Source organism: Streptomyces sp. NPDC005775 (genome assembly GCF_042871565.1).
Classification (GTDB): domain Bacteria; phylum Actinomycetota; class Actinomycetes; order Streptomycetales; family Streptomycetaceae; genus Streptomyces.
In genome coordinates, this window is the sequence record NZ_JBIAIU010000007.1 from 1 (window position 1) to 113,784 (window position 113,784).

At 70.9% G+C, this 113,784-nt stretch carries 101 protein-coding genes and 2 pseudogenes (1 of these 103 only partly in view); 40 read left to right on the forward strand and 63 right to left on the reverse strand.

Annotated features, from left to right (window positions below; genetic code table 11):
- The 3 genes from ACFYPA_RS17660 to ACFYPA_RS17670 form a co-directional block, all read left to right on the forward strand.
- Window positions 1–449, forward strand: a 449-nt coding sequence (locus ACFYPA_RS17660) for an electron transfer flavoprotein subunit beta/FixA family protein (RefSeq protein WP_389132653.1), incomplete at its 5' end; no start/stop codon positions are given.
- Between the two features lie 62 nt (window positions 450–511).
- Window positions 512–1,474, forward strand: a complete 963-nt coding sequence (locus tag ACFYPA_RS17665) for an electron transfer flavoprotein subunit alpha/FixB family protein (protein WP_389132656.1) — start codon at window positions 512–514, stop codon at window positions 1,472–1,474.
- Between the two features lie 175 nt (window positions 1,475–1,649).
- Window positions 1,650–2,948 carry a DUF6986 family protein gene (locus ACFYPA_RS17670; RefSeq protein WP_359087067.1) on the forward strand — a complete coding sequence of 433 codons (1,299 nt, stop codon included), beginning with the start codon at window positions 1,650–1,652 and terminating at the stop codon, window positions 2,946–2,948.
- A 14-nt stretch (window positions 2,949–2,962) separates the two neighbouring features.
- Here the strand turns inward: ACFYPA_RS17670 and ACFYPA_RS17675 are convergent, their stop codons facing one another.
- Window positions 2,963–3,991, reverse strand: a complete 1,029-nt coding sequence (locus ACFYPA_RS17675; RefSeq protein ID WP_359087065.1) for a LacI family DNA-binding transcriptional regulator — start codon at window positions 3,989–3,991, stop codon at window positions 2,963–2,965.
- 184 nt (window positions 3,992–4,175) lie between these two features.
- On the opposite strand from ACFYPA_RS17675, the gene ACFYPA_RS17680 reads away from it, so the two are divergent.
- A complete protein-coding gene (locus tag ACFYPA_RS17680; RefSeq protein ID WP_359087064.1) occupies window positions 4,176–5,132 on the forward strand; it encodes an ROK family protein in 957 nt (318 codons plus the stop codon).
- Between the two features lie 68 nt (window positions 5,133–5,200).
- Here ACFYPA_RS17680 and ACFYPA_RS17685 read toward each other — a convergent pair whose 3' ends face one another.
- Window positions 5,201–7,243: an NPCBM/NEW2 domain-containing protein gene (locus tag ACFYPA_RS17685; RefSeq protein ID WP_389132661.1), complete on the reverse strand. Its 2,043-nt coding sequence runs from the start codon at window positions 7,241–7,243 to the stop codon at window positions 5,201–5,203.
- 263 nt (window positions 7,244–7,506) lie between these two features.
- Here ACFYPA_RS17685 and ACFYPA_RS17690 point away from each other — a divergent pair, with 263 nt between their 5' ends.
- From ACFYPA_RS17690 to ACFYPA_RS17700, 3 genes are read left to right on the forward strand one after another with little or no spacing between them, the layout of a single operon-like run.
- Window positions 7,507–8,796 (forward strand): ABC transporter substrate-binding protein, encoded by a 1,290-nt coding sequence (locus ACFYPA_RS17690; protein WP_359321086.1) that lies wholly within the window; start codon window positions 7,507–7,509, stop codon window positions 8,794–8,796.
- Window positions 8,797–8,812: 16 nt separating this feature from the next.
- Window positions 8,813–9,727 (forward strand): carbohydrate ABC transporter permease, encoded by a 915-nt coding sequence (locus tag ACFYPA_RS17695; RefSeq protein ID WP_219573164.1) that lies wholly within the window; start codon window positions 8,813–8,815, stop codon window positions 9,725–9,727.
- Entirely contained in the window at window positions 9,724–10,638 is a 915-nt protein-coding gene (locus tag ACFYPA_RS17700) for a carbohydrate ABC transporter permease (RefSeq protein ID WP_389132664.1), read from the forward strand. The genes ACFYPA_RS17695 and ACFYPA_RS17700 overlap by 4 nt, the downstream gene beginning before the upstream one ends.
- Window positions 10,639–10,648: 10 nt before the next feature.
- Here ACFYPA_RS17700 and ACFYPA_RS17705 read toward each other — a convergent pair whose 3' ends face one another.
- The 3 genes from ACFYPA_RS17705 to ACFYPA_RS17715 all read right to left on the reverse strand — a co-directional run bounded on the left by ACFYPA_RS17705 (window position 10,649) and on the right by ACFYPA_RS17715 (window position 12,836).
- Window positions 10,649–10,891: an SCO4226 family nickel-binding protein gene (locus ACFYPA_RS17705; RefSeq protein ID WP_389132666.1), complete on the reverse strand. Its 243-nt coding sequence runs from the start codon at window positions 10,889–10,891 to the stop codon at window positions 10,649–10,651.
- Window positions 10,892–11,046: 155 nt separating this feature from the next.
- The gene (locus ACFYPA_RS17710) at window positions 11,047–11,589 is read right to left on the reverse strand and encodes an excalibur calcium-binding domain-containing protein (protein WP_389132669.1); all 543 of its coding nucleotides are present in this window, start codon (window positions 11,587–11,589) and stop codon (window positions 11,047–11,049) included.
- A gap of 527 nt (window positions 11,590–12,116) precedes the next feature.
- Window positions 12,117–12,836, reverse strand: coding sequence for a VOC family protein (locus ACFYPA_RS17715; protein WP_389132672.1), 720 nt, complete (start codon window positions 12,834–12,836; stop codon window positions 12,117–12,119).
- A gap of 142 nt (window positions 12,837–12,978) precedes the next feature.
- Between ACFYPA_RS17715 and ACFYPA_RS17720 the strand changes: the two genes are divergently transcribed.
- Window positions 12,979–13,245, forward strand: a complete 267-nt coding sequence (locus tag ACFYPA_RS17720; protein ID WP_359087057.1) for a hypothetical protein — start codon at window positions 12,979–12,981, stop codon at window positions 13,243–13,245.
- Window positions 13,246–13,454: 209 nt separating this feature from the next.
- Here ACFYPA_RS17720 and ACFYPA_RS17725 read toward each other — a convergent pair whose 3' ends face one another.
- Window positions 13,455–13,631 carry a hypothetical protein gene (locus ACFYPA_RS17725; RefSeq protein ID WP_359087056.1) on the reverse strand — a complete coding sequence of 59 codons (177 nt, stop codon included), beginning with the start codon at window positions 13,629–13,631 and terminating at the stop codon, window positions 13,455–13,457.
- 216 nt (window positions 13,632–13,847) lie between these two features.
- Here ACFYPA_RS17725 and ACFYPA_RS17730 point away from each other — a divergent pair, with 216 nt between their 5' ends.
- Window positions 13,848–14,885 carry an NUDIX domain-containing protein gene (locus ACFYPA_RS17730; protein ID WP_359321067.1) on the forward strand — a complete coding sequence of 346 codons (1,038 nt, stop codon included), beginning with the start codon at window positions 13,848–13,850 and terminating at the stop codon, window positions 14,883–14,885.
- Here ACFYPA_RS17730 and ACFYPA_RS17735 read toward each other — a convergent pair.
- Together ACFYPA_RS17735 and ACFYPA_RS17740 are read right to left on the reverse strand one after the other, a co-directional pair.
- Window positions 14,844–15,554 carry an MBL fold metallo-hydrolase gene (locus tag ACFYPA_RS17735; RefSeq protein WP_359087053.1) on the reverse strand — a complete coding sequence of 237 codons (711 nt, stop codon included), beginning with the start codon at window positions 15,552–15,554 and terminating at the stop codon, window positions 14,844–14,846. The genes ACFYPA_RS17730 and ACFYPA_RS17735 overlap by 42 nt on opposite strands.
- Window positions 15,555–15,677: 123 nt before the next feature.
- Window positions 15,678–17,042 carry a dipeptidase gene (locus ACFYPA_RS17740; protein ID WP_359087052.1) on the reverse strand — a complete coding sequence of 455 codons (1,365 nt, stop codon included), beginning with the start codon at window positions 17,040–17,042 and terminating at the stop codon, window positions 15,678–15,680.
- A 183-nt stretch (window positions 17,043–17,225) separates the two neighbouring features.
- On the opposite strand from ACFYPA_RS17740, the gene ACFYPA_RS17745 reads away from it, so the two are divergent.
- On the forward strand, window positions 17,226–18,440 hold the full coding sequence (locus ACFYPA_RS17745; protein ID WP_359087051.1) for a geranylgeranyl reductase family protein: 1,215 nt from the start codon (window positions 17,226–17,228) through the stop codon (window positions 18,438–18,440).
- A 212-nt stretch (window positions 18,441–18,652) separates the two neighbouring features.
- On the opposite strand, the gene ACFYPA_RS17750 is transcribed toward ACFYPA_RS17745, so the two are convergent.
- On the reverse strand, window positions 18,653–19,105 hold the full coding sequence (locus tag ACFYPA_RS17750) for a nitroreductase family deazaflavin-dependent oxidoreductase (RefSeq protein ID WP_359078954.1): 453 nt from the start codon (window positions 19,103–19,105) through the stop codon (window positions 18,653–18,655).
- A 128-nt stretch (window positions 19,106–19,233) separates the two neighbouring features.
- On the opposite strand from ACFYPA_RS17750, the gene ACFYPA_RS17755 reads away from it, so the two are divergent.
- The 3 genes from ACFYPA_RS17755 to ACFYPA_RS17765 all read left to right on the forward strand — a co-directional run bounded on the left by ACFYPA_RS17755 (window position 19,234) and on the right by ACFYPA_RS17765 (window position 22,259).
- Window positions 19,234–20,079 carry a TetR/AcrR family transcriptional regulator gene (locus ACFYPA_RS17755; protein WP_389132678.1) on the forward strand — a complete coding sequence of 282 codons (846 nt, stop codon included), beginning with the start codon at window positions 19,234–19,236 and terminating at the stop codon, window positions 20,077–20,079.
- Window positions 20,080–20,256: 177 nt separating this feature from the next.
- Window positions 20,257–21,597, forward strand: a complete 1,341-nt coding sequence (locus ACFYPA_RS17760) for a sensor histidine kinase (RefSeq protein WP_389132681.1) — start codon at window positions 20,257–20,259, stop codon at window positions 21,595–21,597.
- Complete coding sequence (locus ACFYPA_RS17765) at window positions 21,594–22,259, forward strand: response regulator (protein WP_389132684.1); 666 nt, start codon at window positions 21,594–21,596, stop codon at window positions 22,257–22,259. Before ACFYPA_RS17760 ends, ACFYPA_RS17765 begins: the two co-directional genes overlap by 4 nt.
- On the opposite strand, the gene ACFYPA_RS17770 is transcribed toward ACFYPA_RS17765, so the two are convergent.
- The 4 genes from ACFYPA_RS17770 to ACFYPA_RS17785 all read right to left on the reverse strand — a co-directional run bounded on the left by ACFYPA_RS17770 (window position 22,220) and on the right by ACFYPA_RS17785 (window position 25,009).
- Window positions 22,220–22,531: a DUF6332 family protein gene (locus tag ACFYPA_RS17770; RefSeq protein ID WP_389132687.1), complete on the reverse strand. Its 312-nt coding sequence runs from the start codon at window positions 22,529–22,531 to the stop codon at window positions 22,220–22,222. The genes ACFYPA_RS17765 and ACFYPA_RS17770 overlap by 40 nt on opposite strands.
- A gap of 63 nt (window positions 22,532–22,594) precedes the next feature.
- Window positions 22,595–23,377, reverse strand: coding sequence for a maleylpyruvate isomerase family mycothiol-dependent enzyme (locus ACFYPA_RS17775; RefSeq protein WP_389132689.1), 783 nt, complete (start codon window positions 23,375–23,377; stop codon window positions 22,595–22,597).
- A gap of 21 nt (window positions 23,378–23,398) precedes the next feature.
- The gene (locus tag ACFYPA_RS17780) at window positions 23,399–23,770 is read right to left on the reverse strand and encodes an SCO4225 family membrane protein (protein ID WP_359078965.1); all 372 of its coding nucleotides are present in this window, start codon (window positions 23,768–23,770) and stop codon (window positions 23,399–23,401) included.
- 105 nt (window positions 23,771–23,875) lie between these two features.
- Window positions 23,876–25,009 carry an MFS transporter gene (locus ACFYPA_RS17785; protein ID WP_359078967.1) on the reverse strand — a complete coding sequence of 378 codons (1,134 nt, stop codon included), beginning with the start codon at window positions 25,007–25,009 and terminating at the stop codon, window positions 23,876–23,878.
- A 262-nt stretch (window positions 25,010–25,271) separates the two neighbouring features.
- Between ACFYPA_RS17785 and ACFYPA_RS17790 the strand changes: the two genes are divergently transcribed.
- Complete coding sequence (locus ACFYPA_RS17790) at window positions 25,272–26,486, forward strand: ROK family protein (protein ID WP_359078969.1); 1,215 nt, start codon at window positions 25,272–25,274, stop codon at window positions 26,484–26,486.
- Window positions 26,487–26,611: 125 nt separating this feature from the next.
- Here the strand turns inward: ACFYPA_RS17790 and ACFYPA_RS17795 are convergent, their stop codons facing one another.
- From ACFYPA_RS17795 to ACFYPA_RS17810, 4 genes are all read right to left on the reverse strand, one after another.
- Window positions 26,612–27,517, reverse strand: a complete 906-nt coding sequence (locus tag ACFYPA_RS17795; RefSeq protein WP_359316471.1) for a phosphotriesterase — start codon at window positions 27,515–27,517, stop codon at window positions 26,612–26,614.
- Window positions 27,511–28,092: a DUF4865 family protein gene (locus ACFYPA_RS17800; protein ID WP_389132693.1), complete on the reverse strand. Its 582-nt coding sequence runs from the start codon at window positions 28,090–28,092 to the stop codon at window positions 27,511–27,513. The genes ACFYPA_RS17795 and ACFYPA_RS17800 overlap by 7 nt, the downstream gene beginning before the upstream one ends.
- A 10-nt stretch (window positions 28,093–28,102) precedes the next feature.
- Window positions 28,103–28,501: a cupin domain-containing protein gene (locus ACFYPA_RS17805; RefSeq protein ID WP_359316476.1), complete on the reverse strand. Its 399-nt coding sequence runs from the start codon at window positions 28,499–28,501 to the stop codon at window positions 28,103–28,105.
- A gap of 94 nt (window positions 28,502–28,595) precedes the next feature.
- Window positions 28,596–29,165 carry a TetR/AcrR family transcriptional regulator gene (locus ACFYPA_RS17810; RefSeq protein WP_389132696.1) on the reverse strand — a complete coding sequence of 190 codons (570 nt, stop codon included), beginning with the start codon at window positions 29,163–29,165 and terminating at the stop codon, window positions 28,596–28,598.
- A 200-nt stretch (window positions 29,166–29,365) separates the two neighbouring features.
- Between ACFYPA_RS17810 and ACFYPA_RS17815 the strand changes: the two genes are divergently transcribed.
- Both ACFYPA_RS17815 and ACFYPA_RS17820 read left to right on the forward strand, forming a co-directional pair.
- Complete coding sequence (locus ACFYPA_RS17815) at window positions 29,366–29,656, forward strand: SHOCT domain-containing protein (RefSeq protein WP_359078978.1); 291 nt, start codon at window positions 29,366–29,368, stop codon at window positions 29,654–29,656.
- Window positions 29,653–29,864: pseudogene (locus tag ACFYPA_RS17820) on the forward strand (ATP-binding cassette domain-containing protein); the annotation flags it as partial. The gene ACFYPA_RS17815 and the pseudogene ACFYPA_RS17820, both read left to right, overlap by 4 nt.
- 268 nt (window positions 29,865–30,132) lie before the next feature.
- On the opposite strand, the gene ACFYPA_RS17825 reads toward ACFYPA_RS17820, so the two are convergent.
- Window positions 30,133–30,654 (reverse strand): ATP-binding protein, encoded by a 522-nt coding sequence (locus ACFYPA_RS17825; protein WP_359078980.1) that lies wholly within the window; start codon window positions 30,652–30,654, stop codon window positions 30,133–30,135.
- 187 nt (window positions 30,655–30,841) lie between these two features.
- Window positions 30,842–31,159, reverse strand: a complete 318-nt coding sequence (locus tag ACFYPA_RS17830; protein WP_359078982.1) for a hypothetical protein — start codon at window positions 31,157–31,159, stop codon at window positions 30,842–30,844.
- A 225-nt stretch (window positions 31,160–31,384) separates the two neighbouring features.
- Here ACFYPA_RS17830 and ACFYPA_RS17835 point away from each other — a divergent pair, with 225 nt between their 5' ends.
- Window positions 31,385–32,536: a PLP-dependent cysteine synthase family protein gene (locus tag ACFYPA_RS17835; RefSeq protein WP_359078983.1), complete on the forward strand. Its 1,152-nt coding sequence runs from the start codon at window positions 31,385–31,387 to the stop codon at window positions 32,534–32,536.
- 27 nt (window positions 32,537–32,563) lie between these two features.
- Here ACFYPA_RS17835 and ACFYPA_RS17840 read toward each other — a convergent pair whose 3' ends face one another.
- The 3 genes from ACFYPA_RS17840 to ACFYPA_RS17850 form a co-directional block, all read right to left on the reverse strand.
- On the reverse strand, window positions 32,564–33,043 hold the full coding sequence (locus tag ACFYPA_RS17840) for an SRPBCC family protein (RefSeq protein ID WP_389132700.1): 480 nt from the start codon (window positions 33,041–33,043) through the stop codon (window positions 32,564–32,566).
- Between the two features lie 133 nt (window positions 33,044–33,176).
- Window positions 33,177–33,629 carry an SRPBCC family protein gene (locus ACFYPA_RS17845; RefSeq protein ID WP_359078987.1) on the reverse strand — a complete coding sequence of 151 codons (453 nt, stop codon included), beginning with the start codon at window positions 33,627–33,629 and terminating at the stop codon, window positions 33,177–33,179.
- A 53-nt stretch (window positions 33,630–33,682) separates the two neighbouring features.
- Window positions 33,683–34,525, reverse strand: coding sequence for a DeoR/GlpR family DNA-binding transcription regulator (locus tag ACFYPA_RS17850; protein ID WP_359078989.1), 843 nt, complete (start codon window positions 34,523–34,525; stop codon window positions 33,683–33,685).
- A 183-nt stretch (window positions 34,526–34,708) separates the two neighbouring features.
- Here ACFYPA_RS17850 and ACFYPA_RS17855 point away from each other — a divergent pair.
- Window positions 34,709–37,080, forward strand: a pseudogene (locus ACFYPA_RS17855) (hypothetical protein); the annotation flags it as partial.
- Here ACFYPA_RS17855 and ACFYPA_RS17860 read toward each other — a convergent pair.
- From ACFYPA_RS17860 to ACFYPA_RS17885, 6 genes are all read right to left on the reverse strand, one after another.
- Window positions 37,053–39,485 carry a right-handed parallel beta-helix repeat-containing protein gene (locus ACFYPA_RS17860; RefSeq protein ID WP_359078992.1) on the reverse strand — a complete coding sequence of 811 codons (2,433 nt, stop codon included), beginning with the start codon at window positions 39,483–39,485 and terminating at the stop codon, window positions 37,053–37,055. The pseudogene ACFYPA_RS17855 and the gene ACFYPA_RS17860 overlap by 28 nt on opposite strands.
- Before the next feature lie 151 nt (window positions 39,486–39,636).
- Window positions 39,637–40,239, reverse strand: a complete 603-nt coding sequence (locus ACFYPA_RS17865; RefSeq protein ID WP_389132705.1) for a hypothetical protein — start codon at window positions 40,237–40,239, stop codon at window positions 39,637–39,639.
- Between the two features lie 133 nt (window positions 40,240–40,372).
- Complete coding sequence (locus tag ACFYPA_RS17870) at window positions 40,373–41,197, reverse strand: MOSC domain-containing protein (protein WP_389132708.1); 825 nt, start codon at window positions 41,195–41,197, stop codon at window positions 40,373–40,375.
- Window positions 41,198–41,253: 56 nt separating this feature from the next.
- On the reverse strand, window positions 41,254–41,739 hold the full coding sequence (locus ACFYPA_RS17875; protein WP_359078997.1) for a DUF6643 family protein: 486 nt from the start codon (window positions 41,737–41,739) through the stop codon (window positions 41,254–41,256).
- A gap of 350 nt (window positions 41,740–42,089) precedes the next feature.
- On the reverse strand, window positions 42,090–43,289 hold the full coding sequence (locus ACFYPA_RS17880; RefSeq protein WP_389132711.1) for a phosphatidylserine decarboxylase: 1,200 nt from the start codon (window positions 43,287–43,289) through the stop codon (window positions 42,090–42,092).
- Between the two features lie 292 nt (window positions 43,290–43,581).
- Entirely contained in the window at window positions 43,582–45,084 is a 1,503-nt protein-coding gene (locus ACFYPA_RS17885) for a SulP family inorganic anion transporter (RefSeq protein WP_389132714.1), read from the reverse strand.
- Between the two features lie 418 nt (window positions 45,085–45,502).
- Between ACFYPA_RS17885 and ACFYPA_RS17890 the strand changes: the two genes are divergently transcribed.
- Entirely contained in the window at window positions 45,503–45,916 is a 414-nt protein-coding gene (locus ACFYPA_RS17890) for a MerR family transcriptional regulator (RefSeq protein ID WP_359079002.1), read from the forward strand.
- A gap of 256 nt (window positions 45,917–46,172) precedes the next feature.
- Here the strand turns inward: ACFYPA_RS17890 and ACFYPA_RS17895 are convergent, their stop codons facing one another.
- Window positions 46,173–47,858: a ribonuclease J gene (locus ACFYPA_RS17895; protein WP_359079004.1), complete on the reverse strand. Its 1,686-nt coding sequence runs from the start codon at window positions 47,856–47,858 to the stop codon at window positions 46,173–46,175.
- A 224-nt stretch (window positions 47,859–48,082) separates the two neighbouring features.
- Here ACFYPA_RS17895 and ACFYPA_RS17900 point away from each other — a divergent pair, with 224 nt between their 5' ends.
- From ACFYPA_RS17900 to ACFYPA_RS17910, 3 genes are all read left to right on the forward strand, one after another.
- Window positions 48,083–48,313 carry a hypothetical protein gene (locus ACFYPA_RS17900; protein ID WP_359352311.1) on the forward strand — a complete coding sequence of 77 codons (231 nt, stop codon included), beginning with the start codon at window positions 48,083–48,085 and terminating at the stop codon, window positions 48,311–48,313.
- Window positions 48,310–49,911, forward strand: coding sequence for a peptide chain release factor 3 (locus ACFYPA_RS17905; RefSeq protein WP_359352314.1), 1,602 nt, complete (start codon window positions 48,310–48,312; stop codon window positions 49,909–49,911). The genes ACFYPA_RS17900 and ACFYPA_RS17905 overlap by 4 nt, the downstream gene beginning before the upstream one ends.
- A gap of 210 nt (window positions 49,912–50,121) precedes the next feature.
- Window positions 50,122–51,456, forward strand: coding sequence for a TerD family protein (locus ACFYPA_RS17910; protein WP_359079810.1), 1,335 nt, complete (start codon window positions 50,122–50,124; stop codon window positions 51,454–51,456).
- Window positions 51,457–51,469: 13 nt separating this feature from the next.
- Here the strand turns inward: ACFYPA_RS17910 and ACFYPA_RS17915 are convergent, their stop codons facing one another.
- Window positions 51,470–52,642, reverse strand: a complete 1,173-nt coding sequence (locus tag ACFYPA_RS17915) for a glycosyltransferase (protein ID WP_359079011.1) — start codon at window positions 52,640–52,642, stop codon at window positions 51,470–51,472.
- 58 nt (window positions 52,643–52,700) lie between these two features.
- Between ACFYPA_RS17915 and ACFYPA_RS17920 the strand changes: the two genes are divergently transcribed.
- Window positions 52,701–53,486, forward strand: a complete 786-nt coding sequence (locus ACFYPA_RS17920) for an aspartate/glutamate racemase family protein (RefSeq protein WP_359316495.1) — start codon at window positions 52,701–52,703, stop codon at window positions 53,484–53,486.
- 68 nt (window positions 53,487–53,554) lie between these two features.
- Window positions 53,555–54,118, forward strand: coding sequence for a hypothetical protein (locus ACFYPA_RS17925; RefSeq protein WP_359079015.1), 564 nt, complete (start codon window positions 53,555–53,557; stop codon window positions 54,116–54,118).
- Between the two features lie 23 nt (window positions 54,119–54,141).
- On the opposite strand, the gene ACFYPA_RS17930 is transcribed toward ACFYPA_RS17925, so the two are convergent.
- Window positions 54,142–55,236: an O-antigen ligase family protein gene (locus tag ACFYPA_RS17930; RefSeq protein WP_389132719.1), complete on the reverse strand. Its 1,095-nt coding sequence runs from the start codon at window positions 55,234–55,236 to the stop codon at window positions 54,142–54,144.
- A 193-nt stretch (window positions 55,237–55,429) separates the two neighbouring features.
- On the opposite strand from ACFYPA_RS17930, the gene lnt reads away from it, so the two are divergent.
- Both lnt and ACFYPA_RS17940 read left to right on the forward strand, forming a co-directional pair.
- The gene (lnt, locus tag ACFYPA_RS17935; protein WP_359316500.1) at window positions 55,430–57,046 is read left to right on the forward strand and encodes an apolipoprotein N-acyltransferase; all 1,617 of its coding nucleotides are present in this window, start codon (window positions 55,430–55,432) and stop codon (window positions 57,044–57,046) included.
- Window positions 57,047–57,055: 9 nt separating this feature from the next.
- Window positions 57,056–57,538 (forward strand): NUDIX domain-containing protein, encoded by a 483-nt coding sequence (locus ACFYPA_RS17940; protein WP_359079020.1) that lies wholly within the window; start codon window positions 57,056–57,058, stop codon window positions 57,536–57,538.
- A gap of 60 nt (window positions 57,539–57,598) precedes the next feature.
- Here ACFYPA_RS17940 and ACFYPA_RS17945 read toward each other — a convergent pair whose 3' ends face one another.
- Window positions 57,599–58,987 carry an MFS transporter gene (locus ACFYPA_RS17945; protein WP_359352318.1) on the reverse strand — a complete coding sequence of 463 codons (1,389 nt, stop codon included), beginning with the start codon at window positions 58,985–58,987 and terminating at the stop codon, window positions 57,599–57,601.
- A gap of 359 nt (window positions 58,988–59,346) precedes the next feature.
- Between ACFYPA_RS17945 and ACFYPA_RS17950 the strand changes: the two genes are divergently transcribed.
- Window positions 59,347–59,925 carry a dienelactone hydrolase family protein gene (locus tag ACFYPA_RS17950; RefSeq protein WP_389132722.1) on the forward strand — a complete coding sequence of 193 codons (579 nt, stop codon included), beginning with the start codon at window positions 59,347–59,349 and terminating at the stop codon, window positions 59,923–59,925.
- Window positions 59,926–60,032: 107 nt separating this feature from the next.
- Window positions 60,033–60,182, forward strand: coding sequence for a hypothetical protein (locus tag ACFYPA_RS17955; RefSeq protein ID WP_359079070.1), 150 nt, complete (start codon window positions 60,033–60,035; stop codon window positions 60,180–60,182).
- Window positions 60,183–60,439: 257 nt separating this feature from the next.
- Here the strand turns inward: ACFYPA_RS17955 and ACFYPA_RS17960 are convergent, their stop codons facing one another.
- From ACFYPA_RS17960 to ACFYPA_RS18010, 11 genes are read right to left on the reverse strand one after another with little or no spacing between them, the layout of a single operon-like run.
- A complete protein-coding gene (locus tag ACFYPA_RS17960; protein ID WP_389132725.1) occupies window positions 60,440–61,099 on the reverse strand; it encodes a CoA transferase subunit B in 660 nt (219 codons plus the stop codon).
- The gene (locus tag ACFYPA_RS17965) at window positions 61,096–61,851 is read right to left on the reverse strand and encodes a CoA transferase subunit A (RefSeq protein WP_389132727.1); all 756 of its coding nucleotides are present in this window, start codon (window positions 61,849–61,851) and stop codon (window positions 61,096–61,098) included. The genes ACFYPA_RS17960 and ACFYPA_RS17965 overlap by 4 nt, the downstream gene beginning before the upstream one ends.
- A 14-nt stretch (window positions 61,852–61,865) precedes the next feature.
- Window positions 61,866–62,303: an SDR family oxidoreductase gene (locus tag ACFYPA_RS17970; protein ID WP_389132730.1), complete on the reverse strand. Its 438-nt coding sequence runs from the start codon at window positions 62,301–62,303 to the stop codon at window positions 61,866–61,868.
- A complete protein-coding gene (locus ACFYPA_RS17975; protein WP_389132733.1) occupies window positions 62,251–63,006 on the reverse strand; it encodes an SDR family NAD(P)-dependent oxidoreductase in 756 nt (251 codons plus the stop codon). The genes ACFYPA_RS17970 and ACFYPA_RS17975 overlap by 53 nt, the downstream gene beginning before the upstream one ends.
- On the reverse strand, window positions 63,003–63,974 hold the full coding sequence (locus ACFYPA_RS17980; protein WP_389132735.1) for a fumarylacetoacetate hydrolase family protein: 972 nt from the start codon (window positions 63,972–63,974) through the stop codon (window positions 63,003–63,005). Before ACFYPA_RS17980 ends, ACFYPA_RS17975 begins: the two co-directional genes overlap by 4 nt.
- Before the next feature lie 26 nt (window positions 63,975–64,000).
- Complete coding sequence (locus ACFYPA_RS17985) at window positions 64,001–64,432, reverse strand: MBL fold metallo-hydrolase (protein WP_389132738.1); 432 nt, start codon at window positions 64,430–64,432, stop codon at window positions 64,001–64,003.
- A gap of 3 nt (window positions 64,433–64,435) precedes the next feature.
- Complete coding sequence (locus ACFYPA_RS17990; protein WP_359079081.1) at window positions 64,436–65,374, reverse strand: VOC family protein; 939 nt, start codon at window positions 65,372–65,374, stop codon at window positions 64,436–64,438.
- Between the two features lie 20 nt (window positions 65,375–65,394).
- Entirely contained in the window at window positions 65,395–66,393 is a 999-nt protein-coding gene (locus tag ACFYPA_RS17995) for an amidohydrolase family protein (RefSeq protein ID WP_359079083.1), read from the reverse strand.
- Window positions 66,390–67,520 (reverse strand): FAD-dependent oxidoreductase, encoded by a 1,131-nt coding sequence (locus tag ACFYPA_RS18000; RefSeq protein ID WP_389132743.1) that lies wholly within the window; start codon window positions 67,518–67,520, stop codon window positions 66,390–66,392. The genes ACFYPA_RS17995 and ACFYPA_RS18000 overlap by 4 nt, the downstream gene beginning before the upstream one ends.
- 23 nt (window positions 67,521–67,543) lie before the next feature.
- Window positions 67,544–68,506, reverse strand: a complete 963-nt coding sequence (locus ACFYPA_RS18005; protein WP_359316525.1) for a cyclase family protein — start codon at window positions 68,504–68,506, stop codon at window positions 67,544–67,546.
- Window positions 68,503–69,504, reverse strand: a complete 1,002-nt coding sequence (locus ACFYPA_RS18010; RefSeq protein WP_359079088.1) for a fumarylacetoacetate hydrolase family protein — start codon at window positions 69,502–69,504, stop codon at window positions 68,503–68,505. The genes ACFYPA_RS18005 and ACFYPA_RS18010 overlap by 4 nt, the downstream gene beginning before the upstream one ends.
- Before the next feature lie 127 nt (window positions 69,505–69,631).
- Between ACFYPA_RS18010 and ACFYPA_RS18015 the strand changes: the two genes are divergently transcribed.
- Window positions 69,632–70,546 (forward strand): LysR family transcriptional regulator, encoded by a 915-nt coding sequence (locus ACFYPA_RS18015; protein WP_359079091.1) that lies wholly within the window; start codon window positions 69,632–69,634, stop codon window positions 70,544–70,546.
- Window positions 70,547–70,950: 404 nt separating this feature from the next.
- Here the strand turns inward: ACFYPA_RS18015 and ACFYPA_RS18020 are convergent, their stop codons facing one another.
- A complete protein-coding gene (locus tag ACFYPA_RS18020) occupies window positions 70,951–71,964 on the reverse strand; it encodes a LacI family DNA-binding transcriptional regulator (RefSeq protein WP_359352345.1) in 1,014 nt (337 codons plus the stop codon).
- A 289-nt stretch (window positions 71,965–72,253) separates the two neighbouring features.
- Between ACFYPA_RS18020 and ACFYPA_RS18025 the strand changes: the two genes are divergently transcribed.
- The 5 genes from ACFYPA_RS18025 to ACFYPA_RS18045 all read left to right on the forward strand — a co-directional run bounded on the left by ACFYPA_RS18025 (window position 72,254) and on the right by ACFYPA_RS18045 (window position 80,712).
- Complete coding sequence (locus ACFYPA_RS18025; RefSeq protein ID WP_389132747.1) at window positions 72,254–73,570, forward strand: ABC transporter substrate-binding protein; 1,317 nt, start codon at window positions 72,254–72,256, stop codon at window positions 73,568–73,570.
- A 106-nt stretch (window positions 73,571–73,676) separates the two neighbouring features.
- Complete coding sequence (locus ACFYPA_RS18030) at window positions 73,677–74,561, forward strand: carbohydrate ABC transporter permease (protein WP_389132749.1); 885 nt, start codon at window positions 73,677–73,679, stop codon at window positions 74,559–74,561.
- Between the two features lie 4 nt (window positions 74,562–74,565).
- Window positions 74,566–75,471 carry a carbohydrate ABC transporter permease gene (locus tag ACFYPA_RS18035; RefSeq protein WP_389132751.1) on the forward strand — a complete coding sequence of 302 codons (906 nt, stop codon included), beginning with the start codon at window positions 74,566–74,568 and terminating at the stop codon, window positions 75,469–75,471.
- A gap of 76 nt (window positions 75,472–75,547) precedes the next feature.
- Window positions 75,548–78,118, forward strand: a complete 2,571-nt coding sequence (locus ACFYPA_RS18040) for a family 78 glycoside hydrolase catalytic domain (RefSeq protein WP_389132753.1) — start codon at window positions 75,548–75,550, stop codon at window positions 78,116–78,118.
- Between the two features lie 116 nt (window positions 78,119–78,234).
- Window positions 78,235–80,712: a glycoside hydrolase family 3 C-terminal domain-containing protein gene (locus ACFYPA_RS18045; RefSeq protein ID WP_389132756.1), complete on the forward strand. Its 2,478-nt coding sequence runs from the start codon at window positions 78,235–78,237 to the stop codon at window positions 80,710–80,712.
- Between the two features lie 177 nt (window positions 80,713–80,889).
- Here the strand turns inward: ACFYPA_RS18045 and ACFYPA_RS18050 are convergent, their stop codons facing one another.
- The 3 genes from ACFYPA_RS18050 to rhaI form a co-directional block, all read right to left on the reverse strand.
- On the reverse strand, window positions 80,890–82,416 hold the full coding sequence (locus tag ACFYPA_RS18050) for a rhamnulokinase family protein (RefSeq protein WP_389132759.1): 1,527 nt from the start codon (window positions 82,414–82,416) through the stop codon (window positions 80,890–80,892).
- A 173-nt stretch (window positions 82,417–82,589) separates the two neighbouring features.
- Window positions 82,590–84,638, reverse strand: coding sequence for a bifunctional aldolase/short-chain dehydrogenase (locus tag ACFYPA_RS18055; protein WP_359316546.1), 2,049 nt, complete (start codon window positions 84,636–84,638; stop codon window positions 82,590–82,592).
- Window positions 84,639–84,707: 69 nt separating this feature from the next.
- Window positions 84,708–85,874 (reverse strand): L-rhamnose isomerase, encoded by a 1,167-nt coding sequence (gene rhaI / locus ACFYPA_RS18060; protein ID WP_359079110.1) that lies wholly within the window; start codon window positions 85,872–85,874, stop codon window positions 84,708–84,710.
- Between the two features lie 349 nt (window positions 85,875–86,223).
- Here rhaI and ACFYPA_RS18065 point away from each other — a divergent pair, with 349 nt between their 5' ends.
- The 6 genes from ACFYPA_RS18065 (at window position 86,224) to ACFYPA_RS18090 (ending at window position 93,188) form a co-directional block, all read left to right on the forward strand.
- Window positions 86,224–87,753, forward strand: a complete 1,530-nt coding sequence (locus ACFYPA_RS18065) for a sugar ABC transporter ATP-binding protein (RefSeq protein ID WP_359316548.1) — start codon at window positions 86,224–86,226, stop codon at window positions 87,751–87,753.
- Window positions 87,750–88,805 carry an ABC transporter permease gene (locus ACFYPA_RS18070; protein WP_359316550.1) on the forward strand — a complete coding sequence of 352 codons (1,056 nt, stop codon included), beginning with the start codon at window positions 87,750–87,752 and terminating at the stop codon, window positions 88,803–88,805. Before ACFYPA_RS18065 ends, ACFYPA_RS18070 begins: the two co-directional genes overlap by 4 nt.
- A complete protein-coding gene (locus ACFYPA_RS18075; protein WP_359316552.1) occupies window positions 88,798–89,856 on the forward strand; it encodes an ABC transporter permease in 1,059 nt (352 codons plus the stop codon). Before ACFYPA_RS18070 ends, ACFYPA_RS18075 begins: the two co-directional genes overlap by 8 nt.
- Window positions 89,857–89,996: 140 nt before the next feature.
- Entirely contained in the window at window positions 89,997–91,085 is a 1,089-nt protein-coding gene (rhaS, locus tag ACFYPA_RS18080; RefSeq protein WP_359079116.1) for a rhamnose ABC transporter substrate-binding protein, read from the forward strand.
- 159 nt (window positions 91,086–91,244) lie between these two features.
- Window positions 91,245–92,264, forward strand: a complete 1,020-nt coding sequence (locus tag ACFYPA_RS18085; RefSeq protein WP_389132766.1) for a LacI family DNA-binding transcriptional regulator — start codon at window positions 91,245–91,247, stop codon at window positions 92,262–92,264.
- Between the two features lie 264 nt (window positions 92,265–92,528).
- Complete coding sequence (locus ACFYPA_RS18090) at window positions 92,529–93,188, forward strand: phosphatase PAP2 family protein (RefSeq protein WP_359352374.1); 660 nt, start codon at window positions 92,529–92,531, stop codon at window positions 93,186–93,188.
- A 7-nt stretch (window positions 93,189–93,195) separates the two neighbouring features.
- On the opposite strand, the gene ACFYPA_RS18095 is transcribed toward ACFYPA_RS18090, so the two are convergent.
- The 16 genes in view from ACFYPA_RS18095 to asnB are tightly spaced (at most 39 nt apart) and all read right to left on the reverse strand, a layout consistent with a single transcriptional unit that may run on beyond the window.
- A complete protein-coding gene (locus ACFYPA_RS18095) occupies window positions 93,196–94,530 on the reverse strand; it encodes a glutamate-1-semialdehyde 2,1-aminomutase (RefSeq protein WP_389132769.1) in 1,335 nt (444 codons plus the stop codon).
- Between the two features lie 7 nt (window positions 94,531–94,537).
- Entirely contained in the window at window positions 94,538–95,089 is a 552-nt protein-coding gene (locus ACFYPA_RS18100) for a dTDP-4-dehydrorhamnose 3,5-epimerase family protein (protein WP_359079124.1), read from the reverse strand.
- Entirely contained in the window at window positions 95,086–96,324 is a 1,239-nt protein-coding gene (locus tag ACFYPA_RS18105) for a polysaccharide pyruvyl transferase family protein (protein ID WP_359316562.1), read from the reverse strand. Before ACFYPA_RS18105 ends, ACFYPA_RS18100 begins: the two co-directional genes overlap by 4 nt.
- Entirely contained in the window at window positions 96,321–97,268 is a 948-nt protein-coding gene (locus ACFYPA_RS18110; protein WP_389132773.1) for a glycosyltransferase family 2 protein, read from the reverse strand. Before ACFYPA_RS18110 ends, ACFYPA_RS18105 begins: the two co-directional genes overlap by 4 nt.
- Window positions 97,265–98,575, reverse strand: a complete 1,311-nt coding sequence (locus ACFYPA_RS18115; protein WP_359079816.1) for a hypothetical protein — start codon at window positions 98,573–98,575, stop codon at window positions 97,265–97,267. Before ACFYPA_RS18115 ends, ACFYPA_RS18110 begins: the two co-directional genes overlap by 4 nt.
- Before the next feature lie 5 nt (window positions 98,576–98,580).
- Window positions 98,581–99,894 (reverse strand): DUF4910 domain-containing protein, encoded by a 1,314-nt coding sequence (locus ACFYPA_RS18120; RefSeq protein ID WP_389132776.1) that lies wholly within the window; start codon window positions 99,892–99,894, stop codon window positions 98,581–98,583.
- On the reverse strand, window positions 99,891–100,916 hold the full coding sequence (locus ACFYPA_RS18125; protein WP_359316567.1) for an SDR family oxidoreductase: 1,026 nt from the start codon (window positions 100,914–100,916) through the stop codon (window positions 99,891–99,893). Before ACFYPA_RS18125 ends, ACFYPA_RS18120 begins: the two co-directional genes overlap by 4 nt.
- 3 nt (window positions 100,917–100,919) lie before the next feature.
- Window positions 100,920–101,567, reverse strand: coding sequence for a PIG-L deacetylase family protein (locus tag ACFYPA_RS18130; RefSeq protein ID WP_359316570.1), 648 nt, complete (start codon window positions 101,565–101,567; stop codon window positions 100,920–100,922).
- Window positions 101,564–102,391 carry a glucose-1-phosphate cytidylyltransferase gene (locus ACFYPA_RS18135; protein WP_359079134.1) on the reverse strand — a complete coding sequence of 276 codons (828 nt, stop codon included), beginning with the start codon at window positions 102,389–102,391 and terminating at the stop codon, window positions 101,564–101,566. Before ACFYPA_RS18135 ends, ACFYPA_RS18130 begins: the two co-directional genes overlap by 4 nt.
- Complete coding sequence (locus ACFYPA_RS18140; protein WP_359316573.1) at window positions 102,388–103,632, reverse strand: class I SAM-dependent methyltransferase; 1,245 nt, start codon at window positions 103,630–103,632, stop codon at window positions 102,388–102,390. The genes ACFYPA_RS18135 and ACFYPA_RS18140 overlap by 4 nt, the downstream gene beginning before the upstream one ends.
- A complete protein-coding gene (locus ACFYPA_RS18145; protein WP_389132781.1) occupies window positions 103,629–104,903 on the reverse strand; it encodes a glycosyltransferase in 1,275 nt (424 codons plus the stop codon). The genes ACFYPA_RS18140 and ACFYPA_RS18145 overlap by 4 nt, the downstream gene beginning before the upstream one ends.
- A gap of 2 nt (window positions 104,904–104,905) precedes the next feature.
- Window positions 104,906–106,210 (reverse strand): O-antigen ligase domain-containing protein, encoded by a 1,305-nt coding sequence (locus ACFYPA_RS18150; protein ID WP_389132784.1) that lies wholly within the window; start codon window positions 106,208–106,210, stop codon window positions 104,906–104,908.
- 1 nt (window position 106,211) lies between these two features.
- Entirely contained in the window at window positions 106,212–107,744 is a 1,533-nt protein-coding gene (locus ACFYPA_RS18155) for a right-handed parallel beta-helix repeat-containing protein (RefSeq protein WP_359079142.1), read from the reverse strand.
- Between the two features lie 12 nt (window positions 107,745–107,756).
- Window positions 107,757–109,718 carry an alginate lyase family protein gene (locus tag ACFYPA_RS18160; RefSeq protein WP_389132786.1) on the reverse strand — a complete coding sequence of 654 codons (1,962 nt, stop codon included), beginning with the start codon at window positions 109,716–109,718 and terminating at the stop codon, window positions 107,757–107,759.
- Window positions 109,715–111,907, reverse strand: coding sequence for a bi-domain-containing oxidoreductase (locus ACFYPA_RS18165; RefSeq protein ID WP_389132788.1), 2,193 nt, complete (start codon window positions 111,905–111,907; stop codon window positions 109,715–109,717). The genes ACFYPA_RS18160 and ACFYPA_RS18165 overlap by 4 nt, the downstream gene beginning before the upstream one ends.
- A gap of 39 nt (window positions 111,908–111,946) precedes the next feature.
- Window positions 111,947–113,784, reverse strand: partial view of an asparagine synthase (glutamine-hydrolyzing) gene (asnB, locus tag ACFYPA_RS18170; RefSeq protein WP_359316587.1) — the 3' portion only. 76 nt of this gene lie beyond the right edge of the window; the window shows 1,838 of its 1,914 coding nt (coding positions 77–1,914); the start codon falls outside the window, past its right edge — the gene reads right to left on this strand; its stop codon occupies window positions 111,947–111,949.

Sequence of the window (113,784 nt, forward strand, 5' to 3'; positions counted from 1 at the left end):
ACGACCTGGTGATCTCGGGGATGGCGTCGACGGACGGCACGATGGGTGTGGTTCCGGCGCTGCTGGCGGAGCGGCTGGGTGTGCCGCAGGTGACGTTGCTGTCGGAGGTCTCGGTCGAGGGTGGTGTCGTGCGGGGCCGTCGGGACGGTGACAGCGCGTCGGAGCAGCTGGAGGCGTCGTTGCCGGCGGTGGTGTCGGTGACCGACCAGTCGGGTGAGGCGCGTTACCCGTCCTTCAAGGGGATCATGGCGGCGAAGAAGAAGCCGGTCGAGTCGCTGGACCTGGACGATCTGGGGATCGGGGCGGACGAGGTCGGCCTGGCGGGTTCCTGGACCGCGGTCGACTCCGCGACCGAGCGTCCGGCCCGCACCGCGGGCACGATCGTCAAGGACGAGGGCGAGGGCGGCAAGCAGCTGGCCGAGTTCCTGGCCGGCCAGAAGTTCATCTGATCCCCGGCTGTTCCCTCACCGCCCCCCCGCACTCCCTCGCACACGCAGGAGATTGAAGTCCCATGGCTGAAGTTCTCGTCTATGTCGACCACGTGGACGGTGTCGTCCGCAAGCCCACCCTGGAGCTGCTGACGCTCGCACGCCGCATCGGCGAGCCCGTCGCCGTCGCCCTGGGCAAGGGTGCCGCGGACACCGCCGCCGCGCTCGCCGAGCACGGTGCGGTCAAGGTGCTGACCGCCGATGCTCCCGAGTTCGCCGACTATCTCGTCGTGCCGAAGGTGGACGCCCTCCAGGCCGCCTATGACGCGGTGTCCCCGGCCGCCGTGCTGCTGCCCTCCTCCGCGGAGGCCAAGGAGATCGCGGCCCGCCTCGCGGTCCGTATCGGCTCCGGCATCATCACCGACGCCGTCGACCTCGAGGCCGGTGACCAGGGCCCGGTTGCCACGCAGGCCGCGTTCGCCGCCTCGTACACCACCAAGTCCCGTGTCTCCAAGGGCGTCCCGGTCGTCACGGTCAAGCCGAACTCCGCCCCGGTCGAGCCGGCTCCGGCCGCCGGCGCCGTCGAGGCCCTCACGGTCTCCTTCTCGGAGCAGGCCACCGGCACCAAGGTCCTCTCCCGTACGCTGCGTGAGTCGACGGGTCGTCCGGAGCTGACGGAGGCCGCGATCGTCGTGTCCGGCGGCCGTGGCGTCAACGGCGCGGAGAACTTCGCGATCATCGAGGCCCTCGCCGACTCGCTCGGTGCCGCCGTCGGTGCCTCGCGTGCGGCGGTCGACGCCGGCTGGTACCCGCACACCAACCAGGTCGGCCAGACCGGCAAGTCCGTCTCGCCGCAGCTGTACATCGCCTCCGGCATCTCGGGTGCGATCCAGCACCGGGCGGGCATGCAGACCTCGAAGACGATCGTCGCGATCAACAAGGACGCCGAGGCCCCGATCTTCGACCTCGTCGACTACGGCGTCGTCGGCGACCTCTTCAACGTCGTCCCGCAGCTCACCGACGAGGTCACCACCCGCAAGGGCTGACCCCGCCGGACAGGACGCGGCACGGCCGAAGGCCCGGGGCCGCACGGTGAAACCCACCGTGCGGCCCCGGGCCGTTTCCGATCACCATTGACGCGGGTACACCGGCCTTATAACTTCACTATACGGATTGTTGATTCCGGGAAGCGGAAACAACGAGAGTGCGGAGGGTGCGGAAATGGGTCAGCAGGAGAAGGTGGCGACGAGCCTCGCGGGTGCGGTCAGCGACGGAATCAGCGCCTCCCTCACGGCGGTGGACGCCGAACTCGCCCGCCGCTATCCGGGCGACCCCGGAACGCGCCAGCCCGTCCACACCGTTTACGTACCCGGGGACACCTTCACCGCGGACACCATCCGCTCCTGGGGGGACCAGGCGCTGCGGGCGCTCGACGAGCACGCCCCCGACGCCGCCGCCCTCGCCGCCGTGCTCGGCATCCCGGATGAGCTCGCCGGGCCCGTCCACGACCGCGTACGCGCCAAGCTGAGCCGCGAGCCGGTCGAGGACCTGCGGATCGACTTCGAGGACGGATACGGCCCCCGTTCCGACGCGGAGGAGGACGAGGCCGCTGCCCGTGCGGCCCGGCTGATCTCCGAGGCGTACGCGAACGGCACGGCGGCGCCGTACATGGGCATCCGGATGAAGTGCATGGAAGCCGGCGTACGCGACCGGGGGATCCGCACCACGGACGTCTTCCTCACGGGCCTGATGGAGGCGGGCGGCCTCCCCGACGGGCTCGTGCTCACCCTGCCGAAGGTCACCTACCCCGAACAGGTCACCGCCTTCGTCCAGCTCCTCGAAGCCTTCGAGGAGGCCCACGACCTGCCCTCCGGGCGGCTCGGCTTCGAGATCCAGATCGAGACGAGCCAGTCGATCCTCGCCGCCGACGGAACCGCCGCCGTCGCCCGCATGATCGACGCGGCACGGGGCCGGGCGACGGGCCTGCACTACGGCACGTTCGACTACAGCGCCTGTGTGGGGGTCAGTGCCGCGTACCAGGCGAGCGACCACCCGGCGGCCGACCATGCGAAGGCCGTGATGCAGGTGGCCGCCGCGGGCACCGGGGTACGCGTCTGCGACGGCTCCACCAACGTGCTGCCCGTAGGGCCCACCCCCCGGGTCCACGAGGCATGGAGGCTCCACTACGGCCTCACCCGGCGCGCCCTGGCCCGCGCCTACTACCAGGGCTGGGACATGCACCCGGGCCACCTCCCGACCCGCTACGCAGCCGTCTACACCTTCTACCGCGAGGGCCTGGAGCAGGCCGCGGCCCGGCTCGCCGCCTACGTGGCGAAGTCGGGCGGCGATGTGATGGACGAACCCGCCACCGCCAAGGCGCTCAGCGGCTACCTGCTGCGCGGCATCGACTGCGGCGCCCTGGACACCGCGGAGGTGGCCCGGCTGACCGGACTGACCCGCGCGGACCTGGACGCCTTCGCCTCGCCGCGGCGGGGCGGACTGACCGTCACCGCGCCGTAGCCCCGCCGCCCGGCTCAGTCCGGGCGCAGTTCGCCCGAACCGCGAGGGATCAGCCTCGTCGGGAGCTCGACGCGTGCCGGCGTGTGGTCGGCGCCGTCGAGCCGTCGGAAGAGGTGCTCGGCCGCGGTGCGGCCGACGGCCGCGGCGTCCTGGGAGATGACGGTGATGCCGAGCAGATCCGCGAGCTCGATGTCGTCGAAGCCGACCAGGGCGACCGGCCGCTCCCGGCCGGCCAGTACGCGAACCGCGGTCACTGTCACGCGGTTGTTGCCCGAGAAGAGGGCGGTGACGGGTTCGGGGCCCGAGAGCATGGTCTCGGCGGCCACGCGGACCCGCTCGGGCTCCGTGGAGCCGAGCGAGACCCAGGAGTCCTCGACCGTGATCCCGGCGTCGGTCATGGCGGTGTGGTAGCCGCGCAGGCGCTCGGTGGCCGTGTGGATCCGCGGCTGGTCACCGATGAACCCGATCCGGCGGTGGCCGTGCGCGATCAGGTGGGCGACGCCCTCGCGGGCGCCGCCGAAGCTGTCCGAGAGCACCATGTCGGCCTCGATCCGGCCCGCCGGACGGTCCACGAAGACCGTCGCTATGCCGGCCTTGATCTCCTGCTCCAGATAGCGGTGGTCGTCGCCGGCCGGAATCACGATGAGTCCGTCCACGCGCCGCGCACACAGCGCGAGTACGAGTTCCTGCTCGCGCTCCGGGTCCTCGGCGCTGGAGCCGTTGATGAGCAGGGCCCCGTGCGCGCGGGCCACCTCTTCCACGGCACGGCTCAGCGGGCCGTAGAAGGGGTCCGCGAGGTCCTCCAGGACCAGGCCGATCGACGCGGTGCGGCCCTTGCGCAGCACGCGCGCGCTGTCGTTGCGGCGGAAGCCCAGCGCGTCGATCGCCTCCTGGACCCGGCGCTCGGTGTCGGGCGTGACGCCCGGCTCGCTGTTCACCACGCGCGAGACCGTCTTGAGGCCCACTCCGGCACGGGCGGCCACGTCCTTCATGGTCGGCCGGTTGCCGTAGCGGGGCTCGGGGTGACGGGCGGTCTCGGCCACGGTGTGCTGTCCTGTCGTCGTGTGCGGGCTGGCTGTCCGGGTGGGCCGCGGAGGGTGCCGCGAGGGGGCCGGAGGCTGTGGCGTCGAGCATAGGCCCTGGACAACGTTGTCAGCGGAATGGAGACTGGGCAGACTATTCACCGAAGCCGCAGGTCCCACCCCCCTCACCCACGGAGCCACACCGATGCATACCGACCTCGTCGCCGCGCTGGACATCGGCGGCACCAAGATCGCCGGGGCGTTGGTGGACGGCGACGGCACGCTCCGCGTACGGGTGCAGCGTCCGACGCCGGCCCGTGAGGACGGCGAGACGGTGATGGCGGCGGTGGCCGACGTGCTGGCGGAACTGTCCACGTCACCGCTGTGGGGGCGGGCGACGGCTGTCGGTATCGGCAGCGCGGGCCCGGTGGACGCGGCCGCAGGGACGGTCAGTCCGGTGAACGTGCCCGGCTGGCGGGACTTCCCGCTGGTGGAACGAGTGAGCGCGGCGACCGGCGGTCTGCCCGTCGAGCTGGTCTGCGACGGCGTCGCTATCGCCGCGGCCGAGCACTGGATGGGCGCCGCCCGCGGCCATGACAACGCGCTGTGCATGGTCGTGTCGACCGGCGTCGGTGGCGGCCTCGTCCTCGGCGGCGCGCTCCACCCGGGCCCCAGCGGTAACGCGGGCCACATCGGGCACATCAGCGTCGACCTCGACGGCGACCTGTGCCCGTGCGGGGCGCGCGGTTGCGTCGAGCGCATCGCGAGCGGTCCCAACATCGCCCGTCGTGCCCTCGAAGGCGGCTGGCGGCCCGGTCCCGACGGTGACGCGACCGCGGCGGCGGTCGCGGCAGCCGCCCGGGCCGGCGACCCGGTCGCCGTGGCCTCGTTCGAGCGGGCCGCACAGGCGCTGGCCGCGGGCATCGCCGCGACGGCCGCCCTGGTCGAGATCGACATCGCGGTGGTCGGCGGCGGAGTGGCAGGGGCGGGCGAGGTGCTGTTCGCCCCGCTGCGCCACGCCCTGCGGCGGTACGCGACGCTGTCGTTCGTCCAGAAGCTGACCGTGGCGCCGGCGGTCATGGGCAACGACGCGGGGCTGGTGGGCGCGGCGGCAGCGGCCTTCGCCGCGCGTGTGGGCGCGGACGGTGCGGTCTCCGTCTAGGGCTTTGCGGCGGTTTCGGGCAGGTGGCGGCGTTGGACGCCGCCACCCGGACCCTCGGGCGGGCGGCCTCAGCAGGTGATGCGGAGGTCCGCCCAGTCGGCGTGGTCGGAGTCGACGCCGTCGCCCCCGTCGGTGACCACCAGGCGTACAACCTGCGCACCGCTGACGTCCGCCGAGACGGACTGTGCCGGCATGGCGTTGGTCAGGACGCCGGTCGACGCCGCCTTCGTGCCGTCCGACCAGATCTCGAAGGCCACGCTTCCCTTGGCGCCCTTCTCGTCGTCGACGCCGACGCGCGCCGTCACGGTGTCGCACGCGCCGCCCGTGTAGTACTCGACGGCACTGGCCGCGTGTACGCCCAGCCCCTTCGCGTACACCTCGCCGCCGATGGTCAGCGGACGGCCGTCGCCGGCGGCGCTCTCACCGTTGCTGGTGTCCTTCTCGACCGGCCCGTAGCCGTTGGACGCGGTGAGCTGCGGCAGATCGCTCAGGTAGCCGCCGCCGGCCGGCGGCGCGACCACCACATGGGCCTGGAAGGGCGCCGTGGACCCGACCCACCGCCCGGGGGGCGAGCGGTACCGCGTGGTGAGCGTCAGATCGTACGTACCGGTGGCCGTGCCGGCCGGAGCCGTGACCCGCCACCGGGTGGTGAGACGCCCTCCCGTCGGCAGGGCCGGTGCCGTGGTCGCGGAATCGGCTGTGATCCGCCAGCCGGACGGGCCGGTGAGCGCCGCCGACACCTTTAGGGCGGGTGTGCGGCCCAGATCCGTGACCGTGGTCGTCAGCCGCGCCGTGCGGCCCGCTTCCATCAGTGGGCTTCCGTCCAGGGCCGGTTCGACCGCCGGAGGATAGGCGGCCCAGTGGCGGTCGGCGGCGACGCGCAGCATCACCGTGCCATGGGCCGGGACGGTCGCGGAGAGCCCGCCCGCCGTGTTGCGCGTGGTGTGCGCCCACAGGTCGCGCACGGTGTACGCGTCGGCCCGCGCAAGCCCCGCGGCAGCCGCTGTCGTCGAGATCCGCTGCGCACTCCCGGTCTCGTTGAACAGGGCCACCGCCCGGCTGCCGTCCCGCATCTCCTTGGCGACTACCCAGCGCCCGCCGTCGGAGGAGAGCACGACGCCCTGCTTGCCCAGCGGGTCCTGGTCGACGGCGATGACCTCGTGGTTCGAGAGGATCCGATACGTCTCGGGCGTTGCCGTGCGCAGATCGGAACCGATGAGCAGCGGTGCTGCCATCACCGCCCACATGGAGAAGTGGGTGCGGTACTCCGTGTCCGTCATCCCGCCGTTCCCGACCTCCAGCATGTCGGGGTCGTTCCAGTGGCCGGGACCCGCGGCCGGGGCGAGCGGCAGGTTCTGCTTCATGATCGACAGCATGCTGCCCCAGCTGTCGTTGATGTCGCCCGTGGTGCGCCAGAGGTTGCCCAGTTCCCCGGCCCATTCCCAGGGTCGGTTCTGGCCCCATTCACAGATGCTGTAGACGATCGGACGGCCGGTGGCGGCCAGTGCGTCCCGCATGGTCGTATAGCGCTCTATCGCGTCCACGCCCTGGTTGTTGCAGTTGTCGTACTTGAGGTAGTCGACACCCCAGTCCGCGAACTGCCGCGCGTCGCTGTACTCGTGCCCGAGAGCGCCTGGAAGTCCGACACTGTCGCAGGTCTTGGTGCCCGCACTGGTGTAGATGCCGAGTTTGAGACCCTTCGAGTGGACGTAGTCGGCAACGGCTTTTATTCCGTTCGGGAACCGCACCGGATCCGCTTCCAGTTTGCCGTCCGCATTACGCTGCGGCTTCGCCCAGCAGTCGTCCAGATTGACGAACTCGTAGCCCGCTTCCTTGAGCCCCTTCTCGACGAAGATATCGGCGGTCCCCTTGACCATCGCCTCGTCGAACTCGGCCCGGCAATGGGTCGAGTTCCAGTTGTTGAACCCCATGGGCGGAGTGAGCGCGAGCCCGTTCCCGGCGTGTGTGCCGGACGTCGGCGCGGGGGCCGGGCGAGGGGCCTGCGCGGCGGCGGGAACGGTGGCTCCCGCCGCACACAGAAGGCCGGCCGTCAGCGCTCCGATGACTCTGCGGCGGCCTGCGCCGGTTGTACGGCTTGGAAGATGACGCATCGTTACGTTCCTCCGTACTCGTGCCGGATCGAGTGGCGACATGTGCACGCCAAGACGAGCGATTACGTTAGAGCGTGTTGAAGTCTGTTGGAAGAGGGGGCGTGCCGGTTGTTCGGTATCTCGTCAAAACCCTTGACGCCACTGCTGGTTGGAGGTGAGATCCAAGCGCACGTTCGGTTGTGTTGGGTTGCCTTCCGGAGGAGGGGGTCATGGCGCACTCGTACGACAGGTCAGATCTGCCCGGCAGCGTCGCGGGACATCGGATGTCGAGGCGGAGCCTGCTGCGTGGCGCGGCGGCCGGGGCCGGCGCGGTCGCGCTTCCCGCGCTGCTCACCGCGTGCGGAGGGGGCCCCGGCGGTGACGGCAAGACAATCACTCTGGGCTCGAATTCGTCCGACCCCATCCCGAAGAAGGCGTTCGCCGACGCCTTCAAGGCCTATGCGGCTCAGTCCGAAGGCCGAAAGGTGAAGGTCAACACTGTTGACCACAACACCTTTCAGGAGAACATCAACCGCTATCTCCAGGGCAAGCCCGACGATGTCTTCATGTGGTTCGCCGGATACCGCATGCAGTTCTTCGCCAAGAAGGGGCTGCTGTACGACATCAGCGACAACTGGAAGGGTTACGAGGGATTCTCGGACGCCCTGAAGGCCCAGTCCACCGGCGAGGACGGCAAGCAGTACCTCACGCCGTACTACTACTATCCGTGGGCCGTCTTCCACCGGAAGAGCCTCTTCACCGAACGGGGCTATCAGGCGCCGAAGACGCTGGACGAGTACGTGGCGCTCGCCAAGCAGATGAAGAGGGACAAGCTCGACCCCATCGCGTTCTGCGACAAGGACGGCTGGCCCGCGATGGGCACCTTCGACTACATCAACATGCGGACCAACGGATACGAGTTCCACAAGAGCCTGATGGCCGGCGAGGAAGCCTGGACGGACAAGCGGGTCAGGGAGGTCTTCGACACCTGGCGGCGTCTCCTCCCGTACTGCCAGCAGGGCGCCAACGGCCGTACCTGGCAGGAGGCGGCGACCAGCCTCCAGAAGCGCGAGGCGGGGATGGCGGTCTTCGGCCTGCCGCACCCCGGGTCCCAGTTCCCCAAGGGCGAGCAGGACGACCTCGACTTCTTCCCCTTCCCCGTCATCAACCCGGAGCACGGCCAGGACGCCGTCGAGGCACCCATCGACGGGTTCCTGCTGGCGAAGAAGTCCAAGAGCCTCAAGAACGAGAAGAACCTGGAGAGCGCCAAGGACCTGCTGAAGTGGCTCGCCACCGGCAAGGCGGAGGACATCTACCTCAAGAGCGACCCGAACAACATCGCGGTCAACGACCGGGCCGACACCTCCCAGTACTCCGCCATACAGAAGAAAGCGGTCGAGCTGGTGTCGGGGGCGAAGCAGATCTCCCAGTTCCTGGACCGTGACACCCGTCCGGACTTCGCGTCCACGGTCATGATCCAGGCGATCCAGAAGTTCATCAGCAGTCCGAACGACGTGGACGGCCTGGTCAACGACATCGAACGGCAGAAGAAGACCATCTTCGCCTCGGACTGAACCGGGAGTACCGACCGTGTCGTTCATCTCGGGGCGGCGCACCGGACGACGGGGCTCGCGACGGTTCACCCGCCGCGACCTCGTCGTGCTCGGCGCTCTGCTCGGCATACCCGTACTGCTCGACATCGCCATCGTGTGGGGGCCGACCCTCGCCTCCGTCGTCCTGTCGTTCACCAGCTGGGACGGCATCGGCGACATCGAGTGGGTCGGCACGCGCAACTACACGAACCTCTTCACGAACTACCCGCAGTTCTGGCCGGCAGCCCGCCACAACCTGCTCTGGCTCGCCTTCCTCGGCCTGGTCGCCACACCGTTCGGGCTGCTCCTGGCGGTACTCATCGACAAGGGCGTCCGCTTCAGCCGCTTCTACCAGTCGACCCTGTACATGCCCGTCGTGCTCTCCCTCGCCGTGGTCGGCTTCATCGCACAGCTGGTCTTCTCCCGCGACCAGGGAGCCCTCAACGCGATCGTCGGCGACACCGCCTCACCGACCGACTGGCTGGGGGATCCCGACCTCAACATCTGGATGGTCCTGCTGGCCGCCGCCTGGCGCCACACCGGCTATGTGATGATCCTCTACCTCGCCGGGCTGAAGGCGGTGGACACCTCCCTCAAGGAGGCCGCCGCGATCGACGGGGCGAGTGAGACCCAGACCTTCTTCCGCATCGTCTTTCCGACGCTGCGCCCGGTCAACGTCATCGTCGGCGTCATCACCGTCATCGAGTCGCTGCGCGCCTTCGACATCGTCTACGCGGTCAACCACGGCCGCAACGGCCTGGAACTGCTCTCGGTGCTCGTCACCGACAACATCATCGGTGAGGCCAGCCGGATCGGGTTCGGCTCCGCCATCGCCGTCGTCCTGCTGGTCGTCTCCCTGGGCTTCGTCGTGACGTATCTGGTCCAGGAGATCCGAGGGGAGAAGGACCGATGACCACGCAAGCAGCCGCTACCCGTCCGGCGCGGCCCGCCCCCGCCACGTCCCGGCGCCGGATCCGCCCCGCCCGGCTCGGCGTGCACGCCTTCCTGATGACGGTCTCGCTCGCCTTCCTCGCCCCGCTGCTGCTCGCCGTGTACGCATCGCTCAGGCCCTATGACGAGACCTCGGAGCACGGCTACTTCTCGCTGCCCCGCCATCTCTCGCTGGACTACTACCGGCAGGCGTTCACCGACTCGGGCATGACGAAGTACTTCGTCAACACCATGATCATCGCGGTGCCCGGGGTTCTCATCACCCTGTTCCTCGCCTCGTTCGTGGCGTTCGCGCTGGCCCGGCTGAGGATGCGTGGCGGGCTCGTCCTGCTGATGCTCTTCACCGCGGGGAACCTGCTCCCGCAGCAGGTGATCGTCACGCCGCTGTACGTCGTCTTCAACCGCATCCCGCTGCCGTACTGGATGTCCGACTCGATGACGATGTTCGACTCCTACTGGGCCGTCATCCTGGTGCAGATCGGATTCCAGCTCGGCTTCTGCGTCTTCGTCCTGGCCAACTTCATGCGGACCCTCCCGCAGGAGATCCTGGAGGCGGCCGTCGTGGACGGCGCGGGCGTCTGGACCCAGTACTGGCGGATCACCCTGCCCCTGTGCCGCCCCGCGCTCGCCGCCCTGGGAACACTCCAGTTCACCTGGATGTACAACGACTTCCTCTGGGCACTGGTCTTCATCTCCGACGGCGACAAACTCCCGGTCACCTCTGCGCTGAACAACCTGCGGGGCCAGTTCTTCACCGACTACAACCTGCTCGCCGCCGGCTCGGTGATCGTCGCGCTCCCGACCCTCATCGTCTTCCTGCTGCTCCAGCGGCACTTCATCGCGGGACTCACGCTGGGGTCCAGCAAGGGGTGAGGAGTGACGGTCACGTGGCAAGGGGGACGGGATGTACCTCGTCGGCCCGGTGGCCGGCACGTGCGTGGATGCGCTGGACCGCTTCGGCCGAGGGCGCCGCGGAGAGGCAGTTCACGGTGCCGGACGACGGATCCGCCCATGCCTTCTCGAAGCGGACGCCTTCTTCCCTCTCGATCGCGAGGTCGGCCTGATGGGCCTGTATCAGTTGGTCGGCGGTGATGTCCGTCCACCCGTGGTCCATGAACTGAGCCATGGCGCCGCACCCCCTTCCGGCATACGGGCCGGCCGGTACGGAGCCGACACGTTGCCGGCCTGCTCCGAACCGCTTCCTCCAGCCTGCTCCTGTGCGGGTGCGACTGCGGAAGCAGCACGGGCACGCGCGTCTGCGCCCGGCTGCTCCGGTACTTCCTACTCGCAGGCGACGCCGTCACCGTCGCGGTCGAGGTGGGAGTCGTAGCCGGGGTCTCCCGTGCGGATGGGGGCGGCACCGGCTGCCCGAACGGCGGAACAGTTGGCGTAGTACGTCGCCTCGGTGCCGCTGCCGCTGCCGTCGTCGTCCGAGCCGGAGCCGCCGGAGGTGCCGGAATCGGGTGCGGCGGGGACCTTGACCGTCACTGTCTTGGTGACGGTGGGGGCCGGCTTCGGACTGGCCGTAACGGTCTCCGTGACCGCGGGCCCGGGTTCGGCCGACGCGGTCGCGGTCGTTGTGACGGTCACGGTGGGGGCGGGCTTTGCCGCGGCGGCCTTCTCGGTCGTGGCACCGTCGTCCGCCGCACCCCCCATGCCGACGCCGATGAAGAACAGGACGATCGCCGCAGGAATGATGATCCGCTTCCTGGTCCACCCCGGTCGGCGGGCGGGTGGTGTGGGGCCCGTGTACGGGTCGGGGCCGGTGGGCTGCGGGGGCTGCCCCCACGGCGGCGGCTGACTGGACGGCGGGTTGTACGACATGGGTCCCCCCTGGAAGTGCGTGGAGAGGCGACGCTAGCCGCGTCGTGAGCGGTGAGGGAGGACGATGTTCCGGTAGTGATGAACTTGTGACCAAGGTGTGGGGATCAGGTGTGGCTCGTGGGTATGTCGCGCCCCCAGGACCGAGGGTCGGGCGGGGGCGGGTGCCGTCACGACGCCCTTGCCGCGCCGGCACCGAGCTGCGATTCTGGGCCGGTGCCAGGACAGGGGAAGAGGAGGCGGCGTCAGGAAGCCGAGAGGCGCCGACTTGCCGCTCGCACGGCGCCGGACCTGGGACGCTGGGAAGTCATCTTCGAGACCGGAAGCCAGACGGAGCTCCGTGCGCGGCTGTGCGGCCTTCGGGAGGCACGGGTCGACGAGGCGACGATCCGGATCGACACGCTGTGCGGCCGCCTTGCGCAGCCGACCACGTACCGGCTGAGCCGGTTCGTGGCGCACGGCTGAGGGGGCCGTCCGTTTCGCGGGCGGACGGCCGGTTGAGCACAGGCCGTCCCACAACACCCCTGCCGTCACGGCCTCTGTACGGAGAACTCGTTGTCGTCGGGGTCGAGCAGCAACACCCTGCCGTCTTCGCCCTCGCCGGCATGGGCGCGTACCGCGCCCAGCGAGATCAGACGGTCGATCTCCGCCTCCACGTCGGCGTCGGCGGGGGGAGCCAGCTCGAAGCTCAGCCGGTTCGTTCCCGCCTTCGGCGCCACCGGCGGGCCACCCCATGTGATCTTCGGGCCGCCGTGCGGTGACTGGATCGCGGTCTCCTGGTCCTGGTCCCAGACCAGCGGCCACCGCAGGGCCTCGCTCCAGAAATAGCCGACCTCCCGCGTTCCGTCACAGGCCAGCGCTCCGATGACGCCGGTGTCGGCGAGGAACTTGTTGCCGGCCTCGATGACGCAGAACTCGTTGTCGTCCGGATCGGCGAGCACCACATGCCCGTCTTCCGGGCGTTGGCCCACATCGATGTGTCTCGCGCCGAGTTCCAGCGCCCGGGCCACCGTCTGCAGCTGATCCTCCGGGGAGGCGCTCGTCAGGTCGAAGTGCGCACGGTTCCGGCCGGTCTTCGGCTCCTGGCCCGGCACGAAACGAATGCGCAACCCGGCGGGATCAAGGGGCAGGATCGCGGCCTCGTTGTCCGGACCGGTGCTCAACTCCCCACCCAGGAGACCGGACCAGAACCGTGCCAGACCGGTCGGCCGATGCGCGTGGAAGCGGATCGCGAAAAGTTGGCTTGTCATATACCGAGTATCTCCGCCGCACCGACGGGTGCTCCGGTGGCTGTCGGCGGATCGACGCCCGAACCGGGGACACGTGCCGCCGATCGAGTCACACCGGCCGCTCACCGAGGACGTTGTCAGTGGCGGGTGCGATCCTGCATGCATGGACGAGATCATGCGGCGGCGGGTGTACGGCGCCGATCACGACGACCCGGATCCGGGCCCGCAGCCGGGGCGGGTCTACCGGGAGCTGGTGGGCGGACCGCTCGACGGACTGCTCCTGGACGTGACCGGCTGGACGAAGGTGGCACTGGCGGACGGCTCCGCCCTGATCACCGAGATCGGTGCCTACGGGGCGGGCGGCCGGGCAGAGTACGGGCCGCGGGCAGAGGATCCCAACAAGTGGGACTGGCGGGGTGATACGCCGTAGCCCTCGGCGATGGCCCGCAGCCGCAGAAGTCCCGCCGGCTCGTCGTCGAGCGCACCACCTTCCGCAGGGCGACCGGTGCACCGTCCGTGCACGCGCCCGGCGAGGCGGTGGCCGCCCGTGACCGGGGCACAGATGACGCCGCGCCCCGGAGGATCGACCGCTTGACCCTTGTCCCTGGGCCGGAGCGGTTCGTTCCCTGCCGCCGGACGTCAGCGACCCCGGTCCGAGGACTGCTGCGGTACGACCACCAGGAACGCGTCCTGTTCCAGGTCCATCACGACCTCCGCCGCCATCCCCTCGCCCCGACGGGCCGCGGCGAACTCCTCCGCGGGCCAACTGCCCCGCGGGCCGCCGGCGGGAAACTGCTCAAGTACGGTGCGACGCACGGTCCGCCCCCTGTCGTTCGTTCTGCTGTCCGCTCCAACGACGCTCCCGCCGTCGTCGTTACGGCCGGATGATGCCGGGGCGAGCCCCGCCCCGTACGGGAAGACGCCGGCCGGCCACAGTGCACTGTTGCGTTCGCGCATCGGCATCGCCACAGTCGTGTTTTCACGGCAGGGTGTTGCGGGCAAGCCACTGGGGGCTACGGAAGAGGGGGAACCGTGATCGTCTGGATCAACGGCGCGTTCGGCGCGGGCAAGACCAGTGCCGCGCGTGAACTGATCGATCTGATCCCGAACAGCACCTTCTACGACCCGGAAGTGACCGGCACGGGGCTGGGATCCCTGCTGCCGCAGAAGAAGCTCGCCGAGGTGACCGACTTCCAGGACCTCCCGATCTGGCGGCGACTCGTGGTGGACACCGCGGCCGCGCTGCTCGCCGAACTCGGTGGGGTGCTGGTGGTGCCGATGACGCTACTGCGACAGGAGTACCGCGACGAGATATTCGGAGGACTTGCCTCCCGGCGCATCGCCGTGCGTCATGTACTGCTCTCACCTGAGGAAACGATCCTGCGCCAACGCATCGCCCACCGTGCGGAGTTCCCCGACGATCCGGCGACGGTCGACGGGACCGGTCAGTGGGCGTACGACCGCATCGAGCCCTACCGCTCGGCCCTCGACTGGATCACCCGGGACGCGCACACCATCGACAACAGCGCGCTGACACCCCGCGAGACGGCCGAACTCATTGCCGAGGCCGTGCGCACCGGGACGGCCCCGGCCTGCGAGATCGTCCAGACACCCGACCCCACGGCGGAAACCGTCGCGGCCGGCGTACTGCTCTTCGACGAACGCGACCGGGTACTGCTCGTCGACCCCACGTACAAACCCGGCTGGGAGTTTCCCGGAGGTGTGGTGGAGACCGGCGAGGCACCGGCACAGGCCGGGATCAGGGAGGTGGCCGAGGAGATAGGGATCCACCTCGGACGGGTGCCCAAACTCCTCGTCATCGACTGGGAGGCCCCCAAGCCGCCCGGATACGGAGGCCTGCGGCTGCTCTTCGACGGCGGGACGCTGCCGGGGGCGGACGCCGAACGGCTGCTGCTGCCCGGTTCCGAACTGCGGGGCTGGCGGTTCGTCACCGAGGAGGAGGCGGCCACCATGCTGCCTCCCACCCGGTACGAACGGCTGCGCTGGGCGCTGCGCGCCCGCGAGCGCTCAGCCGTGCTCAACCTGGAGGCCGGAGTCCCGGTCGGCTGAGGCACGCATGACGGCGACGGCGTCCGTGGTGAGAGGCTCACCGTGACCGAAGCAGACCGTGGTCGCCTCCAGCGCGGCAAGGCGGCGGAACGAGGCCAGGGCCTGCTCGCGGTGGATGTTGAAGACGCCGAGCATCACCTGCCCCGCCTCGGCAACGCAGTCACCCGTGAACAGCACCCCGTGGTCCGGCAGGTGGAGGCCGATGGACCCCGGGGTGTGGCCGGGGGAATGGACCACCCGTGCCCCACCGCCGAACGGCAGCACCGCGCCGTCGGACAGTTCGGTGTCGACCCGGGTCGGTGGAGCCTCGGGCACGGTCAGCCCGTGCGCGTAAAGGGGGAGCTCCCAGTCGAGCAGTACGGGATCGCCGATCTCCACCTCACCGCGGACCACCGGAGCGTCGAGCCGGTGCGCCAGGATCTCCGCACCATGACGGTCGGCGAGCTCCTGGGCCGCGCCGTAGTGGTCGCGATGGCCATGGGTGATCACGATCCGGGCGATGCGGGCGGGATCGAGACCGAGACCGCGCACCGCGTCCTCGATGGCAGGCGCCGCGTTCAGGTCGCCCGCGTCGATCAGGGTCAGTTCCGCCCCGTCGCGCCAGAGGTAGGCCTGGCCGATCCGGAAACGGAACATGTGCAACTGGGGAATCACCTCGACGAGATCCATGCGACGAACGTACGCAGACAGGGGAGTCCGCCGCATGGATCTACGCTCTGGGCGTGCTTCGCTCAACGCGGAACGTGCGGAACGCCGGGTAACGCGTTCCGCACGAGCGACCCGAAGGGCCGCTCAGACCGCCTTGGAGGCGGCGTAGTTCCGCAGGAACAGCGCCTCGGCGACCGAGAGCCGCTCCAGTTCCTCGGGCGAGACACTCTCGTTCACCGCGTGGATCTGCGCCTCGGGCTCGCTCAGCCCGATCAGCAGAATTTCCGCCTCCGGGTACAGCTCGGAGAGTGCGTTGCACAGCGGGATCGATCCGCCCATGCCCGAGGACTGCATCTCCTGGCCCTCGTACGCGATCCGCATGGCGTCCGCCATCGCGGTGTACGCCGGACTCGCGATGTCCGCACGGAACGGCTGCCCCTGGCCGACCTGCTCGACCGCGACCCTCGCCCCCCACGGGGCGTGCGCCCGCAGGTGTGCGGTCAGCAGCTTCGTCGCCTCGCCGGCGTCCACGCCCGGCGGCACCCGCAGACTGATCTGCGCCCGCGCGCTCGACTGCACCGAGGGCGTCGCGCCCACCACCGCGGGGCAGTCGATCCCGATGACCGTGACCGCGGGGCGCGCCCAGATCCGGTCGGCGACCGTACCCGTGCCGATGAGCTCGACCCCGTCGAGGACCTTGGCGTCCTGGCGGAACTGCTCCTGCGGGTACTGCAGACCGTCCCACTTCTCGTCCGTCGTGAGGCCGTCGACGGTCGTCGTGCCGTCCTCCGCCCGCAGCGATGCCAGCAGCTGGATCATCGCGGCCAGGGCGTCGGGTGCGGCGCCGCCGAACTGGCCGGAGTGCAGATTCCCCTCGAGGGTGTCGAGCCGCACCCGCAGCATCGTCATCCCGCGCAGCGTCGAGGTCACGGTCGGCAGGCCGACCCGGAAGTTCCCGGTGTCGCCGATCACTATGGTGTCCGCGACGAGCAACTCCGGGTGCGCCTGGGCGTACTGCTCCAGGCCCCCGGTGCCCTGCTCCTCCGAGCCCTCCGCGATCACCTTGACGGAGACCGGGACCCCGCCGTTCGCCTTGAGGGCGCGCAGCGCGAGGAGGTGCATGATGAAGCCGCCCTTGCAGTCGGCCGAGCCCCGGCCGAACCAGCGCCCGTCACGCTCCGTCAGTTCGAACGGCGGGGAGACCCAGGCGGACTCGTCGAGCGGCGGCTGCACGTCGTAGTGCGCGTAGAGCAGCACGGTGGGTGCCCCGGCCGGACCGGGCAGGAAGCCGTAGACGGACTGGGTGCCGTCCGGGGTGTCGAGCAGGGCGACATCCTGGAATCCCTCGGCGCGCAGCGCGTCGGCGACCCACGAGGCTGCCGCCTCGCACTCGCTCTTGGGGAACACCGCGGGGTCCGCCACCGACTGGAAGGCCACCAGCTCGGTCAGCTCCGCCTTGGCACGGGGCATCAGCGAGGCGACGGTCTCGGAAATCGGATGGGCGGTCATGGGCACGCTCCTCGTGGGTGCGACGTTATGTGTACGTATCCGCGTACATGCACACCAGGAGTGCGGTGTTGCCGGTACGACGGAAGCTCGGCCGATCCTCCCACAGCGGGGCCCGGCCGAAGCGCGCCGTAGGATGCCGGAAGCAGCTTGGGCCACTGGTCGGATCGGGAGCAGAAGCACATCGTGAGCAGCGAGAACGCAGACGCCGGACATGAGCACGAAGAGTCGTCCGTGTGGGACGTCGTCGTAGTCGGCGCAGGACCGGCGGGAGCCTCCGCGGCGTACGCGGCGGCGGTCGCCGGCCGTCGGGTACTGCTTCTGGAGAAGGCGGAACTGCCCCGTTACAAGACGTGCGGCGGCGGCATCATCGGGTATTCGCGCGATTCGCTGCCGCCCGGTTTCGAACTGCCCCTGCGGGACCGGATCCACGCGGTCACGTTCTCGTTGAACGGCAAACTGGCACGGACCCGCCGCTCCAGGCGCATGCTCTTCGGCCTCATCAACCGCCCCGAGTTCGACGCGGGCCTGGTCGAGGAGGCGCAGAAGGCCGGTGCCGAACTGCGCACCGGGGCGACGGTGTCCCGGGTCGAGCAGCACGGTGCCGCGGTGCCCGACCGGCGCACGGTCGCGGTCGTGCTGTCCGGCGGCGAGACCGTCCTGGCCCGTGCGGTCGTGGGCGCGGACGGCAGTGCCGGGCGGATAGGAGCGCATGTCGGGGTGAAGCTCGACCAGGTGGACCTCGGCCTGGAGGCCGAGATCCCCGTGCCGGAGACGGTCGCGGAGGACTGGGCCGGCCGGGTGCTGATCGACTGGGGCCCCATGCCGGGAAGTTACGGCTGGGTCTTCCCCAAGGGCGACACCCTGACGGTCGGGGTGATCTCGGCGCGCGGTGACGGTGGCGGCACCAAGCGGTATCTGGAGGACTTCATCGCGCGGCTCGGCCTGGCGGGCTTCGAGCCGAAGATCTCCTCCGGTCATCTGACGCGCTGCCGCAGCGACGACTCGCCGCTCTCGCGCGGCCGGGTGCTCGTGTGCGGGGACGCGGCCGGTCTGCTGGAGCCGTGGACCCGTGAGGGCATCTCGTTCGCGCTGCGTTCGGGACGGCTCGCCGGTGAATGGGCGGTGCGGGTGGCGGAGTCCCACGACGCGGTGGACGCCCGCCGCCAGGCGCTCAACTACGCGTTCGCCATCAAGGCGGGTCTCGGTGTCGAGATGAGCGTGGGGCGGCGGATGCTGAAGCTCTTCGAGCGGCGCCCCGGCATGCTCCACGCGGTACTCACGGGCTTCCGTCCCGCGTGGAACGCGTTCGCGGGCATCACCCGCGGGACGACCTCGCTGGCCGAACTGGTCCGTTCGCACCCGCTGGCGCAGCGGGCGCTGTCGGCGATGGACCGCTAGGGTCTTTCGTTTCGGGTCATGCCGGCTCAGGGAGCGGGGTACGGTGCCGAACCCCGCGAGCCCAGGGTGATCCGAACGAGAGGCCCCAGGTGTGCTGACCTTCGGGGCCCGCTACCGCGCAGAGGTCCGCCCCGATCGGGGCGGACCTCTGCGCGGTAGTGGGCCCCGGTCATCGGCCGTGGTCCGGGGCTCGTCGCCCGCGCGGCCGTGGGTCAGCCTTCGACGGTGATCCGGAAGACGGGGTGGTCGGGGCAGGCCGCCAGTAGTTCGGCGTCCGTGGACTTGGCCGTGATGCCCTGGAAGTACTGGTTGACCTCCCAGCCCCAGCGCTCCAAATAGGCGCGGACGATGATCATCTTCTGCTCGTCGTCCGCGATCTCCACGGCCGTGAACGCGCGGGTCCTGCGGCCCACCCGCAGCTCGCCGCCGCCCGCGGCCCGCATGTTGCGCACCCACTGGGAGTGTCCCCGAGCGGAGACGAGGTACTGCACGCCTCCGTGGGTGTGGGGGTTCACGGGAACGCGCTGCAACTGCCCGCTCTTGCGGCCCCGCACCGACAGCTCCTGCGAACCGAGCAGGCTGACCCCGTGCCGCGCCAGCCATCCGATGACGCTGTTCATCCGGATGGTGAACGGGCTGCCCTGAAGGTAGTACGGCTGCGACATGGGGACCCCCACCGTTTGGGAGAGCGGTGCTCTCGCTTGAGATCAGTGTGCACGGAAGCCGCGCTCAAAAGCAAGAGCACTGCTCTCGTTATTGGTCGGTGCTTCCGTTCCGTGGCAGACTGACGGTCATGAGCGCTATCCGGGGAGCCAGGGAACGGGCCCGTATCGAGGTCACCGCCGCCATCAAGGACGAGGCGCGAAAACAGCTCGCGGCCGAGGGCGCGGCCAAGCTCTCGCTGCGAGCCGTGGCGCGCGAACTCGGCATGGTGTCCTCGGCGCTCTACCGTTACTTCCCCAGCCGCGACGAGCTGCTCACCGCCTTGATCGTCGATGCGTACGACTCCGTGGGCGAAGCCGCCGAGCACGCCCACCGCACGGCGGTGGAAGAGACGGCGGAAGCCGACGCGCCCGGCCGCCCCGCCGCCGGGAAGTCGCCCGCGCCCGAGCGGCCCGCCGCCACGGAGCCTCCCGCATCCGCATCCGCATCCGCATCTACGCCCGCGCCCGCATCAGCATCCGCGTCCGCCCGGCCCGGCGGCCATCTGGCCCGCTGGGTCGCGGTCGCGTGCGCCGTACGGGAGTGGGCCCTGGCGCACCCCCATGAGTACGCCCTCATCTACGGATCACCCGTCCCCGGCTACACCGCACCGCAGGCCACCATCGGCCCCGCGTCCCGGGTCCCCTACGTCCTGATGGCCGTCGTCGAGGACGCGCAACGCCAAGAGGGGCTCGCGCTGCCACCGCTCGCCGAGGAACTGCGTCCCGAGGCCGAACGGCTCGCGGCCGACCTCGCCCCGGGGTTGCCGCCGGCGGTGGTCGCCCCCTTCGTCGCCGCGTGGGCACAGCTCTTCGGTCTGCTGTCGTTCGAGCTGTTCGGCCAGTTCAACCACGTGGTGGAGGAACGTGAGGTCTTCTTCCGGCAGGCCGTGACGGAACTGGCCCGGACGGTGGGCCTGCTCGGCGGCCGGAAGTAGCAGCCGGGGCAGAGGCCGGAGGCGGCGACCGGGGACGAGGGCTGGAGCTGCCGGCCGGCGACGGGCACGGCGGCCGGCAGCAGTCGCCGCCCCGTTCGCCGTACTCCCCAGGGAGTACGAGTGATCACCACGCCCGGCGGACGCCGGTGCGCCGGTGCGCCGTCTAGCGTGGCCGGCATGGACGAGCAGCGCGCACAGACAGGTGACGGTCCCGCCGGCAATCCGGGCGGGCCGTCGCGTCGAGCGCCCTGGGCGCGCGGCAGGCAGGGCGAACGGACGGCAGGCTCCCGGAGCCCGTGGGGCCGCTGGAACAGCGGGGAGCCGCCGCGCTGGCTGACGGGCCCCCAGGGGCGGGCCACCGGCCGGCTGCCCTGGGCGTCCACGATCCTGCTCGGTGTCGTCGTCATGGCCGGCTCGAGCTTCGCGGCCCATGGGCAGCTGGACGAGAAGGCCCCGCTCGACCTCTTCGCCCGGCTCCTCCTCTTCGCCGCGGTGGCGGTGCTGCTGTTCCGCCACCGCCACCCCGTCGTGGCCGTCTTCGGGGCCTCGGCCGCGGCGACGGTCTACCTCGGTGCCGGCTACCCGTACGGCCCGGTCTTCCTGGCCGTCGCCGTGGGCTGCTTCAGTGCCGTCGTCGCCGGACACCGAAGGGCCGCGTGGTCGGCGGTCGCCATGGTGTGGGTGGGGCACCTCGTGGTGGCGCACTGGCTCTACCGATGGCTGCCCCCCGATGACGACGCCGCGCCGCCCTGGGGGCAGGAACTGGGTGTCGCCGCCTGGGTGGTGGCCATAGTCGCGGCCGCCGAGTTCGTCCGCGTACGCCGTGAGCAGTGGGCCGCTCAGCGGGCCGAGCGGGCAGTCGCGGAGAGGCGGCGGGCCGACGAGGAGCGGCTGCGGATGGCCCGTGAGCTCCATGACGTCCTCGCGCACAGCATCTCCGTCATCAACGTCCAGGCAGGCGTGGGGCTCGCCCTGCTCGACACCGACCCCGAGCAGGCCCGCACCGCGCTCACCACGATCAAGGACGCCAGCAAGGAGGCGCTCGGCGAGGTGCGGCAGGTCCTGGACACCCTGCGTACGCCCGGTGACGCGCCCAGGGCGCCGGCTCCCGGGCTCGACCGGCTTCCCGAACTGGTCGAACAGGCCGCGACCGCCGGGCTGACCGTCACCGTCACGACGGACGGCGCACGCGGGGCCGTACCGCCCGGCGCGGACCTGGCCGCGTTCCGGATCGTTCAGGAGGCACTGACCAACGTGGTACGGCACTCCGGTTCACGTACGGCGCAGGTCCGGGTCGGCTACCGGACGGGCCGCATCACGCTCCGCATCGACGACGAGGGGCCCGCCACCGGTACGGACGCCGGGGGCAGCGGCAACGGACTGGCGGGAATGCGGGAGCGGGCGGCGGCCCTGGGTGGCACGATCGAGGCGGGCGCCCGGCCCGACGGCGGCTTCCGGGTACGGGCCGAACTCCCGCTGCCGGCCGGCGGGGCGGCCCACCGGGAGGAGACACCGTGATCCGCGTACTGCTCGCCGATGACCAACTGCTCGTCCGGGCAGGGTTCCGGGCCCTGCTGGACGCCCAGCCGGACATCGAGGTGGCGGGAGAGGCGGCCGACGGCGAGGAGGCCGTCCGGCTGGTGCGTGAACTGCGTCCGGACGCGGTGTTGATGGACATCCGGATGCCGCACCTGGACGGACTCGCCGCGACCCGCGGCATCACCCAGGACCCGGCATTCGACGACGTGAAGGTGATCATGCTCACCACCTTCGAACTCGACGAGTACGTCTTCGAGGCGATCCGCTCCGGAGCCTCCGGATTCCTGGTCAAGGACACCGAACCGGAGGAACTCCTGCGGGCCGTGCGGGCGGTGGTCGGCGGGGACGCGCTGCTGTCGCCGGGCGTCACGCGCCGTCTGATCGCCGAGTTCGCCGCCCGCTCCAAGGAACCCACCGCGGCGACCTCCCTGAGTGCGCTCACCGACCGGGAGCGGGAGGTGATGGCATTGGTCGGCATCGGCCTGTCCAACGACGAGATCGCCCGCCGTCTCGTCGTCAGTCCGCTCACCGCCAAGACCCACGTCAGCCGGACCATGGTGAAGCTCGGCGCCCGCGATCGGGCCCAACTCGTCGTGCTGGCCTATGAGTCGGGGTTGGTGCGCCCGGGCTGGCTGGGCTGATCCGGCAGCACCGGGCCGCGCCCGTCGATCTCGCGCTCCGTAGTGCGGTGGCCGAACCGCCACAGCACGTCGACGACGCGCCCGAAGAAGACCAGTACGGCCACGACGGTCGCGCCCACGACCAGCCCGGAGCCCACGCCGCCCGAAGCCAGCAGGAGGGCGGGGGCGCAGACGGTGGCGAACGCGGCCCCCGCCAGCAGGGCTCCGGTCAGCACGGCGAAGCCGATCTCGACGGTCACGGCGTCGCGGTCCGCCTGGCTTCGGTGTTCCATGCCCGAAGTGTCACAGGTGCGGTGGCGGGTCAACAAGGCCGCCCGCCGCGTGTCCCCGCCGTCTCAGGACCAGGTGACCGAGGAGTTCTCGCGCCACAGCCCGGCGAGGTCCAGGTCGCCGGTCACCGTGAGAGCCGTGAGGGGCCGCCGGTTCCAGAGCGTGAGCAGGAGTTCCTGGGCGGTGGAGCACAACTCGCAGTCCACGGGCGGAAGTACGGGTGTTTCGCCCTCGCGCACGGCCGCAGGGGACAGATCCTCGCGCACGGTGACCGGGGGCTCGGTGGAGAGCCGTACGGTCCACACGGTGCCGGTGTCCGTCGCCCGCACGCGCAGGGTGCGCGGCGCATCGGTGCGCACCCTGCTCTTCGGACGGGCGTGGAACCCGCGCAGCAACTCGTCGACGCCGTCCACCGCGTGGCCGGCTGCCACGGGGGAGAGGGGCCCGCCGCGGGCGGACTCGGCATCCACCCGGTGGATCGTCGTCTCGTGTGCCTGTCGCCTCGCCCAGAAGGCCAGGGGCGAGGGCGCCGCGAAGAAGGCCCAGCACTCCAGGTCCTGCGGTGCGCGCTCCAGCGCCTCCACCAGGAGCCCGTGCCCCGCGCGGAACCGGTCGAGCAGCGCCGGCCCGTCGAGGTCCGGCTCCCCGGTGTCGGGGACGTACGACATGTGGCCCTCGGTCACGAACGCGGTCGCCCAGGTGTGCACCATCGCGGTGTGCCTGAGCAGGTCGCGTACCTGCCAGCCCGGGCAGGTCGGCACCGGTGCGCCAGTCCCCGCCTCCTGGGCCGCGTCCGCCAGCAACCGGCCTTCGGAGGCCAGGGTTCGTATGTGCTCCGCGATCTTCATGGCAGGGATTGTGCCAGGGGCTCAGGCGCTCTGGGGGTGGGCCCGGCGGGTCCGGCCGCGGGCGCCGCGCACCAGGCGTGCGAACCAGCCCAGCGCGAGCGACTGCACCAGCACGGACACCACCAGCGCCAGGTAGACGAACCAGTCCGGTCCGAGCGTCTCCGCTCCCAGCATCGAGCTCCCGACGAGGAAGACGAAGACGGTCGGCGCCGCCAGGGCGAAGAGCCAGACCCCGGCGAACGAGGCGTCTTCGTGGAAGACGAACAGCGTGTCCACCGTGACGAACACCGTGGTCGCCACCACCACGCCCAGGTAGATCAGCGACGCGGCGTTGCCGAACGTGAGGCGTGCGAGCGCGCGGACGTGCTGCTTGGTCAGGACCGGCTTGTTCATGGTGTGCTCCCCGTCGATGTCCGACGACCTCACCCGCGACATCCGGCGGGCGGGGTCGTTACGTCTCCATCCTGCGACGGGAGAACCGTTCCGGCCTGAGTACGGCTACTCACTCGCTCGTGTGTTCGCCGCATTGCGCGCACCGTACCCCAGGCCCGCCGCGGCCATCGCCAGCAGTGCCACCGTGGTGAGCGCCACGGGAAGGGAGAACCAGTCCGTCAGGAAGCCGATCGCGGGAGGCCCGAGCAGCATGCCGCCGTAACCGAGCGTCGAGGCGGCGGCCACTCCGCCGGGACCGGCCAGCTCTCCGGCCCTGCCGACCGCTACCGGGAAGATGTTCGCCAGGCCGAGTCCGGTGACGGCGAACCCGAGCAGGGCGAGCCACGTGGTCGGGGCGAGCGAGCCGAGCAGCATTCCGGCCGCCGCGGTGGCGCCGCCCGCCACCAGGGTGCGGGTCTGCCCGAGCCGTTCGAGCAGGACCGTGCCGGTGAGCCGGCCCGCCGTCATGGCGAGCGCGAACAGCGAGTAGCCCGCCGCCGCGACCCCGGGGTGGGCGTGCAGGTCCTGCTCCAGGTGGAGGGCGCCCCAGTCGGCGAGGGCCCCCTCGCCGTACGCGGTGCAGAGCGCGATGACGCCGAACAGGAGCACCACACGGCGCGCCCGTCCGGTCAGGCGCTGGGGGTCCGCCTCGCCGTCGGCCGCCGCGGGGGCGGGCTTGAGTGACGGGTAACGCAGCAGGACGGGCCCCGCGAACGCGGTGACGAGCAGTCCGATCCCGGTCAGCCAGAGCAGGTGCGCGGAGGGTGAGAGGCCTCCCGCGACCAGCCCGCCCAGTCCGGCGCCGATCATGCCGCCCAGGCTGAACGCCGCGTGGAAGCTGGGCATCACAGGGCGCCGCAGGGCGGCGACCAGATCCACCGCCGCGCTGTTCGCCGCCACGTTCATGCCGCCGTACGCGGCGCCGAACACCAGGAGCACCAGGCCGAGTGAGAGCGCCGAATGCGTCTGGGCGGGCAGCGCGATGCTGAGCGGCAGGAGGACGCCGCAGACCACGGTCACCGGATGGCTGCCGAAACGGCGGCAGAGCCGGCCGGTGAACATCATGGTGATCACGGCGCCGGCGGACACGCCGAGAAGTGCGAGGCCGAGGGTTGAGGCCGAGGCGCCGGTCTGCTGCTTGATGGCCGGGATGCGGACCACCCAGCCGGCGAAGAGGAACCCGTCGAGGGCGAAGAACACGGTCAGCGCGGTACGGAGGCGTGTCGATGAAGGTGGGGCGGTGTTTTCGCCCGGTCCCCCCGGCAGTGCCGTCCGCAGTTTGTTTAGTTGCGGCACAAAGTCAGCATAGAGGCCCGCGGACGACGGGCGCAAGACGGCCGCCCACCGCGCCCGGGCGGCGTGCCGGGCGCGGAGGTTCCACGCCGCACGGTGGGGCGTCACGGCGGTGAGGAGGGGCGCTGCGGCGTCCGCATCACCTCCGGATCATGGGAGACTCGCCCCCATGAACGGCAAGGTGACCACCACCCGGACGAAGTTGGAGAGGGGCCGCAGCGCGCTCGGACCCGCGCTGGAGCTGGTCCACACCGGACGCGCGCCCACCCGCGCCGTCCTCACCTCCGAGCTGGGCGTCACCCGTGCCACCGCCGGGGCGGTCGCCGCGGAGCTGGAGGCCCTCGGGCTGATCCAGGTCGACTCGAGCCCCGGCTCTGCCGCCGGCTCGCAGGGCAGGCCCTCGCACCGGCTGGCCGTGCGTGAGTCCGGACCGGTGGCCCTCGCCGCCCAGGTGCACGCGGACGGATTCAGGGCCGCGCTGGTCGGGCTCGGCGGCCGGCTCGTCGCGACCGCCCCCGGCTGCGTCACCATCACGGCGGATCCCGCCCAGGTCATCGGCGAAGTCGTGGACGACTGCGCCCGGTTGCTCCGCGACAGTGGCCTGCGATGCGTCGGGGCGGGTCTCGCGGTTCCGTCGGCCGTCGCCGAGCCGGAGGGCACCGCGCTCAACCCGCTCCACATCGCCTGGCCCGCCGGCGCCCCCGTCCGCGAGATCTTCGCCTCGTGCGTCCGCGAAGCGGGCATCACCGGACCGGCGTTCACCGGGAACGACGTCAACCTTGCCGCGCTCGCCGAGCACCGTCATGGAGCCGGGCGCGGGGCCCAGCACCTGCTGTGTGTCGCCACCGGCCACCGCGGTGTCGGCGGCGCGCTCGTCCTGGACGGCCGGCTGCACACCGGGAGTTCGGGCCTGGCCCTGGAGGTCGGCCACCTCACGGTCAACGCGGAGGGACGCCCCTGCCACTGCGGCGGTCGCGGCTGCCTCGACGTCGAGACCGACCCGCTCGCCTTCCTCACCGCGGCCGGACGTGCCCCCGGCCCCGAGGAATCGCTGCTCAAGCAGTCCGGGGACCTGTTGCGCAACGAGTACGACGACGCGGCGGTGCGCAACGCCGCCGAGGAACTGATCGACCGGCTCGGCCTCGGGCTCGCGGGACTCGTCAACATCCTGAACCCGGACCGCATCATCCTCGGCGGTCTGCACCGCGCTCTGCTGGACGCTGACCCGGAGCGGCTGCGCGCGGTGGTCGCGGACCGCAGCCTGTGGGGGCGCAGCGGCAGTGTGCCGATCCTGCCCTGCACCCTCGACCACAACAGCCTGGTCGGAGCGGCGGAGCTGGCCTGGCAGCCGGTGCTGGACGACCCGCTGGGCGCGCTCGCCTGAGTACGGGGCGGCCGACCACGCCGCCGCTGTGCCGGAGCCGTCCCGCAGGACAGCTGTGCCGGAGCCGCCCCGCAGGACAGCTGTGCGGAGCCGGGTGCTCGCGCGGGCTGTGCCGGAGCCGGTCCTCAGGAGGACGGTGCCGGAGTCTCGAACGCGAACGCCCGCGCCGGGTTGGCGATCAGCATCTCCTCCACGGCCTCTTCCCCCAGTACCTCGGCCAGGCGCGGGCGCAGCCGGTGCAGCAGATGCGGCATGCCCGGAGTCTCCGGCACGGTCGTGTCGCCGCCCAGCAGCAACTGCCCGCCGAACCCGGCCCCGGCGAGAGCCGCGAGTTCCTCGGGCAGTCGCCAGTCCGTCGCGTGATGGGCCCGCGACGGACCGTCGAACGCGAGGAAGGCCCCGGCCCGCGCCGCCTCCCGCTGTGCGGCGCCGTCGGGCGACCGGCCGAGATGTCCGAGGATCACGCGGTGCGGCGGGACACCCAACGTGCCGCACAGCAGGTCGAGTACGTCCTGCGCGGCCGTGCCCAGCTCCAGGTGGACGGCGATCGGCGCCCCCGTGCGGTGATGCGCCTCGGCGGCCGCCGTCATGGTGAGCCGGGCGTGAGCGTCGACCGTGTGGAAGGCGCCGGCGACCTTGATCAGGCCCGCCCGCACCTGCGTCGAGCCGATCCCGACGGTCAGCTCGGCGACGAACAGCGAGGCGAGGCCGTCCCGGATCCGGTCGAGCAGCGCGGGCGGGTAGTGCGCGGCCTGGTGCAGCCCCGTCGCCGCCACCACATGGGTGCCCGTCGAGCGGGACAGCTCCGCCAGCACGTCGGCCCGGCGTCCCATCCCGTACGGCGTCCACTGCACCACGGACCGCCCGCCGAACCCGCCGAAGGCCCGCAGCCGTTCGGCCGCCACCACGGGGTCGTCGAGCTCCTGTCCCGGCAGCACGGGAGTGCGCAGGAAGAGGTGGTCGTGCGCGTCGCACACCCCCAGCTCGTCCGCGGGGATGTCACCGAGCACGGTACGGACCGCGGCTACCACGAGCGCCCCGCCCCGAGCCGTTCGCGCTCCGGACGGCTGAGATGGAGCACCTCGTAGCGGTCGCCGTCCTCCTGCGGTGCGGGGTGCTCCCAGAGCGTGAAGTGGAGCAGTTCCCAGTGGCGGGGGTCGGCGGCCAGCGCCGTGGCGACCGAGCCGGGCACCTTCGCGAGCCGCCGGCTCTCCTCCAGGGCGGCCTCGACCACGTCAGCCGGAGCGGCCGACGGAGGCATCGGCGAGCGCAGGCGGGTGGCCGACCGGGGGAGTGCGGCCGACGCCGGGCCCTCCTCGTACGACAGGCCGGTCCAGTGCTGCACCTCGGGGCGCCCGAAGTCTCGCACGATGCCCTGGAACCCGGCTCCCCAGAGGAAGGAGTTCATCCCTTCGGCCGCGGTCCAGAGATAGAGCGGCGCGTACTGGTTGACCGGTGAGTCCTCGCCGCGCTCCCGCATCAGGTACGCCTTGATGCCGAGGCCCGGGAAGGCGTCCATGAGGTGGCCCCTCGTCGCCACGCGTTCGCGGATGACGCCCATGTCGTAGTCGGCGGGCAGAGTGATCTCGTACTGCATCGCATGCATGGCGCGCTCCTCAGGCTGCCGGGTACTCGGGGACGCGGGCGTCGGTGTGCCAATGGATGGTGGAGCCGTCCTCGGCCGCCTCGACGAGGGCGAGATGGGTCATGAACGTGCACGGGGCCGCCCCGTGCCAGTGCCACTCGCCCGGCTCGATCCACACCGTGTCACCCGCCCGGATCGCCTCCACCGGACCGCCCCGGCGCTGCACCAGGCCTTCGCCCTCGGTGACGTGGAGCACCTGTCCGTGCGGGTGCGTGTGCCAGCCGGTGTGCCCGGACGGTGCGAAGTGCACACTGAAGAGCCTCAGCCGGGAGGGCGGCCCGGGAGCGGCGACCTCGTCGATCCAGACGGAGCCGTTGAAGTGCTCGGCCGGTCCGGACTGTGTGCCGGGCCGGTTCCTGATGATGCGCATGCGCGGGGTGCTCCTCGGGGTGGGTGGCGTGCGAGGGGGCTGGGGCGTTCGCACGACGGGCGAGCAGTGTCGACGGGCCGCGTACGACGGGGCGTCAGGCGGTTTCCGTACGAGGGGCGAGCAGCGTCAGCAGCCCCCGGGCGGCCGCGTCGAAGGCGTCCGCCGAGCCCGAGGCGCGGGCCAGTACGTAGCCACCCTGCACGGTCGCGACGATCGATGCCGCGACGTCCTCGGGCACCAGAGGGCGCTCGAACTCGCCGCGGTCCAGACCCTCCTGGACGATCTCGGCGAGCCGGCCGCGGAGCCAGGCGATCGTCTCGTTCACAGGCGCCCGCAACGCGTCGCTGGCGATGACCTCCGGATCCATCGTCAGCCGCCCCACCGGGCAGCCGCGCAGTACTTCGCGCTCACGCAGCAGATATCCGGAGATCCGCTCGTAGGCCGAACCGGGCGTGTCCAGCACCCGGCCCGCCGTCCCGCGCAGTTCCTCGGCCGTGCGGCGGATGGCGGCCAGCGCCAGATCCGGCTTGCCGGCGAAGTGGTGGTACATGCTGCCCTGGCCCGCGCCCGCCTGTTGCTGGATGGCCTTCGGGCTGGTGCCCACATAGCCGCGCTCCCACAGGAGCTCCCTGGTGGCTTCGATCAGACGGTCCGAAGTGCTCATGCGCTCACTGTACATACCAGTAGGTACAGAATCCAGGGGCCCTGCACGAGAGGGCGGGAGCAGCCGGGCGGCCGCCGTCTACTCCCGGCGGGGTACGCGCACTGCCGCTGGCCGTACGACGACGTGGGCCCCCTCGGGAGACAGGCTCGGTGGTGACAGAGAACGCGCATCCCGAACCGTGAACCGAGGAGCTGACCAAGATGAACACCCTGGCCTTCGACGGCGGACCCGGACCGTGGGTCCTCCTCTTCCCGCTCGTCTGGGCAGCCGTCGTCATCACCGTCGTCACCGTGCTGCGGCGCACCGTATGGCGCGGCAGGCGCGGCCCGTGGCAGCTCCGCGCGGAGCGGTACGGCCCCGCCGAAACCTCACCGATCACCCTGCTCGGTCGGCGTTTCGCCGCCGGGGAGATCGACGAGGACGAGTACTGGCGCCGCCTCTCCGTCCTCGACGAGCAGTTCGGCACCCTCGGCAAGGGCGGTGCGGCATGACCACGACCGTTCCCGCCACCGGCACCACGACCGCCGCCCGCGTCGTCGACGCGGTGAAGGTCTCCGCACGGGCGACACCGAGGTCAGGGCCCTGGACGGGGTGAACGTCGGCTTCCCGGCCGGCCGCTTCACCGCGATCATGGGGCCCTCGGGCCCCGGCAAGTCCACGCTGATGCACTGCGCCGCGGGACTCGACACCCTGTGTTCCCGGCGACGGTGAGCGCCGGCAGGAGGTTGCAGGCCTGGGAGACGAATCCGACGCCTCGGCGACGCGACAAGGGTGAGCCTGCGGTCGTCGAGGGCACCGGGTACGGTGTCGCCGATGAACGCGGTGCCGGAGGTGAGTTCCCCCCTCCGCCTCGCGACGCACGGCACCGAACCGCGCCCCCTGATCCAGCCCGATCCACACGAAAGACCCCCGCCGTACGGGCACGCCAAAAGCGGGACGCCCCGAGGGGCGCCCCGCTCCTGCGGCGTCAGCCGACGACCACCGACCTGGCCACCGAAGGCGACGCGCCCTCCGGTGCGGTGATGCCGTTCAGTTCGAACGGCCCGTCGGTCGTCGCCCCGTACAGCGCGTGCGGTGGCTGTGTGGCGAACAGCGAGGGGGTGGGAAGGGTGAACCAGACCACCTTTCCCGCACCGCCCCGGGGGCGGACGCCCCAGCTCTCACTGACCGCGGCAATCAGTGCGAGTCCGCGCCCCGACGTACTGGAGTCGCCGGCCTCGCGCACGGTCGGCAGCCGTGGGTCGTGGTCGTGGACGGACACCGTCAGTCGTTCGAGCAGCAACTCGACCTCGACGGTGCATGATTTGTCCGGCTGTGCGTGCCGGTGGACATTGGTCAGCAGTTCTGTCACGCCGAGCGCTGCCTGGTCGATCAATGGATCGAGATGCCAGTAGCGCAACTGCGCCGAGATGATTCTGCGGACCTGACCGATCCGCGACGGCAGGGCCTGGAGCTCCACCGTGCAGTGCCTGCTTGGCTCGCTGATCACGGCTGCGACTCCCCGAAGTAGGTCCGGAAGAAGACGAAGGGACGGACCCAGCAGATGGCTGGCTGCTGGTTCCGGGCCGGCGGCCTGGATCGCATTGTCACCGCCGGTGAACCATGAGTGACGTGACTCCAATGTCGCCCAGCCACCACGGCTCCGCAACTCGCGGTGTCCCCGCGGCCCCGCTCCGTCAGCCCCGCCGCCCGCCCGCCCGGCGCACGGCTTCCAGGAAGCGGCGGGCCGGTCCGGCGTCATCCGGCTTGTCGGGGCGCCGTGGCATCGTCAGCCGGTACCGCGTGCCGTTCACCCGAGCCACCGTGGCGTCCGCGCCCGCGAACCACGGTCTGCCCGCGCTCACCGTCCCGGCCGGCGCGCTGTCGATCTCCCGGCCGTAGCTGGTGAGCAGAGCCACCCGGCCGTCCTTGACGGTGACCTGCCCCGCCCTGGTGAGCGAGCGCGCCCACCGGTCGATACGTACACCCGTCTCACTGAACTCCGTTTCGTGCACGGCCCCTTCGCCCCCTTCATCACGCCCCTGAGAGGAAGTGTGCCCACCGGGGGGCGTGAGCACCAGAGCGGAACGGGACGCAACGGGCCATTCCTGACGCGGCCTCCCGCCGGAGCGCGCGCGGGGCACCAAGGCAGTGCTATGGAGTATCAAAGTCAATGTTTGTGCAGGTAGGGGGCATATCGTGGGGCCGCCGGGACCGGTCCTACGAGGAGAAGCGCGCTGATGGGCACGAGTGAGCACGGGTACGACGGCGACGCTGTGGCGACCGTCGACATCGACCGCACCGACCTGGCGTACCGCGCCTGGCTCAAGGAGGCCGTCCGCAAGGTCCAGGCCGACGCGAACCGCTCCGCCGACACCCATCTGCTGCGCTTCCCCCTCCCCGAGAGCTGGGGCATCGACCTCTACCTCAAGGACGAGTCGACGCACCCGACCGGCAGCCTCAAGCACCGGCTGGCACGGTCGCTGTTCCTCTACGGGCTCTGCAACGGCTGGATCCGTCCCGGCAAGCCCGTGATCGAGGCGTCGAGCGGTTCGACCGCCGTCTCGGAGGCGTACTTCGCCAAGCTGATCGGCGTCCCGTTCATCGCCGTGATGCCCCGCACCACCAGCCCCGAGAAGTGCCGGCTCATCGAATTCCACGGCGGCCGCTGCCACTTCGTCGACGACGCGCGCAAGATCTACGAGGAGTCCGCCGGGCTCGCCGCCGAGACCGGCGGTCACTACATGGACCAGTTCACGTACGCCGAGCGGGCCACGGACTGGCGGGGCAACAACAACATCGCGGAGTCCATCTACCAGCAGCTGAGGATGGAGCGGTACCCGGAGCCGGCCTGGATCGTCGCCACGGCGGGCACGGGCGGCACGTCGGCGACCATCGCGCGGTACGTGCACTACATGCAGCACGACACGCGCATCTGTGTGCCGGACCCGGAGAACTCCTGCTTCTTCGACGGCTGGACCCATCACGACCCGCACGCCACCAGCGACTGCGGCTCCCGCATCGAGGGCATCGGCAGGCCGCGGATGGAACCGAGCTTCGTGCCGGGCGCCATCGACCGGATGATGAAGGTCCCGGACGCGGCCACCGTCGCGGCCGTGCGCACCCTGGAACGGTCCATCGGCCGCAAGGCGGGCGGTTCCACGGGCACTGGCCTGTGGAGCGCCTTCAAGCTGGTCGCCGAGATGCTCGCGCAGAGCCGCACCGGCAGCGTCGTCACCCTGATCTGCGACCCGGGTGACCGCTACCTCGACAAGTACTACTCCGACGACTGGCTGGCCGCGCAGGGACTCGACATCGCCCCGTACGCGCGGACGATCGATCGTTTCCTGGCCACCGGCCACTGGCCGGGGCAGGAGGAGGGACCGGCCTGACCGGACCGCCCCGGTGCGCCACGGCTCTCAGGCGGTGGCCGCCGAGAGCCGGCGGTCCAGATTGCGCACCGCGTCCCGGAACGACCGCCCCACCGCACCCCGCGCCCGTCGCAACGTGAACCGGAACAGGGGCGAACCGTCGGCCGCGAAGGTCCACTGCACCCGGGTGCCGGTCCCGGCCGGGGTCAGCCGCCATTCCTCCACCAGGGCGTGCAGTCCCGGGGCGTTGGACCGGTCGACGCGGTAGGCGTACCGCTCACCGGGATCGGTGGCCACGACCGTCTCGCGGAACGCGATCCCGCCCCGCAGCCGCACCTCGCGGCCCGCACCGCCGTCGAGCGGCAGCGCCACCGTCACGGGCGTGAACCAGCCGGGCCAGCCCTCTACGTCGTCGGCCAGTGCGTGGTACACGGCGTCGGGCGGCGCCGAGGCCTCGGCGGCGAAGACCAGCCGCAGCGGGGCGGCCTCGACGAAGTCCAGGTCTACGGAGCGGAGTCGGCGTGCCATGAACGCACCTCCCGTGCGGTCGGCGGCGGACGGCTTCGCGGACACCTTAGCTGACACGCCGTCAGATGTCGCCGAGTTCGGCGTCCCGGATCGCGGTGCGGTACGGGACGCGGCCCGGGCGCCACCCAGGGGCTCAGCCGTACGGCTGCGCGGGCCTGTCCAGCATGGAGTCGAGCACCCGGCCGAAGAGCCGACGGCCCGCGCCGGAGAGCAGAGGATCGCCCCACCGGGGCAGCAGCCGCACGGAGAGCTCCTCCACCCACACCACATGGGATCCCGCACGGGTGGGATACACATCGATCGACGCCCGGCCCCGCACCACCCGGCCGCGCTTTTCCAGTCGGCACATCCCCGCCCTGCCGCCGGACGGCGGTGACCACCGCACCACTTCCATCGGATCGTCGAAACCCAGCGGGCCGATCCCCGTACGCGCCACGAAGAGCGTCCCCACACGCGTCGGCAGCCCGGTGGGCACCGTGATCGTCGTCAGCGGGACCTGCGCGGCGTGCCGCTCCCAGTCCGTCACCCGGCGCCAGGACTCGGCGGCGGGCAGGGGAGTGAAGCGCTCGATCCGGAAGACGGCCACCCTTCGATCCTAGGACGTCACGGCCCCGGCGCGAGCTGAGCGGAATCCGTGGCTCAGTCCTCGCCCGGCTCGCCGTTCGCCGCCCGGCCCGCCACCACGAGACCCGGCAGATGCTCCTCGATCTCCTCACGGGCGCCCGCGGACAGGCCCCCGTCCGTGACGAACGTGTGCACCTGGTCCAGCGTGGCGAACGAACTCAGGCCCACCGTGCCCCACTTGGTGTGGTCGGCGACCACCACCACACGCCGGGCCGACTGGACGAAGCGGCGGTTGGTCTCGGCCTCCGCCAGATTCGGCGTGGACAGTCCGCCCTCCACCGAGATCCCGTGCACACCGAGGAAGAGCACATCGAAGTGGAGCGAGGCGATCGCCCGGTCGGCGACCGGGCCGACCAGCGAGTCGGAAGGGGTCCGGACCCCACCGGTGAGCACCACCGTCGCGGCACCCGGCCGCGTACCGGGCGAGCCCGGACGCTGCGCGGCATGGAACACGTCGGCGACCCGCACCGAGTTGGTCACCACCGTCAAGTCCGGTACGTCCAGCAGCTGCTGGGCGAGGGCGAAAGTGGTGGTGCCGCCCGAGAGCGCGATGGCGCTGCCCGGCACGGCCATCGCGGCCGCGGCCCGTGCGATGTCCTCCTTGGCGGTCAGCTCCAGCGCCGACTTCGCCTCGAACCCGGGCTCGTGCGTACTCGCCTCGACCACGGGCACCGCGCCCCCGTGCACCTTCTCGATGACGCCCTGGCGGGCCAGCGCGTCGAGGTCCCGGCGGACGGTCATGTCGGAGACGCTCAGCTTCCGGGTCAGCTCGTTGACCCTGACCCCGCCGCGCCTGCGCACCTCGTCGAGGATCAGCGCACGCCGCTGCTCCGCGAGCAGATTCTGATTCTCGCTCAACGCAGTGCCCGGTCCTTCCCTCTGGCCGTGCGACGGTCCATGCCGACGGCTCATCCTGCCACGCGGTGTCGCGGGCGGCCCCACTGGGGAGATTACGCAAGAGCGGTGCGGACACCGGGACTCTTCCCCCACCCTGGTGACCGGGCATCAGCCGCGCCCCACGTTCGAGAGCGAGTCACCCCCGTGCCACCTGCCGACCGGCCCCCGCAGAGCGAAGGGCCCGCACTGGAATTGCTCGTCCACGGCGTGGGCGGAGCCACCCCCCAGGACATGCTCGTCGATCCGCGCACGGTCCGGGTCACCGGTGACGCCACCGCCGCCATCTACCGGCGATCCGACGACGTCGACGCGGAGTCCCGTCCCGAGCGCTACCGGGACCGGCCCATTCCCGAGGCGTACTGCTGGTCGAATCTGACCTCCGGCAACGGCTCCCGCGCGCTGTGGCTCCTGCTGCTGCCCTTCATGGTGATCAACATCGCCCACTGGATGCGCCCGGCCGCCACGCGCCGCCCCCGGGCGATCAGGCTGTACGGCGTGCTCGTCCGGCTCGTGGCGCTGAGCCTCACCGTCCTGCTGACCGCCGCCGTCTGCGAGGTCGCGCTCGATCTGGCCGCATGGCAGTGCGCGGGCGTACGGGAGTGTTCCGACCAGCGGTCGTGGCTGGGGTTCCTGTCCGCCTCGCAGGGCGGCTGGTGGTCCCAGCCGGGCCGCCGCCTCGCCCTCGCCGCCCTCGCGCCGACCGCGCTGGTGGGACTGCTCTGGTACCTGTCCAACCGGACGTGGAGCGCCTACGAGTCCCAGCGCCCGCTCACCGGCACGGACCCGCAGGACGACGCACTGCCGCCGGTCCCCGGGACGGGTGCGGCAGCCGTGCTGCGGCCCGCGCTCGGGCGGCCCGGATTCTGGTACGGACGCCGGCTCGTCGCGCGACTGCGCGCCGCCCACACGGCCGCCGGGTTCCTCACCGTCACCGCGTTCGTCGCGGGCGCGGCGGCCCGCCGGGACCGCTCCGTCACCGGACCCGTGCCCGAGGTGTTCGGGCGGCTGATCGAAGCCCTGCTCGTGCTGGGGGCGCTCGTCGTGCTCGGGGTCGTCTGCCGGCGCGGCCGGAGCGAACGGCGCCTCGACAACCGCCTCGACCGCGCCGTGGTCACGTATCTGCCCGCCACCGCCCTCGTCCTGCTCGTCCTCACCGCGCTGCACGCCGCATGGTCCCGACCGGACTGGGTCTCCGCCGGAGCGCTCCCCGGCGACGCCGTGTTCCGCGACGTCACCCTCGCCCAGGGCGCGCTCGTCGTGCTCCTCGCCGTCGTGTCGCTGGACCTGTACCGGCGCAGCCCCGAGCCGCGCACCGTACTGCACGGACTCGGCGGCCCCGCCGTCGCGATGCTCGCCTGTGCCCTCGGCGGTGTGATGACCGGCGGTGTCGCCCAGCGCGTCGCGGACTGGCTCGACGGTCCCGGCAGCCCCGGGATGGGCCGCAGCGCCTTCATAGAGGGACCACCGGTGCTCCTCAGCTGGCAGGCCTCCGTCATTCCGGTGCTCCTGGTGCTGCTGCTGGTCCCGTGCCTCGTGCTCGGCCTGCGGACGTACCGCGCCGCCCGCCGGCTGGAGCCGCTGGTCGACGCGGAGTACGAGGAGGAGCGGCCCGACCTCGCGCGGACCAGGCAGATCGCCCGGGCCCGCGCCACGGCCGCGCTCACCGACTCGGCCCCCGGCATGCTGGGTCTGCTCTCCGGCGCCACGCTGCTGCTCGGTGCGGCGGCGGTCGGTGGGGCGTGGGCGAGCGGCCAGGTCCCCGGCCTCGCGATGGACGGCAGCAGCCCCTTCGTCGAATCGGTGGCCGAGGCGGCACAGTCCACCGGTTCCTGGCTCATCGGCTTCGGCTTCCTGGTGTTCGTCGCCTGCGGGAGGCGCGCCTACCGGGACGCCTCGGCCCGGCGCACCATCGGCATCCTCTGGGACGTGGGGACGTTCTGGCCGCGCGCCGCACACCCGTTCGCCCCGCCGTGCTACGCCGAGCGGGCCGTCCCCGACCTGGCCTCACGCATGTGCGCCTGGACCGCGCGCACCCGCGGCAGGCTCGTCATCTCGGGCCACTCCCAGGGCAGCGTCCTGGCCGCCTCTGCGGTCTGGCAACTGCCCGCCGAGACCCGGGGCCGGGTCGCCCTGCTCACCTACGGCTCGCCGATCGAACGTCTCTACGGGCGCTGGTTCCCGGCCTACTTCGGCCCCGTCCAACTGCACGGGCTGCACCGGTCCGTCCACTGCTGGCGCAACCTGTGGCGCTCCACCGACCCGATCGGCGGCGAGGTGCGCCTCGGCGAGGAATCCGGGCCGGAGGTGGACCGGGGCCCGCTGAAGGACCCGCTGGTCTACGGCCGCACCCGCGAGCACCCGCTTCCCGAGCCGGTGCTCGGGCACTCCGACTACCAGGCGGACCCCGTCTTCGCCGAGGAACGTGCCGCGCTCCTGGAACGGCTCACGCCCGTCCTGCCCCACCAGGCCGACGTGTCCGGGAGCAGGGTCAGGGGAGCTCCGGAAGGTCTTCCGGAAACAGCAGAGTGAGATCGTCCGTGCTCATCTCGGCGAGCTGGGCGACCCGGCCCGCATGCCGTTCGACCATCGACTCGAAGGTCTGGCGGGCCGTGCGGCCGTTGCCGAAGGCGGGCCCCTTGGGAAGCTCGGTGAAGTACTTCAGCAGCGCCTCCCCGGTCCCGGACGCCAGGCTGTACTCCTGCTCCTCGGTCTGCTGCTCGACGATGCGGAGGAGCTCTTCGGGCGCGTAGTCGCTGAAGGTGATGGTCCGTGAGAAGCGGGAGGCCACCCCCGGGTTCACGGTGAGGAACCGCTCCATCTCGTGGGTGTACCCGGCGACGATGACGACCACCGCGTCCCGGTGGTCCTCCATCAGCTTCACGAGCGTGTCGATCGCCTCCCGGCCGAAGTCCCGGCCGGAGTCCTCGGGGGACAGGGCGTACGCCTCGTCGACGAACAGCACCCCGCCGCGCGCCCGGTCGAAGGCCTCCTGGGTGCGGATGGCGGTCGAGCCGATGTGCTCGCCGACCAGGTCGACCCGGGACACCTCGACCAGATGGCCCCGCTCCAGCACCCCCAGGGAGGCCAGGATCTCGCCGTACAGCCGGGCCACCGTCGTCTTGCCGGTGCCGGGGGAGCCGGTGAAGACGAGATGGCGGCGGACCGAAGCGGCCTTCAGGCCCGCCTGCTGACGCCGGCGCCCCACCTCGATCATGTCGGTGAGCGCGCGCACCTCGCGCTTGACGCTGTCGAGGCCGACCAGCGCGTCCAGTTCGCCGAGCACCGCTCCCGAGGTGCGCGCGGGTTCGGCCGGTACCTCGGCCGCCGCGGGTTCCACCGCGCGCGGCGCGGGGACCCCGCCCAGCAGCCCGGGCGTCGACTGGGTGGCGGTCAGGACGGCGGGCGGCGGGGGAGTGGCGGTACGCAGCCCGCTCTCGTCGCTGGTGCAGTCCTCCACGACCGGCCCGATCGACGAGCCGTCGCCGTGGGCCCCGCCCTCCGCGAACTCGTAACCGCCGCGGGCACACCTCTCCGTGCGGCAGCGCGTCAGCGTCGTACGGCAGCCGTCCATCACATGGAAGCCGTACCCCTCGCTGCCGGTGACCCGGCAGCTGTGGAAGGTGCCGCGCCCCTCGGCCGACACGTAGAAGCCCGCCTCGGCGGGGGAGGTGACGGTGCAGCGCTCGATCGTCGGATCAGCGCCCTTGGTGACGATCACGCCGGTCTGCGCCGCGTCGATCGTGCAGTTGTTCAGGGTTCCGCCGCTGCCGTGGTCACGGAACCACGCCCCGGTCGACGCCTCCCTGATGCGGCAGTCGTCGAGCTGCGCGGTCGCCCCGTCACTGACCGACACCGCCGTGTTGCGGACCTGGAACAGATCGCTGTCCACGACATCGGCGCGCGAGCCCCGGTCCAGCACGAAAAGGGCGTCCGGCACGTCGTGGACGCGGCACGCGTCCAGTATCACGGTGGCCCCGTCGCTGACCCAGACCGCCGGGTAGTCGCCGGTGCTGTCGTGGATTTCGCACTGGTTGGCGTCGACCCTGGTCCCCGGATCCCAGACGGAGAGCCCGTTGCGGCCGAACCGGCGCACCGTCGAGCGGGTCAGCGTGAGGACGGAGCGGGACCGCAGATCCACCGCGTTCTCGGGGATGTCGTGGATGTCGCAGTCGGCCAGGGTGAGCACCGCGTCGGTGTCGAGCGTGACGCCGTCCGAGGAGGTGCGGTGCACCGTGCAGTCGGTGAGATGGGCGGCGGCGCGGGCCGACACCTGTATCCCGCTGCCCTTGATCTCGTAGATCTCGCAGCCGAACGCCTCCAGACCGCTGCCCTCGCCGGTGACGGACAGGCCAGCGCCCGAGGCGTGGTGGACGCGGCAGCGCTCCAGCCTCGGATGCGCTCCCTCACGCACCGAGACGCCGGACTGCCCGGCCGAGACGATCTCGCACTCCTCGAACACCCCGCCCGCACCGTCGAGTACGGCGATGCCGACGCCGGCCGGATTGTCGACGGTGCAGCGGCGCACGGTGGGACGGGCCGCCCCGCGCACCTCGATCCCGGCGGCCGAGCGGGTCACGATCCGCAGGTCGGCGAGGTCCGGGGCGCCCTCCTCCACCAGCAGGGCCGGGGCGGCGGAGTCCTGGCCCTCCACGTGCAGGTCCTGGACGACGGCGGAGGCACGCAGGGTCAGGGGGACACCGTCGACGGGAGCGATCCGTACGGAGCCGAGGGAGCCCTCGGGGCCCCGCAGGGTCACCGCGCGGGCTATGACCAGATTCTCCCGGTAGGTGCCCGGCGCGACGGTGAGCACATCACCGTCCGCCGCCGCTTCCAGAGCCGCGGTGAGGGAGGCGTACTCGCCTGTGCGGCGCCGCCACCGCGATGTGCCGGTGTGCGTCACCTGGACCGTGCCCTGTGCCATGGCGCTGTCGTGCCCCCACCTCGTGCGTGTCTGGAGCCCGTGTCACCGGCCTCGCGGCAGTGATCACCCGAGACCTGTCTGCAGGAGTGACGGGCGGGCCGGTCCACCGTAGCGCGCATGGAGGCCGGGAGTTGACCCGATCAGCAGGTCTTCAGTTGCCGGTGCCCGTCCTGCCCCAGTCCGGACCGGCCCTGGCCCATGCCCGGTCGAGCCGCTCGTACCGCCGTTGCACCATGCGCCATACGATCAGGCGCCGGCCGCCCTCGACCACCAGGACGCACAGCATCGCCGCACCGAAACCCGCCAGCACGGCATGGGTGTGCGCCGTCGGCGCGTCCAGGGGACGCGGCGCGGGGTCACCCGCCGGATCCGTCCAGATCCCCACCCGCGCGCCGACCGAGGTGTCACGCGAGGAGGTCGTCACCGTGGCGCTGCGCACCGTACCGTCCGGGGCGTGCCAGCGGGCCACCACCGGGGTCTGCGCCCTCCGGTCCGGGGAGCTCTCGGGGTCGCTCACGAAGGGCCGGGCGGCATGGCGCACCACGACGGCGGTGGTGAGCCGGCGGTCCGCGTGCTGGGCCCGCACCGCGTCCTGCAACGCGTCGTCGACGCGCGCTCCGCAGCACCAGCCGAGCGCGGGCGCCGCCAGTACGAGCAGAAGGAGCGCGACCAGGGCCACCCATGCCTCGCGCCGGTCCGTGGCGCGGCACAGGGGATTGCGCCGCCAACGCCAGACTCCCGTGAGCGCTCGCACAGTCCTGCACCCCCTTCCGTATCCGTCATAACCCGATACGGCGCTTCCCGCGCGCCAGAGCGACGAAGAGAGAGCAACCTCACCCTGTCAACGCGCGGTGCTCCCACGGGAGTTCCTGGTCGGCGGAGAAGTATCAGCCCAGGATGCGCACCGGGTCCCCGACCCGGATGACGCCCGCCGTCTCCGGAATCAGATTCTGGCCGAACAGCAGCTCCTTGCCGGACCGGCGGTGCCGGGCGAGCGTGCGCAGGGGTTCGGTGCCCCGGCGGGCCGTGTGCTGGTCGGTCGTGGTGATGACACAGCGGGCACTGGGCTTGACCACGCGAAACGGCACGTCACCGATCGCAAGCCGGTTCCAGTCGTCCTCCGCCCACGCGGCCGTGCCGGCCACGACGGCGTTCGGCCGGAAGCGGTCCATCGGCAGCGGCCCCTCATCGGCGTGGTCGCCGTCCGCGATGAGCGAGTTCAGCGCGTCGAGCGAGGCGAGGGTGGTGAGCAGGAGAGGGAAGCCGTCGGCCAGACTGACGGGCTCACCGGGCCGCGCGTACGCGGGATCGATGACCCTGCGCCGGTCCGGCGCGTCGAGGTGCACCAGCCTGACCTCCGCGCCGAGGAACGCTCCGAGCCAGGCGTGCGCGCTCCGCGCCGCCTCGACCACGTCGAGCCGGCTGCGGTGCAGCAGCACGCGGATGGTCTCCCCGGGCTCGGGGACCTCCACGGCCAGCGCCGCGCTCCCCGGCGCGGCCAGCACGATCCCGCCACCCGGCACGGGGGCGGCGGAGATCAGCGCCATGCGCGGCTGCTGACGTTGTGTGACCACCCTGCCCGCGGTGTCGACCAGCATCCAGCGGCGGTCGCCGTCGAGTCCCCATGGCTCGACGGCGGCCTCGGCGACCGTGCACGCGGCCAGCGACTTCACCGGGTGGATGTGGACGGCACTGAGTTCGGGGGAGGGCATGCCTCCATCCTGCCAGCCGCTCCCCGGCGGCCCGTCGCCGCGTGCGGCAGCGCCTCCTAGTAGCCCCGGCCCTGGTACGGACGGTTGTACGGGTCCTCGTACGGGGACTGCGCGGGCGCCGGCCGCGGCGATGCCGGACGCATCGACTCGTAGCCGGTACTGGGCGCGGGCCGCTGCGGCTGCTGGTACTGCTGGGGCGACTGCTGCTGGTAGCCGCCGCGCCCCGCGGAGGGTTGCTGCGGGATGTACGGCGCCGGAGCGTGCTGCAACTGCGCCGGCTGCATCGGCGCGTAGCCCTGCTGCCCCGTCGGCTGCTGGTAGCCGTACGACGGACTCGGCTGCGAGGGTGCCGCGGGAAGGGCCGGCAGGGCCGACGGGAGCGCCGGCAGATAGCTGTTGCCGGTGTCATAGGCGGCGGGCACTCGGATCGGTGCGATCTGAGGCGTGCCCCGCTCCGCGACCAGGGAGTCGTAGATCGGAGTGTCGGGGAACGACGGCGCGGCGTAGTAGCCGCCGCCGTAGGTGGAGCGGGGGGAGGTCATGGCACATAAGTTAAGCCCACGATGTGCCGATTGGGGAGCCCCCATCTTGGGGTTATCCGTTTTACGCGGATTCTGCCCTCCTGGCCTGCTCAAACGTCGTCAAAGCTGCCGTAATGGCGAGGGCTTTCCGGCCGGGGCCGCGTTGCTGACGAGAAGTGGCGGGGGCGTCACAAAGGGCCATCACCGCAGCCCTCGTCGCGTCGGATGGCTTCGTCTCCCCCGAGCGTGGAGAACCCGGTCGCCGCCCGGCGCAGCCGCGCTCTGGCCGCAGGGCCGGTGCCTGGTCAGGGCAGCGGGGTGATGTTCACGCGAAGGGGCGTACCTCGCCGGACGGCGGGCCGGAACTCTGGTCAACGAATCGGATGGCAGCGCGCGATGACCGAGCCGACGAGTCGGAAAGCCTCGTCGGTGCTCACCTCCGGGGTCACGCCTTCCTGGAACAGAACGATGATGTCGGATCCCCCGAACTGGAAATAGCCGAACTCCTCGCCCTTGGCCACGTGGGTGCCCGCGACCGTGGTGAGGTTGACTGACGCGACGTGGGCCATGCCCACCGCGACGACTGCGACGATGCCCAGGTCGCCGTGGTCCGAGTCCGAGGTGTCGAGAGTGAGGACCCCCCTGGTCTGGGAGAACTCGTAGCCGCTCCGGGAGCTGTCCTTGGAGACGAGTGTGTGGTTCTCGAGGTCTACCTGCATGAACACCTTGCCGCTGATCACGTACGACTCCTTGACCAACCCGGAGACCGGCACGTGGTAGCGGTGGTAGGCCGAAGGCGGCAGCATGTAGTGCACGAACGTGCCGTTGGCGAAGGCGTCCGCGTACTGGCTGCCCTCGATCAACTGCCGGATGTTGCCGTAGTGGTGCGTCTCCTTGATGGTGGTACGCGGGATGTTCGACGATCGGTCGATGCCGTAGGAATGCTGGAACGCGCAGTCGGCCGGAGAGGTCACCACCATGTTGTCCGTGGGCTCGCTCACGGGCCGCAGACCGGGGTTGAGCTCCCGGGCGAAGAACTGATTGAAGGTCAACCAGCCGCTGGGCATGTTCGGTCGGCCGTTCGCCAGAGAATCGCTGACGTTGTATTCGGGCGCGTCTCGAATGAACGAGTCCAGGATCTCCTGGCTGAAGGACTCGGTGGTGTCCAGGAAGCTGCCCCATTGGCGGGCGAACGCGGTGAGCCAGTCCCGGAAGGAGTCCGAGTTTTCGGCGATGGCCGTCCCGCCGTCATCCACTTTCTGGTCAATCAGCCAGAAGAAGTGGGCCAGACGGTCGCTGACCTCTCTGGCGTATCGCTGCTCCGGAGCCGACTTCTTCCATGCCGCCGCGTCGGACTGGCGGGGTACCCACCGAATGAACCCCTTCAGATAGTCGAAGTAGTCCGGTAGCGAACGAGGCCACTCGAGCGCCTCGAAGAGATCCGTGTCCAGGTCGGCCTCGGCGAGTTCTCCGGCTTTGCGCACAGACTTCTCGATCAACGTCCCCAGGTCGTGGTCGTCGTTGTCGATGGTCACTCGCAGATCGTGGATGATGCGGTCGGGCCCGTTCACGGGGTACTCCTCCTCGGCGGCGGGACGGACCGCAGCGGCTGCTCCGGCCTCTACGCACCGCCTGCCCGAATAGTCCCGCGTCAGGCGGAGCCGGCGGCCGCGACGCGCGTGGCGGCGGGTGTCATTGAGGCGAACTCGCCGTCGCCGGGACGAACTGGCCCCCAACTCGCCGGACGGTGACCCGCCGGGCGACCGCGGATGCGTCGCATCGTCCCGAACCGGGCCCCGTGTGGCGGGAGGCCGCCCGTCCCGCGTTCCGTGGTGCTCGAGGGGCGGGCGGTCGCGGCGACGATCAGTGGCCCCCGGTGAGCTGCCCGGCCAGGCGTCCGTGCATGTCGGCGCTCGGCTCGTTCAGCCCGACAATGGTGACCTTCTTGCCGTGCTCGGCGTACTTGGTCTCGATCGCGTCCAGGGCGGCCACGGAGGAGGCGTCCCAGATGTGGGTGCCGGACAGGTCGATGACGACGTCGTCGGGGTCCTCCTTGTAGTTGAACTGGGTGACCAGGTCATTGGAGGAGGCGAAGAAGAGCTCGCCGGTGACCGCGTAGACGACCTGCTTGCCGTCCGGGTCCAGGACGCCGGAGACGTTGGCGAGATGGGCCACGCGCTTGGCGAAGATGACCATGGCGGTGATGGAGCCGACGACGACACCGATGGCGAGGTTGTCCGTGGAGACCACGACGGCCACGGTGATCACCATGACGAGGGTCTCGCCCAGTGGCATGCGCCTGAGGGTCTTGGGCTGGATGGAGTGCCAGTCGAAGGTGCCGACCGCGACCAGGACCATCACGGCGACCAGGGCGGCCATCGGGATGTCGGAGACCACCGGGCCCAGCGCGATGCAGAGCACCATCAGGAACGCACCCGCCAGAAAGGTGGACAGGCGTGTGCGGGCGCCGGAGACCTTCACGTTGATCATGGTCTGGCCGATCATGGCGCAACCGCCCATGCCACCGAAGAAGCCGGTGACGATGTTGGCGATGCCCTGTCCGATGGACTCGCGCGTCTTGTTCGAGTGGGTGTCCGTGATGTCGTCCACCAGCTTCGCGGTCATCAGCGACTCCATCAGGCCGACCAGCGCCATCGCGAGCGCGTACGGAGCGATGATCTTCAGCGTCTCGAAGGTGAACGGCACGTCGGGCAGGCCCGGAGTGGGCAGGGAGGACGGCAGCTCGCCCTTGTCGCCGACATTCGGCACCGCGATGCCCGCGGCCACCGTGATGACGGTCAGGATGACGATCGAGACCAGCGGAGCCGGAATCACCTTGGTGATCTTCGGGAAGAGGAACATCATGGCGAGGCCGCCGGCGATCAGCGGGTAGACCGGCCAGGGCACGTCGTGCATCTCGGGAACCTGCGCCATGAAGATCATGATGGCGAGGGCGTTGACGAAGCCGACCATCACGGAGCGCGGTACGAACCGCATCAGCTTGGCGACGCCGAGCGCGCCGAGTGCGATCTGGAAGACGCCGGCCAGGACGACGGCGGCGATCAGGTAGCCGAGGCCGTGCTCGTGGTTGAGCGGGGCGATGACCAGGGCGACGGCACCGGTCGCGGCGGAGATCATGGCCTTGCGGCCGCCGACGATGGAGATGACCACCGCCATCGTGCAGGCCGCGTACAGGCCGATCGCGGGATCGACCCCGGCGATGATCGAGAAGGAGATCGCCTCGGGGATCAGCGCGAGGGCGACGACCAGACCGGCCAGCACCTCGGTGCGGAAGACCTTCGGGGACGCCAGCCAGTCAGGCTTGGACATGCGCAGTCCGGAGGCTGCGGTGAGCGGTGAGGACATGCAACCGTTTCTTGCTCGGGCGCGCACGGCACCCCTGGGCGGGCGACGTACGTACGCGGTGTCGTACGCGACTCCGCACACACAAGGGGCGGAATCCTCGGGGGCCCGGTCACATCGGCGGGACCCAGCCGGTTTGCAGGGCAACCGTGAGGCTGCCGATCGGGCATCATGGCCCGGAAGTCTTCGAGCGCCACGGGGGCCCGGTCAGGGCCCGTACGGTGGCGGGCTCGCCGCCACCTTCCTCGGGGCGGTGATGACGAACACCGAGGGACTTTACCTTGACGTCAGGGCAGAGTGTGGCTCGCGAGAGGTGAATCGCAGGCATGCGACCCTCGTGATCCTGTGATTCATCTCACGCGACCCGCTCTGCCTTATGGTTTCAAGAAGAGACGGGGCCGGCGAAGGGGACCATGGGGCGATGACGGATCACCGGCGGATGCAGATCGGCGAGGTCGCCGAGCGGACCGGATTGTCGCTGCGCACGATCCGCCACTACGAGGAGGTCGGCCTCGTCATCCCCTCCGCCCGCAGCAAGGGCGGCTTCCGGCTCTACACACAGGGTGACGTCGACCGGCTCATGGTCATCCGCCGCATGAAGCCGCTGGACTTCTCCCTGGAGGAGATGCGCGACCTGCTGGACATCACCGACCGGCTCAGCTCTGCCGATGCCCCTGCCGGCGAGGAACTGGAGCGGCTGCGCGAGCGTCTCGACGCGTACCGCAAGGTCGCCGACGCGCGCTGTGAGACGCTGCGCGCCCGCCTGGAGATGGCCGAGGACTTCGCCGCCACGCTGCGCCATCGACTGCAGGCGGACGCCCGCTCCGGCATCTGACCGGGCCCGGTGACGGACGGCCGAGGGGCGCGGCCGGCATCACCGCGTACACGTCGCTCCCGGCCGAGAGGCCGCGTCGACGCCGGAGGCCGGCGTCACCCGTGGGCGTCGGGAGCCGGCCGGTTGCTCGAAACGCGCACGCGTGCCCTTCCGCGCAGTTGTGTCGAGAGCCGGCCCGTTCCCGTCAGCCCCGCACAGCCCCGCGCCCTCGGGGTGCTGTCGCCGTCCGTCCGGCCGGCGGGCTTCCTGCGGCTCGTCACGCGTCGATGATGACGGGGATGACGAGGGGCTTGCGGCGGTAGGTGCGGAAGGCCCAGGACGACACGGCGCGGGCGACGAGTTGTTCGAGTTGGTGCGGGTCGCCGACGCCTTCTTCGGCTGCCGTGGCCAGGGTCTTCTCGATCACCGCGACGGCGGGCGCGAAGGTCGCGTCGTTGTGCACGAACCCGCGGACGAGGAAGTCGGGGGCTTCGGCGAGGGCGCCCGTGTCGGCGTCGACGATCGCGACGACGGTGACGACGCCCTCCTGTGCCAGCGTCACGCGGTCCTTGAGGGAGGCTTCGGTGGCGCCGCCCACCTCTGTGCCGTCGACGTAGACGTTGCCGGCCGGTACCTTGCCGGTGATCCGCGCGCGGCCGTCGAGCAGGTCGACCACCACGCCGTCCTCGGCGACGACGACCCGGTCGGGATCGACTCCGGTGCGGATGGCCAGATCGGCGTTGGCCCGCAGGTGCTTCCACTCGCCGTGTACGGGCATGACGTTGCGGGGTTTGACGATGTTGTAGCAGTAGACGAGTTCGCCTGCGCTGGCATGCCCGGAGACGTGCACCTTGGCGTTGCCCTTGTGGACGACGTGCGCCCCCCATCGGGTCAGGCCGTTGATCACCCGGTAGATGGCGTTCTCGTTGCCGGGGATCAGGGAGCTCGCCAGCAGGACGGTGTCCCCCTTGCCGATGCGGACCATGTGGTCGCGGTTGGCCATCCGGGACAGCGCGGCCATCGGTTCGCCCTGCGACCCGGTGCAGACCAGGGTGATCTTGTGGTCCGGCAGCTTCTCCAGCTCCTTCATGCTGACCACCAGCCCGGAGGGGACCTTCAGGTAACCGAGTTCGCGGGCGATGCCCATGTTGCGGACCATCGAGCGGCCTACGAAGGCGACCTTGCGGCCGTACTGATGGGCGGCGTCCAGGACCTGCTGGATGCGGTGCACGTGGCTGGCGAAGCTGGAGACGATGACCCGGCGCGGCGCGGTGCGCATGACCTGCTCGATGGCGGGGTTCAGTTCCCGCTCCGAGGTGGTGAAGCCCGGCACTTCCGCGTTGGTGGAATCGGTGAGGAAGAGGTCCACCCCTTCCTCGCCGAGCCGGGCGAAGGCGCGCAGGTCGGTGATGCGGTCGTCCAGGGGGAACTGGTCCATCTTGAAGTCACCGGTGTGCAGCACCATGCCGGCGCCGGTGCGGATGGCGACCGCGAGCCCGTCCGGGATCGAGTGGTTGACCGCGACGAATTCGCACTCGAACGGGCCGAACCCCCGACGGTCGCCCTCGCGTACCCGGACCGTACGCGGCCTGATGCCGTGCTCCTTGAGCTTGGCCTCCAGGAAGGCCAGCGTCAGCTTCGATCCGACGACGGGAATGTCCGCCCGCTCGCGCAGCAGGTAGGGGACGCCACCGATGTGGTCCTCGTGGCCATGGGTGAGCACGACGGCCACAATGTCGTCCAGGCGGTCCCGGATCGACGTGAAGTCCGGCAGGATGACGTCGACGCCCGGCTGGGTCTCCTCGGGAAACAGCACACCGCAGTCGACGATCAGCAGCTTGCCGGCGTGCTCGAAGACGGTCATGTTGCGGCCGATCTCCCCGAGACCACCCAGGGCGACAATTCTCAGCCCTCCTGCGGCAAGCGGAGGGGCAGGCTTCAGATCAGGATGTGGATGGCTCATACGCGGACGCTACCGGAGAGTTTCGGGGTGATCCATTACAGCGGGGATTCGCGTTCGTTCCTGGCCGCTCGGGCCCGGTCGCGCCTCGGTGTCGGCCTGCTCCGTGTGGAGGCCACCAACCCGGCTGGCACGGTGCCCGGCAGGGAGCGTGCCGGACCCGCACCAGCGGGCGCTTGGCCGGGCAATTGCCGCCCTACCTTGACGTCCGGGTAGATTTACAGTCTTTGCTCAACGTGCTGGATCGGCTGCCCGAGCGGGGCGGCCCTCTGCCGCAAACCGATGAACAGACGTACGAGGAACTGGTGACGAGATTGCGCACGTACTGGGCGCAGGCGATTGAACGGTATGACGATCCGCGCCGCGAGCCGGGAGCGGCGGAGGAATGGGCGCGCTCTCTGCACGGGCATCCGGGGCGACTGCCGGCGACGCCGGCCGTACTCAAGGCGGCCCGGTGAGCGTCACGGGTGGAGGGACCGCTGGTGAGGCGGCCCGGAGGCGGACGTTCGCGGTGATCAGTCACCCCGACGCGGGCAAGTCCACGCTGACGGAGGCGCTGGCCCTGCACGCCCGGGCGATCACCGAGGCGGGTGCCGTGCACGGGAAGTCCGGCCGCCGGGGCGTGGCATCGGACTGGATGGAGATGGAGAAGGCTCGCGGTATCTCCGTCACCTCGACGGTATTGCAGTTCGCCCACCGCGACTGCGTACTGAATCTCCTGGACACACCCGGGCACGCGGACTTCTCCGAGGACACCTACCGGGTGCTGGCGGCCGTCGACTGCGCGGTGATGCTCATCGACGCGGCCAAGGGCCTGGAGGAACAGACCCGAAAGCTGTTCGACGTCTGCCGTCACCGTGGCATCCCTGTGATCACGTTCGTGAACAAGTGGGACCGGCCCGGCCGCGAGGCTCTGGAACTGCTCGACGAGATCGAGCGCGAGTTCCGCCTCCGGCCGACGCCCGTCACCTGGCCGGTCGGGAGCGCCGGCTATATGCGTGGGCTGATCGACGTACGCACCCCCGGGCAGTTGCTGCGCTACACCCGGGCGCCCGGCGGCGCGCACGAGGCGGTCGAGGAATCGCTGCCGGCGGAGCGGGCCGCGTCCGAGGAAGGCGCCGACTGGCAGCAGGCGGCGGAGGAACTGCAGCTCCTCCAGGCCGATGGGGCGGAGTACGACCGGGCGTCGTTCCTGGCGGGTGTCTCGACCCCGGTGTTCTTCGGCGCCGCGATCTCCAACATCGGTGTACGTCTCCTCCTGGACGCCCTTGTCGATCTCGCTCCACCGCCGGGCCCCCGTGAGCTCGAAGGCGGCGGCAGCCGGCCGGTCGACGCCCCGTTCTCCGGACTGGTGTTCAAGGTGCAGGCCAACATGGACCCCGCCCACCGTGACCGGATCGCCTTCCTGCGCGTGTGCTCGGGCGTCTTCGAACGCGGCGCCACCGTCACCCGCGCCGCCACCGGCAAGCCGTTCGCCACCAAGTACGCGCACAGCGTCTTCGGCCAGGACCGCTCCATGGTCGAGACCGCCTACCCGGGCGACGTCGTGGGGCTGGTCAACGCCACCACGTTGCGCGTGGGAGACACTCTGTACGAGGGCGCGCCCGCCCTCTTCCCGCCGCTGCCCACCTTCGCCCCCGAGCACTTCGCCGTCGTACGGCCGGTGGACATCAGCCGCTCCAAACAGTTCCGGCGCGGCATCGCCCAGCTCGATGAAGAGGGAGTCGTGCAGGTCCTCGTCTCCGACCTGCGCGGGGACCAGGCCCCCGTGCTCGCCGCCGTCGGGCCGATGCAGTTCGACGTGGTCTCCGCCCGCATGGCCGGCGAATTCTCCGCACCGGTGCGGCTGGAGACCTTGCCCTACCATCTGGCGCGCGCCACCGACGCAGCCGGGGCCGAGGCGCTCAACGGCTCCAGACTCGTCAAGGGCGAGGCCCTGATCCGTACCAGGGACAAAGCCCCACTCGCCCTGTTCCCGGACCGTTGGCAGGCCAACTCCTTCGAGCGCGCCTTCCCCGAGGCGCACCTCGGGCAGCTTCTTGCCGCGCATGAGTGAGGCGCCGGCATCGTGGAACGGTGTGAGTGAACAGGATCCCCGATGCGGGCGAACTTGAGGGAAAGGGCGTCCATAAGCGTCGTGATCGTGTAGAACGCGAGTTCACAGGGGGCTGCCGACGGGTCCATGAGCCCGTGCCGGCGCCACTGTGGGCCGCGTGAGGGGACGGGCATTAGGTTGACCGGGAATCTCTCGGCAGCCGGACTCGCGATGGGGGCGAGCATGACCATGCTAAAAGGAACCAACGTTCCAGTGGCGGCCCAGGCCGTACGCGTCGAACTGGGGTGGCGCGCCGCCCCCGGGGCCCCGGACGTGGACGCCTCGGCGCTCCTTCTCCTCGGCTCCGGAAAGGTGCGCAGCGACGCGGACTTCGTCTTCTACAACCAGCCGGTCCACGCATCGGGAGCGGTACGCCACGAGGGCAAGCGGACCGCTGCCGGCGCGGCCTCCGACACGCTCGCCGTCGACCTGGCCCGGGTGGAGCCGGCCATCGACCGCGTGGTGCTGGCGGCGTCCGCGGACGGTGGTCCGTTCGGCCGGGTGAGCGGGCTCTACGTACGGATCACGGACGCGGCGAACGGCGCGGAACTGGCACGCTTCGACAGCACCGATGCCACGGTCGAGACCGCCTTCATCCTCGGCGAGCTCTACCGGCGCCAGGGTTCCTGGAAGTTCCGGGCGGTCGGCCAGGGTTACGGGACCGGGCTCGAGGGACTCGCCACGGACTTCGGCATCTCCGTCGACGAACCGCAGCAGCCGGCACGGGCGCCCCAGCCCTCCGCGCCTCCGCAGCCCGCGACGCGGGTCGCCACCACGCCACCTCCGCCTCCTCATGCCCAGCCGACGCTCACCGCCCCGATGGCCCCGCCGGTCCCTGCCGCCCCTCCGGCTCCGCCTGCCCAGCCCGTGCGGCTCACCAAGGTGACACTCACGAAGGAGGCGCCGTCCGTCTCGCTGGCGAAACAGGGCGGCACCTCGGGAGCCATGCGCGTCAATCTCAACTGGGAAGTGCGCAAACAGTTCAAGGGGTGGGGCAGCAAGCTCGGCAGGGCCGTCGCGAACCACGCCGATCTCGATCTCGATCTCTGTGCCCTCTACGAGCTGACCGACGGGCGCAAGGGAGTGGTGCAGGCCCTGGGGAACGCCTTCGGCGCCGTCCACCAGGCGCCGTACGTCCAGCTCGACGGCGACGACCGGACGGGCGCCGTCGCCTCCGGCGAGAACCTGACGATCAACCTCGACCAGAAGGCCAGGATCCGGCGTCTCCTGATCTTCGTCACCATCTATGAGGGGGCCCGGAGTTTCGCGGATCTGCACGCGACCGTCACCCTCCAGCCCCAGCACGGCGCGGCGATCGACTTCTCGCTCGACGAATGCACCGTCCCCTCGACGGTCTGCGCGCTCGCGCTCATCACCAACACGGGGGGCGACCTCACCGTGCAGCGCGAGGCCCGCTACCTCGTGCCGCAGCGCGGCGTGAGCCCGCAGCGCACCATCGACCAGGCCTACGGCTGGGGAATGAACTGGACCCCCGGCCGCAAGTGAGCCCGCAGGGCGCTCACTGATCCGGTGCGGTCTCGGGACGGGCGTATGTACGCCCCTTCCAGGCCGCACCGCGGCCGCGGTAGTGCCGCACCGCGGAATCGACCGTCATCAGCAGGTACAGCAGGGCGGTGAACGGCAGCAGCGGAGCCAGCCACAGCGACTGCCGGTAGTACCCCAGCATCGGCATGTACGTCCCGGCCATCACGGCCCAGGCCGCGCCCCCGGCCCACGCAGCCGGCGGATCGCCGCCCAGCAGCCCGGCGACGAGCGTCGCGGGCGGTGCCAGATAGATGACGGCGAGGCCGAGCACCGTACCCAGCAGCACCAGCGGACGGTGCCGCAACTGTGCGTACGCGCTCCGCGAGACCATGCGCCACAGATCGGCCAGGCGCGGATACGGCCGCACGCTGTCCACCCGCTCCGCGAGCCCCAGCCAGATCCGCCCGCCGCTGCGCTGCACCGCCCGCGCCAGCGACACGTCGTCGATCACCGCCTGCCGGATCGACTCCGGCACCCGTGCCCGTACCGCGGCCTCGGTCCGCAGCAGCACGCAGCCGCCCGCGGCGGCCGCCGTCCGCGTCCCCGCCCGGTTCACCCACCGGAACGGATAGAGCTGCGAGAAGAAGTAGACGAAGGCCGGCACCACCAGCCGCTCCCAGACGCTCTCCACCCGCAGCCGCGCCATCTGCGAGACCAGATCGAAACCGCCCGATCCGGCGGCCGCCACCAGCGTCCGCAGACTGTCCGGCTCGTGCGCGATATCGGCGTCCGTGAGCAGCAGGTACTCGGGGTCCCGGGACCGGGCCAGAGCGACCCCGTGCCGGACGGCCCACAGCTTGCCCGTCCAGCCGGGCTCGGGCTCCCCGGGGGACACGACGGTGAGAGGCAGCCCCGCACACCGTACGGACAGCCGACGGGCGAGATCGCCGGTGCCGTCCTTGCTGCAGTCGTCGACCAGGAAGATCTCGGCGTGCCCCGGATAGTCCTGTGCCAGCAGCGAAGGAAGGCTCACCGGGAGCATGTCCGCCTCGTCACGCGCCGGCACGACGATGGCGACCGAGGGCCAGTGCGCCGGGGCCGCGCGACTCGGCAGCCGCTGGTCGGTCCGCCAGAAGAACCCCTGCCCCAGCAGCAGCCACACCCACGCGACAAGCGAACCCACGGCGATCCAGGCAACGGCGCTCATTGGCCGAAGTCTGCCCCACTGAGCAGGGACCGCAAGGGCGGTCGACTATGGTGACTGGGTGAAGATCGCGCTCATGGACTCCGGAATCGGCCTGCTGGCCGCCGCCGACGCGGTACGCCGGCTGAGGCCGGACGCCGATCTGGTGCTCTCGTCGGATCCCGCCAGCATGCCCTGGGGCCCCCGCACACCCGAAGACGTCACGGCACGCGCCCTCGCGGTCGCGCGGGCCGCGGCCGAGTACCGGCCCGACGCGCTGATCGTGGCCTGCAACACGGCTTCCGTCCGCGCCCTGGCAGCACTCCGGGCCGAGCTGGAGCCCGCGCTGCCCGTCATCGGCACCGTCCCCGCGATCAAGCCGGCCGCCGCGGCCGGCGGACCGGTCGCGATCTGGGCCACCCCCCTCACCACCGGCAGCCCGTACCAGCGCGGACTGATCCGCGACTTCGCCGGGTCCGCGGCCGTCACCGAGGTGCCCTGCCCCGGTCTGGCCGACGCCGTGGAGTACGCGGACGAGGCCGGCATCGACAAGGCCCTGTCCGCCGCCGCCGCGCTCACCCCGCCCGATGTGCAGGCCGTCGTGCTGGGCTGCACCCACTACGAGCTCGTCGCCGAACGGATCCGCGGCGCCGTCCAGCGGCCCGGCCGCCCGCCGGTCGTCCTGTACGGCTCCGCCGGCGCCGTGGCCGCCCAGGCGTTGCGCCGGATCGGGGCCGAACCCGCTCCGTCGGCCGAACCCGCCACCGGAGTCACCGTGCTCCTCGGCGGGCGCCCCGGCGAGCTGCCGGAAGCCGCTCTGGCCTACGGGGAAGGGCGCGGGCTCGTCTCCGTCAGCTCCGCCCGCTGACCGTTCGGCGGCAGGCGGGGGCCGTTGGACCCGTTCCCCCGCGCGCATTTTTCAGTACGCTGCTTGGCATGGAGGACCACCCCCGAAAACCGACGCGAACCGGTGCCGACACCCACACCGCTGTCTGGACCGGCCGGGCCACCAACCGGACCCAGTGGGTACTCGCGGCTGCCGGCGCCGCCTGCCTGGCGCTCGGCATCCAGCTCGCCGTCAGCTCCACCTGGACCTCAGGCATCGCCCCGCTGCTGATGTCGGTGATCGGCTGTGTGGCGGCCGGACTGCTCATGCTGTTCGGCACCCTCGCCTTCGTCAACGTGGCGGTCCGCGTCGACGGCGACGCCCTGGAGGTGCGCTGCGGCCACATGGGCCTGCCGCGCCGACGGATCCTGCTCACCCATGTGGTGGGCGCGGAGTTCGCCCCCCAGGTCACCCCGCGGCAGTGGGGCGGCTGGGGCTACCGCTGGCGCCCCGAGCAGGGGACGGCCGTGATCGTGCGCCGGGGCGAGGGCCTGGTGCTGAGGCTCGGCGACGGCAGGACCTTCACGGTCACGGTCGACGACGCGGAGGCGGGCGCCCGGTTCATCCGCGACCGCCTGCACCTGCCGTCCACCGGCGCGCCGGCCGGGGCCTGATCCACCTCCGCACGGAGCCCGTCTCACAGGCCGGCCCGGTCGGCCCGGGGGCCATGTCCGGGCACGACGTCCTCGACATCTGATGGCCGCCGCTTCCCGTCGGCCTCCCCGATCGGCCGCCTGGCCGACGCCAGCCCGGCCAGCAGCCCCGCCCCCGCCGTCACCGGAGTGAAGCTCAGCGCGTTGCCGACACTCGCCAGCGCCGCCAGTGCCGTGAGCGCCGCCCCGGCGGTGAGCGCGACCGCGGTGCTGCGCGGCGAGCGCCACAGCGCGTAGAGGAGCCAGCCGAAGGCCGCTCCGAGCAGCACCACACCCACCACTCCCTGCTCGGCCGCCTGTTGCAGCGCGGCCGAGTGCGGCTTGCCGTCCGAACCGAGCGTCTGCTGAGCGGTGGGGCTGAGTTCGGCGAACCGGTCAGGTCCTATGCCGAGGACCGGGTGTTCCCCGGCCAGCCGCGCGGCGTCCTGCCACAGCTGGACGCGGTTGCCGGTCAGCTGTCCCTTCAAGGAGACCGCGAGTCCGTCGGGCAGCGCCGCCTCGGCGACCGCCCACGAAAGGCCGACCATCACACCGGAGGCCAGCGCGAAGCCGGCGAGACCGAGCAGTCGGCTCCGTGTCCTGGCGGCCGCCAGTGAGCACAGCAGCACGCCGGCCGCCGCCGCGAACCCGGCTACGGAGCCGAGCCCGAGCGCGGCGCAGGCCGTGCCCAGAGCCAGCAGCCGCAGCGTGAACCGCAGCGACTCCCGCCGGGCCGCGGCCGCCGCGCAGCAGGCCGCTCCGGTCGCCAGGACCAGCAGCGCGGCCGCCGCTCCGGTGTGTCCGGGCGCGGTGTCCACGGCGGCTGTCGCTCCGGGCATGCCGTGGCGCCACACGAGGGCCATGACGAGGGCGGTCAGGGCGGCGACGGTCGCGGCTGCCACCGGCAGCAACGTTCCGCAGATGCGCCCGCAGGCGAAACCCGCCGCGACGGCGAGCAGCGCGAGCAGCACCCCTTCGGGACGGGTCTCGCGCCCGGCCGCGCTGATCAGCGACCAGATCGCGCAGGCGGCGAGAATCAGTGCCCCGGAGACGTCCGACGCGTTGCCGGCCTCGGGGCCCCGCCCTGCTGGTGCAGCCATCACGTGCGCCCCCGGCCTGTGACCGTCCCGCCCGCGAGGACCGGACACGGCCCGTCGGCGGGGGACTGGCGCACAGGCTAACGGTCACAGCGGTCATATGTGCAGAAGATGCGGAGAAACGATCCGGTGGTAGGGATTCCGCCACCGGGACGGGGCTCCCCGGTCCCCGGCCCGCCACCGTAGACTCCGCCGGGTGAGCACCACCATCGCCCAGGTCGGCGACCCGCAGATGCCTGAATCCGCCCCTCGGGGCCGCCGCCTGCTCCCGCGTCTCGCACGGCCCGCCGCCGCGGTGCTGTCCGGCGTGCTGCTGTACGCGAGCTTCCCTCCGAGGCCGCTGTGGTGGCTGGTTCTGCCCGGGTTCGCCCTGCTCGGCTGGGTGTTGTTCGAGCGCCGGCTCCGCGCCGCGTTCGGCCTCGGCCTGCTCGCCGGACTCGGCTTCATGCTGCCGCTGCTGCACTGGACGGGCGAAGAGGTCGGCCCGGTGCCGTGGCTGGCCCTCGCCGCCGCCGAGGCACTGTTCATCGCCGTGGGCTGCATCGGTATCTCCGCGGTGTCCCGGCTCGCCGGCTGGCCGCTGTGGGCGGCCGCCGTCTGGACGCTCGACGAGGCGCTCCGGGCCCGGGTGCCGTTCGGCGGCTTCCCCTGGGGCAAGATCGCCTTCGGGCAGGCGGACAGCGTGTTCCTGCCGCTCGCGGCGCTCGGGGGCACCCCGCTCCTCTCCTTCGCCGTGGTGCTGTGCGGCTTCGGCCTCTTCGAGGCGGTGCGCCGCTTCCGCGTCCGCCGCGCCACGGGCGAACTGCCCAGGCTCGCCGCCGCCGCGACCGCCGCCGCCGTCCTGGTACCCGTCGCCGCTGCCCTCGCGTCGCTGCCCCTGGTGGACGACTCCGCCGAGGACGGCACCGCGACCGTCGCCGCGATCCAGGGCAACGTGCCGCGGCTGGGCCTCGACTTCAACTCCCAGCGCCGCGCCGTCCTGGACAACCACGCCAACCGGACGGAGCAGCTCGCCCGGGACGTCAAGGCGGGCAAGGTCCCGCAACCCGACTTCGTCCTGTGGCCGGAGAACTCCTCCGACCTCGATCCCTACCGCAACGCCGACGCGAGGATCGTCATCGACGACGCGGTGAAGGCGATCGGTGTGCCGACGGTGGTCGGCGCGGTCATCGAACCGGACACCGGCAACCTGCGCAACACCCTCATCCAGTGGGATCCGGACAAGGGCCCCGTGGCCACGTACGACAAGCGCCACATCCAGCCGTTCGGCGAGTACATGCCGATGCGTTCCTTCGTACGCGTCTTCAGCTCGGACGTCGACCGGGTGCAGCGCGACTTCGGACCCGGCAAGAAGGTCGGCGTCTTCGACCTGGCGGGCACCGACGTCGGGCTGGTGACCTGCTACGAGGCCGCGTTCGACGACGCCGTACGCGACACCGTCGAGCACGGCGCCCAGCTGATCGCCGTCCCCAGCAACAACGCCACCTTCGGGCGGAGCGAGATGACCTACCAGCAGCTCGCCATGTCCCGGGTACGCGCGGTCGAGCACAGCCGCTCCGTGGTCGTCCCGGTCACCAGCGGTGTCAGCGCGGTGATCCGCCCGGACGGCACTGTCGTCCAGAAGACGAGGATGTTCACGCCGGACGCCCTGGTGGACGAGGTGCCGCTGCGCTCCTCACTGACCCCGGCGACCCGGATGGGCCCGCTGCCCGAGGGCCTGCTGTCCCTGCTCGCGGTGATCGGCCTCGGCTGGGTGACCACGCGGGCGGTGCGCGCACGACGCGCCCGCCGGTCCGGCCGGCCTGCCACGTAGGGTCGGCGCATGGCCACTCCTGACTTCATCCGCGAGATCCGCGCCACGGCGGGTCACCAGTTGCTCCTGCTGCCCGGCGTCACCGCCGTCGTCTTCGACGACGAGGGCAGGGTGCTGCTCGGACGACGCGCCGACACCGGCAAGTGGTCGGTGATCGGAGGCATCTCCGAGCCCGGGGAGCAGCCCGCGACGACTGCGGAGCGTGAGGTGTACGAGGAGACGGCCGTGCACTGCGTGGCGGAGCGGGTGGTGCTCACCCAGGCCCTGCCGGCCATGCAGTACGAGAACGGCGACCGCTGCCAGTACCTCGACGTCACCTTCCGCTGCCGCGCCACCGGCGGCACGGCCCGGGTCAACGACGACGAGTCGCTGGAGGTGGGCTGGTTCCACGTCGACGCGCTGCCACCGCTGCCCGAGTTCGCGCTCTTCCGGATCAAGCAGTCGATGACCGACGGTCCCACCTGGTTCGAGGCCACGACCCCGCAGGCGTGAGGAAGGGGCCGGGTGGCCGCACACGGCCGCCCGGCCCTCTCGACTGCCGCGGGTCGGCCGCTACTTTCCGGTGCGTACGGCATCCGCCGGCTGTTGCGTGGCGGTGCCCTGTCCGGTGTCCGGATCGACGTCCGCGAGGTCCCGGTGCCGGGTCTCCTTGGCGCAGACGACGGCCAGCACGGTGATGAGCGCCGCGGCGATCACGTACAGCGCGATCGGCGTCGAACTGTCGTAGTCGGCGAGCAGCGCGGTGGCGATGAGCGGCGCCGGGGCACCGGCCGCGACGGATGAGAACTGGGCGCCGATCGACGCGCCCGAGTACCGCATCCGGGTCGCGAACAGCTCCGAGAAGAACGCCGCCTGCGGCGCGTACATCGCCCCGTGGAAGAACAGCCCCACCGTGACGGCGAGGAGCAGGCTCCAGAAGCTCCGGCTGTCGATCAGCGCGAAGAACGGGAACATCCAGAGCCCCACGCCGACCGCGCCGACCAGGTACACCGGCCTGCGCCCGACGCGGTCCGAGAGCGCGCCCCACAGCGGGATGACGGCGAAGTGGATCGCCGACGCGATGAGTACGGCGTTGAGTGCCGTCTGCTTGCTCAGATCGGCCGCGGTCGTCGCGTAGACGAGGATGAACGCCGTGATCACGTAGTAACTGATGTTCTCCGCCATCCTGGCGCCCATGGCGATCAGGACGTCGCGCCAGTGGTGCCGAAGCACGGCAACGACCGGCGTCTTCTCCGTCGCCCCCGAGGCGGCCCTGCGCTCCTCGGCCTGGACCAGTGCCGCCTTGAACAACGGCGATTCATCGACAGACAGACGAATCCACAAACCGATGATCACCAGCACTCCGGAGAGCAGGAACGGGATGCGCCAGCCCCAGGCCTCGAAGGAGGCGTCCGACATGAGGGCGGTGAGCGCGGAGAGCACCCCGGTGGCGAGCAACTGACCGGCCGGCGCACCGGTCTGCGGCCACGAGGCCCAGAACCCGCGCCGTTTCGCGTCCCCGTGCTCCGACACCAGCAGCACGGCCCCGCCCCACTCACCACCGAGGGCGAAGCCCTGCACCAGCCGGAGCACGGTGAGCAGGACCGGAGCGGCGACCCCGACGGTGGCGTGCGTCGGGAGCAGCCCGATCGCGAACGTGGCTCCGCCCATCATCAACAGACTGAGCACCAACAGCTTTTTGCGTCCGAGCCGGTCTCCGTAGTGCCCGAAGACCAGCGCACCGATCGGACGTGCGGCGAAGCCGACCGCGTACGTGAGGAACGACAGCAGAGTCCCGACCAGGGGCTCGGACTCGGGGAAGAAGAGCTTGTTGAAGACCAGGGCGGCCGCTGATCCGTACAGGAAGAAGTCGTACCACTCGATGGTCGTGCCGATGAGGCTGGCGGCGACGATGCGGCGGAGGTTGGAGGCGGGTGGGGGAGCGGATGCCGGTTCGGCCATGGGTACCACTTCCGGGCGGTGGGCGGGGACGGGGACGTGTCGCCATACCGTAGGAAGGGGCAGGTCAGGGGCGTATGTGGTGGGGCACCATAGTTCGGGTGGCGGGGGTGCGGGCGGGCGCTACGGGGACGTGACCGGGAGCCGAATTCGTCGCATCGAGCGGGCCTGGACGGGGCCGTCCGAGTTGGCCGACTCCGCTACCGGCGCCGCAAGTGCGAGCAGAGGCGTTGCCGGCCGAACGCGCCCCCGATGACGCCACCGCCGACTGACCCTGTCCGGCCGAGGCCCGCGGATGTCAGTGCTGCGGGCCATACTCGTGCCGCGGCGCCGCTCGGGTACCGCGGCGCGAGGGGAGCAACATGGCTGAGGTGCTGGTTTTCCACCATGGACACGGGCTGACCCCCGGCGTTCGCGAGTTCGCCGAGCAACTGCGACGGGCCGGACACACCGTCCACACCCCGGACCTATACGACGGGCAGGTATTCGACAGCCTCGAGGAGGGCGTCGGCTACGCCGAGAACGCCGGGTTCGACACGATCACCGCGCGCGGAATCGTAGCCGCGGAGGAGCTGCCTGCCGAGCTCGTCTATGTTGGCTTCTCGCTCGGCGTCCTGCCGGCACAGAAGCTCGCCCAGACCCGCTCCGGCGCAAAGGGCGCACTGTTGCTCGAGGCATGCGTCCCGGTCTCGGAGTTCGGCGGCGCTTGGCCCCAGGACGTCCCGGTCCAGATCCATGGCATGGACAAGGATCGTTTCTTCGCCGGGGAGGGCGATGTGGACGCCGCCCGCGCGCTCGTCGAAACGGTGACGGATGCCGAGCTGTTCCTCTACCCGGGCGACAGCCACCTGTTCACCGACAGCAGCCTGCCGTCCTGCGACGAACAGGCCGCAAAGCAGGTCAGCCATCGCGTGCTCGGCTTCCTCGATCGCGTCAAGTAGGGGCATCACCAACGTGCTCTTGTCCGGCTGACGACCGTGCGGCCCGTCCACCGTCCCGGTGGACGGGCCGTCCTGGCTGTGACGGCTTCCTGGGGAGCCGATTGACGGTGGCTTCGGGAGGCGGTAGCCATCCGGTTCCGGTGGGCTTCCGCGCCGACCTGCCCGCACTGCGCGAGCGCCAGCCCGGGCTGACGAGCCTGGACGCCTGGGTGAGCGAGCGGTGGACGGTCCCGGCCGAGCCGGTGCCTGCTGTGTGACGTCGCGTCGCGCTGCTGATGGCTACGGTCCCATAGAGCGCCGCGGTCATCGGTAGGGCCGTCAGTTGAAGGGTCCTGGCGAGCGCCAGGAGCTCCCCCGAGAGGCGTGAAGGTGTCGAACGACTTCGGGTGGAGCGGTCCTCGCCGGAGCGGACGGTGATGTCCAGCACGTAGGGGTAGCCCAAGACGTAGTCCAGGGAGTCACGCGATGGGCGGCTCGTATGCTGCGAGCCGCTGCTCCGCGGCCCGGCGCTTGGTCAGCAGGCGGCGGAGACGCTGTCCAGCCGCAGGGGAGCGCTCGTACGTGCGGTGATGTCCTCGATGGTCACTCCCGGGGCGGTTTCGACGAGTGTGAGGCCCTGGCCGGTGACGTCGAGAACCCCGAGGTCGGTGATGATTCGGTGGACACAAGCCCGGCCGGTCAGCGGCAGGGTGCACTCCTGGACGATCTTCGGCGAGCCGTCCTTGGCGGTGTGTTCCATCAGGACGACGACACGGCGGGCGCCGTGAACGAGGTCCATGGCACCGCCCATGCCCTTCACCATCTTGCCGGGGATCATCCAGTTCGCGAGGTCCCCGCGTGCCGATACCTGCATGGCGCCGAGGACGGCGGTGTCGATGTGGCCGCCGCGGATCATCCCGAAGGAGAGCGCCGAGTCGAAGAAACTCGCCCCGGGCAGGACCGTGACAGTCTCCTTGCCGGCGTTGATCAGGTCTGGGTCGACCTCTCCCTCGGACGGGTAGGGACCGGTGCCAAGGATGCCGTTCTCGGAGTGCAGCACGACGTGTACCCCTGGCGGGAGATGGCCGGGGATCAGAGTAGGCAGACCGATGCCCAGATTGACGTAGGAGCCGTCCGCGAGTTCGGCGGCGGCGCGAGCGGCCATCTGGTCGCGGTTCCAGCCCGTGGTGTTCATGCGCGTAGGGTCCTCTTCTCGATTCGCTTGTCGGCAGCTTCGGCCGGGGTCAGCTCCACCACGCGTTGCACGTAGATACCCGGCAGGTGAACCTCGTCGGGGCGCAGCTCACCGGGTTCGACGAGCTGTTCGACCTCGGCGACGGTGACGCGGCCGGCCATCGCCGCCAGCGGGTTGAAGTTCGCGGCCGCGCGGCGGAAGACGAGATTGCCGTGCCGGTCGCCGCGCCAGGCACGTACGAGGGCGAAGTCGGTGGTGATGCCGTGCTCCAGGACGTACGAGCGTCCGTGGAACTGCCGGGTCTCCTTGGGCGGGGAGGCGAGGGCGACTGTCCCGTCGGGTGCGTACCGCCATGGCAGGCCGCCCTGTGCCACCTGGGTGCCGACGCCCGCCGGGGTGTAGAAGGCGGGGATGCCGGCACCGCCCGCACGCAGCCGCTCGGCGAGCGTGCCCTGCGGTGTCAGCTCCACCTCCAGTTCCCCGGACAGGTACTGACGGGCGAACTCCTTGTTCTCCCCGACGTATGAGCCGGTGACGCGGGTGATGCGGTCCGCGGCCAGCAGGACGCCGAGACCGCGCCCGTCGACGCCGCAGTTGTTGGAGACGACCTCGAGAGCGGTGGCGCCTTGCGCGTGGAGGGCGTCGATGAGGACGGTGGGGATGCCGGAGAGGCCGAAGCCACCGACGGCGATCGAGGCGCGGTCCGGCACGTCGGCGACCGCCTCGGCGGCGCTGCCGCAGACCTTGTCCATAAGCGGGATTCCTTTCAGGTTGAGGCGCCGGGCAGGACGGCTGACCTGCCCCCGTCGACGCCCGGATTGGCGCCCGTGGCGTAGGCGGCCTCGTCGGAAGCGAGGAGCACGGCCGCACGCATGACGTCGCCCGGCACGCTCAGTTGTCCGGGTGGGGTGTGACTCGCAAGGCCGCGCACGGGGTGGCCGTCGGCGAGGAGGCCGGCGCGTGAACCGGCCGTGTGGATCAGTCCGGGGCTGACGCGGCGGGCCCGGACTCCGTGGGCGGCGCCTTCGGCGGCAAGCTGACGGATCAGCGCGATCACTGCGTCTTCGGATGCCGGGTGCGCGGTGCGCCGGTTGGTGAGCGCCCCGGCCAGACCGGCGGTCGGGGAAGGGCGACCTTGCCTTCGACCCTCTTCACGCGGTGTTCCGCGGCCGCAGTGCGTCGGAGACGGACTTGACGCCGCCATGTGCGGTCAGGCCGCCGTCCACGGGAATCTCGGCGCCGCTGATGAAGGACGACTCGTCCGACAGCAGGAAGACGACCAGTGGGGCGACTTCGTCGACGTTGCCGGTGCGGCCGAGTGGAGTCTCGCGGATGTTGGCCTCCCGGAAGGCGGGTGCGGCCGATGCGGTCATCTCGGTCTCGATGTAGCCCGGGTGGATGGTGTTGACACGGATCCCGCGCGGGCCGAGCTCCAGCGCGGCTGTCTTCGACAGGCCGCGCAGCGCCCACTTGCTGGTCGTGTAGGCGACCGGGTAATGGGCGGTGAGGGCCGCAGAGGAGCCGACATTGACGATGGAGGAGCCGGTGGGCATGAGCGGCGTGAGGTGCTGAATGCCGAGCAGCGGGCCGACGACGTTGACCGCGTGGACGCGGGCCATGTCTTCGGGCCGCGCATCGCCGACGCGGGCCCGCCAGGTGATGCCCGCGTTGTTCACCAGGCCGTGCACCTGGCCGTACGCCTCGCTCAGTTCGGCGGCCAGTTCGGCCCAGTCGCTCTCGCTGCTGACGTCGAGGCGGCGGCAACCCTCAGCAGGCTCGACATCGGTGGCGACGACATGGGCGCCCTCCCGGGCGAGGGCCGCGGCCTCAGCGGCGCCTTGGCCGCGGGCCGCCCCCGTCACGACGACGACCTTTCCCTGGAGCCTCTGGGAATACCTGTCGTTCACGGCCGCTCCCGACTGCGACGTCGGCCGGCCGGAAGGGGCACGGGCGCCACACCGGGGACGACGGTGTTGGTCAGTGTGCCGATTCCCTCGACGGTGAGGCTCACGGTGTCACCGGGCTTCAGCGGCGGAGGCGTCTGCTCACCGCTCCGGCCCCACAGTTCGGCGAGGCAGCCTCCGTTGCCGCACGTCCCGGATCCCAGCACGTCACCCGGCACGACCCGGGTGCCGCGTGAGGCGTAGGCGGTCATCTCCTCGAAGGTCCAGCTCATGTTGGACAGCAAATCCGTGCCGATCACCTCACCATTGACCTCCGCGGTGAGCGCGAGGCGCAGCAAGCCGTCGGTGTCCCGGTACGGCTCCAGTTCGTCGGCGGTGACCAGGTAGGGGCCGAGGGAGGTCGCGGTGTCCTTGCCCTTGCACGGGCCGAGACCGACCTTCATCTCCGCGGACTGGAGATCACGCGCGGACCAGTCGTTGAAGACGGTGTAGCCGACGATGTGGTCGCGGGCCCGCTCGGGGGTGAGGTCGCGGCCCTCCCGGCCGATGACGGCGCCCACCTCCAGTTCGAAGTCGAGTACGACCGAACCGGGGGGCATCGGAATCTCGTCGTGCGGGCCGTAGACGGCGTACGGGTTGGTGAAGTAGAAGGTCGGCGCGGCGTACCACTGCTCCGGGACACCCGCGATGCCGTCGACGGCGCGGCGTACGCCTTCGACGTGCTCCTCGAAGGTCGCGAAGTCCCTGACGGAGGACGGCTGCAGGGGAGTCAGCAGTCCTACCTGGGATATGTGCGGGCCGGGCGGTACGTCCAATGCTGTCGCACCGGCTGCCAGCAGCCCCGGCAGCCCGTCGACCTCTTTGAGGAGTGCGGTGAGTGAGGTGACACCGGGCAGGGGGAAGAGGGTGCCGTCCTCCTCCACGACGGCTACACGGTGGCGGTGTTGGTGCTCATAGGCGGCGAAACGCATGTGCGGCTCCTGGAAGGGGGGAGGGGTCAGTCAAGGGGAATGCGCATGAGGTCGTGGCCCACGGTGATGCGGCCGCGGTAGCCCGCCGAGCGGGCGGAGGCGTGGGCGGCCGTGGCCCACTGGCGGTCCGAGAATCGGATGGGGTCGACCGGGGCCAGATGGCTGAGGACCACGAGCCGGGCCCGGGTGGCGGCGGCGACCTCGCCTCTCTGGGTGATGTCGGTGTGTACCTGGCGCGTGTGCTCGACGACCGGAGTGGACATGCCCTGTTTCTCGAACCACTCCGTGTCGACGACTTCATGGACCAGGAGATCGCAGTCCCCGGCCACGGCGATGAGGTCGTCGCTGCGGCTGGTGTCGCCGGAGAAGTCGACGGAGTCTGCGGGAGGGGACCGGGGCGCGGCCGGCCGGGCCAGGGCGTGGACACGGCTGCCGCGCCCCCGGGACTTTCGAAACACGCCCTAGACGGGCGGGGCGATGAAGACGCCGTGGTCGGGGTCGTTGAAGGACTCCTTGGCGACGAGTTCGTTCATCGTGTTGGCGGTGCCCCACTGGTCGGTGACTTCAGGCTGGGAGAAGTCGTAGACGTGGGGGTGCCAGGTGTCCTCGTCGAGGTTCTCCAGCTCGGTGGTGTATTCGACGGTGTTGCCGTGCGGGTCGAGGAAGTACGTGAAGGTGTTGTCGCCCGCCATGTGCCGGCCGGGGCCCCAGATCTTCTTGAAGCCGGCGCGCATGACCCGGCCCGAGCCGCGCATGTACTCGTCGATGCCGCGCATCTCGAACGAGACGTGGTGCAGGGCGGTGTGCGGCCCCTGCGCGATGGCCATCGAGTGGTGCTGGTTGCTGATCCGCATGAAGTGCATGACCTCGCCCATGTGCGGCGAGGAGAGCGTGTCGGAGAGCGCGAAGCCGAGGTGGCGCTCGTACCACTCCCGAGTGCGGTTGAGGTCGGGGGAGTTGAGGACGACGTGGGACAGTTTGACCGGGATCGCCTCCTTCTCCTCGATCTTCCGGTGCTGCCGCACCTCGACATCGGCGGAGACCTCGATGGTGCGCCCGTCGACGTCGAAGAAGCGGAACCCGTACCCGCCGCCCGGGGTGTCCACCTTTCCGGGCCGGGTGATCAGCTCCACACCGCCGGCGAGGAGTTGTTCGGCGAGGGTGTCGACGTCGGCGGGGTTCGCGGCGCCGTAGGAGACGAGGTCGAGGCGCTTCTCCTCGGCCTCGCGCAGCCGTACGACGTAACTCTCGGGCGAACCCTCGGCGGCGAGGAACGAGATCCCGGAGTCCTCGGCGACCTTGCTCAGGCCCCACACTCCGGCGTAGAAGTCGAGTTGCTTGTCGTAGTCGGGCACCGCCAGGTCGACGTGGCGCAGGTGGGTGAGCAGGCGTGCGTTCATGGTGTTCCTCCTCGTTGAGGTCAGGCGAGTCGCAGCAGGGCGGCGGCGTTGGCGCCGCGCACCGCGTCGAAGTCGGGCTCGGCCAGCCGCACGGCACGCAGCGCGCCGACCGGATCCTCGGACCCCATGTCGAAGGGGAAATCCGAGCCCAGAAGCACCCGGTCCGCTCCCGCGACCTCGATCAGTGAACCCAGCACCCGCGGGTCGTGGACGAGGGAGTCGAAGTAGATCCGCTTGAGATAACTGCTCGGCAGGTGCGCGCATCCGGCGCCCGCGTCCGGGCGTGCCGACCAGGCGTGGTCGGAGCGGCCGATGTGGGTGGGCAGGTAACCGCCGCCGTGGGCGGCGACCAGTTTCAGGCCGGGGTGCCTGTCCAGGACCCCGGAGAAGATCAGGTGCGACAGGGCCACGGCGTTCTCGGCGGGCTGCCCGACCGTGTTGGACAGATACCATTGGTCAAGGCGCTCGTCGAGCGTGCACCCGAAGGGGTGCAGGAACACGATCGCGCCCGTCCCCTCGGCCCGGGACCAGAACGGTTCGTAGGCGGGGTCGGACAGTTCCCGCCCCGGTGCGTGGCTGGAGATCTCGACCCCGATCAGCCCCTGGTCGAGGGCATGGTCGAGGGCGCGCACCATGAGATCCGGGTGCTGGAGGGGTACGAGACCGAGCCCGTGCAACCGGTCGGGGGCGGCCGAGCAGTGCGCGGCCGTCGCCTCGTTGGCTAGCCGGTAGATCTTTTCTGCCGTGTCCTCGTCGGCCCAGTAGTGGTAGTGCGAGGGGGAGGGGCTGACCAGTTGGACGTCCACGCCCTGTGTGTCCATCGCGGCGATGCGTACGGAGGCGTCGGTCATCTTCGGTACGCGTTCGCGGACCATGGGGCCGCTGACGGCGAGGGCGGCGTGGCCGTTGCGTCGAGCGTCGAGTTCCCTGGCCTCGGCGTGCCCGGGCAGGCCGGCGACGAGTGCCTCGATCTCGGGGAGCAGGACATGGGCGTGCACGTCGATCGTCGGGGTGGTCACGGCAGCTCCCGGAGCATGGTCATGGTGCGGCCCATCAGGCCGGGCACGTCGGCGTCGCGGACACCGTCGAGCTGCCACTGCCCGATCTGCACGGAGGCCTCCACGACCGGGCGGACCCGGGTGACGCGGCGCTCGTAGTACGCCTGGAGCAGGGCGTCGTCCCAGGTGTCGGATGCGGTCAGCATCTGGGCGAGCACCCAGGCGTCCTCCAGGGACAGGGCGGCGCCCTGGGCGAGGGTGGGCGGGCAGCAGTGGGCGGCGTCTCCGACGAGGACGACGCGCCCGCGGTGCCAGGAGCCCTCGACGAGCATGCGGTCGAACCAGGTGTAGTTGACCTTCGCCGGATCCGTGATCGTCGCGGTGATCTCCGGCCAGAAGCCTCCGTACGCGGAGGTCAGGCCGCGCATCTCGTCGGCGTAGGTCTCCGGCGGGATGGAGGCCCGGTCGCGGTTGGCCTCGACCACGTACGCGTAGAGCGTGGTGTCGCTGGTGGGGCAGTAGCCGGCGATGTAGGCCGGGCCGCCGTAGGCGAGATCGGTGCGGGTCAGACCCGCCGGGCGTGGGGCGGCGATGCGCCAGATGGCCATGCCGGTCGGCTCCGGCTTCGCGGCGATGCCGATCGCGGCGCGGGTGGCGGAACCGAGGCCGTCCGCGGCGATCACCAGACCGTAGCGGCCCTCGGACCCGTCGCTGAAGCGCACGGTGACGCCGTCGTCGTCCTGGTCGAAGGAAGTGGCCGTGACGCCCAGGCGCACCCGGGCTCCACTCGCGCGGACGGCTTCGATGAGGATCTGCTGGAGCTGGGGGCGCTGCATGCCGACGGTGGCCGGCAGGTCGTCGCCTCCGCTGCGGATGTCGTCCTGCGCGTGCAGGACGGTGCCGTCGGGGGCGGTGATCCCCACCGAACCGAAACCATAGCCGGATGCCTGCACCTGCTCCCACACGCCCAGTTCACGCAGGACGCGCAGGGCGTTGCCCTGGAGGGTGATGCCGGAACCCGCCGTGGCGTTCCAGTCGTCCTTCGCTTCGATCAGGTCGACGTCGAGGCCGGCTCGGCGCAGCAGGACGGTGACGGCGTTGCCGGCCGCGCCGCCGCCGATCACCAGGACCGTACGGTCGTTACTCATGGGGAACTCCCTTGTTCCGCTCATTACTTGACGGCGATCGGATTGACCGGGCTGCCGACCGCACCGGTGATCGGCAAGGGTGCGGCGGTGAGGAAGAACTCGTACGCGCCGTCCGCCGCGCAGTCCTCGGCGAGTGCGTCGAGGTCCCACATCTCGCCTATGAGCAGGCCCATGTTGGGGATGGCGACCTGGTGCAGTGGCTGGAAGGCGTGGTCGAACTCGTTGGGCCGCACCTCGAAGCCCCAGGTGTCGGTCGCGATCGCGGCGATCTCCGTGCCGTGCAGCCAGCCGGCCGCGGTGAACGACAGACCGGGAGCAGGTCCGCCGGCGTACTCGCCCCACCCGTCGCGGCGTGCCCGGGCGAGCTGCCCGGTACGCACCAGCACGATGTCACCGCGTCCCACGGTCACATGGTGAGACTCGGCGGTGGCGGACAGGTGCTCCGCCGTGATCGCGAAGCCGTCGGGAAGTCCGTCGTTCTCGCCGATGACCCGGCCGACGTCCAGGAGCACTCCGCGTCCCGCGACGTGCGGGGCCATGTGCTCGATGCCGGTGACCAGGTCGCCTTCGGAGGTGACGACCTTCTCCGCCGGGCGTCCGTTCCACGCTTTGCCGTGGTCGAAGATGTGTCCGAGCCCGTCCCACTGGGTGGAGCATTGCAGCGGCATCGCGATGACGTCGTCCGCGCCGCCGAGTCCGTGCGGGAAGCCCTGCCCGGTGACGACGGCGTCGGTGCCGGTGTCGAGCATGGTGTGCACGGGGTTGGTGCGCCGGCGCCAGCCCTTCTGCGGGCCGTCCATGTCGAAGCGCTGGGAGAGGGAGAAGCTGACACCCCGCCGGACCAGGGCGGCCCCCTCCCGGCGCTTGGCCTCGTCGAGGAAGTTCAGGGTGCCGAGCACGTCGTCCTCACCCCAGCGGCCCCAGTTGGAGTACGCCTTGGCGGCCGCGGCGATCGAGCCCTCGGGGTCGGTGCGGTCGAGGCTCACGATGCGTCCTCCGCGATACAGCGGGTGCGCTGGATGCCGAGGCCGGTGACCGTGCCCTCCATGACGTCCCCGTCGCGCAGCAGCCGGCCCCAGTGCATGCCGTTCCCGGCCGGACTGCCCGTCAGCACGAGGTCGCCCGGGAGCAGGTGTGCGGATTGCGACGCGTAGGAGACCATGCGTGCCACGTTGAAGATCATGTCCTGGGTGGACTCGTCCTGCATGGTCTCGCCGTTCAGCTTCAGCACGAGGCGCAGGTCGCCGGTGTCCGGGACGGATTCGGCCGGCACGATCCAGGGGCCGAGCGGGGTGAAACCGGGCGCGTTCTTACTGCGAAGCCAGTCCGTGCCGATCTGCGGCATGTCCCGGCGGAAGACCGTGGCGCGGTCGGTCAGGTCGTTGGCGATCGTGTAGCCGGCGACGTGGTCGAGCGCCTCCTCGACCGACACCCGGTAGGCGGGGCGGCCGATGACGGCGGCCAACTCCAGCTCCCAGTCGGGCTTCTCGGCCCAGTCGGGGAGTACGACGTCGTCGTACGGGCCGGTGATCGCGCTCGGCAGCCCGATGAACACGTACGGCAGGTCCTCCGTCGCCCGCCGGTCCATGATCTCCGCCGCCTCCGCCCGCCGCTCCTCCTCGGGGCGGTCGTCGCCCGGGGCGCGGTGCGCGACGTGCAGGTCGATCACGTGCTGCCGGTAGTTCGCCCCCGACTGAAACACCTGCCGCGGCTCGACGGGTGCGTGCACCCGGAAGTCGGCCAGCGGCTTCGTGGAGCCGGTGTCCTCGGCCAGCGCGCGCAGCCGGGGAAGCGCAGCCTCCCAGACTTCCAGGAGAGCTCGGGTGGTCAGCCGGTCGTCCTCGAACGCGGCCCGCAGGTCGACTACCTGGGCGTCGGGCGTGACGAGAGCGGGGAACGCGGGTCCGTCCGGAGCCGAGAGCGTGGTGAGGGCGAACGGTCCGGCGAAGAGCGCGGACGCGGCGGATGCGGGTTTCACGAACATGTCCTCCTGATTGCGATGTGACTAATCTGGACCTGCCACCCGCAATCATGGAAATAGATTGTATGGATGCTCGCTATCCATGGTGTTTATTTGCCCTGATCGGAGCCTTATCGCAAAGGGAAAGCCCGTGAACCTGTCCCGTCTGGACCTCAACCTCGTCGTCGCGCTGCGTTCTCTGCTGGAGGAGCGCAACGTCACGCGCGCCGGACAACGCGTCGGGCTGAGCCAGCCGGCCATGAGCGCCGCCCTGGCCCGGCTGCGCCGCCACTTCGACGACGACCTGCTCGCTCGGGTCGGCGGCCACTACGAACTCACCGCACTCGGACAGGTCCTCCTCGACCGCACCGCGACCGCCTACGACGTACTGGAGCGCCTGTTCGCCAGCCAGGCCGACTTCGACCCGGCCAGTGAGAGTCGCGAGTTCAAGCTGATCGCCTCCGACTACGCCGTCGCCGTGTTCGGTGCCGAGCTCGCCCGGGTCATGCACGAGGAGGCTCCCGGCATCCGCCTGCGCTTCACCCAGACCCCGACCTCCGTCGTCGACGACACGGCCACCCTGCTGAGCACCGCCGACGGCCTGCTCATGCCGCACGGCGTCATCAGCGACTTCCCGGCCACCGACCTCTACCAGGACAGCTGGGTCTTCCTCGTCGCCGAAGACCATCCGAGCGTCGAGGACCGGCTCACCCGCCAGGACCTGGCCCGGCTGCCGTGGGTCACCTACCAGCGCACTTACGACGCCCCGGCCGTGCGCCAGCTCGGCATGCTCGGCGTCGAACCGCGCGTCGAGGTATCCGTCGACAGCTTCCAACTGCTGCCGCTGCTGGTCGCCGGCACCCGGCGCATCGCCCTGATCCAGGCCCGCCTTGCCCACCTGATGGCGCCCCTTGCCGCCGTGCGGGTGCTGGAACCGCCGTACGAAGCGGTACCCCTGCGGGAGGCGATGTGGTGGCATCCGGTGCACACACACGACGCTGCCCACATCTGGCTGCGCGAGACGGCCGCCCGGGTCGGCAGGCGCATGGCCGACGCGAAGGAGTAGCCGGGGCCACCCTGCCAGGAGGCGGGGCACGTCGCCGGTCGACGGCATTCACGCGGTGGATCCGGGGCATCCGAAAATCGGATCACGGCAGGGCTGGGCAGGCTGTCCTGCGCACCGCATAGTCGTGGCACATCACTGCACCCGTGCGCGGACGTCCTGGACAGACGGGCCTGTCGCCACGCGCATCGCCCTTCCCGCCTCGCGCTCTGGAGTGCCGCCGTGCCCGCTCCCGCTGCTCCGCCTTCCCTCGGCTGCGATCCCCCGGACGTGCAGGGCGAACTTCCTGCACGGCATTCTCGCCGGCCGTGTGCTGGTGGGTGCGGCCGAGGCGGCGATCATGACCGCTTGCACGACACTGCTCGGTGACTACTGCACCGGGTGCGTCCGCGAGCGCTACCTACGGTTCAACGGCTCACTGGGGTCGCGGTGGTGCCGCGTCGCACGAGGCGGGGGGTCATCGTCGTCCGCATGGCCCGGTCCCGCCTGCCTTCCACACGCTCGATGAGCATGCGGGCGGCGGTGGAGCCCATGGTGTGGCCGGCCTGGTCGACGCTGGTGAGCTGGACGGGGGCCAGGGCAGCGAGGGCGGTGTTGTTGTAGCCGACGAGCGAGAGGTCCTCGGGGATGCGCAGGCCGAGTTCGTGGGCCGCGCGGTAGATGCCCAGGGCTGCGACGTCGGCGCCGGTCATGACGGCGGTCGGCCGGTGTTCCGTCGTCAGCAGGGTCATTCCGGCCTTGAAGCCGCCTTCGTCGGAGTACGCGGCGTGCAGTACCCGCGCATGCTCGGAGAGTCCGTGCCGTTCCATCGCGTCGAGGTAGCCGGCCGTCAGCACGATCTCGGGGGTGCGTTTCCACCGGTTGGCCTTGGTGCCGGGGGCCGGGACGAGGGCGATGTCGCGGTGGCCGAGCGAGACCAGGTGGTCGACGACCAGGCCCGCTCCGATGTCGTCGGCGTCGACGACCGAGTCGTGTGTGTCGGAGCCGTCGTGATGGCCGAGGACCACGGTGGGCGTGGATGTGGCAGTGTCCAGTACTTCCTCGCGCGGGGTTCCCGGGGCGATGAGGATCAGGCCGTCCATCTGTCGGTCGACCATGGAGCGAATGGTCTTGGCCTGCTCCTCCGGCGAGAATCCTGCCGCGCCGATCAGCACGGTGTACTCGCTGTCGCGGAGTTCGTCCTGGACACCGTCGAGGATGTCGGCGAAGAAGGCGTTGCGGACGTTGTCCAGCAGTACGCCGATGGTGTAGGTCCGGCCGCGCATGCCGCGTGCCGCCGCGTGCGGCCGGTAGCCGAGTTCGGCGATCGCGGCCTTGACCTTCTCCTGCATCGCCGGGCTCACGCCGTAGGCGTTGCGCATCACCTTGGAGACCGCGGCGGTGGACACGCCGGCATGGCGGGCGACGTCCGTGATGGTCACGCGTTTGTTCTGCCTGGGTGTCGCAGCCCGGTCCATGGTCAGCGCTCCGCATCTTGTGATCGTGAATATAACGGTCTACACCACCGCCGCCGGAGGCCGTCAAGCCCTCGGATGCGTTGCCTCAGTGTTACACCGTCGTGTCTTGACGGGAACGGGGGAGCGGTGCAGGGTGTTGCCCAATCCTAGTGGAGAACGTTTTACGCACTCTCCTCGCGGCAGGGCCTTCTTCGTTGCCTTCGGTGCCGCTGTTCACTCTCGTCTTCCTTTCCGTACTTCTTGGGAGTCTTCCGTGTCCCCTCGTATGCCCCGGGTCCGCCGTGTGCGCCTGAGCCTGCTCACCGCCGGAACGGCCTCACTGGCGCTGCTGGCCACAGCCTGTGGCGGCAGCGGCGGTGGTTCCTCATCCGCACCGAAGAACTTCAACTACCTCAGCGTCACCGAGAACACCGCGATCAAGGCAGCGCTGACCACTTTGTCCAAGGGTGCGTGCAAGGCCGAGAACAAGGCACTGCCGCTGAAGGTGGAGACGGTTCCACAGGCGAGCCTCGACCAGAAGCTCCAGCTCCTGGCCGGACAGGACGCCCTGCCGGTGCAGTTCGCCGCAGGCAGCGCACCCGCGCTCACCAACCAGCTGAACAAGTCCGGCAAGATCGCCGACCTGGAGAAGGAGCTCAAGGACCGCGGGGTTCTGGACCAGATCGAGCCGGCCGCCGTCTCGACGGTCAAGGCGCTCTACGACGGCAAGCTGGCGGTCCTGCCCTTCGAGTACAACATCGAGGGCATCTTCTACAACAAGAAGCTGTTCACCGCCAACGGCCTCTCCCAGCCCGCTACCTGGGACGATCTCGTCGCCGCTTCCGCGAAACTCCGGAGCGAGGGCATACAGCCCTTCTCCGCCTCCGGACAGCAGGGATGGCCCCTCACCCGCCTCATCAGCGGCTACCTCTACCGCAGTCTCGGGCCCGACGCCCTCAAGAAGGTCGCCGACGGCAAGGCCAAGCTGACCGACCCCGAGTACGTCAAGGCCGCCGAGGAAATCGCCGCGCTCGGCAAGAAGGGCTACTTCGGCAAGGGCCTCGGCTCCATCGACTACGACACGGCGATGAACCAGTTCCTCAACGGCAAGGCCGCCATGTTCTACATGGGCAGCTGGGCACTGACCAACATCTCCGACGCCAAGCAGAACAAGGTCGGCGCCGAGAACGTCGGGTTCTTGCCCTTCCCCGCCGTCCCCGGCGGCAAGGGCAAGATCGACCAGTACCCCTCCAACGTCGGGCTGGGCGTCACCCTGGCCAAGAAGTCGTTCGACGACAAGACCGGTGACTGGACCGCCTGCATCGCGAAGAACTACGGCGCGACCGTCCTCAAGGGACAGGGTGCGATCTCCGGCTTCAAGGTGAACGAGGAGTTCGAGGACGCCAACAAGGTGACCGCGGACGTCAGGGAGACCATCGAGGCGTCCACGCAGAACGTGCTGTGGTTCGAGGCCCTGTTCAGCACCAAGGCGACCACGGTCAGTCAGACCAACGCGGCATCCCTGGTCAGCGGCAGCATGAGCCCCGAGAAGTTCATGCAGACCGTGCAGGACGCCCTGGCCGCCAAGTGACCGGCCGGGGGCGGCCCACCGGCCTCCTCGCACGCCCGCACCCGCGTGAGCCGCCCCCGGTCCCGTCCGGCAGGTCTCTTCAACGGAAACGAAGTGGATACCACCCATGCACCGCGTCCTCGGTGACCGCAGGGCCGTCCTGATCCTGCTCGGCCCCGCTCTCCTCGTCTATTCCCTGATCATGCTCGTCCCGATGGCGTGGTCGCTCGGGTACTCCTTCACCACGGGCAACACCCTCGACGGATTCACGGGCAACGGACTGGAGAACTTCCAGCACCTGTTCACCGACGAAGCCGTCCGGGACGCCCTCTGGTTCACCCTCAAGTACGCCTTCGTCGTAACCGCCGGGCAGGTCATCGCCGGCTACCTGCTCGCCCTGCTCTACGTCTTCTTCCTCAAGCGCGCCTCCGCGCTCGTACGCACCCTGGCCTTCTTCCCCGTCGTCCTGCCCACCGTGGCGGTCGGCCTGCTGTTCCAGAAGCTGTTCCAGGTCGCGCCGCAGACCGGTCCCGTCAACTCGCTGCTGAACATGGTCGGCATCGAGTCGGTCGACTGGTTCGCGAGCGCCGGGAGTGCCTTCTGGGTCCTGGTGCTCATGGACGTCTGGCGCTCCATGGGCTTCTACGCGGTCCTGCTCTTCGCCGGCCTGGTCGACATACCCGACGAACTCCTGGAATCCGCTCGCATGGACGGTGCCTCCGGCCTGCGGCTCGTACGCCACATCGTGCTGCCCCTGTCCTTCCCCGTCCTGATGTCCTCCCTCATCTTCAGCATCAACGGAACCCTGAAGGTCTTCGACTCCATCGTCGCGCTGACCAACGGCGGCCCCGGCAGCGGCACCACCCCGCTGACCCTCTCCATGTTCCAGACGTCGTTCACCTACAGCGACTACGGCTACGGCAGCACCATCGCCCTGCTGCTGACCGTCGTCTGCCTCCTGGTGACCCTCGTCGTCTTCCGCCTCTCGCGACACGACCTCACCAAGGGCTGAACCCATGTCTCTCGACACGCACCCCATGCCCGCCCCCGCCCGCCGCAGGGCCGGCGGCGTCCCGCACCGAGCCGGCCCGAGGCGCCGTCGCCCGGGACGCATCTGGGGCAGAGTCGTCATCGCGCTGCTGCTGGTCGTCGAGATCTACCCGCTGCTGTGGATGTTCCTGACCTCCCTCAAGTCGAACGACGACTACCTGAACAGCTCCACGTGGAGCCTGCCGTCGACCTGGGAATGGGGCAACTACACCGAGGCGTGGAACACCGGCAACATCGGCCTGTACATCCAGAACAGCCTGCTGGCCGTACTGCCGTCCCTCGCACTGGTCCTCCTGCTCGGCACCGCGGCCGGATTCGCCTTGCAGATCATGGTGTGGAAAGGCCGCAGCCTGACCCTGCTGATCTTCCTGGCGGGCATCATGGTGCCGTCCCAGATGATTCTGCTGCCCCTGTTCACCGTCTACTTCCAAGCAGGTCTGTCGGGCACGCTGTGGCCGCTGATCCTCACCTACACCGGCACCGGCCTTCCGCTGACCGTCTTCATGATGGCCACCTACTACAAGACCGTGCCCCGCGAGATGTTCGAAGCGGCGGCCCTCGACGGCGCAGGCATCCTGCGTGCCTTCTGGACCATCAGCGTTCCCATGGTCCGCAACGCCATCCTCACCGTCGGCCTGGTCCAGTTCTTCTTCATCTGGAACGACCTGCTCATCGCGCTGACCTTCACCAACAACCAGGACCTGCGCACCATCCAGGTCGGCCTGCTCAACTTCACCGGCGACTTCGGCGCCACACAGTACGGACCGCTGTTCGCGGCCATCTGCATCAACGTCTTCGGCACGCTCCTGATCTATCTCTTCCTCAACCAGAAGGTCATGAAGGGCCTGACCGGAGGAGCCGTCAAGGGCTGACGCCCCGGCTCTGCTCCAGTACACCAGCACCCCCACGGAAGGTCTCCCCTCCCCGATGTCCCTTCAGCCTGCCCCGGTGACCTTCGAACACCTCCCCGACGGCCTGGGTATCGGTGTCCCAGCCCCCCGCTTGACCTGGACCCTGCCCCCGGGGACCGGCAGCCAGAAGGCGTACGAAGTGGAACTCCTCCGCTCCGGCGCCACGCACCGCACCGGCCGCATCGACGGTCCCGGCCAGGTACTGATGCCCTGGCCGGGCGAACCCCTGGCCTCCCGCGAACGCGCCCGGGTCCGGGTCCGCGTATGGGCCCCGGATGCCGGCGAGCCGTCGGCGTGGAGCGAACCCCGAGCGGTCGAAGCCGGTCTTCTGGACCCTGCCGACTGGCAGGCCGTCCCTGTGGGCGCCGGATGGGACGAGGACCCGGAGGCCGAGCGCCGCCCGGCCCGGGTCCGAAAGGACTTCCAGCTCGAACGCCCCCTGAGGCGTGCCCGCCTGTACGTCTCGGCGCACGGCCTGTACGAGGTCGAGATCAACGGCCGCCGCGTCGGTGACGAGACCCTGGCACCGGGCTGGACCGTCTACCCTCACCGCCTCCGCTACCACACCCACGACGTCACCACCCACCTCGCCGAAGGTGCCAACACCATCGGCGCATGGCTCGGTGACGGCTGGTACCGCGGCACGTACGGCTTCGACGGCGGCACCCGCAACATCTACGGCACCGACCAGGCCCTCATCGCCCAACTGGAAGTGACGTACGACGACGGCACCACACGCGTCGTCGCCTCGGACGGAACATGGAGCGCCGCCCCCGGCCCGATCCTGACCAGCGGTCTCTACGAGGGCGAGTCGTTCGACGCCCGGCTGCACGACCCGGACTGGTGCGCACCGTCGCGTACGGCTTCCGACGCGTGGACGCCTGTACGGACCGGCAGCCGTGATCCCGCGACCCTCGTCGCACCGATGGGGCCCCCGGTGCGCTGCACCGAAGAGATCGCCCCGGTCTCCGTCACCCGCACCGAGGACGGCCGACACCTCCTCGACTTCGGCCAGAACCTCGTCGGCCGCCTCAGCGTCACGGCCGACGGCCCGGTCGGCACCGTCATCACCCTCCGCCACGCCGAAGTGCTCCAGGACGGCGAACTGGCCACCCGTCCCCTGCGCGAGGCCTACGCCACTGACACGCTGATCCTCTCCGGGCGGGGCCCGCTCACCTGGGAACCCCGCTTCACGCTCCACGGCTTCCGCTACGCGGAAGTCACGGGCTGGCCCGGCGAACTGACCCCGGACAAGGTGACGGCCCGCGTCCACCACACGGACATGCGCCGCACCGGCTGGTTCGAGTGCAGCGACGACCTCGTCAACCGCCTGCACGAGAACGTCGTCTGGAGCATGCGAGGCAACTTCGTCGACATCCCCACCGACTGCCCCCAGCGCGACGAACGCCTCGGCTGGACAGGGGACATCCAGGTCTTCGCCCCCACCGCGAGCTACCTCTACGACTGCGCCGGAATGCTCGACTCCTGGCTCACCGACGTCGGCCTGGAGCAGCTGCCCGACGGCACCGTCCCCTGGTACGTCCCCGTCATCCCGGGCGAGCCCATGTGGACGCCGATCCAGCCCGGAGCCGCCTGGGGAGACGTCACCACGCTCACACCCTGGACGCTCCACCAGCGCTTCGGCGACGTCGACCTCCTCCGCCGCCACTACCCCACGGCCAAGAGGTGGGTCGACCTCATGGAACGCCTCGCAGGACCGAGCCGCCTGTGGGACACCGGCTTCCAGCTCGGGGACTGGCTCGACCCCGCCGCCCCACCGGAGGACCCAGCAGCCGGCATCACCGACCGCTATCTCGTCGCCACCGCCTACTTCGCCCACTCCGCCCGTCACCTCGCTTTCTCCGCAACCGAGTTGGGAGACGACGCGGACGCCGAGCGGTATGCCTCCCTGGCCGACGAGGTCACCGACGCGTTCCGCCGCCGGTACGTCCTGCCATCCGGTCGCATGGCCAGCGACAGCCCCACGGCCTACGCCCTGGGGATCACCTTCGGCCTGCTCACCCCCCAGCAAAGGCGGAGCGCCGGGGACCGACTCGCCGAGCTCGTCCTCGCGGACGACGCCCGCATCGCCACCGGCTTCGTCGGGACGCCACTGATCTGCGACGCCCTCACCGACACCGGCCACCTCGATGTCGCCTACCGCCTGCTGCTCCAGACCGAGTGCCCCTCATGGCTCTACACCGTGACCCAGGGCGCGACCACCATCTGGGAACGCTGGGACAGCCTGCGACCCGACGGCAGCCTCAACCCGGGCGGGATGACCTCCTTCAACCACTACGCGCTGGGCGCCGTCGCCGACTGGCTGCACCGGGTTGTCGGCGGCATCGCGGCCACGTCTTCCGGATATCGGGAGATCGCTTTCCGGCCACGGCCCGGAGGGGGCATCACGTGGGCCCGCACCCGTCACGAAACTCCTTACGGGACCGCGTCCCTGTCCTGGGAGACGACAGCCGCCGGCCTCACGGCGCGCTGCACGGTTCCTGAGGGCTGCCGTGCCGTCGCCGAGCTGCCCGGCTGCGCGCCGGTCATTCTCGGCGCGGGTGAACACGTACTCGACACCGCCGAAATCGCTGGGGCGGCTGCCTGAAAGGACCATGCCGTTACCCCGCAGTCGGGGCCGACCAGGAACCTGACCTCCTGGTCGGCCCATCCCCCCCGCGGCGGCGTGCCGAGCAGCCGCCCACAGGTATCCGGAGAGCCGCTGTGAACAGACGAAAATTCCTCTCTGCCGCCACTCTCACCGCGCTGGTCGTGGGCATGGCCCCGGTCATGAGCGATCAGGCAGCGGCCGCGTCCGGCGCCGCCCCACAGAACCGGGCCGACGCCTTGCTGGCCACGATGTCAGCGACGGAGAAAGAAGCCCTCGTGCGCTGCGACTTCGCGGCCGTGGCCCACCTGGGTGTCCCCGCCCTGACGATGGTCGACGCGTCCGCGGGGCTCCGGGGCGAGAAGGGAGTCACCGCCTTCCCTGTCCCCGTCGCTCAGGCAGCGACCTTCGACGAGGACCTGGCGGGCCGTATCGGCCGGGCCATCGGCGCGGAGGGCAGGGGCAAGGGGTACAACAACCTGCTCGGCCCCACCGTCGACCTGACGCGGACCTGGCACTTCGGCCGACAGTCCGAGGGCATGGGGGAAGACCCCCTGCTCGCCGGATACCTCGGAGCGGCCTTCACGGTCGGTATGCAGAGCCAGCAGGTGGCCGCGACCGTCAAGCACTTCGCCGCCTACACCCAGGAGACCAACCGCTTCTTCATCGACACCAAGGTCTCCGACCGAGCCCTGCACGAGATCTACCAGGCACCTTTCCGCCGTGTGGTTCTCGCCGCGCCGACCACGTCGGTGATGATGGCCTACCCGAAGATCAACGGCACCTTCGCGACGCAGGACCCCGCCCTGTTCGACGACCTGAAGACGGGCCTCGGACTCCAGGGCTACACCGTGCCGGACTTCTGGGCCGGCGACGACCAGGTCGCGGCCGCCCGGGCAGGCATGGACCTCGCCGGACTGGGCTCCGGCGCGGTGAGGATCCCCGCGGGCGGACTCACGGGAGGCGCGATACCGGGCACGCGGCTGGACGACGCAGCCCGCCGCATCCTCGTCACGATGTTCGCGAACGGTCTCTTCGACAGCCCCGTCCCCGCCCCCGCCGACAACGTCAGCACGCAGGAACACCGGGACCTCGCCCACGAGGCCGCGATCGCCTCCACGGTCCTGCTCACCAACCGATCCTCGGCGCTGCCGCTGCCCCCCTCGGTGAAATCCCTGGCCGTCATCGGCCCGGCCGGCACCGACGCCCTCACCGGCGTCGCCGGATCCACCTACGTCGACCCCGGCGCCTGGACCACCCCTCTGCAGGCCATCCGCGCCCGGGCCGGAAGCTCCGTCAACGTCACCCAGGCGCAGGGCACCAAGGGTGACCTCCCCCTGGCCGCGGTGCCGTCGTCCGTACTGCGCGACAGCACGGGCAAGTCCGGCTTGACCGCCGCGTACTTCGCGGGCGCCGACGCCACCGGCACCCCGGTCGTGACCAGGACCGACGCCACCGTGGACTTCACCACCGCGCCCGCGGCGGACCTGCCCGCCGTCTGGTCGGCGAAGTGGACCGGCACCCTCGTGCCGGCCGCCACCGGTCTGCACCGTTTCTCGCTGCTGCCCGCCGGTACGACCACGCTGAAGATCAACGGCGTCACGGTCGTCTCCGGCACCCGGCAGATGCGCCGCTTCTTCCTCGGACCGTTCGACTACCCGCTCCAGGGCACTGCCCAGCTGACCGCGGGCCGCGCGGTCGGCGTCGAACTGACCTACACCAACGCCACCGCCGAGACCGGCACCTGCGGCCTGACCCTGGGGTGGCAGCCCGAGTCCCTCATTCCCGCCGCCGTCACGGCGGCGGGGGCAGCCGACGCCGCCGTCGTCTTCGTCAACCGGGTCGCCGGCGAGGCCATGGACCACGAGCTGCTCGAGCTGCCGGGCGACCAGAACCAGCTCATCACCGCTGTGGCGGCCGCGAACCCGCGCACGGTCGTCGTCCTCAACACCGACGGCCCCGTCGCCACCCCATGGCTCAACGACGTGGAAGCCGTGATCCAGACATGGTACGGAGGGCGGGGGATGGGCACCGCCCTCGCCGCCATCCTCTTCGGCGACAGTGACCCCTCCGGCCGCCTTCCCGTCACCTTCCCCACCGACGCGCACCAAGGACCGGGCACCACCCCCGCGACCTACCCCGGAACGAACGGCGCCGTCTCCTACGACGAGGGCATCGCCGTCGGCTACCGCTACTACGACGCCAAGGGACAGCAGCCCCGCTTCCCCTTCGGCCACGGCCTCTCCTACACCTCCTTCGCCCACGGCTACCTGGAGGCGGCCTACGACCAGGCAGCCAGGAATGTCACCCTCTCCGTCAACGTCACCAACACGGGCCGACGCAGGGGCACTGAGGTGGTCCAGATCTACGTCACGCTGCCGGGTGCGGCAGCAGCGGAGCCACGTCGTCTGGTCGCCTTCCGCAAGGTCACCCTGGCCGCGGCCGGCTCACAACGACTGACCCTCAGAATCCCGGCACAGGACCTGACAGTGTGGAAGCCGGGCGGCTGGGTCCTCGTGCCGGGCTCGTACACCTTCGCCACCGCACATTCGTCCCGCGAGCTGACAGCGCGGCGAAGCCTGACCATCCGCTGACCTTGCCCGGTGTGGCTTGTACGGTCGCTCCCCTGCGAGCTCTGAGGGGAGCGACCGTCGTCATGTGGGCCTCGGGGCCGACGGACATGCCGACGGCACGTCGCATCGAGGTCGGGAAGTTACGGACCATCGGGGAGAACGCGTCGCTGACAGGCGTGGTGAGGACCCGTCAGCCGTTCAGTGGTCGGTGCGGGCAGGGTGAGAGGCAGCAAGGGCGGTGTCGGGGCCGAGTCGCGCCGCTGCCGCGTCCCAGGCCGCCGTGTCACCACGAGGTTGGTAGTGCCGCAGGTGCTGGGTGGAGGCGACCAGGGTGCGCATCGCCGGCAGATCTCCCACCAGTCCGGCCGCTCTGGCCTGGACGAGGATGTTGCCGAGTGCGGTGGCTTCGGTGGGGCCCGCGACGACGGGGAGTCCGCTGGCGTCGGCCGTGAGCTGGCAGAGCAGGTCGTTGCGGGAACCCCCTCCGACGAGGTGGATCCGGGCGACATCGCGTCCGGCGAGTTCGGCGGCCTGGCGCAGGGTGCGCCGGTGAGCCAGGGCCAGGCTCTCCAGGATGCAGCGCACGACGGTGCCCTGGCTGTCAGGCACCGGCTGCCCGGTGCGGCGGCAGTACGCCTGGATGCGGGCGGGCATGTCACCGGGGACCAGGAATTCGGGGGCGGCCGGATCGACGAGCGCGGCGAACGGTGTGGCGCGCGCGGCGTCGGCGAGCAGAGTGGGGATGTGCGTGGGCAGCCCCTGCTTGTCCCAGGTGCGGCGGCATTCCTCGAACAGCCACATGCCCATGATGTTGCGCAGGTAGCGGATCGTACCGTCGATGCCGCGCTCGTTGGTGAAGTTGGCGGCCCGGGACGCCTCCGTGAGAACCGGCGCGTCCAGTTCGAGACCTACCAACGACCAGGTGCCGCAGGAGATGTAGGCGAAGTGCGGTTCCGTTGCCGGGACGGCGACGACGGCGGACGCGGTGTCGTGCGAGGCGACGGTGGTCACCGGGGTGCGGGCGTCCAGACCGGAGTAGGCGGCGACATGCGGGAGGAGCGTGCCGGCCGGGTCGCCCGGCGCACGCAGCGGCGGCAGCAGACCGGGATCGATCGCGAGCGGCCCGAGGATGTCCATGGACCAGCTGCCCGAACGGGCGTCGAAGAGACCGGTGGTGGAGGCGTTGGTCTCCTCGGCGCCCAGGGATCCGGTCAGCCAGTGGATGAGCAGGTCGGGAATGAGGAGCAGGGTGCGGGCAGCGGTCAGCTGGGCGCTCGTGGCGGCGGAGGCGAGCTGGAACACGGTGTTGAACGGGAGGTGCTGCAGGCCCGTGACCCGGTACAGCTCTTCGGCGCCGACCGTCGCCCAAACCCGTTCCGCGACGCCGTCGGTCCGGGTGTCCCGGTAGTGGTGCGGAGAACCGAGCAGCGCGCCGTCCGCGTCCAGGAGCCCGTAGTCCACGGCCCATGTGTCCACTCCGATGGAGCTGACACCACCGGCCCGGGCGGCCTCCCGCAGTCCCTCAAGAATGCCTTGGAAGAGGGCGAGGACGTCCCAACGCAGTCCGTCGGGCAGGGGCACGGGGGTATTGGGGAAGCGGTGCACCTCGGTGAGGTCGAGATTGTGCGGGCCGACCCGGCCAAGGATCACACGTCCGCTGGTGGCACCGAGGTCGACAGCGGCGAACGCGGAGCGAAACGCCGAGGAGGGGGGTGTGGTGGTCACGGGCATTGCCTCCGCTGCGAGCGGCTGGTCGGGGAATGAGGGACGAGGCGGTCGGCGGGAGGAGGGCCGGTCGTGCCTGCCGCTTGCGCGCGCCACCTCGCCGGCCGTACACGACGCACCTGGGGCCGTCGCGCCGGTGCGGCGGCCCCAGGTGCGGTCGGTGGGAGTCTGCGTCAGCGCAGGAACGCGGCGGCGACACCCGCGTCCACGGGGATGTGCAGGCCCGTGGTGTGGGTGAGGTCGCCGCCCGTGAGGGCGAACACCGCGCCGGCGACGTGCTCCGGCAGGACTTCGCGCTTGAGGAGGGTGCGCTGGGCGTAGAACTCGCCGAGCTTCTCCTCCTCGATGCCGTACGTCGCGGCGCGCTGGGCGCCCCAGCCGGCGGCGAAGATGCCCGAGCCACGGACGACACCGTCGGGGTTGACACCATTGACACGGATCCCGTGCCCGCCGAGCTCGGCGGCCAGCAGCCGGACCTGATGGGCCTGGTCGGCCTTGGTCGCGGAGTAGGCGATGTTGTTCGGACCGGCGAAGACCGCGTTCTTTGAAGCGATGTAGACGATGTCGCCGCCGAGCCCCTGCGCGATCATGACCCGGGCGGCCTCGCGCGAGACGAGGAAGGACCCTCGGGCCATGATGTCGTGCTGGAGGTCCCAGTCCTTCGCCGTGGTCTCCAGAAGCGGCTTGGAGATGGAGATCCCGGCGTTGTTGACGACCAGGTCCACTCCGCCGAAGGCGAGTGCGGCGGTCGCGAACGCCTGGGTGATCTCGTCCTCCGAGGTGACGTTCACCGTGACGGCCACGGCCTTGTCGGGGCCCCCGAGCTCTTCGGCGACGGCGGCGGCGGTCCCGGCGTTGAGGTCGGCGACAACGACGCACGCACCCTCGGCGACCAGGCGGTGCGCGATGGCCTTGCCGATGCCGCTTCCCGCGCCCGTGACGAGGGCGACGCGGGTGGCGAGGGGCTTCGGCGCGGGCATCCGCTGGAGCTTGGCCTCTTCGAGCGCCCAGTACTCGATGCGGAACTTCTCCGACTCCTCGATGGGCGCGTACGTGGAGACGGACTCGGCACCGCGCATGACGTTGACGGCGTTGAGGTAGAACTCCCCGGCCACGCGTGCGGTCTGCTTGTCCTTGCCGAAGGAGAACATGCCCACGCCCGGGACGAGCACGATCGCCGGGTCCGCGCCGCGCAGGGCGGGGGAGTCCGGGGTGGCGTGCCGCTCGTAGTAGGCGCGGTACTCCGTGCGGTACTCCTGGTGGAGCTCCTTCAGGCGTGTGATCGCCTCGTCCAGGGGGGCGGAGGCGGGCAGGTCCAGGACCAGCGGGCGGACCTTCGTACGGAGGAAGTGATCGGGACAGGACGTGCCGAGTGCTGCGAGCCTCGGGTGCTCGGCGCGGGAGACGAAGTCCAGTACGGCCTCGGCGTCGTCGAAGTGGCCGACCTGTGGCCGGTCCTGCGAGGCCAGGCCCCGGATGACGGGGGCGAGAGCCGCTGCCCGCTGGTGGCGCTCGGCTTCGCCCAGCGGCTCGTACCCCGCCAGCATCGGACCGAAGGGCTCGGCCTTGCCCTTGGCCGCGAGGTACTCCTCGGCGGAGCGGATGATGAACAGCGAGTTCGCCTCGCACTCCTCTGAGGTGTCGCCCCAGGCGGTGATGCCATGACCTCCGAGGACGCAGCCGACGGCCTGGGGATGGGCCGCCTTGATCGCGGCGATGTCCAGGCCGAGCTGGAACCCGGGCCGGCGCCAGGGCACCCAGACCACCTTGTCGCCGAAGCAGTCGGCGGTCAGCTTCTCCCCGTCGGCGGCGCAGGCCAGCGCGATACCCGAGTCCGGGTGCAGGTGGTCCACGTGCGCGGCGTCCACCAGCCCGTGCATCGCCGTGTCGATCGACGGGGCCGCTCCACCCCTGCCGTGCAGGCAGTAGTCGAAGGCGGCGACCATTTCGTCCTCGCGCTCCACCCCTGGGTACACGTCCTTGAGCGCCCGCAGCCGGTCCAGCCGGAGCGCCGCCAGGCCGGCCTCGGTGAGGGTACCCAGGTCGCCGCCCGACCCCTTGACCCATAGAAGCTCGACATCGCCACCGGTGGCCGGGTCGGTCCCGGTGCCCTTCGCGGAGGTGTTGCCGCCCGCGTAGTTGGTGTTGCGCGGGTCGGAGCCGAGCCGGCGGGAACGTGCGATCAACGCGGAGGCCGTGACGTGCGAGGCGGCGGAGGACATGAGGGATTCCTTCGAGTGTGAGGTGCGGGACGCGTGGAGAGCCGGAACTGACTGGCGGGCGGGCAGCTCCTAGGCGCCCCAGCCGGCCTGGTCGCCGCCGACGCGGTCGGCGGCGATCCGCTCCTGCCAGCCGGAGGCCCGGTAGGCGGCGATCGGGTCGGGCGCGAGGCCCTGTTCCTCGCGGAGGTCGCGCAGAAGGGGACGCACATCGGTGTTGTAGGCGTCCATCAGGGCTTCGTTGGCGCCGAGCACATCGCCGTCCCGCTGCGCCGCGGCCAGCGTGTCCATGTCGACGAGCAGGGCCTTGGCGGTGGACTCCTGGACGTTCATGACCGAACGGATGACAGCCGGGATCTTCGCCTCGATGTTGTGGCACTGGTCCAGCATGAACGCCACGTTCGTCTCGGCCTTCAGACCGCCGTTCCTGGTGACCTCGTGCATGATCCGGAACAACTGGAACGGATCGGCCGAGCCGACCATGAGGTCGTCGTCCGCGTAGAAGCGGGAGTTGAAGTCGAATCCGCCGAGCTTCCCCTCCCGCAGCAGCAGCGCGACGATGAACTCGATGTTGGTACCCGGAGCGTGGTGCCCGGTGTCCACGACGACCTGCGCCTTCGGGCCCAGCTTGAGGCAGTGCGCGTACGCGGTGCCCCAGTCCGGTACGTCCGTGGTGTAGAAGGCGGGCTCGAAGAACTTGTACTCCAGCAGGATCCGCTGGTTCTCCCCGAGGCGTTCGTACACCTCGGCCAGCGCCTCGCCCAGCCGGCCCTGGCGGGCGACGATGTCGTCCTGGCCGGGATAGTTGGTCCCGTCGGCGAACCAGAGCTTCAGATCCGTGGACCCGGTCTCGTCCATGATGTCGACGCATTCCAGCAGATGACCGACGGCCTTGCGGCGGACCTCCGCGTCGGGATGGCAGACGCTGCCCAGCTTGTAGTCGTCGTCCTGGAACGTGTTGGAGTTGATCGCTCCCAGTTCCAGCCCCCGCTCCTTCGCGTAGGCGGCCAGGGCCGCGTAGTCGTCGACCCGGTCCCAGGGGATGTGCAGCGAGACCTTGGGCGCGACCCCCGTGAACTCGTGGACCTTGGCGGCGTCCTCGAGCTTCTCGTAGGGAGTCCGGGGCACGCCGGCCTGCGCGAACACCTTGAAACGGGTGCCGGAGTTGCCGTAGCCCCAGGACGGGGTCTCGATCCGCTGGTCGGCAAGCGTGGCTTTCACTGCGGCGATATCAGGCATGTCCACCTCGGTTGTGCGAGCGGCCCAAGCAGTGGGGGCCGAAGTTCGGTGAATCGATTCACTATGCGCATGAAGCTAACGGGGCATGTGAGGGCCGTCAAGGGTTCCCGCCGGATAACGGGCGAGTTACCGGATCGTGCCTTCGTGTAGACGCCGACGCTCGCGGCTGCCGTCCCTTCGCAGTTCAGAGCGGCGCGGAGGCATGCGGCTCGGGCCCGCTGAGCGATTCGCCGCGTTTGGCGCGCAACACCCCTTGACGGGTTCGGCAGGGCGGGGCTAGCTTCCCGGCAACTCCACTGAAACATTTCATGCCGAGCGCTCCGCTCGGCACAAGCACGGGAGAACATCCATGACGCACCCCGAACCGGAGACGACTCCGGTACTCGCGCTGGAGGGGGTGAGCAAGTCCTTCGGTGCCGTCCGGGCTCTGCGCGGCGTGTCCCTGCGGCTGTATGCCGGAGAGGCGCACGCCCTTGCGGGTGAGAACGGCGCCGGCAAGTCGACCCTGATCAAGGCACTCGCCGGCGTGCACCGCCCCGATGCGGGCAAGGTCCTGCTGGACGGCGAGCCCGTCGAGTTCCACGGTCCGGCCGATGCGCGCGATGCCGGTGTGGCTGTGATCTATCAGGAGCCCACGCTCTTCCCGGACTTGTCCGTCGCGGAGAACATCTTCGTGGGACGCCAGCCGAGGCGCTCTTTCGGCAGGGTGGATCATCGTGCCGTCACCCGGGCGGCGGCCGACCTGTTCGAGCGCCTCGGTGTCGACCTCGACCCCGATCAGCCGGCGCGCGGGCTGTCGATCGCCGACCAGCAACTGGTGGAGATCGCCAAGGCGCTCTCCTTCGACGCGCGCGTCCTGATCATGGACGAGCCGACTGCCGCGCTCACCGGCAGTGAGGTCGCCCGCCTGTTCGGCGTCGTCAGGACCCTTCGTACGCAGGGCGCGGCAGTGCTGTTCATTTCGCACCGCCTGGAAGAGATCTTCGCGCTCTGCCAGCGTGTCACCACCTTGCGCGACGGCGCCTGGATATCCAGCGAGCTGCTCGACGGTCTGAACGAGGACGACCTCGTGCGCCGCATGGTCGGCCGGGAACTGGACGAGCTGTACCCGAAGCAGCCCACTAAAATCGGTGAAGTCGCCCTCAGCGTGCGCCGATTGACCCGTGAGGGTGTGTTCACGGACGTCTCCTTCGATGTCCGGCGCGGCGAGATCGTCGGCCTCGCGGGCCTGGTCGGAGCCGGCCGCAGCGAAGTGGCCCGCGCCGTGTTCGGCGTCGACCGGTTCGACGGCGGCGACGTCGAGGTCCTCGGCCGGAAGCTCCGGTCCGGCGCCCCGAGCGTCGCGATGGCCGCCGGCCTCGCCCTCGTACCCGAGGACCGCCGGGCCCAGGGCCTGGTGATGGACATGTCCATCGAGCGGAACATCGGCCTCACCGGTTTCGCCACGACGACGCGCGGCGGGCTGATGAACCGTGCCGCCGAACGCAGTCGCGCGGTGGACTGGGCGGTCAAGCTGCAGGTCAAGTACGCCAGGCTCGCCGATGTCGTCGGCACGCTCTCCGGCGGCAACCAGCAGAAGGTGGTCCTGGCGAAGTGGCTGGCCACCTCCCCCCAGGTGCTGATCGTGGACGAGCCGACCCGCGGGATCGACGTCGGCACGAAGGCCGAAGTGCACCGGCTCCTGTCCTCGCTGGCCGCCGAGGGAGTCGCGGTCCTGATGATCTCCTCGGACCTTCCGGAGATCCTCGGCATGGCCGACCGGGTGCTCGTGATGCACGAAGGAAGGCTGGCTGCCGAGCTTCCCCGGTCCGAGGCGACCGAGGAGACAGTGATGGCGGCGGCGACCGGCCGTGCCGACCGAGGAAGGACCGCGGCATGACCATGACCGCAGACCCTGTGCGCCGCGAACCGGCACCCGAGTCCGTCGCCGCGCGACGCCTGGTCGACAGGGTGTTCAAGGCCCGCGAACTCGCCGTTGCCCTGGTTCTCGTCGTGATGCTCGGCGTGACCCAGCTGTCCAACGGCGAGTTCCTGTCCGAGCAGGGCATCAAGGACCTGATGCTGAACGCGACCATCCTGGTGCTGGTCGCGGTCGGCCAGGCGGTGGTGGTGATCACCCGCAACGTGGACCTCTCGGTCGGCTCCGTCCTCGGGATCTCCGCCTTCGCCGCCGGGACTTACCTCCAGGACGGCGGCAATCCCCTGATCGCGGTCCTGCTCGCCGTCGGCCTCGGCGCGCTCTTCGGTGTCCTCAACGGAGCCCTGGTGAGCCTGGGCAAGGTCCCCGCGCTCGTCGTCACCCTGGGCACGCTCTACATCGTTCGCGGCATCGACTCCATCTGGGTCGGCTCCCGTCAGATCACCGCCGACGCACTGCCCGCCTCCTTCGTCGACTTCGGCCACGACGGGACCTGGGTGCTGCCCTATCTCGCGCTGCTCGCCATCGTCGTACTGGCCGCGGTCGCCTACTACCTGCGCAGCTATCACAGCGGACGCGACCTCTACGCCCTCGGCTCCAGCCCCGAAGCCGCACGGCTCGCGGGCATCCCGGTCCGGGCCCGGCTCATGACGGCCTACGTGCTCTGCGGAGCCCTGGCCGGGCTCGCCGGAGCCCTCTACCTGGCCCGCTTCGGCAACGTCGACTCGGCCACCGGCAACGGATACGAACTCACCGTCGTCAGCGCCGTCGTCGTCGGCGGCGTCGCCTTCACCGGCGGCTCCGGAACCGTGTACGGCGCAGCCCTCGGTGCCCTCCTCCTCACCTCCATCAACAGCGTGCTCCCGGCCATCGGAGTCAGCTCCGTCTGGGTCACCGCGATCAACGGCTTCCTGCTGCTGCTCGCCATCGCCGCCGACCGGATCCTGGCCCTGCGGGTGGCCGCGGGGCTGCGCAAGAAGGCCGCACAGATGAGGAGCGCCCGCCATGCCTGACACCACCAGGACCACGACCCCCGCCGCTCAGCCACCGGCCCTCGCCCGCCTCGGGGGAGCGGTCCGCTGGGACACCGCGGTCGGCGCCCTGCTGCTGACCCTCCTGATCTGTTCGTTCTCCTTCGTCGACAACTTCGGCAACGCGCTGAACCTCTCGTTCCTGATCGGCAACACCCTGCCGATCGCCCTGATCGCCCTGCCCATGACCATGCTGGTGGTCTCCGGAGAGGTCGACCTCTCCGTCGGCTCGACGGCAGGCCTGTCCGGAGCGGTGATGGGCGCCCTGTGGAACGCCGGCATGTCCATCGAGACGATCATCCCGCTGTGCCTGCTGCTCGGCGTCATCTGCGGACTGATCAACGGACTGCTCGTCACCCGGCTCGGACTGCCCTCGCTCGCCGTGACCATCGGCACCATGGCCGCCTACCGCGGCATCGCGCAGATCGTTCTCGGCTCCGACTCCGTCACCGACTTCCCCACCCAGTACCTCGACTTCGGCGCCGGACGGATCGGCGACACCTTCATCCCCTACGCGGCCATCCCCTTCACCGTGCTGCTCGCCGTGGCCGTCGTCGTCCTGCACGCCACACCGACCGGCCGCTCTCTGTTCGCCACCGGCGCCAGCGAGGACGCGGCGCGGTTCTCGGGCATCCGCGTCAAGCGGCTCAGGCTGTTCATGTTCGTGACCACCGGAGCGGTCTCTGCTCTGACCGGCGTCTTCTGGGCTCTGCACTACGCGAGCGCCCGATACGACAACGCCACCGGGCTCGAACTCTCCGTCATCGCCGCGGTGCTGCTCGGCGGCATCGACTTCGACGGAGGCAAGGGAACCCTGGGCGGTGCCATCGCCGGCGTACTGCTGCTCGGCACCTTGCAGAACGTCATGAGCCTGATCAACGTCTCCGCCCAGTCCCAGATCGTCGTCACCGGCGTCCTGCTGGTGATCTCCGTCCTCGCCCCCCGCGTCGGCCGCCAGGTCAGCCAAGCCCGGGCCCGCAGGAGAACAACGGCAACGGCCGCGGCGATCCCGACCCGGGCCGGAACCGCCTGACCGCCCCTGCCGCACCACGCCTCGCGGCCTCCGCGCACCGCTCCACCGTGGAGCCCGCACACCCCGCTGCACGCATTCCGCCACCGTCCGGGCATCCGCCCGGCAACCCCTGCCGCTCGCGGCAGCGAAAGGAAACAGTCATGTACGGCCCCGCCCCCAGAAGCGTCCGACTCACCGCCGCGCTCGCCGTCTCCGCCGTTCTCGCCCTCGGCGCCACCGCCTGCTCGGGCACCACCAAGGACTCCGCCGACAAGGCGGCCGGTCCGGCCGCCGCCACCGGCAAGGCCGACCCGAACAAGGCGACCAAGAAGGGCCTGACGGTCGCGTTCCTGCCCAAGCAGGTCAACAACCCCTACTTCACCACCTCGGACAACGGCGGCAAGAAGGCCCTGGGGCAGCTCGGCTCCACGTACAAGGAGGTCGGCACCAGCAGCGGCACCGACACCTCCGGGCAGGTCTCCTACGTCAACACCCTCACCCAGCAGCAGGTCGACGCCATCGCGGTCTCCGCCCAGGACCCGGGCGCCCTGTGCACGTCCCTGAAGCAGGCCATGAAGAACGGCGTCAGCGTCGTCACGTACGACTCCGACACACAGACCGGCTGCCGCCAGGTCTTCGTCTCCCAGGCCAGTGCCGAAGACCTCGGCCGCACCCAGATCCAACTGCTGGCGAAACAGATCGGAGGCAAGGGCGAGATCGCGATCCTCTCGGCGGCCCAGACGGCCACCAACCAGAACACCTGGATCGACTTCATGAAGGACGAGCTGAAGAAGCCCGAGTACAAGGGCATCAAGCTCGTCAAGACCGCCTACGGCGACGACGACGCGCAGAAGTCCTTCCAGCAGACGCAGGGCCTGCTCCAGGAACACCCCGACCTCAAGGGCATCGTCTCCCCGACCACCGTCGGCATCAAGGCGGCCGCCCAGTACCTGTCCGGCTCCAAGTACAAGGGCAAGGTCAAGCTGACCGGTCTCGGCACCCCGAACGACATGCGTGCCTACGTCAAGAACGGCACCGTCGAAGGCTTCGAGCTGTGGGACCCGGCCCAGCTCGGCGCCCTCGCCGCTCACACGGCCGTCGCCCTGGAGTCCGGCCAGATCACCGGCGCCGAGGGGGAGACCTTCAAGGCCGGCGACCTGGGTTCCTTCACGATCGGGAAGGACGGTGTCGTCACGCTCGGCAAGCCGACCGTCTTCGACAAGGCCAACATCGATCAGTTCAAGTTCTGAGCCCTGCCTGAGGGCCCCCGGCAGACGAGACGGTGCAGTTCTCCGAGACGCGCGGTGGAGCGAGTACCCGGCACCACCATGCGGCCGTCACAGGCAGGTACTCCACCTCCCCAGCGGGGCGGCTGCGAGAAGAAGGGGCAGGGCGGGGGAGTGTCGAGAGTGGCACGGGCGGCGAGCATCAAGGACGTGGCCCGTGAGGCGGGTGTCTCGGTGGGCACTGTCTCCAACGTGATCAATCGTCCCGATCGCGTCTCCGAGGGGATGCGGCGGGACGTGCGGAGAGCGATCTCGGCTCTGGGCTACGTACGCAGCGAGCACGCTCGCCAGCTACGGGCCGGTCGCAGCCGGATGATGGCGCTGCTCGTCCTCGACATGGGCAACCCGTTCTTCGTCGACATCGCACGCGGGGCCGAACGTGCCGCGCGTGACGCGGGGCTCGGTGTCATGGTCTGCAACAGTGGCCAGAACCCGCGGGACGAGGCGGACTACCTCGCACTCTTCGCCGAACAGCGGGTCCGTGGAGTACTGGTCACCCCCGCCGCATCCGACGGGACCAACCTGCGCCGGTTCCGGCGCCACGGAATTCCCTTCGTTCTCGTGGACCGGGTGGCGGGGGACGAGGACGGGTGCTCCGTCTCCGTCGACGACGTCACCGGGGGAGCCCTGGCGATACGGCACCTGATCGCTGGGGGGCACCGCTCCCTCGCGTACGTCAGCGGGCCGGAGCGCCTCACGCAGGTGCGGGACCGGCGCCTCGGCGCGCACGCGGCGCTCACTGAGGCGGGACTTCCGCCTGACGCGCTGCTGGAGATTCCCGCCGCACGTCTCGACGTCGCTGCCGGGCGTGACGCCGGAGCCCGGCTCCTGGGCCTGGCGCAACGTCCCACCGGCGTCTTCTGCGCCAACGACCTGCTGGCTCTCGGCGTACTGCAGTCCCTGTACATGGCCGACGCTCGGGTTCCGGAAGATCTGGCCATCGTCGGATACGACGACATCGAGTTCGCCGCGGCGGCGACGGTCCCCCTCACGTCAGTGCGGCAGCCGGCCCTGACCATCGGAGCGAAAGCAACCGAGCTCTTGCTGCGGGAACTGAGCGAGGGGACAGCCGTGCACCAGCACGAGCACCTCGTTCTTCAGCCGGAGCTGGTCGCCCGTCAGTCCACGCTGCCTCCGCGCTGATCGTCAAAGCGTATGCGCTCCCACGTCAGGAGGCCGTCGTGCATCAGACGGGTGTCTGAGGGCTCTCCCGCATGTCCGCCCGGCCCGGTAGCGGAACGCCCGCCGGGTAGGGTGGTGACCGGGGAGTGATTCCGACGCTCGTGGCCAGGATGACGGCTCCTGAGCGAGCCAAGTCAGGCATGACGGGGGCGTGTTGGGGAGGCGTTGGTGCCGGGTGAATCCCAAGGTCGCGTCGATCGAAGGCGGTTGCGTTCCGGTGGGCGTGTGACCGGGCGCCCGGCGCCCGGAGTTCTGCCGGCGGCGCTGCGCGCGTGGCTCGGGCCGATCGCGGCCCTCGCCGCGCTGGCGGTCGTGGTGCTCGGGGCCTTGTACGCCGAGGACGGTGAGCCCGGGTCGCTGGACGCGCGGATCTGGGCGGCGGTGGACGGTGCGGGGCCGCCGTGGCGGTCCGTCGCTCTGGCCGTCGACTTCCTGGGGGAGCCCGTGGGCTCGGCGATGCTGGTCATCGCCGCCGTGACGGGCTGTCTGCTGCTTCGGCGTCCCGGCGCAGCAGCGCTCGTCGTGACCGGCGCCGGCCTGACCGTGGGGACGACGGCGCTGCTCAAGCCTCTGGTGGGACGTACCATCCATGGCGACGACAACCTGTCCTATCCGAGCGGGCACACCGCCTTCGTCACCGCGCTCGCCCTCGTGATGGCGCTGCTCGCGACCGGGCGGCTCGGTCTCGGCAGGGCGGCCGGCACAGCACTCGTGCTCGCCGCGGCGCTGGTCGCCGGTGCCGCCATGGGCTGGGCGCAGGTCGCCCTGGGTGCGCACTACCCGACCGACGCCCTGGGCGGCTGGTGTACCGCGCTGGCGGTGACGCCGGCGGCCGCGTGGCTGGTCGACCGGATGGCCGATACCGTTCGCCGGCGGCGTCACTGACGCCAGGTCACGCCCGGCGGCGGAACACGGGCTTCACCGGTCGCCCGCCCAGCCAGGGGGCGGGGTCAGCGGCCTCCAACGCCTTCCGGTACACCGCACACGCCTGGGCCACCACGTCGACGGTGTGATCGATGTCGGCGTCCCCGAGCGCGCTGCTCACCACGAACGACGGGGCCAGCACCCCGCCCATGAGGAGTTGGCGCAGGAACAGGGTGCGGTACCGCTGCGACGGCTGCCGGTCCTCGTCGAGGGTGGCGAAGACCAGGTTGCTGGCCCGGCCCCGGACGACGACGTGGTCGCCCACGCCCATGGTGGCCGCGGCCTCGCGGACACCGGCGGCCAGCCGCTCGCCGAGGGCGTGCAGCCGCGCGGTGATGCCCTCCTCGACGTAGACGGCCTGCACGGCCATCGCGGCGGCCAGCGAGTGCGTCTCCGCACCGTGCGTGGTGGACAGCAGGAACACCCGGTCGCCGGAGTGACGCAGACCGCCCCGCTCCATCAGATCGCGGCGCCCGGCCAGCGCGGAGACGGCGCATCCGTTGCCCAGCGCCTTGCCGAACGTGGAGAGGTCGGGGACGACGCCGTACAGGCCCTGGGCTCCCGCCTCGGACCAGCGGAAGCCGGTGATCATCTCGTCGAAGATCAGGACGCAGCCGTGCCGGTCGGCCAGCTCGCGCAGGCCGGCGAGGTACCCGGGCGGCGGCTCGGTGTGGGTGGCGGGTTCGAGGATCAGACAGGCGACCTCGTCCTGGTACCGGGCGAGCAACTCCTGCGTGGCGGCCAGGTCCCCGTACGGGAACGCCACGGTGAGCTCGTTGACCGCCGCCGGAACTCCGGCGGACATCGGCGTGGTGCCGATGAACCAGTCGTCGACGGAGAAGAACGGATGGCCGGCGCAGAGGGCGACGCGCGGGCGCCCGGTGGCGGCGCGGGCGAGGCGCACCGCGGCGGTGGTGGCGTCGGATCCGTTCTTCGCGAACTTCACCATCTCGGCGGTCGGCACGGTGGCCAGGAAGCGTTCCGCGGCCTCGACCTCCACGAGGGACGGCCGGACGAAGTTGCTGCCGCGGCCGACTTCCCGCCGCACCGCCTCGACGACGCGCGGGTGGGCGTGGCCGAGGCTGACCGACCGCAACCCGGAGCCGTACTCGATGTAGCGGTTGCCGTCGACGTCCCACACATGGGCGCCGCGGCCGTGGCTGATGACCGGGGCCAGGTCGGCGGGGTACTGGTCGTCCCCCTTGGCGTAGGTGTGCGCGCCACCGGGGATCATCGCGTGCAACCGCTCGTTCGCCAGCCGCGATTGCGGCAGGAGGACCTTCTCGTTGTCTTCGTCGTCCACGCCGACCTCACCCCTCCTTGTGCTTCAGGACCTCGGCGAGGCCGGGTGCCTCCCGGTCCCGCTCGGACACAGAGATGACCGGCAGCGGCCAGGGAATGGCGAGATCCGGGTCGTCGAAGGCGATCGTGACGTCCTCGGCCGGGTCGTGCGGGCGGTCGATCCGGTACGAGGTGTCAGCGGTTTCGGTCAGCACCTGGAAGCCGTGCGCGCACCCCGCCGGGATGTACAGGGTCGCCTGGGTCTCGCCGGACAGCTCGAAGAAGGCCCGCGAAAGGTAGGTCGGCGAGTCCGTCCGCAGGTCCACGACGACGTCGAAGATCCTCCCGTACGAGCACCGCACCAGCTTGGCTTCGCCTGCGCCCGAGCGCAGGTGCAGGCCGCGCAGCACGCCCCGGAGCGAGCGGGACAGGCTGTCCTGGACGAAGGCGTCCGGGTCGAGGCCCACCGAGCGGACCACGTCGGCGTCGAAGGTGCGGCAGAAGAAGCCGCGCTCGTCGGTGTACTGCGTCGTCTCGAACAGGAACGCGCCGGCGATCTCCGGGACTTCGGTGGCTTTCATGGAGTCTCCTGCCGGGTGTGGGTGTGGGTGTGTTCGGCCGCGGAGAACAGGGCCGTGCTCAGGGCGGCGAACTGCTTTTCAAGGAGCCGGGAGACGTCCAGGTTCCGCTCGGAGAGGGTTTGCCGCACTTCCGCCGGTCGTTGTTCCAGCGCCCGGAACTGTTCGAGCAGCCGGTCGGCGTCGACCTCGCGCGCCGGATGGCAGTACGCGCCCAGACCCATCAGCTCCATGAGCACGTCGCTCTTCGCCGAATAGCTGAGTGCGAGCGTCGGTGTGCCGACCTTCAGCGCACAGACCAGGTTGTGGTACCGGGTCGCCACCACCGTGCCGGCAGCCGCCGCCTCCTTCATCAGGTCGGCCAGCGAAGCCGTTACGGCGGCGGTGACCAGAGGCGAGTCCACCGCGTCGAGGACCGCGTCGACCACCGGCCGGTCCAGCTCGTCGCCGGTGAGCAGCCGGACCGGCCTGCCCTCCTCGACCAGCGCGCGGACGAAGCGGATCGTCCCGTCGAGGTAGCGCCGGTGGATCTCCTCGGCCCGCGCGCGGTCGTCGTTGCTCCCGTGGAAGTCCATGACGCCGACGCAGACCAGGCCGGGCGGGCCCGGGGGCGCGCTCGTGCGCGGCGTCGGCAGGGAGAACACGAGGTCCGCGTAGACCTCGTCGCGCGAGGTGTCCAGGCCCATCGCCCGCATCGCGTCGCGGGACCGGACGTCCCGGAACGACCGGTACGTGGCCAGCCGCGACGACCAGCGTGTCAGCGTGCGGGTCGGCCGGTTGCCGATCGCGCCGGCACCGACGCTGACCAGCGCGACCGGGGTGCCGAACAGCCTGCCGGTCGCGCAGAGCAGGAACAGCGAGTACGGGAAGCCCCACGGACGCAGCGGCAGCGTGGTCTCCAGGACGCCCGTACCCGGCACGATCACCACATCGTGCCGGCGCACCCAGGCGGCGGTGCGGACGACGTCGACGAGTTTGCCCACGGCCTTGGCCGCGACCGCGCCAGCGCGTGACGCGGTCCGGTACTCCCCGCGGTACCAGTGCAGTCGTGTCGCGGGGATGCCGTACCGGGCCGTGACGGTCTCGGGGCCGCCGCACAGGGCTTCCACGACCGCCTCGGGCCGCTCGGCGCGGAGGTAGTCCAGCACGGCCTCCAGCGACCCGTCGTTGCCGACGTTTCCGGAACCGAGCAGGCCGAACACTCCCACGCGCACCGGCTTCTCCTCCCCGTGCGTCATGCCTGTCTCCCCTCACGGCCGGCGACGAGGGCGTCGACGGAGACGGTGAGCCGGCCCGGGTCGACCGGAGCGCGGTCCTCGACCCGTTCGCCGGCGCCCGGCCGGCCCCGGCTGGTCAGCCACGCGGCCAGGTGGCGGTGGCACGCGCGCCGGTCGGCCGGGGACAGGGGCGCCCGCCGGATCGCCGAGGCGAAGCCCCAGACGTACTCGGCGAGCAGCCGGGGCGTGGGGTGCAGCGGGCCCGCACGGCGCGGATCCAGATTGACGCACCGGGAGCGTTTGGAGGGGTTCGCCCGTTCGGCGCGGGTGGGGTGGTCGCGGCGGAAGTACAGCAGCTCCGGGACCTGGTGGAAGGGCCCGTGCAGGGTGATCTCGGCGACGAACGTGCGGTCCGCGTGGTGGTAGCTGTCGTGCGGCTTCACCCGGCGCAGCATGTCGGCCCGCATCACCCCGTAGAAGTCGTCGCCACCGGGCTCGAACAGCAGGCTCCGGAATCGCTCCGGCGCGTGCGGCGAATCGGTGGCGAGCCCGTACTCGTACGGGACCTTCATCCTGCCGTCGCCGTCGATGACCGCCTGGCCGCTGTGCGCGAGGATCACGTCCGGACGCTCGTCCAGCGCCTCGACGCAGCGCCCCAGCAGGTCCCGGGCGTACAGGTCGTCGTGCGAGGCCCACTTGAACAGCTCGCCGCGGCACTCGGTGAACACGTAGTTGTGGTTCGGCGCGGCGCCGATGTTCCGGCGCAGCCGGAGGTAGCGGATGCGCGAGTCCCGCGCGGCGTACCGGCGGCAGATGTCCTGGGTTCCGTCGGTCGAGGCGTTGTCGGAGACGACCAGTTCGAATTCCTCGTAGGTCTGGCCGAGCAGGGCGTCGAGCGCCTCGGCGAGGTACTCCTCGCCGTTGTACACGGGCAGGCCGATGCTCAGCCTGGGTCGGGCGGTCATGAGGTCCTCACTTCGGGAAGGGGATGGCGGTGGCGTTCGCGCAGTGCGGACCGCAGTTGCAGCCACCACACGGCCGAGCCGCAGACGGAAGCGGCGGCGACGCCCCAGGCCGAGCCGATCGTGCCGCCGGCGACCGCGCCGCCGAGGCCGCCGCTGACATAGCAGGCGGAGGCGAACAGCTGGCAGCGCAGGCTGTGCCGGGCCGCGGCGAGCGCGCGCAGCCCGGCCGCCGCTCCGGTGCCGAGCCCGGCGCCCGCGACGCCGAGCGTGACCGGCACGATGAGCTGCGAGGCAGAGCTCCAGACGTCACCGAGAACGAGTTCGCCGAGCCGGTCCGGCACCAGCAGCAGCGCCGCGCCCCAGAGCAGCGCGGCGACGGCCTGTCCGCCGCCGAGGAGGAGGCAGAACTTCCCGAGCCGCTGCGGGGCCTGACGCAGGACCCGTGCCGCCTCCGCGACGGTGACCAGCGAAAGGCCCATCAGTACGGCGAGGAAAGGGCCGAGGAGGAGTTCGGCGCCCCGGATCACCCCGACCGCGCCGACCCCGACGATCGCGCCGAGCCCGTACGCCCGCAACTGGCTGGCGCCGCTGACGCCGACGTTCTCGACCAGGTACCGGTAGCCGAGGTCGCGGTGGTCGCGAAACCACTCGCGGGCTCCGGCCGGCCGGGGCCGGATGCCCGACTGGAAACAGCCGTACACGGCAGCCACCGCGGCGGAGGAGCCCCAGGCGAGAATGAAGGCGGTCACGCTGCCCACCCGGGCGGCCACCACGACGGCCGGGACGAGCGCGACAGCCCACACGACGTCGTTCACGAACGCCTTGCGGCCATCGCCGGCGGCGAAGAACGAGTACCGCCACGCGTCCTGCAGCAGCAGTCCCGGCAGCATGACGCCGAGGGCGGCGAACGCGGGCCCCACGTGGCCGCCCGCCGCCAGGCCGATCACCAGACACGCCGCACCGATCACGGCTCCGACGCCGAGCGCGGTTCCGGACGACCGGGCCACCGCCCCGCGCCAGGACGCTTCCGGTACCCCGCTGAAGCGCACCACGAGCGGGTCGGTGGCCAGCCCGCGGGAGACGCTGAGCACCACGCCGTAGGTCACCCAGGCCAGGCTGAACACGCCGAACGCGGTCAGCCCCAGCGAACGGGCCACGTAGATGCCCACCAGGAAGTTGGACGCGCTGGAGGCCGCCTGGTCGGCCAGTCCCCAGGACAGCCGGCCGACGACGGCCCGGGTGCCGGCCCGTCGGTCGGATCCGGACCGGTCCGCCGCGCGGCTCGTCTTCTCCTCCCCGGTGGTCATCCGCGTCATGCCTTGATCAGCCCGGCGCCGTGCAGGGCGCCGGCCGCGACGGCGACGGTGTCGAACGGCAGCCCGGACCGCTCGGCGATGTCCAGGAGACCGTGCTCGCCGTCCGAGAGGCTGAGCACCCAGAGCATGGCCATCTGGGCCTGCTGGGCGTCGCTGCGCCCGCCGAGGGAGTCGTACAACCCCCGTCGGCCCAGCTGGGGTTCGCCGTAGGGGCTGAGGTTGACGTAGCGCCGGTTGCGGTCGAGGACGGAGCATGCCTCCCGGCAGACGGCGAGCGTGTCCGCCATCGCCTCCGGGGAGACGAAGTCCAGATCGTCCGCCGAGGTGTGGTACTCGGGATAGCCGGCGTACGGGGTCCGGCTGAGGGAGCCCACGCCGAGATCGAACCCGGGTGAGCAGTACTGCCGCTCGTCGTACCCGTACGGACTGAACTCCTTGATGCTGTGCGGGCGTTCGGAGGCCGCCAGCACATGCCGCATCACCCGGTCGATCTCCGCGTCGCCGCGTCTGCTCTGCTTGTACGTCAGTTGGCCCGGGTCGCCCGCGCAGGCCAGCACGAGGCCGTGCTGGACGCTTCCCCGGGCCCTCGGCTCCGCTCGAGCGGGGGATGCCCCGTTCACCCGCTCCCTGTTGCGGGCCAGCCAGGTGATGGCCCCGATGGTGCCGGGGGCGAAGATGAACCGGTACGTGTAGTACGGAGTCAGCTCCGCCAGCGCTCGCGCCAGGAAGACCGCCACCGCGATGCCCGACAGGTTGTCGTTGGCCAGCGACGGGTGGCAGACGTGGCAGGAGACGATCACCTCCTCGGGAACCTTCCCGGGGACCACGTGCTCGGCGTAGGTGAGGTGGCCGTCGGCGAGTGTGGAGTCGACGCACACCTCGTACTCGCCCTCCGGCAGCGCGTCCAGGGTCTCCTGGGACAGGCAGAAACCCCAGTCCGGCTTGTAGTAGCTGGTGCGGTACGGCACCCAGGACGGGTGATCCGGCAGGGTGTGCAGGTGCGCGCGCAGTTCGGCCAGCGGCATGGTCGCCGAAACGGGCACGCTGTAGCCGAGTACGTGCAGGCTGGATGCGGCGAAGTCGACCACTCGGCGGCCGTCGCGGTCGGCGATGTACGCGTCCCGGATGTTCCACTCCTGCGGCACCGTCCAGTCGAGCACCTGCGTTCCGGTCGGTACCTCGTGCACCTGCAGCGGAACGTACTCGCCGACGATCTCCAGGGTGGCGCGCACACCGTCGCCGGTGATACTCCGGCACAACGGGTACAACCGCTCCACCAGAGCATGCATCTGCTCGCCGGCCGTGGTCATCGGCGCCGCCGCAGCGTGCCGTCGACGGCACCGGCGTCGGACGCCGCCCGCAGCACGGCCAGCCGGGTGAAGCGTCCCTCGAAGTCCTCCCGGGTCAGTCCGTGTTCCCGGTAGGCGTCGGCTAGTTCGAGCGCGCCCTGCTTCACCGTCCACTCGCAGTCGAAGCCGGGGATCGCGGCACGGAACCGGGAGAAGTCCACCCGGTACGACCGAGGGTCGGCACCGGTCTCCCCGGTGATCACCACCTTCGAGCCGGAGACCGCCGCGGCGACCTGCTCGGCGATCTCGGCGACCGTGACGTTGTTGACCTCGCTGCCGATGTTGAACGCCCGGTCGTGCACCGCCTCCCGTGGCGCGGCCAGCGCGGCCGTGAAGGCCCGCGCGATGTCGGCGGCGTGCACCAATGGTCGCCACGGGGTTCCGTCGGAGAGCACCCGGACTTCGCCGGACAGAACGGCGTGGCCCACCAGGTTGTTCAGCACGATGTCGGCGCGCAACCGGGGTGAGTAACCGAAGGCGGTCGCGTTGCGCATGTACACCGGGCTGAAGTCGCCGTCGGACAGTGCGTGCAGATCGTCCTCGACCCGCACCTTGGACTCCGCGTACGGCGTCACCGGGCGCAGCGGCGCGTCCTCGCCCACCAGGTCGCCACCACCGGCGGCACCGTAGACCGAGCAGGTCGACGCGTACAGGAAGCGCCGCACTCCGGCGTCGCGGGCCAGCCGGGCCAGCCGCACGGAGGCGTGGTGGTTGATGTCGTAGGTGAGGTCCGGCGCCAGCGATCCCAGCGGGTCGTTGGACAGCGCGGCCAGGTGGATCACGGCGTCCACCCCGGCCACGTGGTCGGCCGTGACGTCGCGCAGGTCCACCTGCCGTCCCGGCGGGTCCGCGGGCGGCGGGCCGAGGACGCAGTCCGCGAACAGGCCGGCGTCAAGGCCGACGACCTCGTGCCCGGCGGCTGCGAGGACCGGGGCCATCACGGTGCCCAGGTAGCCCTGGTGTCCGGTCAGTAGTACGCGCAAGGGTCATTCCCCCAGATCGAGAGTGAGTTTGGTGGCGGCGAACGCCTCGGCGTAGCGCGCATGGCATTCGATGCCGCGGATCCGCGCGAGACCGAGGAAGGCCTCCCGGTCGTACCAGGGCCGGTGCCGCTGCGAGGGGTAGTGCTCCTGCAACAGCCGCACCTTCTGTTCGGCGACCTCCGGCGACAGCGGCTGGTACGCCGTCGGACGGCCGAGATCGCCGTCCCACTTGACGATCTCGTAGCCGAGTACGAGGTGGTCGCGGAACGTGGTGGTCACGAGCTTCGCCAGGCCGCGGTGGTCCTGGTGCGCGTCAGCGGTACGCGGCGCGAGCACGAGATCCGGCTCGGTCCGCGCGCCCAGCTCCTCGACCGCGTTCTTGGCCTCGTCCCAGTGCGCGGGCAGCCGTCCGTCCGGAAGCTTGAGCACGGTCAGCCGCAGGTCGGCACCCGGGCAGAAGGCGGCGAGCGCGGCTTGCTCCTCCTGCTCCCGTTCGCTGCCACCGCCGGAGAGCACCAGCGCGTCGACGCGGATCCCCGGCCGCGCGAGGCACAGCGTCAGCAGCGTGCCGCCGGCGCCGATGGCGATGTCGTCGCAGTGCGCGCCCACCGTGACGAGCCGGGTCAGCCGTCCGGGCCCGAGGCGGATCACGCCCCCGCTCCGGCGCGGACCGTTGTGCCGGTCGCGTCCGCCCTCGCACGCTCCTGTTCCCAGACGGCCCACGGGCGGTCGCCCCGGGTGTAGGCGGCGTCGAGCGCGGCCCGCTCCTTCACGGTGTCCGTCGGCTTCCAGAAGCCGGAGTGCCGGTGCGCCGTCAGCCGGCCCCGTTTGGCCAGTTGGGCGCATCCGTCAGCGACCAGGTCGCCGTTCTCCGGGATGTGGTCGAAGACTTCCTGGCGGAGCACGAAGTAGCCGCCGTTCTCCCACAGCGGCAGTTCGCTCACCGCGGTGATGCCCCCCACCAGACCGTCCTCGCCCAGGTCCACGCAGTGGAACGACGACTGCGGCGGCACCACCATCATCGACGCGCCGGCGTCGCGCCGCGCGAACCGGTCGATCATCTCCGGCAGCGGGGCGTCAGTGAGCACGTCGGCGTAGTTGGCGAGGAACATCTCGTCACCGTCCAGGTGGTGCCGCACCCGGCGCAGCCGCTCCCCGATCGGCGACTCGATGCCGGTCTGCGCGAACGTGATCGTCCAGGAGGCGATGTCGGTGGACAGCAGCTCGGTCCGCCCGTTGCGCAGGACGAAGTCGTTGGACGTCGTCTCCTCGTAGTTGAGGAAGAAGTCCTTGATGTGGTGGGCCCCGTACCCGAGGCACAGGATGAACTCCGTGTGCCCGAAGTGCGCGTAGTAGCGCATGACGTGCCAGATCAGTGGCCGCGGGCCGACCATCGCCATCGGCTTGGGCATGTCGTCGGAGGTTCCGTTGCGCATACGCAGCCCGTAACCGCCGCAGAACAGTACGACCTTCATGACTTGACCTCGACAATGCTCAGTTCCGGTATGGGAAACACCAGCCGGCCGCCCCAGGCGTGCACGAAGGACAGCTGCTCGATCAGTTCGTCCCGCAGGTTCCACGGGAGGACGAGCACGTAGTCCGGCTTGTCGGTGCTGATCTGCTCGGGTGGCAGGATCGGGATGCGGGCACCCGGGGTGAACCTGCCGTGCTTGTAGGGGTTGCGGTCGACCGTGTACGGGAGCAGGTCGGGCCGGATGCCGCAGTGGTTGAGCAGGGTGTTGCCCTTGCCCGGGGCGCCGTAGCCGACGACCGTCTCGCCGCGCTCGGCCGCTTCGATGAGGAACCGCAGGAGGTCCCGGCGCACCTTGGCCACCCGGGCGGAGAACTCTGCGTACCCGGACAGCTCCCGCAGCCCGGCGGCCTTCTCCCGGTCCAGTACGTCGGCCACACGCCGGGTCGGCTCGCCGGCCGCCTCGTCCGGGCGGGCCCACAGCCGGATGGAGCCGCCGTGCGTGGGCAGCAACTCGACGTCCACGAGGGTGAGTCCGCCGCTCGCCAGTGCGCGGGCCGCGGCCGCGACCGTGTAGTACTGGAAGTGCTCGTGGTAGATCGTGTCGTACTGGTTCTCCTCGATCAGGGTCAGCAGGTGCTGCACCTCGATGGAGACCCAGCCGTCGTCGGCGACCAGGGCACGCAGCCCCTGGGTGAACCCGACCACGTCGGGGATGTGCGCGTACACGTTGTTGGCCACGACCAGGTCGGCCGGGCCGTGCTCCGCGCGGACGGCCGAACCGGTGGCCGGGTCCAGGAACTCCGTGAGCGTGGGCACACCCGCGTCCCGCGCCGCGGCGCCGACGTTCACCGACGGTTCGATGCCGAGGCAGCGGATACCCCGGTCCACCACGTGCTTCAGCAGGTACCCGTCGTTGCTCGCGACCTCGACGACGAAGGCGTCCTTCTCCCCGGAGTCGAGACCCAGCCGCTGTACGGCGTCGGCGACGAACGTGTGCGCGTGCTCCACCCAGGAGGTCGAGTAGGAGGAGAAGTACGCGTACTGCGTGAACGTCTCCTCCGGCGTGATGAGCGGAGGGATCTGCGCGAGCCAGCAGTCGGTGCAGACCCGCAGGTGCAGCGGGTACGCCGGCTCCGCCTCGTCCAGTTGGTCCGCGGCGAGAAAGCTTTCACACGGCGGGGTCGCCCCCAGATCGACGACGCTCGCGAGCGCCGCCGAGCCGCAGAGTCGGCATCGTGTCATCTACTGCCCCCATCCCGCCCGCGCGGGTGTCCCCGCCACGAGCCAGTGCGTTTGTCCCCTGTCGGCGGCGGGCTGTCCCCGCCGCCGGGCCGACCCGCGATCGCGGTGCGGTACTCATCCATCAGGCGCTCCAGCCCGACGGACGGGCTGAAATGCTCCTCGTAGCGTCGCCGGGCCGCCTCGCCCATCTCCCGGTTGCGGACCGGCTCGGCCGCGATCCGGCGTATGCACGACGCGAGCGAGGCGGTCGCGCCCGGTTGGTGCAGCAGCCCGGTCACGCCGTCCTCGACGAGTTCGGCGAAGGCGCCGTGACCGGCGGCGACGGCCGGAACCCCCGCTGCCATCGCCTCCACCACCACCAGGCCGAACGCCTCCAGCCACGTGGAGGGAGCCACCACGGCGACCGACCGTGCGACCGCCTGCCGGCACTGGGACGAGTCGTACAGGCCGACGTACCGCACGTCGTCCCGGCCCGCGGCCCAGGCGGTCACCTCTCGTTCCAGTGGACCCGTGCCGGCGACCACGAGCGGCACGCCCACACCACCGCCGGCGGCTATCTCGTCCCACGCGGCCATGAGCAGCCGCACGCCCTTGGCCTCGGCGAGCCGCCCGAGGAAGAGCAGATGCTCGCCGGCCCCCGTCCGGCGGGCGCCCGGGTCGGGCACGAAGTTGTGCTTCACCGCCAGCCGCTCGGGTGGCATGCCGGCCGTTACCAGGACGTCCCGTTGGGCCGCCGAGATGCAGAAGAACCGCTCCACGCCGGACCACCACCGCCGCCGGTTGACGGACAGGCTGACCGCGAGCGGCACCGTCGCCAGCCGGGAGTTCCGGTAGCAGCCGTGCCGGACAGCGGGCAGCGGCGTGGACCCGACGCACTCGGTGCACGGCCGGCCGTCCCGGTGCAGCGTGCCGGGCGGGCAGACCTGCGTGTAGTTGTGCAGTGTGGCCACGGCGGGCACGCCGGCGTCGGCGCAGGCGGCCAGTACCGCCGGTGACAGGAGCGGGAAGACGTTGTGCAGGTGCACCACGTCCGGCCGCTCGGTGCGAAGCCGGGCGGCGAGCTCCGTGCGGACCGCCGGGTTCCACGGCACCAGGAGCGGTAGCGCGACCTTGCCCAGCAGGGACCGGGCGGCGATGTCGTCGCTGCGCCGCTCGAACACCCCGACCCGGTGGCCGGCTCCGCGCAGCAGAGCCACCTCCTGGTCGACGACCTTGTTCTCCCCGCTCGGCTGCGCCGAGGCGTAACGGTTGTGCACCACCAGGACGTGCATGTTCAGGTCACCTCCGATCTCGGGGCCCACCGTGGGATGCGCCGTTCAGCGACTTCGTCGGGCGTCGGGGAAGGGGCCGCGGTGGGTGCCGCCAGCAGTGAGGCGGCCACGGCCAGGTGCAGCAGATAGGGCGAGGCGTCGCCCAGCCCGGCCTCGGTGTAGGACGCGATGGCGCAGTAGCTGATCAGGAAGATCGCGCAGGCCCTCGACAGCGACGGCGGCCGCAGCAGCGCGACGCCGCCCAGCACGATGATGATCGCCGCCACCAGGACGACGCCGGTCATACCCTGCTCCTGGAAGACGGCCAGCCAGCTGTTGTCGATCGGCAGCCCGCCGAACGACTTGTCGCCCAGCCCCGTGCCGAACACGTACTCCGACGGCGTCCGCGGAGCTGCCAGCAGGGCGTCCCAGACCTTGGCCCGGCCGGTGAGGCTGGTGAAGTTCTCCTGGCTCTGTCCGCGCAGGAACCACGCCTGCAGCAGGGAACCGAACCCCACCGCGATCACGGCGGCGCCCAGCACCGCCCAGGCGAAGAACCGGCGGGCGCCGGCGCTGGTCAGGATGAGCGAGCCGATCGCCAGCGTCAGCCCGATGAGCAGGCCGAGCGTGGCCGTCCGGGTATGAGTCAGCGCGAGCAGGACCAGTGCCGGCACGATGACCGCCACCGCGCTGCGCCTGTCGGCCCGGCGGCCCAGAACGAGCAGCACGGTGAGCCCGATGATCACTGCGGCGTACTGTCCGATCTGCGGCGGCGTGAGCGGCCACAACGCGCCGACCAGCCGCCCGCCGTAGAGCTCGGGCATGGCCGCGCCCGGTGACACGACCAGACCGGCGGCCACCGACGCGAGCACCGCGAAGTACATCCGGATGTGGTGCCGGACGAACGTCGGGCTGCCGTCCCACCAGCGGCTGAGCAGCCACAACGTGCCGACGAAGAGAGCCAGTCGGGCGCAGCGGAACAGCGCGCCGGCACCGGACCCCAGGTCCACGCTGGAGATCACGCTCGGCACCAGCAGCAGGGTGAGCAGGAACACGAAGGCGCTCGCCCGGATGCGCAGCCGGAGATTGAGTGCGAGCGCCAGCGCGAACGCGGCCACCAGGGCGCCCATGGTGACCATCTGGATGAGGGAGCGGGGCAGCGGGACGATGGTCTTCGCCCCGGCGGAACCCAGCGTGTTGAGGATCAGCAGCCCCCAGACGATTGCGACGGCCTTCGGCGTATCGGCGGGGCGTGGTGCGGTGCCGGGCCCGGCGCCCGCCCCATCGGATCCGCCCGCCGGCTCGCCGCGCGTCAGGTCCCGGTCCATCTCAACCACCGGCCCGTGGCGCGAAGGTGCTGCCGGTGTCCTGTCGGTACGGTTCGCCCTGCCACTGCCAGAAGTCGAGTTCCCGGCTGGGGTCGTGGGCGACGAAGCTCCACGGTCCGCGGTAGACGTTGTCGTGCCAGCGGTTGTGCTGCTTGTGGGTGATCGCCTCAGCCACCGCTTCGCCCTTGTACGGCGACCAGTCCGGATACGTGCCGTAGTTGGCCAGCACCGCCATCCGGCCGCACTTCACCGTGCACCTGACGACGGACGTGTCCAGGACGAAGCTGTTGTCGTGGATGTCCACCCGCTGGGTCCTCCACCGGCAGTCCGCGTGGAGCGGTGCGGTGGCTATCGCCGGTTGCGCGCAGGTCCTGGTGTCCCGCACCAGCGATGTGCAGTTACCTGACGAGGTGTTGGCCGGGCTGTTGCAGAACCGGTCGGCGTTCTCCCACAGGGTGATGCCGGACCAGTTGTCCTCCAGCACGTTCCCGTAGATCTCGATCTCGTCCGTGCGGGCTCGGATGCGTGGTTCCCCGCCGGACTCGGACAGGTAGACGGTGGCGAACGGGAAGGTGTCGCCGCGGTCGGCGTTCCTGCGGCCCTCGACCCAGTTGTTGTGCCGGATCATGTTGTCGCGGATGACCGCGTTGTAGCTGGTCTCGTAGATCAGTGCGGCACCGTCGTTGGCCTCCAGCACGTTGTCCTCGATGCGGAAGTCGTTGTTGTTGGTATCCGCCCACAACCCGGTGCCGCGGTTGTCGTGCACCCAGTTGCCGCGTACGTCGGCTCCGTCGACGGCCCAGAACTTGACGCCTCCGGTGCAGCCGCAGCCCTTCCGCCGCCGCTCCCAGTCGTCGGTGTTGTTGCCCACGATCTCGTTGCCCTCGACCACCAGCCCGGTGATCCGGCCGGTGCCCTTGTACGCGTTCATGCCGTACTGACCGTTGCCGCGCAGACAACTGGCGCGAACCTGCTGGCGGGCACCGGCCATCAGCCCGGCACCGGAGTTGTTCCGGATCGCCGCGTGCTCGATCACCCACCCGTCGGCCGAGTCGTGGTTGACGACGCCCTCGTCCGGCGGCGCCACGAAACCGCGCACCGTCAGGTAGCGGATGGTGACGTCCTCGGCGGCACCGCTGAACGCGTACTGGTTCGTCTTCCGGCCGTCGAGCACCGCGCCCGGCGCCCCGAGGTAGCGGTTCCCCTTCTTGGGGATGACCTGGGCGTAGCGGTCCGGCTTGAGCCGGTGTGTGCCCGGTCGAAGCCAGAACGTGGTGTGCGCGGGGCTGCTCAGGGTCTTCGCGGCCAGGTCACCGACCACCGCGGGGTCGACCGTCACCGCGCCCGCCGGCGCCTTCACCGGCCCGGCGGGGGGCTCGGCGCACACCCGGGCCACGGAGGGCGCCGCGGACCTGGACGGCGCGCCGGAGGGCGCCGCCGCGCCGCCCGGCGTGTCCTCACAGCCGGTCGCCGCCGGCAGGACCAGCACCAGCGTTGCCACCGGCAGCGTCCAGTGCCGCCACTTGATCCCCACGCGTCCTCCCCCCTAGCCGTGGAACCTGAGTACGGTGGTGAACCCCTGTGCGCCGTCGGTGAAGCCGGTGCCGACCAGCGTGGTGGCGGGTTCCTTGCGCCCGAAGCCGGGGGAGTACCAGCCCAGCGGCGGATCGCTCTCGCCGCGATGCGCCCGCCACGACAGCTGCCCGGGCAGGTCGAGCGTGGCGGAGCGGTCCTCACCGTCCCGGGTCCAGGTGAGCGCTGCCCGGTTCTCCCTCACGTCCGCGGCGATCGTCGGGCCGAGGTGGAACGCCAGTTGCACGGTCCGGCGCGGGCCGCGTACCTCGTCGATCACCCTCAGCTCCCGGCTCTCGGCCGTCAGCTCCACTCGCCGGCGGTGTACGGAGCCCCGGTAGCCGTCGTGCTCGGCGCACCAGCGGGCCGCACCCGCGCCGGAGGCGCCGGATGTGTCGGCGACCAGGACGCGGCTGCGGGCATGGCGGGTCCACAGGAACGGGCCGCCGGAGACCGACTGGTCACCGTCGTCCAGTCGCAGGGTGTTGTGGCCGAGGGTCGACCGGAAGTACTGCCGCCACTCGGGCTGCCCGTGGTAGCAGAACGTCCCCGGGTCGGCGAGCACGTCGACCCCGTCGTGCCGGACCTCCACGGACAGGGCGTCCGCGTGGGCGTGCGCGGCGATGGACAGGAACCCGTGCGGACCACCGTCGCAGCGGCACCAGATCTCGCCCGGACCGCGCAGAATGGTCATGCCGGCGTCGGCGAAGTGGGCCGGCCGGCTTGCCGGGCGGATCACGGCCGGGGCGGTGGGCCGGATGAGTGCGGCCAGCAGCGGGGTGCGCACGTCGGTGCCGCTCACCGTCGGCCACCAGTCGAGGCGTCCGAACACGGCGTCCCCGGTGGCCAGCAGCGAGGCCCAGCGGTCGGTGCCCGCGCCGTCCACGACCAGACCGTGCCCGTCGTCCGCGTCCCCCTGGCGCGGCGGTCGCAGCCGGCCGTCCACGACAGCCGCGAGCGCGTCGGTCATCCGCAGCAGCACCAGCCGGATCGACGCGGGGACCGGCACGTCGGCGGCGTCCGCCTCCGCCACCGCGGCCAGGCCGAGCTCCAGCACCAGTCCGTGGTACTCGGTGGCCAGCTCGCGGTTCAGGCCGGAGCCGAAGGTGTTGCTTCGAAGCTGCCGCTCCAGCGACCGCAGTGCGCCGGCCCGCCAGAGCGCCGAGGAGGGGAACCACCCGAACGCGCAGGCCGCGGCGAACTGCCCGGCGGCCTCGGCGATGACGTGGTTGTTCGCCGACGAACCCCGGCTGGGGAAGGCGGCCAGCCAGCGCTGGTGATGCCAGATCTGGTTCACCGCCACCGGGTTGCCCTCGAACAGCCCGGCCGCGCCCGGCCAGCCGTCGAGCAGCCGGCGGATCCACACCCAGGACAGCAGCCGGATCCCCAGCTCGATGCCGCTGACCCAGTGCACGCCGCGCAGCGGCGTGTTGGCCGACCACCACAGCCGCAGGTGCGCGGCCACTCGCTCGGCGTACTGCTCGTTCCCGGTGATCGCGTAGGCGGCGGCGAGCACGGTGAGGTACTGATGCCGGGACAGCTCCCAGATCTGTTTGATGTCCCCGACCGTGTCCTCGTTCCGGTACGGCACGTCGAAGGCGTAGCCGTACGGCGCCCGGCGCCCGGTCTTCGGGTCGCGGCACCAGTCCGGTTCGGCCAGGTCGTCGCGGTCCACCCCGAAGTACTCGGCGTGTCCGGCCATCAGCCGGTCCGCCGCGGCGATGAGACGTTTCGCGGCGTCCGGTGGCACGGCGGCGACCGCCCCGGCGGGCAGTACCGCGGTGAACCGGGCGTCGGTCACGTTCGGGCAGTCCGGCGGCGCCGACCGCCACCGCCGCCTGCGCACCGCGTCGCCCACCCGGCCACCGACCTCCCGCGGCCCCATCCGGGTCAGCCGGCGCAGGTACCAGCCCGGACTGCCCGAGCGCACCGTCATCGCGCCCTCGCCAACGTCACCGGCGCGCCGCCGGCCAGGCCGGTCCGCACGGCGAGGGTGGCCGCCGTGGTGGCGACCAGCGACTCCAGGGGCACCGGCATCGGCCCGCCGGTGCGCACCGCCTTGATGAACGCGGCCAGTTCGGCGGACTGGCCCTTGTCCCGGGCCCTGGGCAGCCCTGAGCTGGCCCACCGCCGGCGGCCGCCGTACACGGAGGCACGGACGAAGTCGTCGAGCCGCAACACCTTGCCGTCCGCGACCAGGTCCAGCGTCTCCTTGGGGAAGCCGGGGGCACCGTTGGTGACGTAGCTGATGGTGGCGGTGGACCCGTCCGGGTAGCGCAGCACCACCTGCAGGTCCTCGTTGCCGGACGAGGCGACCGCGTACACGGAGACCGGGTCGGCGTCGAGCAGCCAGCTCGCCGTGTCGATGAAGTGCCCGCCCTCGCCGGCGAAGCGCGAGCCCTCGGTGCTCTGCTGGAGGTACCAGCTGCCGTGCTGCAGCCGGCCCGCGTTGACCAGGTAGCGGAGGCTCGCCGGACCGGTCCGGGCGCCGAACCGCTGCCTCGCCTCCTGCAGCAACGGCGCGAAGCGGCGGTTGAAGCCCACCTGCAGCCGGTCGTTGCCGGACTCCTCCACCGCCGCGAGCACGCCGGCCAGCTCGTCCTCGGTGAGGGCCAGGGGCTTCTCCACGAACACCGTCTTGCCCGCCAGCAGCGCCCTCCGGGTCAGTTCGGCGTGCGAGCTGTGGCGGGTGACCACGAACACGGCGTCGATGGACGGGTCGCCGAGCACCGCGTCGAGATCGGTGGTCGCCTCGGCGAAGCCGAACTTCCGTTTCGCGTTGGCCGCGGACAGCGCCGTCGTGGTGACGACCGTGGACAGCTGGACACCCTCGCGCTGGGCCAGGTGCGGCAGCAGCATCGACGTCGCGTAGTTCCCCGCGCCGGCGAACGCCACCCGCACCGCCCCCTTGGCGGACCGGGCGGGGGCGGTCACCCGGCCGTCGCTCCGCACGTGCACCGCCGGCACGGCCACCGCCGGGGCCGCGACGGGGTGTTCGGCGGGGCCGGGGTACCGGAACAGGACCGCCACGGCCTTCAGGTCGCCGTCCCGCAGGCGCTGGTACGTCTCGACGGCGTCATCGAAGTCGGCCGTGTGGGAGACCAGGGGCTCCACGTCGACGCGGCCACGGGCGAGGAGATCGAGGAAGCACGCCAGGTTGCGGCGCTCGGTCCAGCGCACGTAGCCGATCGGGTAGTCGCGCCCTTCGAGCTCGTACTCCGGGTCGTAGCGCCCGGGGCCGTACGAACGGGAGAACCGGACGTCGAGCTCCTTCTCGTAGTACGCGTTCCACGGCAGGTCCAGGCGGCACTTGCCGATGTCGACGACCCGGCCGCGGTCCCGGCTCATCCGGGCGGCCAGCTCGACGGGCTGGTTGCTGCCGCCGCCGGCGGCCAGGTACACCTGGTCCACGCCCAGGCCGCCGGTGAGTTCGGCGACGGCGGCTTCCACGGCGGTCGACTCCGGGTCCCCGCAGGCGGCGGCGCCCAGGCGCTCGGCGAGCTCGCAGCGCAGCGGGTCGGGGTCGACCCCGACGACGCGGACTCCCGACGCGGCGAGCAACTGCACCACCAGTTGCCCGATCAGTCCGAGGCCGATGACCAGCGCCACGTCCCCGAGCTGCGACTCGCCGCGGCGGACGCCCTGCAACGCGATGGACCCGACGGTGCCGAACGCCGCGTGCCGCGGTGCGAGTCCATCGGGCACCCGGGCGTAGAGGTTCTTCGGCACCCAGTTCAGCTCGGCATGCAGCGCGTGCTCATTGCCGGCGCAGGCCACGAGGTCACCGACCGCCACATCGTCGACGCCGGTGCCGACCTGCTCGACCACCCCGCACAGCGAGTAGCCCAGCGGCGTGTAGGAGTCCAGCTTGCCCATCACCTTGCGGTAGGTCGCGGGAACTCCGCTGGTGGCCACGCTCTGCATGACCTTGGCCACCTGGTCCGGCCGGGAGCGGGCCTTGCCCAGCATCGACATGCCCGCCTCGGACACCTTCATGAGCTCGGTCCCGGTGGATATCAGCGAGTAGCCGGTCCGGACCAGCGCACCGCCCGGCTTGCACCCCGGCACCGGCACGTCGAGCACCGCCAGCTCGCCGCTCTTGTAGTTCTGTACGACCTGCTTCACCTGAACTCCTCTGATTTCCCAAGCAGTTGAACGAGTGCCTCAGTCGGACCCAGAGGTCGCGCCGCGATACCAGTACTCGAGCGTCAGCACATGCCACAGATGTTTGGAGAAGTCCCGCTGCCCGGCGGCGTCCTCGGCGACCATGCGGGCCAGCGCGTCGCGGCGCAGGAAGCCGGAACTGACGAGTACGCCGTCGTTCACCACCTCGCGCACCAGCGGTGCCAGATCCCGGCTCATCCAGGCGCGCAGCGGGGCGCTGAACAGGCCCTTGGGCCGGTACACGATCTCCCGGGGCAGGATCGTGCCGGCCGCCTCCTTGAGGACGGCCTTGCCCTGCCGGCCGACGATCTTGCGGTCGCCGGGCACGGCGAACGCCGCCCTGACGACCTCGACGTCCACGTACGGCACCCGCACCTCGGTCGACGCGGCCATGCTCGACCGGTCCGTGTACGCGAGGTTCAGGCCCGGCAGGAACATCCGGGTGTCGCCCAGGCACATGCGGTTGACGAAGTCGTCGAGGTCGTTGTCCTCGTAGATGTCCGTGTGCTCGGTCAGCACGTCATCGACCGTCCCGGCCAGGTCCGGATCGACCAGGGCGAGCAGCTCGTCCTGGTCGTACATGGTGTAACTGCGCCGGAACGCGGTCTCCTCCGGCAGACCGGCGAAGGTGAGGAACCGCTTCGCGAACCGCACCGACCGGTACCCCCGGCGGGCCGTGGCGACCGGCAGCCGGTCCACGGCCCCGGACAGGCCGCGCCGCAGGGGCCGCGGGACGCGCTGGTAGCGCAGCGCGATCAGGTTGGCCAGGTGCTTGCGGTAACCGGCGAACAGCTCGTCGGCGCCCATCCCCGAGAGCATCACCTTGACCCCGGCCTCCCGGGCGGCCGAGCAGATGAGGAACGTGTTGATCGCGGCGGGGTCGCCGATCGGCTCGTCCAGGTGGTGGGTCATCCGCGGCAGCAGGTCGAGCACGTTCGGAGCGATCTCGATCTCGTGCAGGTCGACGCCGAACCGCTCGGCCACCTGCCGGGCATAGCGGAGGTCGTCGGGCATCGCCTCGAACTTGGCGTCCTCGGCACGGAACCCGATCGTGTAGGCGGAGATCCCGGGTCGGTCGCGGGCCGCCAGCGCGGTCAGATAGCTGGAGTCGAGACCGCCGGAGAGGAAGGTCGCCACGGGTACGTCGGAGAGCAGGTGACGTCGGGTCGACTCCTCGACGACGGCGGCGACATCCGGAAGCTCGCCGCTCCGGGCCCGCTCCCGGCCTTCGGAGGCGACGTCCCGGAGGTTCCAGAACCGGCCGCGCCGCACCTGGCCGTCGGGCCGGCACCGTATCCAGGTCCCCGGCGGCAGCTTCTCCGCCTCGCGGAACGCGCACCGGGAGTCCGGCACCCAGTAGTAGAGCAGTGAGGCCACCAGCGCCGCGTGGTCCACCTGGAGCGACCCGCCGGTGGCGGCGGCGAGCGCCTTGAGCTCGGAGGCGAACATCAGACCGCCGCCGCGCCGGAGCAGGAACAGCGGCTTGATGCCGAGCTGGTCGCGGGCGAGCACCAGGTCGCCGGTTCGCTCGTCGAAGATCCCGAACGCGAACATGCCGCGCAGCCGGGGCAGGCAGTCCGTGCCCCAGCGGCGCCAGGCCTCCAGCAGCACCTCGGTGTCGGAGGTGCCGCGGAAGCGCACCCCGGAGGCCGCCAGTTCGGCACGCAGCTGGGGCGCGTTGTACAGCTCGCCGTTGTACGTCAGGACGAGGCCGTCCGAGACCATCGGCTGGGCGCCGGTTTCGGTCAGGTCGATGATGGCCAGCCTGCGGTGCCCCAGGTGGACCTCGCCGTCACCGGCGGGGTAGCTGTACCGGCCGGCCCCGTCCGGGCCGCGGT

Bases quoted from the DNA above. Each gene is read 5' to 3' on its own strand.
- ACFYPA_RS17910 (WP_359079810.1), top strand. From the start codon at position 50,122: ATGGGGGCGAGCATGACCATGCTAAAAGGAACCAACGTTCCAGTGGCG.
- ACFYPA_RS17890 (WP_359079002.1), top strand. From the start codon at position 45,503: ATGACGGATCACCGGCGGATGCAGATCGGCGAGGTCGCCGAGCGGACC.
- ACFYPA_RS17980 (WP_389132735.1), bottom strand. From the start codon at position 63,974: ATGCGTTTCGCCGCCTATGAGCACCAACACCGCCACCGTGTAGCCGTC.
- ACFYPA_RS17860 (WP_359078992.1), bottom strand. From the start codon at position 39,485: ATGGCACAGGGCACGGTCCAGGTGACGCACACCGGCACATCGCGGTGG.
- ACFYPA_RS17710 (WP_389132669.1), bottom strand. From the start codon at position 11,589: ATGTCGTACAACCCGCCGTCCAGTCAGCCGCCGCCGTGGGGGCAGCCC.
- ACFYPA_RS17930 (WP_389132719.1), bottom strand. From the start codon at position 55,236: ATGGCTGCACCAGCAGGGCGGGGCCCCGAGGCCGGCAACGCGTCGGAC.
- ACFYPA_RS18160 (WP_389132786.1), bottom strand. From the start codon at position 109,718: ATGACGGTGCGCTCGGGCAGTCCGGGCTGGTACCTGCGCCGGCTGACC.
- ACFYPA_RS17770 (WP_389132687.1), bottom strand. From the start codon at position 22,531: ATGGAACACCGAAGCCAGGCGGACCGCGACGCCGTGACCGTCGAGATC.
- ACFYPA_RS18140 (WP_359316573.1), bottom strand. From the start codon at position 103,632: ATGACACGATGCCGACTCTGCGGCTCGGCGGCGCTCGCGAGCGTCGTC.
- ACFYPA_RS17720 (WP_359087057.1), top strand. From the start codon at position 12,979: ATGGACGAGATCATGCGGCGGCGGGTGTACGGCGCCGATCACGACGAC.
- ACFYPA_RS17755 (WP_389132678.1), top strand. From the start codon at position 19,234: ATGAGCGCTATCCGGGGAGCCAGGGAACGGGCCCGTATCGAGGTCACC.
- rhaS (WP_359079116.1), top strand. From the start codon at position 89,997: ATGTACGGCCCCGCCCCCAGAAGCGTCCGACTCACCGCCGCGCTCGCC.
- ACFYPA_RS17810 (WP_389132696.1), bottom strand. From the start codon at position 29,165: ATGAGCACTTCGGACCGTCTGATCGAAGCCACCAGGGAGCTCCTGTGG.
- ACFYPA_RS17705 (WP_389132666.1), bottom strand. From the start codon at position 10,891: ATGGCTCAGTTCATGGACCACGGGTGGACGGACATCACCGCCGACCAA.
- ACFYPA_RS17670 (WP_359087067.1), top strand. From the start codon at position 1,650: ATGGGTCAGCAGGAGAAGGTGGCGACGAGCCTCGCGGGTGCGGTCAGC.
- ACFYPA_RS17715 (WP_389132672.1), bottom strand. From the start codon at position 12,836: ATGACAAGCCAACTTTTCGCGATCCGCTTCCACGCGCATCGGCCGACC.
- ACFYPA_RS17750 (WP_359078954.1), bottom strand. From the start codon at position 19,105: ATGTCGCAGCCGTACTACCTTCAGGGCAGCCCGTTCACCATCCGGATG.
- ACFYPA_RS18035 (WP_389132751.1), top strand. From the start codon at position 74,566: ATGTCTCTCGACACGCACCCCATGCCCGCCCCCGCCCGCCGCAGGGCC.
- ACFYPA_RS18030 (WP_389132749.1), top strand. From the start codon at position 73,677: ATGCACCGCGTCCTCGGTGACCGCAGGGCCGTCCTGATCCTGCTCGGC.
- ACFYPA_RS17800 (WP_389132693.1), bottom strand. From the start codon at position 28,092: ATGCATGCGATGCAGTACGAGATCACTCTGCCCGCCGACTACGACATG.
- ACFYPA_RS17915 (WP_359079011.1), bottom strand. From the start codon at position 52,642: ATGAGCGCCGTTGCCTGGATCGCCGTGGGTTCGCTTGTCGCGTGGGTG.
- ACFYPA_RS17680 (WP_359087064.1), top strand. From the start codon at position 4,176: ATGCATACCGACCTCGTCGCCGCGCTGGACATCGGCGGCACCAAGATC.
- ACFYPA_RS18105 (WP_359316562.1), bottom strand. From the start codon at position 96,324: ATGACGCACGGGGAGGAGAAGCCGGTGCGCGTGGGAGTGTTCGGCCTG.
- ACFYPA_RS17840 (WP_389132700.1), bottom strand. From the start codon at position 33,043: ATGGCACGCCGACTCCGCTCCGTAGACCTGGACTTCGTCGAGGCCGCC.
- ACFYPA_RS18075 (WP_359316552.1), top strand. From the start codon at position 88,798: ATGCCTGACACCACCAGGACCACGACCCCCGCCGCTCAGCCACCGGCC.
- ACFYPA_RS17665 (WP_389132656.1), top strand. From the start codon at position 512: ATGGCTGAAGTTCTCGTCTATGTCGACCACGTGGACGGTGTCGTCCGC.
- ACFYPA_RS18055 (WP_359316546.1), bottom strand. From the start codon at position 84,638: ATGTCCTCCGCCGCCTCGCACGTCACGGCCTCCGCGTTGATCGCACGT.
- ACFYPA_RS17990 (WP_359079081.1), bottom strand. From the start codon at position 65,374: ATGAACGCACGCCTGCTCACCCACCTGCGCCACGTCGACCTGGCGGTG.
- ACFYPA_RS17870 (WP_389132708.1), bottom strand. From the start codon at position 41,197: ATGCCCTCCCCCGAACTCAGTGCCGTCCACATCCACCCGGTGAAGTCG.
- ACFYPA_RS18150 (WP_389132784.1), bottom strand. From the start codon at position 106,210: ATGGACCGGGACCTGACGCGCGGCGAGCCGGCGGGCGGATCCGATGGG.
- ACFYPA_RS17875 (WP_359078997.1), bottom strand. From the start codon at position 41,739: ATGACCTCCCCCCGCTCCACCTACGGCGGCGGCTACTACGCCGCGCCG.
- ACFYPA_RS18145 (WP_389132781.1), bottom strand. From the start codon at position 104,903: ATGCACGTCCTGGTGGTGCACAACCGTTACGCCTCGGCGCAGCCGAGC.
- ACFYPA_RS18100 (WP_359079124.1), bottom strand. From the start codon at position 95,089: ATGAAAGCCACCGAAGTCCCGGAGATCGCCGGCGCGTTCCTGTTCGAG.
- ACFYPA_RS17685 (WP_389132661.1), bottom strand. From the start codon at position 7,243: ATGCGTCATCTTCCAAGCCGTACAACCGGCGCAGGCCGCCGCAGAGTC.
- ACFYPA_RS17965 (WP_389132727.1), bottom strand. From the start codon at position 61,851: ATGGACAAGGTCTGCGGCAGCGCCGCCGAGGCGGTCGCCGACGTGCCG.
- ACFYPA_RS18135 (WP_359079134.1), bottom strand. From the start codon at position 102,391: ATGAAGGTCGTACTGTTCTGCGGCGGTTACGGGCTGCGTATGCGCAAC.
- ACFYPA_RS17775 (WP_389132689.1), bottom strand. From the start codon at position 23,377: ATGAAGATCGCGGAGCACATACGAACCCTGGCCTCCGAAGGCCGGTTG.
- ACFYPA_RS18000 (WP_389132743.1), bottom strand. From the start codon at position 67,520: ATGAGTAACGACCGTACGGTCCTGGTGATCGGCGGCGGCGCGGCCGGC.
- ACFYPA_RS17780 (WP_359078965.1), bottom strand. From the start codon at position 23,770: ATGAACAAGCCGGTCCTGACCAAGCAGCACGTCCGCGCGCTCGCACGC.
- ACFYPA_RS17835 (WP_359078983.1), top strand. From the start codon at position 31,385: ATGGGCACGAGTGAGCACGGGTACGACGGCGACGCTGTGGCGACCGTC.
- ACFYPA_RS18110 (WP_389132773.1), bottom strand. From the start codon at position 97,268: ATGACCGCCCGACCCAGGCTGAGCATCGGCCTGCCCGTGTACAACGGC.
- ACFYPA_RS17940 (WP_359079020.1), top strand. From the start codon at position 57,056: ATGGCCACTCCTGACTTCATCCGCGAGATCCGCGCCACGGCGGGTCAC.
- ACFYPA_RS17950 (WP_389132722.1), top strand. From the start codon at position 59,347: ATGGCTGAGGTGCTGGTTTTCCACCATGGACACGGGCTGACCCCCGGC.
- ACFYPA_RS17740 (WP_359087052.1), bottom strand. From the start codon at position 17,042: ATGACCGCCCATCCGATTTCCGAGACCGTCGCCTCGCTGATGCCCCGT.
- ACFYPA_RS17895 (WP_359079004.1), bottom strand. From the start codon at position 47,858: ATGAGCCATCCACATCCTGATCTGAAGCCTGCCCCTCCGCTTGCCGCA.
- ACFYPA_RS17790 (WP_359078969.1), top strand. From the start codon at position 25,272: ATGAACGGCAAGGTGACCACCACCCGGACGAAGTTGGAGAGGGGCCGC.
- ACFYPA_RS17945 (WP_359352318.1), bottom strand. From the start codon at position 58,987: ATGGCCGAACCGGCATCCGCTCCCCCACCCGCCTCCAACCTCCGCCGC.
- ACFYPA_RS17815 (WP_359078978.1), top strand. From the start codon at position 29,366: ATGAACACCCTGGCCTTCGACGGCGGACCCGGACCGTGGGTCCTCCTC.
- ACFYPA_RS18065 (WP_359316548.1), top strand. From the start codon at position 86,224: ATGACGCACCCCGAACCGGAGACGACTCCGGTACTCGCGCTGGAGGGG.
- ACFYPA_RS17970 (WP_389132730.1), bottom strand. From the start codon at position 62,303: ATGGCGGCGTCAAGTCCGTCTCCGACGCACTGCGGCCGCGGAACACCG.
- ACFYPA_RS17735 (WP_359087053.1), bottom strand. From the start codon at position 15,554: ATGGATCTCGTCGAGGTGATTCCCCAGTTGCACATGTTCCGTTTCCGG.
- rhaI (WP_359079110.1), bottom strand. From the start codon at position 85,874: ATGCCTGATATCGCCGCAGTGAAAGCCACGCTTGCCGACCAGCGGATC.
- ACFYPA_RS17690 (WP_359321086.1), top strand. From the start codon at position 7,507: ATGTCGAGGCGGAGCCTGCTGCGTGGCGCGGCGGCCGGGGCCGGCGCG.
- ACFYPA_RS18120 (WP_389132776.1), bottom strand. From the start codon at position 99,894: ATGACCACGGCCGGCGAGCAGATGCATGCTCTGGTGGAGCGGTTGTAC.
- ACFYPA_RS17885 (WP_389132714.1), bottom strand. From the start codon at position 45,084: ATGTCCTCACCGCTCACCGCAGCCTCCGGACTGCGCATGTCCAAGCCT.
- ACFYPA_RS17805 (WP_359316476.1), bottom strand. From the start codon at position 28,501: ATGCGCATCATCAGGAACCGGCCCGGCACACAGTCCGGACCGGCCGAG.
- ACFYPA_RS17760 (WP_389132681.1), top strand. From the start codon at position 20,257: ATGGACGAGCAGCGCGCACAGACAGGTGACGGTCCCGCCGGCAATCCG.
- ACFYPA_RS17700 (WP_389132664.1), top strand. From the start codon at position 9,724: ATGACCACGCAAGCAGCCGCTACCCGTCCGGCGCGGCCCGCCCCCGCC.
- ACFYPA_RS17960 (WP_389132725.1), bottom strand. From the start codon at position 61,099: ATGAACACCACGGGCTGGAACCGCGACCAGATGGCCGCTCGCGCCGCC.
- ACFYPA_RS18010 (WP_359079088.1), bottom strand. From the start codon at position 69,504: ATGTTCGTGAAACCCGCATCCGCCGCGTCCGCGCTCTTCGCCGGACCG.
- ACFYPA_RS17925 (WP_359079015.1), top strand. From the start codon at position 53,555: ATGGAGGACCACCCCCGAAAACCGACGCGAACCGGTGCCGACACCCAC.
- ACFYPA_RS18115 (WP_359079816.1), bottom strand. From the start codon at position 98,575: ATGACCACCGGGGAGGAGAAGACGAGCCGCGCGGCGGACCGGTCCGGA.
- ACFYPA_RS18070 (WP_359316550.1), top strand. From the start codon at position 87,750: ATGACCATGACCGCAGACCCTGTGCGCCGCGAACCGGCACCCGAGTCC.